General features: G+C 72.2%; 92 protein-coding genes, 1 tRNA gene and 1 pseudogene (1 of these 94 only partly in view). 54 read left to right on the plus strand and 40 right to left on the minus strand.

The genetic code is table 11. The features are described 5' to 3' along the window. The 3 genes from IE257_RS13130 to IE257_RS13140 form a co-directional block, all read right to left on the minus strand. Nucleotides 1-441, minus strand: partial view of an ABC transporter substrate-binding protein gene (locus IE257_RS13130; protein WP_189968022.1) — the 5' portion only. Its footprint begins 828 nt before the window's first position; 441 of the gene's 1269 nt are visible here — the first part of the coding sequence; it begins with the start codon at nt 439-441; the stop codon falls past the left edge of the window. Between the two features lie 156 nt (nt 442-597). Next, a complete protein-coding gene (locus IE257_RS13135) occupies nt 598-2424 on the minus strand; it encodes an AMP-dependent synthetase/ligase (protein WP_189968023.1) in 1827 nt (608 codons plus the stop codon). A gap of 103 nt (nt 2425-2527) precedes the next feature. Further along, nucleotides 2528-3385, minus strand: a complete 858-nt coding sequence (locus tag IE257_RS13140) for a LysR family transcriptional regulator (protein WP_189968025.1) — start codon at nt 3383-3385, stop codon at nt 2528-2530. Nucleotides 3386-3553: 168 nt separating this feature from the next. On the opposite strand from IE257_RS13140, the gene IE257_RS13145 reads away from it, so the two are divergent. The 3 genes from IE257_RS13145 to IE257_RS13155 are packed head-to-tail and all read left to right on the plus strand — an operon-like array spanning nt 3554 to nt 5513. Further along, nucleotides 3554-4594, plus strand: a complete 1041-nt coding sequence (locus IE257_RS13145) for a bile acid:sodium symporter family protein (RefSeq protein WP_189968027.1) — start codon at nt 3554-3556, stop codon at nt 4592-4594. Between the two features lie 9 nt (nt 4595-4603). Further along, nucleotides 4604-5035, plus strand: a complete 432-nt coding sequence (locus IE257_RS13150) for a (2Fe-2S) ferredoxin domain-containing protein (RefSeq protein WP_189968029.1) — start codon at nt 4604-4606, stop codon at nt 5033-5035. A 22-nt stretch (nt 5036-5057) separates the two neighbouring features. Further along, complete coding sequence (locus IE257_RS13155) at nt 5058-5513, plus strand: hypothetical protein (RefSeq protein ID WP_209468350.1); 456 nt, start codon at nt 5058-5060, stop codon at nt 5511-5513. Here IE257_RS13155 and fdhD read toward each other — a convergent pair. Next, nucleotides 5503-6330, minus strand: a complete 828-nt coding sequence (gene fdhD / locus IE257_RS13160) for a formate dehydrogenase accessory sulfurtransferase FdhD (RefSeq protein WP_189968034.1) — start codon at nt 6328-6330, stop codon at nt 5503-5505. The genes IE257_RS13155 and fdhD overlap by 11 nt on opposite strands. Nucleotides 6331-6547: 217 nt before the next feature. Between fdhD and IE257_RS13165 the strand changes: the two genes are divergently transcribed. Further along, a complete protein-coding gene (locus IE257_RS13165) occupies nt 6548-7489 on the plus strand; it encodes a beta-ketoacyl-ACP synthase III (protein WP_189968036.1) in 942 nt (313 codons plus the stop codon). Here IE257_RS13165 and IE257_RS13170 read toward each other — a convergent pair. Next, nucleotides 7473-8684: a low temperature requirement protein A gene (locus IE257_RS13170; RefSeq protein WP_229920316.1), complete on the minus strand. Its 1212-nt coding sequence runs from the start codon at nt 8682-8684 to the stop codon at nt 7473-7475. The genes IE257_RS13165 and IE257_RS13170 overlap by 17 nt on opposite strands. 234 nt (nt 8685-8918) lie before the next feature. On the opposite strand from IE257_RS13170, the gene IE257_RS13175 reads away from it, so the two are divergent. After that, nucleotides 8919-9003 (plus strand) — tRNA-Leu (locus IE257_RS13175). 418 nt (nt 9004-9421) lie between these two features. On the opposite strand, the pseudogene IE257_RS39380 reads toward IE257_RS13175, so the two are convergent. After that, a pseudogene (locus tag IE257_RS39380) lies at nt 9422-10141 on the minus strand (IclR family transcriptional regulator domain-containing protein); the annotation flags it as partial. Between the two features lie 815 nt (nt 10142-10956). Continuing rightward, complete coding sequence (locus tag IE257_RS13185; protein WP_229920317.1) at nt 10957-11505, minus strand: sigma factor-like helix-turn-helix DNA-binding protein; 549 nt, start codon at nt 11503-11505, stop codon at nt 10957-10959. 580 nt (nt 11506-12085) lie between these two features. Between IE257_RS13185 and metG the strand changes: the two genes are divergently transcribed. Together metG and IE257_RS39130 are read left to right on the plus strand one after the other, a co-directional pair. Continuing rightward, a complete protein-coding gene (metG, locus tag IE257_RS13190) occupies nt 12086-13801 on the plus strand; it encodes a methionine--tRNA ligase (RefSeq protein WP_189968043.1) in 1716 nt (571 codons plus the stop codon). A gap of 245 nt (nt 13802-14046) precedes the next feature. Then, the gene (locus IE257_RS39130) at nt 14047-16590 is read left to right on the plus strand and encodes an MDR family MFS transporter (RefSeq protein ID WP_189968046.1); all 2544 of its coding nucleotides are present in this window, start codon (nt 14047-14049) and stop codon (nt 16588-16590) included. A gap of 57 nt (nt 16591-16647) precedes the next feature. Here IE257_RS39130 and IE257_RS13200 read toward each other — a convergent pair whose 3' ends face one another. Continuing rightward, the gene (locus tag IE257_RS13200) at nt 16648-18288 is read right to left on the minus strand and encodes a serine/threonine-protein kinase (RefSeq protein ID WP_189968048.1); all 1641 of its coding nucleotides are present in this window, start codon (nt 18286-18288) and stop codon (nt 16648-16650) included. A 114-nt stretch (nt 18289-18402) separates the two neighbouring features. On the opposite strand from IE257_RS13200, the gene IE257_RS13205 reads away from it, so the two are divergent. Together IE257_RS13205 and IE257_RS13210 are read left to right on the plus strand one after the other, a co-directional pair. After that, nucleotides 18403-19008: a hypothetical protein gene (locus IE257_RS13205; RefSeq protein ID WP_189968050.1), complete on the plus strand. Its 606-nt coding sequence runs from the start codon at nt 18403-18405 to the stop codon at nt 19006-19008. 102 nt (nt 19009-19110) lie between these two features. Next, complete coding sequence (locus IE257_RS13210; RefSeq protein WP_189968051.1) at nt 19111-19893, plus strand: bestrophin-like domain; 783 nt, start codon at nt 19111-19113, stop codon at nt 19891-19893. A 40-nt stretch (nt 19894-19933) separates the two neighbouring features. On the opposite strand, the gene IE257_RS13215 is transcribed toward IE257_RS13210, so the two are convergent. From IE257_RS13215 to IE257_RS13225, 3 genes are all read right to left on the minus strand, one after another. Then, nucleotides 19934-21103 carry an MAB_1171c family putative transporter gene (locus IE257_RS13215; protein WP_189968053.1) on the minus strand — a complete coding sequence of 390 codons (1170 nt, stop codon included), beginning with the start codon at nt 21101-21103 and terminating at the stop codon, nt 19934-19936. Beyond that, nucleotides 21100-21657, minus strand: coding sequence for a hypothetical protein (locus IE257_RS13220; RefSeq protein WP_030385222.1), 558 nt, complete (start codon nt 21655-21657; stop codon nt 21100-21102). Before IE257_RS13220 ends, IE257_RS13215 begins: the two co-directional genes overlap by 4 nt. A gap of 64 nt (nt 21658-21721) precedes the next feature. Next, a complete protein-coding gene (locus IE257_RS13225) occupies nt 21722-22390 on the minus strand; it encodes a helix-turn-helix domain-containing protein (protein WP_030385221.1) in 669 nt (222 codons plus the stop codon). A 217-nt stretch (nt 22391-22607) separates the two neighbouring features. Between IE257_RS13225 and IE257_RS13230 the strand changes: the two genes are divergently transcribed. The 4 genes from IE257_RS13230 to IE257_RS13245 all read left to right on the plus strand — a co-directional run bounded on the left by IE257_RS13230 (nt 22608) and on the right by IE257_RS13245 (nt 28029). Next, complete coding sequence (locus IE257_RS13230) at nt 22608-23594, plus strand: helix-turn-helix domain-containing protein (protein ID WP_229920318.1); 987 nt, start codon at nt 22608-22610, stop codon at nt 23592-23594. 135 nt (nt 23595-23729) lie between these two features. Next, a complete protein-coding gene (locus IE257_RS13235; protein WP_189968057.1) occupies nt 23730-25112 on the plus strand; it encodes a 6-phospho-beta-glucosidase in 1383 nt (460 codons plus the stop codon). Nucleotides 25113-25184: 72 nt separating this feature from the next. After that, complete coding sequence (locus IE257_RS13240) at nt 25185-27245, plus strand: MDR family MFS transporter (protein WP_443728820.1); 2061 nt, start codon at nt 25185-25187, stop codon at nt 27243-27245. Nucleotides 27246-27366: 121 nt separating this feature from the next. Continuing rightward, complete coding sequence (locus IE257_RS13245) at nt 27367-28029, plus strand: GOLPH3/VPS74 family protein (protein ID WP_189968059.1); 663 nt, start codon at nt 27367-27369, stop codon at nt 28027-28029. A 75-nt stretch (nt 28030-28104) separates the two neighbouring features. Here IE257_RS13245 and IE257_RS13250 read toward each other — a convergent pair whose 3' ends face one another. Together IE257_RS13250 and IE257_RS13255 are read right to left on the minus strand one after the other, a co-directional pair. Next, the gene (locus IE257_RS13250) at nt 28105-28596 is read right to left on the minus strand and encodes a nucleotide triphosphate diphosphatase NUDT15 (protein ID WP_189968061.1); all 492 of its coding nucleotides are present in this window, start codon (nt 28594-28596) and stop codon (nt 28105-28107) included. Then, complete coding sequence (locus tag IE257_RS13255; protein ID WP_189968064.1) at nt 28593-29210, minus strand: helix-turn-helix domain-containing protein; 618 nt, start codon at nt 29208-29210, stop codon at nt 28593-28595. Before IE257_RS13255 ends, IE257_RS13250 begins: the two co-directional genes overlap by 4 nt. A gap of 66 nt (nt 29211-29276) precedes the next feature. Here IE257_RS13255 and IE257_RS13260 point away from each other — a divergent pair, with 66 nt between their 5' ends. Both IE257_RS13260 and IE257_RS13265 read left to right on the plus strand, forming a co-directional pair. Then, nucleotides 29277-30254, plus strand: a complete 978-nt coding sequence (locus IE257_RS13260; protein WP_189968066.1) for an NAD(P)/FAD-dependent oxidoreductase — start codon at nt 29277-29279, stop codon at nt 30252-30254. A gap of 115 nt (nt 30255-30369) precedes the next feature. Continuing rightward, entirely contained in the window at nt 30370-31815 is a 1446-nt protein-coding gene (locus tag IE257_RS13265) for an NAD(P)/FAD-dependent oxidoreductase (RefSeq protein ID WP_189968068.1), read from the plus strand. 16 nt (nt 31816-31831) lie between these two features. On the opposite strand, the gene IE257_RS13270 is transcribed toward IE257_RS13265, so the two are convergent. Continuing rightward, nucleotides 31832-32938 (minus strand): ATP-dependent DNA ligase, encoded by a 1107-nt coding sequence (locus IE257_RS13270; RefSeq protein ID WP_189968070.1) that lies wholly within the window; start codon nt 32936-32938, stop codon nt 31832-31834. Between the two features lie 75 nt (nt 32939-33013). Here IE257_RS13270 and ligD point away from each other — a divergent pair, with 75 nt between their 5' ends. Beyond that, nucleotides 33014-34033 carry a non-homologous end-joining DNA ligase gene (gene ligD, locus IE257_RS13275; protein WP_189968072.1) on the plus strand — a complete coding sequence of 340 codons (1020 nt, stop codon included), beginning with the start codon at nt 33014-33016 and terminating at the stop codon, nt 34031-34033. Between the two features lie 55 nt (nt 34034-34088). On the opposite strand, the gene IE257_RS13280 is transcribed toward ligD, so the two are convergent. Next, nucleotides 34089-34439 carry a VOC family protein gene (locus IE257_RS13280; RefSeq protein WP_189968074.1) on the minus strand — a complete coding sequence of 117 codons (351 nt, stop codon included), beginning with the start codon at nt 34437-34439 and terminating at the stop codon, nt 34089-34091. Between the two features lie 408 nt (nt 34440-34847). Here IE257_RS13280 and IE257_RS39385 point away from each other — a divergent pair, with 408 nt between their 5' ends. Then, entirely contained in the window at nt 34848-35600 is a 753-nt protein-coding gene (locus tag IE257_RS39385) for an alpha/beta hydrolase (protein WP_245384838.1), read from the plus strand. Here the strand turns inward: IE257_RS39385 and IE257_RS13290 are convergent. Then, the gene (locus tag IE257_RS13290) at nt 35584-36246 is read right to left on the minus strand and encodes a TetR/AcrR family transcriptional regulator (protein WP_189968076.1); all 663 of its coding nucleotides are present in this window, start codon (nt 36244-36246) and stop codon (nt 35584-35586) included. The two genes, IE257_RS39385 and IE257_RS13290, sit on opposite strands and share 17 nt — an antisense overlap. A 161-nt stretch (nt 36247-36407) precedes the next feature. On the opposite strand from IE257_RS13290, the gene IE257_RS13295 reads away from it, so the two are divergent. Further along, nucleotides 36408-36650 carry a WhiB family transcriptional regulator gene (locus IE257_RS13295; protein ID WP_189968078.1) on the plus strand — a complete coding sequence of 81 codons (243 nt, stop codon included), beginning with the start codon at nt 36408-36410 and terminating at the stop codon, nt 36648-36650. Here the strand turns inward: IE257_RS13295 and IE257_RS13300 are convergent, their stop codons facing one another. The 8 genes from IE257_RS13300 to IE257_RS39390 form a co-directional block, all read right to left on the minus strand. After that, complete coding sequence (locus IE257_RS13300; RefSeq protein WP_189968080.1) at nt 36651-37232, minus strand: hypothetical protein; 582 nt, start codon at nt 37230-37232, stop codon at nt 36651-36653. Next, nucleotides 37229-37867, minus strand: coding sequence for a hypothetical protein (locus IE257_RS13305; protein ID WP_189968082.1), 639 nt, complete (start codon nt 37865-37867; stop codon nt 37229-37231). The genes IE257_RS13300 and IE257_RS13305 overlap by 4 nt, the downstream gene beginning before the upstream one ends. After that, nucleotides 37846-38979 (minus strand): PgaA family protein, encoded by a 1134-nt coding sequence (locus tag IE257_RS13310; protein ID WP_189968084.1) that lies wholly within the window; start codon nt 38977-38979, stop codon nt 37846-37848. Before IE257_RS13310 ends, IE257_RS13305 begins: the two co-directional genes overlap by 22 nt. Beyond that, the gene (locus IE257_RS13315) at nt 38972-39274 is read right to left on the minus strand and encodes a DUF6317 family protein (RefSeq protein ID WP_189968085.1); all 303 of its coding nucleotides are present in this window, start codon (nt 39272-39274) and stop codon (nt 38972-38974) included. The genes IE257_RS13310 and IE257_RS13315 overlap by 8 nt, the downstream gene beginning before the upstream one ends. Nucleotides 39275-39346: 72 nt before the next feature. After that, a complete protein-coding gene (locus IE257_RS13320) occupies nt 39347-40318 on the minus strand; it encodes an acyl-ACP desaturase (protein ID WP_030728836.1) in 972 nt (323 codons plus the stop codon). A gap of 312 nt (nt 40319-40630) precedes the next feature. Beyond that, nucleotides 40631-42271 carry an ABC-F family ATP-binding cassette domain-containing protein gene (locus IE257_RS13325; protein WP_189968087.1) on the minus strand — a complete coding sequence of 547 codons (1641 nt, stop codon included), beginning with the start codon at nt 42269-42271 and terminating at the stop codon, nt 40631-40633. A gap of 178 nt (nt 42272-42449) precedes the next feature. After that, nucleotides 42450-42866, minus strand: a complete 417-nt coding sequence (gene ssgD / locus IE257_RS13330) for a spore wall synthesis regulator SsgD (protein WP_189968089.1) — start codon at nt 42864-42866, stop codon at nt 42450-42452. 229 nt (nt 42867-43095) lie between these two features. Then, nucleotides 43096-43443 carry a hypothetical protein gene (locus IE257_RS39390; protein WP_189968370.1) on the minus strand — a complete coding sequence of 116 codons (348 nt, stop codon included), beginning with the start codon at nt 43441-43443 and terminating at the stop codon, nt 43096-43098. A gap of 97 nt (nt 43444-43540) precedes the next feature. Here IE257_RS39390 and IE257_RS13340 point away from each other — a divergent pair, with 97 nt between their 5' ends. Next, nucleotides 43541-44668, plus strand: a complete 1128-nt coding sequence (locus IE257_RS13340; protein ID WP_189968091.1) for a WD40/YVTN/BNR-like repeat-containing protein — start codon at nt 43541-43543, stop codon at nt 44666-44668. Here the strand turns inward: IE257_RS13340 and IE257_RS13345 are convergent, their stop codons facing one another. Continuing rightward, on the minus strand, nt 44669-45172 hold the full coding sequence (locus IE257_RS13345) for a GNAT family N-acetyltransferase (RefSeq protein WP_189968093.1): 504 nt from the start codon (nt 45170-45172) through the stop codon (nt 44669-44671). A 49-nt stretch (nt 45173-45221) separates the two neighbouring features. After that, nucleotides 45222-45521, minus strand: a complete 300-nt coding sequence (locus tag IE257_RS13350; RefSeq protein ID WP_189968095.1) for a YciI family protein — start codon at nt 45519-45521, stop codon at nt 45222-45224. A 26-nt stretch (nt 45522-45547) separates the two neighbouring features. Between IE257_RS13350 and IE257_RS13355 the strand changes: the two genes are divergently transcribed. Continuing rightward, nucleotides 45548-46225, plus strand: coding sequence for an endonuclease V (locus IE257_RS13355; protein ID WP_189968097.1), 678 nt, complete (start codon nt 45548-45550; stop codon nt 46223-46225). Nucleotides 46226-46275: 50 nt separating this feature from the next. Here the strand turns inward: IE257_RS13355 and IE257_RS13360 are convergent, their stop codons facing one another. Both IE257_RS13360 and IE257_RS13365 read right to left on the minus strand, forming a co-directional pair. Further along, nucleotides 46276-47475, minus strand: coding sequence for a saccharopine dehydrogenase family protein (locus tag IE257_RS13360; protein ID WP_189968099.1), 1200 nt, complete (start codon nt 47473-47475; stop codon nt 46276-46278). Between the two features lie 186 nt (nt 47476-47661). Beyond that, complete coding sequence (locus tag IE257_RS13365; RefSeq protein ID WP_189968101.1) at nt 47662-49275, minus strand: hypothetical protein; 1614 nt, start codon at nt 49273-49275, stop codon at nt 47662-47664. 335 nt (nt 49276-49610) lie between these two features. Between IE257_RS13365 and IE257_RS13370 the strand changes: the two genes are divergently transcribed. The 5 genes from IE257_RS13370 (at nt 49611) to IE257_RS13390 (ending at nt 56503) form a co-directional block, all read left to right on the plus strand. After that, a complete protein-coding gene (locus IE257_RS13370) occupies nt 49611-50768 on the plus strand; it encodes a CaiB/BaiF CoA transferase family protein (RefSeq protein ID WP_189968103.1) in 1158 nt (385 codons plus the stop codon). After that, nucleotides 50768-51793, plus strand: coding sequence for an LLM class F420-dependent oxidoreductase (locus IE257_RS13375; RefSeq protein WP_189968105.1), 1026 nt, complete (start codon nt 50768-50770; stop codon nt 51791-51793). The genes IE257_RS13370 and IE257_RS13375 overlap by 1 nt, the downstream gene beginning before the upstream one ends. Nucleotides 51794-51867: 74 nt before the next feature. Continuing rightward, nucleotides 51868-53010 carry an acyl-CoA dehydrogenase family protein gene (locus tag IE257_RS13380; protein WP_189968107.1) on the plus strand — a complete coding sequence of 381 codons (1143 nt, stop codon included), beginning with the start codon at nt 51868-51870 and terminating at the stop codon, nt 53008-53010. Nucleotides 53011-53065: 55 nt separating this feature from the next. Beyond that, entirely contained in the window at nt 53066-54280 is a 1215-nt protein-coding gene (locus IE257_RS13385; protein ID WP_189968109.1) for an acetyl-CoA C-acetyltransferase, read from the plus strand. A 51-nt stretch (nt 54281-54331) separates the two neighbouring features. Then, on the plus strand, nt 54332-56503 hold the full coding sequence (locus IE257_RS13390) for a 3-hydroxyacyl-CoA dehydrogenase NAD-binding domain-containing protein (protein ID WP_189968111.1): 2172 nt from the start codon (nt 54332-54334) through the stop codon (nt 56501-56503). Nucleotides 56504-56551: 48 nt separating this feature from the next. Here IE257_RS13390 and IE257_RS13395 read toward each other — a convergent pair whose 3' ends face one another. Both IE257_RS13395 and IE257_RS13400 read right to left on the minus strand, forming a co-directional pair. Beyond that, nucleotides 56552-57034, minus strand: a complete 483-nt coding sequence (locus tag IE257_RS13395) for a maltokinase N-terminal cap-like domain-containing protein (RefSeq protein ID WP_189968113.1) — start codon at nt 57032-57034, stop codon at nt 56552-56554. 11 nt (nt 57035-57045) lie between these two features. Beyond that, nucleotides 57046-57774: a MerR family transcriptional regulator gene (locus tag IE257_RS13400; RefSeq protein ID WP_189968115.1), complete on the minus strand. Its 729-nt coding sequence runs from the start codon at nt 57772-57774 to the stop codon at nt 57046-57048. A gap of 85 nt (nt 57775-57859) precedes the next feature. On the opposite strand from IE257_RS13400, the gene IE257_RS13405 reads away from it, so the two are divergent. Continuing rightward, the gene (locus IE257_RS13405; protein ID WP_189968117.1) at nt 57860-59701 is read left to right on the plus strand and encodes an AMP-dependent synthetase/ligase; all 1842 of its coding nucleotides are present in this window, start codon (nt 57860-57862) and stop codon (nt 59699-59701) included. 296 nt (nt 59702-59997) lie between these two features. Here IE257_RS13405 and IE257_RS13410 read toward each other — a convergent pair whose 3' ends face one another. Together IE257_RS13410 and IE257_RS13415 are read right to left on the minus strand one after the other, a co-directional pair. Continuing rightward, complete coding sequence (locus IE257_RS13410) at nt 59998-60186, minus strand: hypothetical protein (RefSeq protein WP_189968119.1); 189 nt, start codon at nt 60184-60186, stop codon at nt 59998-60000. Then, nucleotides 60179-60343: a hypothetical protein gene (locus IE257_RS13415; protein WP_189968121.1), complete on the minus strand. Its 165-nt coding sequence runs from the start codon at nt 60341-60343 to the stop codon at nt 60179-60181. Before IE257_RS13415 ends, IE257_RS13410 begins: the two co-directional genes overlap by 8 nt. Nucleotides 60344-60532: 189 nt before the next feature. On the opposite strand from IE257_RS13415, the gene IE257_RS13420 reads away from it, so the two are divergent. Beyond that, complete coding sequence (locus IE257_RS13420; protein WP_189968124.1) at nt 60533-61759, plus strand: NsdA family TPR-like regulatory protein; 1227 nt, start codon at nt 60533-60535, stop codon at nt 61757-61759. Here IE257_RS13420 and IE257_RS13425 read toward each other — a convergent pair. Continuing rightward, entirely contained in the window at nt 61740-62405 is a 666-nt protein-coding gene (locus IE257_RS13425; protein ID WP_189968126.1) for an HAD family hydrolase, read from the minus strand. The two genes, IE257_RS13420 and IE257_RS13425, sit on opposite strands and share 20 nt — an antisense overlap. A 234-nt stretch (nt 62406-62639) precedes the next feature. Between IE257_RS13425 and IE257_RS38900 the strand changes: the two genes are divergently transcribed. Continuing rightward, nucleotides 62640-62774, plus strand: coding sequence for a hypothetical protein (locus IE257_RS38900; protein WP_268251400.1), 135 nt, complete (start codon nt 62640-62642; stop codon nt 62772-62774). A gap of 223 nt (nt 62775-62997) precedes the next feature. Here IE257_RS38900 and sph read toward each other — a convergent pair whose 3' ends face one another. Further along, complete coding sequence (sph, locus tag IE257_RS13430; RefSeq protein WP_189968128.1) at nt 62998-63987, minus strand: sphingomyelin phosphodiesterase; 990 nt, start codon at nt 63985-63987, stop codon at nt 62998-63000. A gap of 130 nt (nt 63988-64117) precedes the next feature. On the opposite strand from sph, the gene IE257_RS13435 reads away from it, so the two are divergent. Next, nucleotides 64118-65014, plus strand: a complete 897-nt coding sequence (locus IE257_RS13435) for an oxygenase MpaB family protein (RefSeq protein WP_189968130.1) — start codon at nt 64118-64120, stop codon at nt 65012-65014. Between the two features lie 68 nt (nt 65015-65082). Here the strand turns inward: IE257_RS13435 and IE257_RS13440 are convergent, their stop codons facing one another. Next, complete coding sequence (locus tag IE257_RS13440; RefSeq protein ID WP_189968132.1) at nt 65083-66630, minus strand: M1 family metallopeptidase; 1548 nt, start codon at nt 66628-66630, stop codon at nt 65083-65085. 475 nt (nt 66631-67105) lie between these two features. Here IE257_RS13440 and IE257_RS13445 point away from each other — a divergent pair, with 475 nt between their 5' ends. The 5 genes from IE257_RS13445 (at nt 67106) to IE257_RS13465 (ending at nt 73377) form a co-directional block, all read left to right on the plus strand. After that, the gene (locus IE257_RS13445; protein WP_189968134.1) at nt 67106-67969 is read left to right on the plus strand and encodes an SCO6745 family protein; all 864 of its coding nucleotides are present in this window, start codon (nt 67106-67108) and stop codon (nt 67967-67969) included. Between the two features lie 94 nt (nt 67970-68063). Next, nucleotides 68064-70559: a Tex family protein gene (locus IE257_RS13450; RefSeq protein ID WP_189968136.1), complete on the plus strand. Its 2496-nt coding sequence runs from the start codon at nt 68064-68066 to the stop codon at nt 70557-70559. 482 nt (nt 70560-71041) lie between these two features. Further along, entirely contained in the window at nt 71042-71362 is a 321-nt protein-coding gene (locus IE257_RS13455; protein ID WP_189968138.1) for a M78 family metallopeptidase domain-containing protein, read from the plus strand. After that, nucleotides 71352-72527: an MAB_1171c family putative transporter gene (locus IE257_RS13460; protein WP_189968140.1), complete on the plus strand. Its 1176-nt coding sequence runs from the start codon at nt 71352-71354 to the stop codon at nt 72525-72527. Before IE257_RS13455 ends, IE257_RS13460 begins: the two co-directional genes overlap by 11 nt. Before the next feature lie 7 nt (nt 72528-72534). Further along, nucleotides 72535-73377, plus strand: coding sequence for an SDR family NAD(P)-dependent oxidoreductase (locus IE257_RS13465; protein ID WP_189968143.1), 843 nt, complete (start codon nt 72535-72537; stop codon nt 73375-73377). 34 nt (nt 73378-73411) lie between these two features. On the opposite strand, the gene IE257_RS13470 is transcribed toward IE257_RS13465, so the two are convergent. Next, entirely contained in the window at nt 73412-75049 is a 1638-nt protein-coding gene (locus IE257_RS13470) for an ABC-F family ATP-binding cassette domain-containing protein (protein ID WP_189968145.1), read from the minus strand. Between the two features lie 100 nt (nt 75050-75149). Here IE257_RS13470 and IE257_RS13475 point away from each other — a divergent pair, with 100 nt between their 5' ends. Both IE257_RS13475 and IE257_RS13480 read left to right on the plus strand, forming a co-directional pair. Next, entirely contained in the window at nt 75150-76121 is a 972-nt protein-coding gene (locus IE257_RS13475; RefSeq protein ID WP_189968147.1) for a GlxA family transcriptional regulator, read from the plus strand. 92 nt (nt 76122-76213) lie between these two features. Continuing rightward, entirely contained in the window at nt 76214-76843 is a 630-nt protein-coding gene (locus IE257_RS13480; RefSeq protein ID WP_189968149.1) for a DJ-1/PfpI family protein, read from the plus strand. 10 nt (nt 76844-76853) lie between these two features. Here IE257_RS13480 and IE257_RS13485 read toward each other — a convergent pair whose 3' ends face one another. Beyond that, complete coding sequence (locus IE257_RS13485) at nt 76854-77642, minus strand: enoyl-CoA hydratase/isomerase family protein (RefSeq protein ID WP_189968151.1); 789 nt, start codon at nt 77640-77642, stop codon at nt 76854-76856. A 192-nt stretch (nt 77643-77834) separates the two neighbouring features. On the opposite strand from IE257_RS13485, the gene IE257_RS13490 reads away from it, so the two are divergent. Together IE257_RS13490 and IE257_RS13495 are read left to right on the plus strand one after the other, a co-directional pair. Continuing rightward, nucleotides 77835-78446, plus strand: coding sequence for an HdeD family acid-resistance protein (locus IE257_RS13490; protein WP_229920343.1), 612 nt, complete (start codon nt 77835-77837; stop codon nt 78444-78446). 130 nt (nt 78447-78576) lie between these two features. Continuing rightward, nucleotides 78577-79071, plus strand: a complete 495-nt coding sequence (locus tag IE257_RS13495; RefSeq protein ID WP_229920344.1) for an ATP-binding protein — start codon at nt 78577-78579, stop codon at nt 79069-79071. Nucleotides 79072-79146: 75 nt separating this feature from the next. On the opposite strand, the gene idi is transcribed toward IE257_RS13495, so the two are convergent. The 3 genes from idi to IE257_RS38175 form a co-directional block, all read right to left on the minus strand. Then, nucleotides 79147-79746, minus strand: coding sequence for an isopentenyl-diphosphate Delta-isomerase (idi, locus tag IE257_RS13500; RefSeq protein ID WP_189968157.1), 600 nt, complete (start codon nt 79744-79746; stop codon nt 79147-79149). 154 nt (nt 79747-79900) lie between these two features. Further along, entirely contained in the window at nt 79901-81142 is a 1242-nt protein-coding gene (locus IE257_RS13505) for a bifunctional class I SAM-dependent methyltransferase/N-acetyltransferase (protein WP_229920345.1), read from the minus strand. 499 nt (nt 81143-81641) lie between these two features. Next, nucleotides 81642-81785, minus strand: a complete 144-nt coding sequence (locus tag IE257_RS38175; protein ID WP_229920319.1) for a hypothetical protein — start codon at nt 81783-81785, stop codon at nt 81642-81644. Between IE257_RS38175 and IE257_RS13510 the strand changes: the two genes are divergently transcribed. The 16 genes from IE257_RS13510 to IE257_RS38180 form a co-directional block, all read left to right on the plus strand. Beyond that, nucleotides 81780-83396: a DUF5941 domain-containing protein gene (locus IE257_RS13510; RefSeq protein WP_229920320.1), complete on the plus strand. Its 1617-nt coding sequence runs from the start codon at nt 81780-81782 to the stop codon at nt 83394-83396. The genes IE257_RS38175 and IE257_RS13510 overlap by 6 nt on opposite strands. Beyond that, complete coding sequence (locus IE257_RS13515) at nt 83393-84145, plus strand: phosphocholine cytidylyltransferase family protein (protein WP_189968161.1); 753 nt, start codon at nt 83393-83395, stop codon at nt 84143-84145. The genes IE257_RS13510 and IE257_RS13515 overlap by 4 nt, the downstream gene beginning before the upstream one ends. Beyond that, on the plus strand, nt 84133-85194 hold the full coding sequence (locus tag IE257_RS13520; RefSeq protein WP_030385165.1) for an iron-containing alcohol dehydrogenase family protein: 1062 nt from the start codon (nt 84133-84135) through the stop codon (nt 85192-85194). The genes IE257_RS13515 and IE257_RS13520 overlap by 13 nt, the downstream gene beginning before the upstream one ends. Next, the gene (locus tag IE257_RS13525) at nt 85172-85951 is read left to right on the plus strand and encodes a CDP-alcohol phosphatidyltransferase family protein (RefSeq protein WP_189968163.1); all 780 of its coding nucleotides are present in this window, start codon (nt 85172-85174) and stop codon (nt 85949-85951) included. The genes IE257_RS13520 and IE257_RS13525 overlap by 23 nt, the downstream gene beginning before the upstream one ends. 35 nt (nt 85952-85986) lie before the next feature. After that, on the plus strand, nt 85987-86832 hold the full coding sequence (locus IE257_RS13530) for a glycosyltransferase family 2 protein (RefSeq protein ID WP_245384837.1): 846 nt from the start codon (nt 85987-85989) through the stop codon (nt 86830-86832). A 94-nt stretch (nt 86833-86926) separates the two neighbouring features. Beyond that, nucleotides 86927-87856, plus strand: coding sequence for an ABC transporter permease (locus IE257_RS13535; RefSeq protein WP_189968167.1), 930 nt, complete (start codon nt 86927-86929; stop codon nt 87854-87856). After that, nucleotides 87849-88631: an ABC transporter ATP-binding protein gene (locus tag IE257_RS13540; RefSeq protein WP_189968169.1), complete on the plus strand. Its 783-nt coding sequence runs from the start codon at nt 87849-87851 to the stop codon at nt 88629-88631. Before IE257_RS13535 ends, IE257_RS13540 begins: the two co-directional genes overlap by 8 nt. Nucleotides 88632-89040: 409 nt before the next feature. Then, on the plus strand, nt 89041-89925 hold the full coding sequence (hpnC, locus tag IE257_RS13545) for a squalene synthase HpnC (protein WP_229920321.1): 885 nt from the start codon (nt 89041-89043) through the stop codon (nt 89923-89925). After that, nucleotides 89922-90884, plus strand: coding sequence for a presqualene diphosphate synthase HpnD (gene hpnD, locus IE257_RS13550; protein WP_189968173.1), 963 nt, complete (start codon nt 89922-89924; stop codon nt 90882-90884). The genes hpnC and hpnD overlap by 4 nt, the downstream gene beginning before the upstream one ends. Continuing rightward, a complete protein-coding gene (locus IE257_RS13555; RefSeq protein ID WP_189968175.1) occupies nt 90884-91129 on the plus strand; it encodes a hypothetical protein in 246 nt (81 codons plus the stop codon). Before hpnD ends, IE257_RS13555 begins: the two co-directional genes overlap by 1 nt. Continuing rightward, nucleotides 91126-92505: a hydroxysqualene dehydroxylase HpnE gene (gene hpnE, locus IE257_RS13560; RefSeq protein WP_189968177.1), complete on the plus strand. Its 1380-nt coding sequence runs from the start codon at nt 91126-91128 to the stop codon at nt 92503-92505. Before IE257_RS13555 ends, hpnE begins: the two co-directional genes overlap by 4 nt. Further along, nucleotides 92502-93677 carry a polyprenyl synthetase family protein gene (locus IE257_RS13565; RefSeq protein WP_189968180.1) on the plus strand — a complete coding sequence of 392 codons (1176 nt, stop codon included), beginning with the start codon at nt 92502-92504 and terminating at the stop codon, nt 93675-93677. The genes hpnE and IE257_RS13565 overlap by 4 nt, the downstream gene beginning before the upstream one ends. Before the next feature lie 119 nt (nt 93678-93796). Continuing rightward, on the plus strand, nt 93797-96034 hold the full coding sequence (shc, locus tag IE257_RS13570; RefSeq protein ID WP_229920322.1) for a squalene--hopene cyclase: 2238 nt from the start codon (nt 93797-93799) through the stop codon (nt 96032-96034). After that, nucleotides 96034-96708, plus strand: a complete 675-nt coding sequence (locus tag IE257_RS13575; RefSeq protein WP_189968182.1) for a phosphorylase family protein — start codon at nt 96034-96036, stop codon at nt 96706-96708. Before shc ends, IE257_RS13575 begins: the two co-directional genes overlap by 1 nt. 5 nt (nt 96709-96713) lie before the next feature. Then, on the plus strand, nt 96714-97745 hold the full coding sequence (gene hpnH / locus IE257_RS13580; protein WP_189968184.1) for an adenosyl-hopene transferase HpnH: 1032 nt from the start codon (nt 96714-96716) through the stop codon (nt 97743-97745). Then, a partial coding sequence (locus IE257_RS38180) for an aminotransferase class III-fold pyridoxal phosphate-dependent enzyme (protein WP_373301817.1) occupies nt 97742-98165 on the plus strand: 424 nt, incomplete at its 3' end. The genes hpnH and IE257_RS38180, both read left to right, overlap by 4 nt.

The following is a 98165-nucleotide window of genomic DNA, read 5'->3' on the forward strand; positions in this document are numbered from 1 at the left end:
GGTGCCCCAGCCGAAGGTGGGAACCTTCTCCTGCTCCAGGAAGTCGGCCCCGGAGAAGGTCACCGAGCTCATGGGGGAGACGGCGAAGACCTTGTCCTGCTGGACGAGCTTGCGGGCGGCCGCCAGGTTCTTCGCGGGATCCTGGCCGTCGTCCTCCGCACCGAGGTAGTCGATCCTGCGTCCGTTGATCCCACCCTCGGCGTTGGCCCGGAGATAGCGGGCCCTGGCCCCGAGGTCGGTGTCCTTCTTGCTGTAGCCGCTGGCGCTGGTCATCGACACGATCCCGCCGACCTTGATCGAATCGGCCGTCACCCCGCGGGCGTTGCCGGGGCCGCCACCGGGCTTGCCCGGGCTACTGCCGTTGGTGGAGGCGGAGTTGCAGGCGGAGACGAGCGCGAGGGCCGCCATCGCGGCGGCCAGGGTGCGGATCGGTCGCAACATGTCGGGGATCCCCTCCGTTGGAATCCCCGCATTCTGTGCGCGACCTGACGGATCGTCAATATTGCCGACGGATGGAAATGACGAACCGTCAGTTCTGGGCGCGTCCGCCCGGAACGCCGACCGGACCTGCCGTGACGACCCGCGGCCCACCCCGGCTCAGGAGGAGGAGTACAGCGCCGCGACCTCCTTCTCGTACGCCTTCTCGATCGCCCGGCGCTTGAGCTTCAACGAGGGCGTCAGCAGCCCCCGCTCCTCGGTGAACTGCTCACCCAGCACCCGGAACGTACGGATCGCCTCCGCCTGCGACACCAGGGTGTTCGCGGCCACCACGGCCCGGCGGACCTCCGCCGTCAGCTCCGGGTCGCCCACCAGCTCCGTCGCCGGCATCTGCGGCCGGCCGCGCATCGACAGCCAGTGCGCTATCCCGTCCATGTCCAGCGTGAGCAGCGCCGCGATGTACGGCCGGTCGTTGCCCACCAGCACGCACTGCGACACCAGCGGATGCGAACGGACCCGCTCCTCCAGGGCGGCGGGCGCGACGCTCTTGCCGTTGGAGGTCACCAGGATGTCCTTCTTGCGCCCGGTGATGGTGAGGTAGCCGTCCTCGTCGAGTCGGCCCAGGTCCCCGGTCGCCAGCCAGCCGTCGCGCAGCACCGCCTCCGTGGCCCGGGGGTCGTTCAGGTACCCGGAGAAGATGTGGCTGCCGTGCAGCCACACCTCCCCGTCCTGCGCGATGTGCACCGTACTGCCCGGGATCGGCCGCCCCACCGTGCCGTACTTGGTCGCCCCCGGCGGGTTCGCAGTGGCCGCCGCGCACGACTCGGTCAGCCCGTACCCCTCGAACACCGTGATTCCCGCCCCGTCGAGGAACAGCCCCAGCCGGCGCGACATCGCCGACCCGCCCGACATGGCGTACCGGACCCGGCCGCCCATCGCTTCGCGGACCTTCCCGTACACCAGCCGGTCGAAGAGCTGGTGCTCCATCCGCAGCGCGGTCGACGGCCCCGGCCCGGTGCCGAAAGCCTTGCGCTCGCGCGCCTCCGCGTACCGCACGGCCGTCTCCACCGCCCGGTCGAAGGGGCCCGTACGCCCCTCCGCCTCCGCCTTGCGGCGTGCGGCCGCGAAGACCTTCTCGAACACGTACGGGACGCCCAGCACGAAGGTCGGCCGGAAGGCGGTGAGATCCGGCAGCAACTCGGCCGCCGCCAGCACCGGCTGGTGCCCGAGCTTGACCCGCGCCCGGACGGCGGCCACCTCCACCATCCGCCCGAACACGTGCGCCAGCGGCAGGAAGAGCAAGGTGGAGGGCTGCTCGCCCTGCCGGGCCTGGAACACCGACTCCCAGCGGTTGACCAGTGTGTCGGTCTCGTACATGAAATTGGCGTGCGTGAGCACGCACCCCTTGGGCCGGCCGGTGGTCCCCGAGGTGTAGATGACGGTGGCGGTCGCGTCGGGCGTCACCGCCCCGCGATGGCGGTGCACGACGTCCTCGGCGACCCCGCGGCCGTCGGCGACGAGCGCGTCCACGGCCCCCGCGTCGAGCTGCCACAGCCGGCGCAGGTGCGGGAGCCGGTCGATGACCGAACCCACCGTCATGGCCTGGTTCTCGTCCTCGACCACGCAGGCCGTGCAGTCGGTGTCGAAGAGGATCCAGTGCACCTGATCGGCCGAGGACGTCGGATACACCGGGACGGGCTGGGCGCCGATCGCCCACAGGGCGAAGTCGAAGAGGGTCCATTCGTACCGGGTGCGGGACATGACGGCCACCCGGTCCCCGAAACGCACCCCCTGGGCCAGCAGCCCCCGGGCCAGCGCGAGCACCTCGGCGGCCAGCTCCCGCGAGGTCACGTCCTGCCAGACCCCCTCGGTCTTGCGGCCGAGCACCACCCGGTCCGGCTCCTCGCGGGCGTGCTGGAAGACGATGTCGGCCAGGCCGCCGACGGGCGCGCCCGTGACGACGGGTGGGACGGTGATCTCGCGCAAGGCCCCGCTCCTCTCCGCGCGCCGCGGTGAACGTACCTCATGGTCAACAGGGGTTCATCGGCCATCGGATACCTCCACAAGACCTCCCCAGTGATCGCGGTGTTCACGCCGTTGACGTGCGACTGAGCCGGTCCGCACCGGACAGCACGGCCGCGGCCAGCGCCTCGGCCGCGGCCGACGGACGCGCCCCGCGGAGCAGCGCGAACTCCACCGGCCCCAGCTCCGGCAGCCCGCCGACCCGCACCAGGCCCGGCGGGATCAGCCCCCGGGTGTGCGCCATCACGCCCAGCCCGGCCCGGGCCGCTGCGATCAGACCGCTCAGACTGCCGCTCGTGCACGCGATCCGCCACGCCCGCCCCTCGCCCTCCAGCACCTCCAGCGCCCGGGCCCGGGTGATGCCCGGCGGCGGGAAGGCGATCAGCGGAACAGGCCGCTCCGGGTCCACCCGCAGCCCCTCCGCGCCGATCCACACCATCCGGTCCCGCCAGACGAGCCGGCCCCGCTCGTCCGCGGGACCCCGCCGCTTCGCGAGCACCAGGTCCAGGCGCCCCGCGTCCAGCCGTTCGTGCAGCGTCCCCGAGAGCTCCACCGACAGCTCCAGATCCACCTCGGGATGCTCGTGCCGGAAGCCTTCGAGGATCTCCGGAAGACGCGTCAGCACGAAGTCCTCCGACGCCCCGAACCGCAGCCTCCCGCGCAGCCGCGTCCCCGCGAAGAAGGCCGCCGCCCGCTCGTTCGCCTCAAGGATCGTCCGCGCGAAACCGAGCAGCGCCTCGCCGTCCTCCGTGAGCCCGACGCTGTGCGTGTCCCGGACGAACAGCGGGCGCCCCGTCGCCTCCTCCAGCCGCCGTACGTGCTGGCTGACCGTGGACTGCCCCACCCCGAGCCGACCCGCGGCCTGCGTGAAGCTGAGCGTCTGGGCCACCGTGAGGAACGTCCGCAGCTGGACAGGGTCGTACATAACCCCACGCTACTCCCGCTCATCACGCATCGCGATGACAGTGAGTGCGGTATGCGGGTTTCCCGATGACCGGGCGCCACCGACCATGGGAGGAGCACGCAGTACCCAGCACGCAGTAGCCGACACCCAGTGACCGGCACCCGCCCCGACAGCAAGTGAGCACCTCCGATGCGCCGCCCGCACCTGCCCGCCCGGCTGCCCCTGGACCCGTACATCCTGGCCCTGCTCGCCACCGTCGGCCTCGCCGCCCTGTTCCCCGCCCGCGGCCCGGCCGCCACCCTCGCCGACGTCGCCTCCACCGCGGCCGTGGCGCTGCTCTTCTTCCTCTACGGCGCCCGGCTCTCCACCCGCGAAGCCCTCGAGGGCCTGCGCCACTGGCGGCTCCACCTGACCGTGCTGGCCGCCACCTTCGTGGTCTTCCCGCTCCTCGGCCTCGCCGCCCGCGGCCTCGTCCCCGGCCTGCTCACCGCCCCTCTCTACAGCGGCCTGCTCTTCCTCTGCCTGGTCCCCTCGACCGTGCAGTCCTCCATCGCCTTCACCTCGATCGCCCGCGGCAACGTCCCCGCCGCGATCTGCGCCGGCTCCTTCTCCAGCCTGGCCGGCATCGTCCTCACCCCCCTCCTCGCCGCCGCCCTGCTCGGTGGCGACGCGGGAGGCTTCTCCTTCGACTCCCTCTTGAAGATCACCCTCCAGCTGCTGCTGCCCTTCCTCCTCGGGCAGGCCCTGCGCCCCCGGGTCGGCGGCTTCCTCGTCCGCCACAAGCAGGTCCTCGGCCGCGTCGACCGCGGCTCGATCCTGCTCGTCGTCTACGCCGCCTTCAGCGCGGGCGTGGTCGCGGGGATCTGGCACCGGGTCAGCCTCCTGCGGCTCGCCGCCCTGATGCTGGTGGAGGCCGTGCTCCTTGCCGTCATGCTCCTCGCCACCTGGTACGGCGCGGCCCGTCTCGGCTTCGGCCGCGCGGACCGCATCGCCATCCAGTTCGCCGGGTCGAAGAAGAGCCTCGCCGCCGGACTCCCCATGGCCAGCGTGCTGTTCGGGGCCCACGCCGCCCTCGCCGTGCTCCCGCTGATGCTCTTCCACCAGATGCAGCTGATGGTCTGCGCGGTCATCGCCCGGCGCCGCGCCCAGGATCCGGCGCCCGAACTCGCCGCCGACCGTGTGGCGGACGTCTCGCCCGCGGTCCAACGGCCCGCGCCCCGGGCCCGGTAACGTTCGGTGGTGACCTGGATACGCCCGCTCGCCGCCCACGCCGAACGCCCCTGCACCCTGGTCGTCTGCCGCGGCTGCTGCTGCGGCGACCCCCGCAAGAACCCCGGCTCCGACCACGCCGGTCAACTCGCCCGGCTGCGCGAGGCCGCCGCCGCCTCGGGGGGCCGCCTGGCCGTCCGTACGAGCGAGTGCCTCGGCCCCTGCGCCCAGGCCAACGTCATCGTGGTCCAGCCCACCAGCGAGGCCCGCCGCCGGGGCGCCCGCGCCACCTGGTTCGGCTGGGCGCTGGACGACACCGCGACCGACGAGATCATCGCCTGGGCCGAATCCGGCGGCCCGGGCACCACCCCGCTCCCGCCCACCCTGGACCTGCACCGCATCGACCCCCCGTCCCCGAAGCCGGCCGCCAACACCGGCCGCCGCAGCCGCCGGGCGCGCTGAGGTGCAGAACCTCGCCCGCGCGGTGATCGTACTGTTCGCCCTGCTGGCCGCTCTGGTGATCCGGCTGGCCCTGTCCCTCGACCTGGAAGACAGCAAACCCTCCGTGCCGCTCACGGCGCAGGACGTCACCGGCACGTGGCAGGGCGACCGCGGAGGCCGGCTCGAGGTGCTGGCCGACGGCCGGATCCGCCTCGCGGAGCTCTCGGGCTGGCCATGCACCCCAGGCCCGAAGCGAGCCGTGCTCACCGGCGAGGGCAGCTGGACCATCGCTCGGCACTCCGACGAGGACCCGGGTATCCAGATCCTGATCAAGTTCCCCGTCGACGGAACGCCCGCGGTACAGGTCTGCGACAACTGGTTCACGCTGCACGGCACGGGCAAGGGGGGCGCCTCTGGGGACGGCAGCCACGTGTGGGCGTCGTTCCTCGCCTACGAACGCGGCGCCAGGGAGCTGTTCCGGCGTACCGCTACAGGGTGATCCGCTCCTCGCCCGCGTAGATGTTCATGTCCGACCCCCGCAGGAAGCCGACCAAGGTCATCCCCGACTCCAGTGCCAGGTCCACCGCCAGCGAGGACGGCGCCGAGACGGCCGCCAGCACCGGGATGCCCGCCATCACGGCCTTCTGCACCAGCTCGAAGGAGGCCCGGCCGGACACCAGCAGGACCGCGCCCGTCAGCGGGAGCCGACCCGCCTGGTGGGCCCGGCCCACGATCTTGTCCACCGCGTTGTGCCGGCCCACGTCCTCCCGCAGGTCGAGCAGCTCGCCCTGCGCCGTGAACAGCCCGGCCGCGTGCAGTCCGCCCGTACGGTCGAAGACCTTCTGGGCCTCGCGCAGCCGGTCCGGCATCGCGCTGAGGACCTCCACGGGTACCCGTACCGGATCGGCGGCGATCCCCGGGAAACGGGTCGCCGTACGGACCGCGTCCAGGCTGGCCTTGCCGCACAGGCCGCAGGAAGAGGTGGTGTAGACGTTCCGCTCCAGCGTGATGTCAGGCACCGGGACCCCGGCGGCCAGCTGGACGTTCACCACGTTGTAGGTGTTCGAACCGTCCGCCGTCGCCCCCTCGCAGTAGGTGACGGCCTGCACGTCCGAGGCGGCGCCGAGCACCCCCTCGCTGACCAGGAAGCCCACCGCCAGGGCGAAGTCGTCGCCCGGGGTGCGCATCGTGATGGCCAGCGGTTTGCCGTTCAGACGTATCTCCAGCGGCTCCTCGGCCACCAGTGTGTCCGGCCGGACACCCGCCCCGCCGTTGCGGACCCGGACGACGCGACGGCGCTCGGTGACCCGTCCCATGGTGATCAGTCCACCCCTTCTGTTCGTGTCTCTTCTCTCGCCGGTGCCCGGCAAGCCCATTGTCCCGGTTCCGCTTCCCGCGACGCCCCCGGCAGGTGGATCCTCGGGAAGCTCCAAAATCCGGGCCCGCAATCCTGTCGGGTCACACGCACACGTACCCACCAGTAGCAGGCGAAGCTGGGTGATCCTGACTTCCGTACAAAGGGGGACCCCGCCCATGACCGGTTCACGCGTGGTGGCGCTAGGGCACTACCAGCCCGCGAAAGTGCTCACCAACGAGGACCTCGCGGCCATGGTCGACACCACCGACGAGTGGATCCGGTCCCGCGTCGGCATCCGCACCCGCCACATGGCGGGCCCGGAGGAGCCGGTGGACGAGCTGGCCTACCAGGCGGCGGGCAAGGCGCTGGCCGGCGCCGGCCTGACCCCCGACGACATCGACCTCGTCCTGGTCGCCACGTCCACCGCGATCGACCGCTCGCCGAACATGGCCGCGCGCGTCGCCGCCAAGCTGGGCATGGGCGGCGGCCCCGCCGTCATGGACATCAACGTCGTCTGCTCGGGCTTCACGCACGCCCTGGCCACCGCCGACCACGCCATCCGGGCCGGTTCCGCCACCCGCGCCCTGGTCATCGGCGCCGACAAGATGACGGAGATCACCGACTGGAGCGACCGCACCACCTGCGTGCTCACCGGTGACGGCGCGGGCGCGGCCGTGGTCGAGGCCTGCGAGGAGCCGGGCATCGGCCCGGTGCTGTGGGGATCGGTCCCGGAGATGGGCAACGCGGTCCGGATCGAGGGCTCGCCGCCGGTCTTCGCCCAGGAGGGCCAGTCCGTCTACCGCTGGACCACCAGCCAGCTCCCGCCGCTCGCCCGCAAGGTGTGCGAGAAGGCCGGAGTCACGCCGGAGGAGCTGGCCGCGGTCGTCCTCCACCAGGCGAACCTGCGGATCATCGAGCCGCTCGCCGCGAAGATCGGCGCCGTCAACGCCATCGTCGCCCGCGATGTGATCGAGTCCGGCAACACCTCGGCCGCCAGCATTCCGATGGCCCTGTCGAAGCTGGTGCAGCGCGGCGAGATCCCCTCCGGCGCCCCGGTCCTCCTCTTCGGCTTCGGCGGCAACCTCTCCTACGCGGGCCAGGTCATCCACTGCCCGTGACGGGCTCCGCAGCCGTTCCCCGCGCCGCCCCGGCCGGGGAGCGGCGGCCCTCGGCCACCAGCGCGGCGACCAGGACGCACGCCAGGGCCACCAGCTGGCCGGCACCCGACCGGCCCGTGCCCACCGGGACCGTGGCGAGCGCGAGCAGGAGAGCCGCCGCACGGTAGCGGACCGGCCCGATGCGCAGCGCCGCGCGGAAGGCCAGGTCACCCGCCAGATAGAGGGCGACCCCGCCCGCCAGCGCGACTGCCGGGCCGGTATGCAGGTGCTCGCCGAGGTGCCCGATGGTCTTCTTCACGCCCGCCGCGAAGACGGCGATGCCCAGGAGCATCGGCAGGAAGGCGTAGTAGTACGCGACCATCGCCAGCTTGAAACGCCGCTCCGGCGGCGTCTGCGCGAAGACCTCCTCGGCCCGGCCCTCGTCCCGCACGAAGTACATCCACCACATCGCGGACGCGATCGCCAGCGCCAGGAAAGCACCGCCCGCGATCCCGGGGGACAGCGGCAGGGTGCCCACGCCGATGCCGATCGCGATCACGGACTCGCCGAAGACGATGATCAGCAGCAGTCCGTGCCGCTCCACCAGATGAGCGGCGTTCATACCGCCGAGCCGGTCACCGACCGTCTGCTCGGGCGCCTCGGCCCCCTCGGCCCCCTGGGCACCCGCGGCGTCCCCGGCGGTCCCGCTCGCCGCGACCCGCTGCACGACCACCGGCGTCACGAACTGCAGCAGCAGCGCGAGCATCCACAGCCCCCAGGCCGGGAGCCCGTCGAAGAAGCCGGCGGCCGTCACCGACAGCGCGCACAGGGCGTTGGGCAGCGCGAACCACAGCACCCCGCTCCCGTGCGCCTGGGTGAACAGCGCGCTGTGGACCAGCACGACCAGGAGGTACCCGAGGCCGAAGGCGATGCCGCCGGCTCCGAAGGCGGTGGGCACGGCCAGGGCGCACACCATGAACGCCCCCATGGCCAGCATGAGCAGCACCCGCCGGACCGTCCGGTCCGGCGGCACCTGGTTGGTCAGGTGCGCGTAGCCCCCGTACATCCAGAACAGCACGGTGAAGATCAGCACCACCTGCCCCGCGCCCCGCAGGCTCAGGTCGTCCGCCAGAAGCACCGTCAACTGCGTGATGGTGAAGACGAAGACGAGGTCGAAGAACAACTCGAGCGTGCTGACGCGGTGCTCGGTTTCCATGCGCGGCTCCCCCCGGATGTGTGCGCAAGCCATCCGACCGCCCGGCGCCCCCCGATGTCCAGCAGAACTCGGCATCCCACCGCGAGACGGTCCGTCCCGTCGACGGTCGTCGACGCATGCGTGCAGGTCAGCCCGGCGTGGCGGACGATCGCCGCCCGGATATGTGGTCGGAACCCCGCCGATCCTTTGCTATTGTTGTCCATGTCGCCGCGGGAAACCGGGGCCGACCACCTGGTCCGGGTGGCGGAATGGCAGACGCGCTAGCTTGAGGTGCTAGTGCCCTTTATCGGGCGTGGGGGTTCAAGTCCCCCCTCGGACACAAGAAGCAAGAGCCCCACACATCGTGTGGGGCTCTTCTCGTTCTCCCACCCCCGCCGGGCTCGGTGTCACGGGCCCAGGACCACAAGGCCCGTCGGGGTGGTCAGGCTGCCCGGGGTGACCGACGTGAAGGTGTGGGGGAGCGACAGCCGGGGCAGGTCGGTGTCCTCGGCGGCCTCGAAGAGGTAGGCAGCGGCCGCGGTGGTGTCGCTGACCAGGTGCGGGCCGCCCGCCGTGGCCGTTCCACCGGTGAGCGGGGTGCGGAAGAGGCGCCGCAGGTGGCGCAGGGTCTCCGGGGTGACCGGGGCCCGCATCGCCCGCGGCCGGTCGGTCGGAGTCTCTGCCGGAGTCGCGGCCCCGGTGTCCGGCATGTCCTGCGCGTCCGGCACCTCCGGGGCGTCCGGTGGGATCGCCCCCGTCAGGAGCAGCGCCAGCAGCACCGGGACGGCCTTGCGGCGCAGGGCCTCGGTGGCCGCGCCCAGCCGGTGGGCGTGGGATGCGGGCAGCGAGAGCGCGAGGCTGCCGGCGGCGTCCCCGGTGGCGATCGGGACCGCCGAGCAGACGACCCCGGGGGAGTACTCGCGCAGGTCGAACACGGGCGCGCCCGGAGCCACCGCGTCCAGGGCGCTGAACAGGACCCGGCTGTCGGTGATCGTCCGCGGGGTGAGTCGCGCGGGCCGGTGCCGGGCCACGTGGTCGGCGCGGCGGTCGTGGTCGAGCTGGGTCAGCAGGCACTTGCCCACCGCGCTGGCATGCGCGGCGGCCCGGAAGTCGACCCACTCCCGCACCGGCGGGGTCGCGGGCCCGGCCGCCATCTGCGTGATCCGGACCTCGCCCTCGGCGTACCGGCTGAGGTACACCGCGGCGCCCGCGCTGTCCCGGGCCAGTGCCAGGGTGCGCTGGAGCTGCCCCGCCAGGCCGTGGCCGCCGGGAGCGGCGAGCCGTTCCAGGGCGGGGCCGCGCCCGTAGACCCCGAGGGCCGGACGCACCGCGTACTCCTCCTCGCACAGCATCATCAGCAGGGGCCGCAGCTCCCCCTCGGCGAGGCCGGACTCCCGGGCGAGCCGGTCGGCCCGCACCCCCAGTGGGTGTCGTTCCAGGACCCGTACGACGGCCAGGGCGCGGCGCGCCTCGGCCAGGGCGCGGCTCGTCCCTCCCGGGGCGGCGGTCCCGCGGGCCGCCGCCGTCAGCGCGGGGTGGCGCAGCGGTCCGGCGGCCGGCCGCAGCGCGGTCACCGGCGGGGGGACCGAGGCCGCCCACACGGTGACCGGCGGCGGCAGGAAGGAGGCCAGCACCCCGGACAGCCCGGGCCTGGGCAGCGGCACCGGACCGAGGTCCGGATCCTCGAACTGGTCGACGTGGCGCAGGACGGCCGCCTGCGCGCACAGCCGGACCTCGCGCAGATCCCGCCGGCCGCCCGGCCGGAAGCCGCGCCGGCCCAGCTCGCGCGCCCAGTGGCGGGCGTCGTGGTGCTCGCCGCGCCGGGAGTGGTCGAGGAAGAGGCAGTACGCCGCCGCCGAGGTCCGCGGGCTCCCGGACCCGGCGGCGAACTGCCACCAGAAACGGGCCCCTTCGCGCAGCCCGGCCAGGTGCAGCAGGCAGCCGAAGACGACGGCCCCGGCCAGGTCGGTGTGTCCGTCCGCGAGGAAGGAGTCGAGGTGCGCCCCGGCCTTCGGTGCGCAGGCGGAGGCCAGGCAGGCGGCCTTGAGGTCGCGCCGGGCCCGTTCGGCGTCGAGGGGACAGTCCCGCGCGGGATCGCTCCAGCCGTGCACCGACCGCCGCCGGGCACGGTGTCCCGACCCGGGGGCGTGCGGGGTGGCGCGCAGCAGCCGGGCCTCGGCGGCGCCGAGGTCGTAGTGCCGGTAGCGGTCGCGGACCCCCGCCCGGGCGAGGAGCTCGGCCAGGGAGCGGGGGATCGGGTCGCGGTCCTGGCGCTCCTGCCGTTCGTAGTGCCTCATGATTCGGCTGATCCGGGTGCTGCGGCGGACGTGTCGAGCAGCCGGGCGAGCCGTCGGTGGGCCTGTCCGAGGTAGGAGCGGACGGTGGCCTCGTCGACGCCCATCACGGAGGCGGCCTCGCCGGGGGTGCACTGGAGCCCGTACCGCAGGAGCACGGCGTCGCGCTGGCGCTCGACGAGCCGGGAGACGGCGGAGTAGAAGCGGATGGTGTCGGTCAGCACCTCGTACCGGTCGGCGTGGGCCTCCTTGAGGGCGGCCTCGAAGGCGCTGATGTCCATCGGCTCGGGCGGCGGCTGCCACGGGTGGCGCCGGCGCTGCCGGTCGACCAGGCACTGCTTGAGGACGGCCCAGGCGTAGGCGTCGAGGCGGTCCATGTGGAGCATCCGCAGCCACTCGCCCATGATCGAGTCGAAGGCGGCGTCCACCGCCTCCTCCGCCGCCCCGTCCGAGCCCAGCTGCAGATACGCGAAGCGCATGTACGCGGGCCGCCGATTGGCGTGGAAGGCCCAGTACGACAGGCGCGCCGTCGGATCCCACTGGCTCATGGGAGTCGGCCGCCGGCGCCGGCTCGGTAGTCCCACGGCCCCACCGGACTCCTCCGGTCCGCCATCGTTCACCGCTCCACCTCATCCCCTGTGCGCTGAACAGGAAAGCAGCGTGGGCGCACTCGGAGGGCGCAGAGAAGAAACCTGGAAGCAATACGTCGGGGATGATCGACCCGTGATCGATCTCGATCATGCACGGCTCCAGCCAGCACGTATGCATATGCCCGCCGGGGATGCCGCTGCGCGGGCGCTGATCGATCCGCGTCCGGGCGCTGCTCCCGCACCGCTCCCGCACCGCTCGGACGCTCGGCCACTGCCCGGACGCCGCTCGGCCACGGCTCGGCCGCCGCTCGGACACCGCTCGGACACCGCTCGGACACCGGTCCGGTGCGCCGCCGTCCGGCTGTAACATGAGCCTGATCGCGAGGGCCGTGACGGAGAGGTCACTGCCCTCGCTTTTGCATTACGTCCACCCATGAACAAATGCGGCGCGTGGCCTTTCGGCGGTTCGATACGATGAACCGCATTCACAGTCCGTCACGTCACGTTGTACCGCACATAGGAAATGGAGCATCCGAGGATGGCTCGACACCTGATCACCAGCGCGCTTCCGTACATCAACGGGATCAAGCACCTGGGCAACATGGTCGGGTCGATGCTTCCGGCGGATGTGTACTCCCGGTACCTCCGCCAGCGCGGCCACGACGTCCTCTACATCTGCGCCACCGACGAGCACGGCACCCCCGCCGAGCTCGCCGCCAAGGAGGCCGGCATCTCGGTCGCCGAGTTCTGCGCGCAGGCCCACGACGCCCAGAAGGCGGTCTACGACGGCTTCGAGCTGTCCTTCGACTACTTCGGCCGCAGCTCGTCCGCGCAGAACCGCGAGATCACCCAGCACTTCGCGCGGAGGCTCCAGGAGAACGGCTTCATCGAGGAGCGCGCGATCCGGCAGGTGTACTCGCCGGTCGACGGCCGCTTCCTGCCGGACCGCTACGTCGAGGGCACCTGCCCGCACTGCGGCTACGACAAGGCCCGCGGCGACCAGTGCGAGAACTGCACCCGCGTCCTGGACCCCACGGACCTGATCGAGCCCCGCTCGGCCATCTCCGGCTCCACCGAGCTGGAGGTCCGCGAGACCAAGCACCTCTTCCTCCTGCAGTCCAAGCTCCAGCACGAGGTCGAGGCCTGGGTCGCCGAGCACGAGGAGGAGTGGCCGCAGCTGGCCTCCTCCATCGCCCGCAAGTGGCTGACCGAGGGCCTGCACGACCGCGCCATCACCCGTGACCTCGACTGGGGCGTCCCGGTCCCGGCCGACACGTGGCCCGAGCTGGCGGCCGAGGGCAAGGTCTTCTACGTCTGGTTCGACGCCCCGATCGAGTACATCGGGTCCACCAAGGAGTGGTCGGACCTGGACCCGGCGAACCGCGACTACAAGTCGTGGTGGTACGAGGCCGAGGACGTCCGCTACACCCAGTTCATGGCCAAGGACAACGTCCCGTTCCACACGGTGATGTTCCCCGCCACCGAACTGGCCACCCGCGAGCCCTGGAAGAAGGTCGACTACGTCAAGGCCTTCAACTGGCTGACGTACTACGGCGGCAAGTTCTCCACCTCGCAGAAGCGCGGCGTCTTCACCGACCAGGCGCTGGAGATCCTCCCGGCCGACTTCTGGCGCTACTTCCTCATCGCCAACGCGCCCGAGTCCGACGACTCGTCCTTCACGTGGGAGCACTTCCAGGCCACGGTCAACAAGGACCTCGGCGGCACCCTCGGCAACTTCGTCAACCGCGTACTGACCTTCTCCCGCAAGAAGTTCGGCGACGAGGTCCCCGCGGGCAGCGCCGCCGGCGAGGTCGAGGGCAAGCTCGGCGAGCAGATCGCCGAGCTGCTGGCCGAGTACGAGGGCCACATGGACTCCCTCCAGTACCGCAAGGCCGCGGCTGCGCTGCGCGCCCTGTGGTCTGCCGGAAACGCCTACCTCGACGAGAAGGCCCCCTGGACGGAGGTCAAGACCGACCTGGACGGTGCCGCGCTCACCCTGCGCACCGCGATGAACCTCATCCACCTCTACTCGGTGGTCTCCGAGCCGTTCATCCCGGCCTCGGCGCGCGTCATGCGCTCCTCGTTCGCGCTCGCCGACGACACCGCCGCGTGGGTCACCCCGGAGCAGGCGCGGTCCCTGGACGCGGTGCCGGCCGGTACGCCGTTCACCGTGCCGCCGGTGCTGTTCGCCCGGGTCACCGAGGAGGACCTGGAGTCCTACCGCGAGCGCTTCGGCGGTTCCCCGGAGGCCTGAGGATCCTTCAGGCCCCTCGGGGCCGAATGACCACCGCGTGAGGGGCGCGACCCGATGGGGTCGTGCCCCTCACGCGCGCCCGCCGGGGCGTGAGCCGGGCCGTGAGCCGGGGCGTGCGCGCTGAAGTGGACGGCGCTGCCCGCGGTGGCGATGGCCGTCGCCCCGCTCGCCGCCTGCCGGGCCGGCCGGAGGGCAATTCGCCCGACGGCCCCCGCGCATTGGATAGTTGCACTATCCTTCCGTCCGTGGATCAGCTGATCGCCGAAGACCCGAGCCGTATAGGACCGTACCGCCTGATCGCCCGGCTGGGCGCGGGCGGCATGGGCCTGGTCTACCTGGGCCGCTCCGAGGGCGGCCGTACCGTCGCCGTGAAGGTGGTCCAGGCGGAGTTCGCCGGGAACCCCGAATTCCGCAGGAGGTTCGCCCGCGAGGTGGCCGCGGCGCGCCGGGTGGGAGGCAGCTGGACGGCGGCAGTGCTCGATGCCGACACCGAGGCCGCAGTGCCCTGGGTGGCGACCCAGTACATCCCGGGGCCCGACCTGCAGACCGTGGTCGCCCGGCAGTTCGGGCCGCTGCCCGAGGACTCGGTGCGCACCCTCGCCAACCGGCTCGCCCTCGCGCTGCGGGCCGTGCACGAAGCGGGCCTGATCCACCGGGACCTGAAGCCGTCCAACGTGCTCGTCACCGTCGACGGGCCCCGCGTCATCGACTTCGGCATCGCGCGGGCGATGGACAGCCTGACCGGGGACAGCCTGCACACCCGTACCGGCATGCTGATCGGCTCACCGGGGTTCATGTCTCCGGAACAGGTCCGCGGACTCGAACTGACCCCCGCCAGCGACGTCTTCTGCCTCGGCGCGGTCCTCGTGTACGCGGCGACGGGGCGCATGCTCTTCGGCGCCACGGACACGGGTCTCAACGCCCACCTCTTCCGGATCGCCGAGGAGGAGGCGGACCTGACCGGCGTACCGGAGTCGCTGGCCGACCTCGTCGGCGCGTGCCTGCACAAGGATCCGGCCCGGCGGCCCACCCCCGAGGAGGTGGCGGAGCGTACGGCGGCGGACGCCGCCGGGGAATGGCTTCCGGGAAAGGTGCTGGCCCAGCTGGGACGACATGCGGCGCAGTTGCTGGACTACGCCCCGGCGTCTCCCGCCGGAGCCGGAGCCGGAGCCCGTGCCGGTGCCGCGGCCTCGACCGGGGGGACGCCGGCCGGGACGCCGGACCCCCGCCTCGTGCCGGCGCAGTCCCGGCCGGACGCCTCCCCGTACGGGGCACCGCCCGCGTACGCCCCCACGGCCCCCGGCCACTTCGGTCCCGCGGACGGCTTCGGCCCGCCCCCGGGCGCTGTCCCCGGCGACGGCCCGTCCGCCCCCGCGCCCCCGCACCCCAGGCGCTGGTGGGGCCTCGCGGTCCTGGCCCTTGCGCAGTTGCTGGTGCTGGTCGAAGCGGCACAGTTCAACCTGCTGGCGCCGCAGATGCATGCCGAGCTCGGCCTCAGCGCCGACGGCCTGAGCCCGGCCTTCACCGCCTACCTGGTCGCCCTCGGCGGATTGCTCCTGCTCGGCGGGCACCTCGCCGACCTGCTCGGGGCACGGCGGATGCTGGTGGCCGGCCTGATCGGGTTCGCGGTGGCCGCGGTGCTCGCCGGCGCGGCCGCCGGCCCCGGGATGCTGATCGCCTCCCGCGCCCTGGAGGGCGGCTTCGCCGCGTTGCTCGTCCCGGCGGCGCTGTCCCTGGTGGCCACCGGTTTCACCGACCCGCGGGAACGCGGCCGGGCCTTCGGGATCTACGCGGCGGTCGTCGCGGGCGGCAGTGCGCTCGGCGTGTTCACGGGCGGATGGCTCGCCGAGACCCTGGCATGGCGCTGGGCCCTCTGGTCGGTCGTCCCGCTCGCCGTGCTCGCCCTGTTCGGCGCGCTCACCCTGCTGCCCGACCGTCCGGGCCGTACCGGCGCCCGGTTCGACGGACCCGGGGTGCTCCTCGGAGCGGCGGGATCGGCCGCCCTGACCTACGGCCTCGCCGAGGTGGAGACGGGCGGCTGGGCCGTCGCCCGGAGCCTGCTGCTGTTCGTGGGCGGCATCGCGCTGCTCGCCGCCTTCCTGTGGTGGCAGACCAGAACGTCCGGCCCGCTGCTCCCGGCGTACGTCCTGGCCGACCGGAACCGCCTCGCCTCCCTCCTGGTCGTCCTCTTCACCGGCGTCGCCACGGTCGCCCTCCTCCCGGCCCTGGGCTTCTTCGCGCAGCAGATCCGCGGCGAGGGGCCGGCCCTGTCAGGGACGGCCCACCTGCCCCTGGTCGCCGCTGCCCTCGTGACCGCCACCCAGGTCTCCGCCCGACTGCTGCCCCGCCTCGCACCGCGCGTCCTGATCCTGCCGGGCCTGCTGGTCACGGCCCTCGGGCTGGCCCTGCTGGCCGGTGTGGGGGGTGCGGCCACCTACGCGACCGGGGTGCTGCCCGGCATGCTCCTCACCGGCGTCGGCCTGGGCCTGACCCTCGTCCCGCTCTACGCCCTCGCGACCGCCGGGGTGTCCCCGCAGCACGCCGGCGGGGCGTCGGCGGCCGTCGGCGCGGCCCACCACCTGGGGCAGTCGATCGGCGGGGCCGTGCTCGGCACCGTCCTGGTGAGCCACCTGGACCGGGTCTCGGACGACACCGACCTGTTCGCCCGGATGCTGGACTCCTACACCACCACCCTGTGGTGCGCGGTCGGTGGCCTCCTGCTCGCGGCCCTGCCGGCCGCCCTGCTGATCAGGGCCCGCGCCCCGCGGCGGGACGCCCTCCAGGGGTGAGGGTCCGCCCGGCGGGTGAACCGGGGGAGGTACCGGACGGCGTGCCGGGCGGGTGCGTCAGCCTCCGGTGCGTACGAAGGTGCGCACCGCGGTGTCGAAGTAGCCCCGGGCCTCTTCGCTCCGGCCCACGGGCGACGACACCCACACGTCGTACAGCCGGCCGTCCTCCTCCCAGCACAGGTCGCGGGTGTGCCGGGCACCCTCGGCCGTCGAGAAACCGTCCCAGGTGAACAGCCAGAGCGCGGCCTGCCGGCCGTGGTGCGAGGTGGTCACGACCTCGGCGTCCCGGTATCCGGGGTTGCTCGACGGCCCGTTGGCGTGGGCGCGCTGATGGACGGCGATCGGACCGCCCGATTCGGGCTCCGCCGCCTTGATGCCGATGCGGAAGGTGTCCCCGGGTGACATGTAGAAGATGCGCGGGCCCTCCGCCCTGCGGGTGAACCCGATGGGGACGGCCAGCGAGAAGCCCTCCGGGTCGGTGACGACGCGGTAGCCGGCCGGGGCGGCGGCCTTGCCGTCGGACGAGGGGGACGAGGGGAAGGACGAGGGCGTGGCGGAGGGCCCGGAGCCGGCCGGGTCCGCGGGCGCGGTCCGGTGGCCGGCCGCTCCGCTCGCGGAGGCCTGCCCGCCGCGTTCGTCGCGGTCCATGAGCAGCGCGGCCGACACCCCCGCCCCGGCGATCGCAGCCACCAGCAGCGCGGCGACCAGAGCCGCCGCCGGCCGCCGCTTCCCGGGTACGCGTACGGTCTCGGGCGCGGCCTCCGGCGCCATCGCCGGCGCCGACTCGGCCACCGGCGCCGGCGCGGGCTCGGGCCTCGTGACGCTGCGCTGCGTCGGGCTGTACTGCGCCGGGGTGTATCGCGTCGCGGTGTCCGCGCACGCCCGCAGCAGTTGCTCCGCCCCTTCCGCGTCGAGCCGCTCGGTCGGATCGCGCTCCAGCAGCCCCCGCACCACGGGCAGCAGCGGGCCGCACGCTTCGGGCGGCCGGATCTCGTCGAAGACCACCGCATGCAGGATTCCGCCGAGCGAGTCCCGCCGGAAGGGCGAGGCGCCGCTGAGGGCCGCGCACAGCAGGGCGCCCAGCGACCACAGATCGGCCTCGGGTCCCGTCGGGCTCTGCCCCGACATCCGCTCGGGCGCGGTGTACTCGGGGGAGCCGACGAAGGACCCGGTGGTGGTCAGCGTCGTCGCGCCCGACACCTGCGCGATGCCGAAGTCGGTGAGTACGGGCCGTCCGCCGGGCGCCTCCAGCAGGACGTTCGCGGGTTTGATGTCCCGGTGCAGCACACCGGCGGCGTGCGCCGTCCGCAGGGCGCCGATCAGAGCGATCCCGATCCGGGCGGCTTCGGCGACGTCCACCGGGCCGCTGCGGGCGAGCCGGTCGGCCAGCGAGCCGCCCTCGACCAGTTCCATGACGATGTACGGGAGTTCGCCGTCCTCGACGATGTCGTGCACCACGATGATGTGGGGGTGCTTGAGCTGCGCGGCGGCCCGTGCCTCGCGGAGCGTGCGTTCACGCCGGTGCCGGGCCTCGTCCGCGGACAGCGCGGGGTCGAGTGCGAGCTCCTTGACGGCGACGCCGCGGCCGAGCAACTGGTCGGTGGCGCGCCACACGATGCCCATGCCACCGCGTCCGAGCCTGGCGTCCAGCCGGTAACGCCCTGCGATCAGGCGGGCGTCCGCCCCCTCGGTCCCCATGGCGACATCATGCCGCATCGACGATCCGCACCCGTTCGCGGCGTGTCGAAGCCGCGTCTTGATCGTTTCTTCTGCGGTAACCCTTACATCTGCTGCGATTTCGGGAGGCGTGCGGTGACCGCTTGGCAGTACTTCGCCGGGGCGGGCCTGGTGGCGGCGCTCTGCCCGCTGCACGGCCACGTGGCGGTCGCGGGCGACGGTCACGGCCGCGGGGCCCGTGTCGACCTGTGCGTGCCGGCCGGGCAGCCGGACAGGCCGGTCTTCCGGCCGCCTTCCGGGCAGCCCTCGGTGCGGGTGGCCGTGCCCGGCGCCGACCGGCCGACCGTGCGCCACCCGGGACGGCCCGCCGTACCGGTCGCCCCGGCGGAGCGGCCCGCGCGGCCCGGGCCGGCCGCGGAGCCCGGGCAGCCGGAGCCGCCGGGGGCCGTGGGTGCGGTGGGGCCCGGTGCGAAGGCGGGGGCCGGGGCGTCGGAGCCGCCGGCGCCCGCGCCGGTTCCGGGGCCCGAGGCCGAACCGGCCTCGGCCGAAGTACCCGCCCCGCCCGCGGCCGGGGCCGCCGCCGCGCGGGTGAGCGCCTTCCACGTGCGTCCGTACCGCGCCGTGGCCGTGGAGCGGCGCGGCCCGGGCGGAATGTCCACCGTGATGCTCATGGTCGTCGTCACCACCCCGGCCGTACTCGCCGCTGCCGCCCTGCGGCCCCGTTCCAAGAGCCGCAGCTGACCGCCGCGGCCCCGCCGCACCCCCACCGCGAGCCCGACCCCCACCCCCATCCACCGATCCGAACGATCCACTGATCCACCGATCCGCACCGGGAGAATCCACGTGTCCGAATGGCTGGTCCTGGCCATCGCCATGGCGCTCGTCTGCGCCCTCGTCCTCGCCATCACCACGATCCGGCACCGCCGGGCCGCCGACGACGAGGACACCAGCGAAACCCCCGACGTCATCGAGTACATGACGATGATGGTGGGCGTGGTCTACGCGATCGTGCTGGGCCTGGCCATCGCGGGTGTCTGGGAGGCGCGCGGCGCCGCCGAGGACAGCGTGCGCCGCGAGGCCCAGGCCCTGTACGAGGTCACCCAGCGCGCCGACGTCTACCCGGCGCCGGTCCGCGACCGGATCCGGGGCGAGGTGGATGCGTACGTCTCGCACACCGTCGCCGTGGACTGGCCGCTGCTGACCTCCGGCGACGGCGCCTCGGCCGAGGGCGGTGCGCTGCTCGGCAAGCTGCGCAGCGACGTCACGCACCAGAGTCCGACCACCGAGCTCCAGGCACAGGCGTACCAGCCGCTGCTGGACCACATCGCGGCCGCGGACGACGCGCGCCACTCGCGGACGCAGAGCTCCGAGTCCACCCTGCCGGGCGTGGTGTGGTTCGGGCTGCTGGTCGGCGGGGTGGTCACGGTGGGGTTGATCTTCACCCTGCAGATCCGCCGGTCCGGGCGGGAGCTGCTGCTCGCCGGACTCTTCAGCGCGCTGATCGTGTTCCTGCTGTTCATGGTGTGGAGCTTCGACGCGCCCTACGGGCGGGACGGGATCGACTCGGCCGGGCCGTTCCAGGACCTGTTCCCGGCGACGGCCACGGTGGCGGCCGGCACCCGCTGAGAGGTGCCCGACGCCCCTGTGAGGCGGCCGGCGCGGCGGCCTAGACGGTCACCTGCTGCCGGAGCGACTGCACCACCGGCGAGTGCCGCAACGCGTGGGAGATCCGCAGCAGGTCGCGCGGACCGTCGGCGGTGTCGAGGAAGGCCTCCTCGTCCTCTCCGATGATCTTGCCCTCGGGGTCGGCGGAGCGGGCCCGTACGGCGGCCGCGACCATGGCGGCGTCGGCGACGGCGCGGGCGGTCTCCTCGTCGGCCCCCGCGGCGACGGCGCTCTCGTAGGCGCTGTCGCGCAGGCCCCTGTCGAAGTACGGGCCGAGGTGCAGGAAGCCGTCGTGGATGTCCGACTCACGCTGGATCACCCGCAGCTCCGCCGCCGACCACCAGGCGATCCGTACGGAGGGCGTGCCGGCGGGCGCGGAGATCTGCACCTCCTGCCAGAGCGGGCCGAGCTGGCGGTACGTCGCCCAGGTCTGCCAGTGGTCCGACAGCCGCTGGCAGACCAGGGGCACCACGAAGCCCATCGCGCTGATCAGCGCCCCGAGAGAGGCGAGCGGCGGGGCGGCGAGGGTGCTGAGGTCGTCCAGGTTGTGCCCCGACCAGCGGGCGACGACCGCGGTCATCTTGGTGGCGTCGTAGGCGAGGTTGAAGATGTAGCCGATGACGATGATCACCAGGCCGACCCGCAGCCATCCGCGGACCTGGAGGGACCAGCGCCAGCACAGGACCACCATCACCACGGCGGCCACGTGGTGCGCCAGCAGGTAGAGGGCGATCATGTGGCCGATGTAGGGCGTGTTCGCGTAGTAGGTGTCGAAGTCGCGCAGCCGCTCCACCGGGGTCTCCCCGAGGGCGAAGAGCACGACCAGCGCCACGATCACCACGCTGTAGCCCAGGATCCAGCGGCGCGAGACGCGCCGGGTCTGTTCGGGCGGTCCGCCCCGCCAGTTGACCATCAGGACCAGGCAGGATGCGCTGAACGCGGTGATCAGGCAGTACACCAGGGGCGCCGAGACGTTGACGATCCCGGTCCAGCGGTTGACCGCCGCGATGGTGGGCGGCGCGGCGAAGGCGAACACCGCTCCCGCCAGGGTCAGCAGGGCGACGACCGACCGCAGGAGCGGGTCGTTCCAGTTGTGCCGCAGGGCAGGCAGCTTGAAGGCGAGCGAGATCGCCATCGCGGCCGCCGGTATGTAGTAGTCCTCGCCGTTCAACGGTCGTTCCTGTGCCCCCGGTAGCCCAGCGAGGCCTCGATCCGGCCCGCCAGTTGATCGCGCTGGACCGGAGCCCGGTGGCTCGCCGATCCGGCCAGCCAGTTCCGGCACCGGCTGCCCAGCAGTAAGCCGAAGGTTTCGGCCTCCGTCTCCTCCTGCACGTCGGCGCGCGTACGCGCGGCGACGCGGCGGACCGTCTCACCGATGTCGGCCTCGTCCGTCAGCAGCCGCGCGGCGACGGCGGCGCCGTCGACGTGGTGACTGCAGTGGCCGGCCTTCATGTGCCACAGCTCGTGGCCCAGGATCACCAGCTGGTGGTCCGGCGCGGTGCGTTCCTCGATGACCACGAGGTCGCGGTCCGCCATGTCGAGCCACAGGCCGCTGGCCGTCCGCGGCGGGAACGAGGCCATCCGGAAGTCCACCCGGCGCCCGCGGTGTCTGCTCATGCCCTCGCAGAGGGCAGCGTAGAGGTCCACGGGTTCCACGGGTGCGGTCAGCCGGATGCCGGCCACCAGCTCCCCGCACAACCGCCGCTGCTCTCTGCCTATGCTCACCGTTCTCCCCGTCGGCGCGGATCCGGATCAGGACTCAAGGATCAGACCCAGACTTTCGACTGGGTCAGGATTCGTTCGGTTTTACGCTTTCGAGGAGCATGTCCAGCCATTCGGTCACCTTGTCCCGGTGCTTGTCGCTGGGCAGTTGGGCGGCGCGCCAGGCGATGCCCCGTACGCCGTGGTTCTGGAGGAGTCTTGCCAGCGGATCCCCGGACGATGCGGCCGAAGCGGGTACGGTTTCCCGCGCCCGCCCCGCGAAGTCCTGGAGCAACTGTTGCTCGGTCCTCTGGAGGGCGTCCGTGAGGGCGTCGGAGTCGTGCGCCGTGAGGAACCCGGCGTGCACTCCGAAGAACCGCTGGATCGCGTCGCAGTGTTCCATGGTGGGGCGTCGGTCGCCGTTGATCAGTGCCCCGGCCTGCTGCCGGGACATGCCGGCACCGTCCGCGATCTCCTGCTGCGTGTAGCGGCGGCCGTTGGGTTTGACACGTGTCCGCCGGAGCAGGTCGAGACGCTGGAGGAACCGGGTCTGCAGATCGGGTTCGCCGGCCGGCCTGCCGTCGAGCAGGGTCCTGACCACGTCCGTGGGTACGCCGGAGGCCTCGGAGAGCCGCCGCAGGTCGAAGACCTGGTTCAGGTCGCGTCCCATCTTGCCCGCGAGTTCGGCGACACGCGTGATGGTGGCTGCCAGGGGTGCGTTGGCTACCGCGACGGGAGCCGGGAAGCCGTCTGTCACCAGTGGTTCTCCTAGATCGCGCGAAGTCGGTATGGGCACATGGTCGGCTTCTGGAATCTAGCCGCTCTCGCCCGGAAGGGCTAGAACGTGCCACAGCTGTGGCGGGAATGAGCTGTCAAGAGGCTGGAATTGCCACAATAGTTGACACTCGAATGAAGTCGGTAGCAGGATCGCCACACGGAAATGAAGATCCAGACCGGAGGAGGGGGAGCTCTCAGTGCCACATCTCGCAGCGGTGGGCCCGTCCGATGGACTCGCCCGAGCCGGTGAAGAGCGTCTGGCGGGCGAGGAATCTGCCCGCGGCGCCGTGCGGTCGGAGCGACGCAAGGAGATTTTGCGCCAGCGCCGCGAGGAGCTGGGACTGAGTCAGGAAGACCTCGCCGCCCGGCTGCGCATCAGCGTGCGCGCGTACGGGAACTGGGAAAGAGGCCTGGTCAAGGAGTGGACGGACCGTAAACTCCTCGCCCTGGCCGAGGCCTTGGAGATGAGCGAGCGGCAGTGCTTCTGGCTGTTCCGGGTCATGGTCGACCGTGACCCGCCGCCCACGTGGCGCGCCGCCGAGGAGAACAGGCTGCCCGACGACCCGGCGCAGCGCGACTACCTGTGCGACTACGCGGCCCTGATGGAGTCGGTGCCGTACCCGAGCTTCCTGGTGGACCACCGCTGGGACGTGGCCCTGACCAACTCGGCCTTCGACCAGCTCTTCCAGTCGGTGAGACCGCACCCGACGGCCCTGCCGGACGACAACTTCCTGCGCTTCGTGCTGTTCCACCCGGACGCGGCGGCCGTGCTGGAGGACCACGAACCGGCCTGGTGCGTACCGCTGCTGGCCCAGTTCGCGACCGCGCTGGCCGGGGCTCCCGAGGACGAGGGGCTGCGCAGCATCCGCCAGGAGGTGGCCCGTGACCCGTTCATGGAGGCTGCCTACCGGTACGGGGTGCCGCACTGGCTGAGCACGCACGGTACCGACGCCGCCGAACTGGACGGGGCGGTGCGCACCGTGCGCCACCCCGACCCGCAGTGGGGCCTGGTGCGCTGCCGGATGGTGGCCGAAACCAGTCGGATGCTCGGCGAGATGGGGCTGACCCGGATCACCCTGATCCTCTCGACGCCGACCGGCGCACCGAGGGGTCCCGTCCGGGGCGGCGGCTTCACGCACCAGCAGGGCGCCAGGCTGCGCGCCGTGCCGTCGCCGGTGGAGTGACCGACCGGGGCAGACTGGTACCGGCGGACGCGGGCCGCGGCATCCGTGTCACCGATCGTGTCACCGATCGTGGCACCGGCCACCACGGCGGACGCGCCGGCCACCGGATCTGCACTGGCGAAAGGCGGTAGGGGCGTGCGGCTGACCATCCTCGGCGGGGGCGGCTTCCGGGTCCCGCTCGTCTACGGGGCCCTGCTCGGCGACCGCGCCGAGGGCAGGGTGTCCCACGTGACGCTCTACGACGAGGACCCGGCGCGGCTCACCGCCATGACCCGGGTGCTGCGGGACCAGGCCGCAGCCGCGGCCGTACAGGACGCGGCGGGGGGCCGCCCGGCTGTGGACGCCCCGGCCGTCACTGCCACCGGGGACCTCGACGAAGCCCTGCGCGGGGCCGATTTCGTCTTCTCCGCCATCCGCGTCGGTGGCCTGGAAGGGCGTGCTTCGGACGAGCGGATCGCCCTGGCCGAGGGAGTCCTGGGCCAGGAGACGGTGGGCGCGGGCGGGGTCGCGTACGGCCTGCGGACGGTGCCGGTGGCGCGCGGGATCGCCCGCAGGATCGCCCGTACCGCCCCCGGGGCGTGGGTCATCAACTTCACCAACCCGGCCGGGCTGGTCACCGAGGCGATGGCCGAGGAGCTCGGCGAGCGCGTGATCGGCATCTGCGATTCCCCCGTGGGCCTGGGGCGGCGCATCGCGCGGCTGCTGGGCGCCCGGCCGCAGGACGCCTGGATCGACTACGTCGGCCTCAACCACCTCGGCTGGGTGCGCGGGCTGCGCATCGGCGGCCGCGACGAGCTGCCCCGCCTGCTGGCCGACACCGAGGCCCTGGAGTCCTTCGAGGAGGGCCGGCTCTTCGGGGCCGAATGGCTGCGCTCGCTCGGCGCGATCCCCAACGAATACCTGCACTACTACTACTTCAACCGTGACACCGTACGGGCGTACCAGGAGGCGAAGCAGACCCGCGGGGCCTTCCTGCGCGATCAGCAGCGCGGCTTCTATGCCGAGGCCGGCCGGAACGGGGCGCCGGCCGGGGCGGCGCTGGCCGCCTGGGACCGTACCCGGGCCGAGCGCGAGGCCACGTACATGGCCGAGAACCGCGAGGTGGCGGGTGTCGGCGAGCGTGACGGGAGCGACCTCGAATCCGGCGGCTACGAGAAGGTCGCGCTCGCGTTGATGCGGGCCATCGCCCGGGACGAGCGGGCCACGCTGATCCTGAACGTCCGCAACGGATCGACGCTGTCCGTCCTCGACGCCGACGCCGTCATCGAGGTGCCCTGCCTGGTTGACGCGAACGGCGCGCACCCGGTGGGCGTCGAGCAGCTGCCCCTGCACGCGGTGGGGCTGGTGACGGCCGTCAAGGCGGTCGAACGGGAGATCCTGGCGGCGGCCGCGAGCGGTTCGCGGGCCGACGCCGTCAAGGCTTTCGCACTCCACCCGCTGGTCGACTCGGTGGGGGTGGCCCGCAGGCTGCTCGACGGGTACGCGGCGGAGCATCCGGGGCTGTCCTACCTGCGCTGATCCCGGCAGGCGGTTCCTCCGTACGGCTCAGCGCCGCATGCGCCGCGGCGGGCGCGCTGTGACAGTGCGAGGGTGACCACTGCCCCCGCCACGGCCGCCGCGCCCCCCGTGATCGACCGGCGGCGGCGCAACGTCATCTTCGGCACGATCATGCTCGGCGTGCTGCTGGCGGCGCTCGACCAGACGATCGTCGGAACCGCGCTGCCCACGATCGTGGGGGACCTGGGCGGCGGCGACCACATGTCGTGGGTGGTGACCTCCTACCTGCTCGCCGAGACCGTGGCGACGGTCCTGGTCGGCAAGTTCGGAGACCTCTTCGGCCGGAAACTGATCTTCCAGATCTCCGCCGTCGTCTTCATCAGCGGCTCCTTCCTGTGCGGCCTGTCCAGCAACATGACCTTCCTCATCGTGTGGCGCGGGGTCCAGGGCATCGGGGCCGGCGGCCTGATGGTCACCGCCATGGCGCTGATCGCCGATGTGGTGCCCCTGCGCGAACGCGGCAAGTACCAGGGCATGATCGGCGCCGTCTTCGGGGTGGCGACCGTCATCGGCCCGCTGCTCGGCGGGTTCTTCACCGACCAGCTGACCTGGCGGTGGTGCTTCTACGTCAACGTCCCGATCGCGATCCTCGTCGTCATCGCGGCCGCCAGGACGATCCCGGCGGTCCGGGCCTCGGGCAAACCGGTCATCGACTACCTGGGCATCGCGCTGGTCGCCGTCGGCGCCAGCGCGCTGATCCTCGCCACCAGCTGGGGCGGGAACGAGTACGCCTGGACCTCGCCGGTCATCATCGGGCTGTTCGCGGGCGGCGCGGTCGCGCTGGCACTGTTCTGCCTGGCCGAGACGCGTGCCGCGGAACCGATGCTGCCGATGCGGCTCTTCCGCAATCCGGTCTTCTCCGTGTGCTCCGTACTGAGCTTCGTCGTCGGGTTCGCGATGCTCGGCGCGATGACCTTCCTGCCGACCTACCTCCAGTACGTCGACGGGGACTCGGCCACGATCTCGGGCGTCCGGACCCTGCCCATGGTCATCGGCCTGCTGATCGCCTCCGTCTTCAGCGGCAACGTCGTGAGCAGGACCGGCCAGTACCGCATCTTCCCGATCGTCGGCAACGCGGTCATGGGCGTCGGCCTGTACCTGCTGTCGATGATGGGGCCGGGGACCGGCACCCTGCTGGAATCGCTGTACATGTTCGTGCTCGGTACGGGCATCGGCCTGTCCATGCAGGTGCTGACCATCGCCGTGCAGAACACCGTCGACTACGCCGACCTGGGCACGGCCACCTCGGGCGTCACCTTCTTCCGTACCCTCGGCAGCGCCTTCGGGACCGCGGTCTTCGGGACGATCTACGCGAACCACCTCGGGCCCGAACTGGAGGCGGCGTACGCGGAGGCGGCGCGGCTCACCGGGCAGGATCCGGAGCAGCTGGCCAAGGCCGCGTCCACCCCGGAAGGCGTGCACGGGCTCGACCCGCAGGCCGCGGCCCCGGTGATCGACGCGTACGCGCAGGCCCTGCAGACCGTGTTCCTGTACACCGTTCCGGTCGCCGCGTTCGGTTTTGTCGTGGCGCTCTTCCTCAAGCAGGTGCGGCTGCGCGACAGCGCCCGGGCCGGGTCCACGGACATGGGCGACGGCTTCGGCTCACCGGCCACGGCCTCGGGCGACTCGGCCAAGCTGCTGGAGCTGGCCGTCGGAAAACTCGTACGGAACATGGGCGCGGACACGGCGCGGGGGATCGTCGAGGGCTCCGACACCCGGCTGGACATCGCCGGCGCCTGGGCGGTGATGCAGGTGGACCTGATGACCCGGACCGTCGGCCACGCCAGCCTCGGCCTGATCGCCGGTCGCCGGTCCCTGCCGCCGGAGGTGCTGATCCCGGTGTACGAGCGGATGGCGGACGAGGGCTTCCTCAGCCGCGAGGGCAGCTTCTTCACCCTCACCGCGGCCGGACAGCGGGAGGCAGACGTCATCTCGAAGGCGTGGGCCCAGTGGCTGGGGGACCAGCTGGAGAAGGACCGGGGGCGGCCGCGGAGCGCCGAACTGCGGGTGGCGGCGGACGCGATCGCCAAGCGGCTGCTCGCGGAGGACCTCGGCGACGGCAACTTCGCGCCAAAGGTGGTGGTGCGGCGCTAGACCCGGGCCCGGAAGGGAACCCGGCGGGCTCGTCACCCGTCCTCCCCTACGAACCAGTAGGACAGCCGGACCGGCAGGCGGACCGGCAGCCGGACCGGCAGACGGACGACGGGGGCCGCTCGTGAGGATCACACTGGCCGAGGAGATCATGCTGCTGTCCCTCGACGACGAGTCCGGGGCGGCGCGGCAGCGACAGTCGGCGGGCTGGGCCGTGGCGGGCGCGATCCTGCTCGAACTGGTCATGGCGGAGCGGGTTTCGGTGTCGGGCAAGTACCTGGAACTCAGGAGCACCGAGCCCACCGGGGAGCAACTGCTGGACGGCCGGATCCGGTTGATGGAGGGCTGGCTGCGGGGCCGCAGTCAGCGCCGGGTCACGGACTGGCTGACGAAGGACCAGCCCAAGGCGGTCGGCGCCGCCCTGGAGAGCCTGAGCGAGCGCGGGCTCGTGGTGGCACAGGTGCACAAGGTTTTCGGAGTGTTCCCGCAGCGCCGCTACCCCGAGGCCGACGGCACCGTCGAGCGGGCCCTGCGCGAGCGGCTCCGCGGCGTCGTCCTGGACGGCGCCGAGCCGGACGAGCGCACGGCCGGCCTGATCGCGCTGATCCACTCGGCCAAACTGCACCGGCTGGCCTTCCCCGCCCGGCAGCCCGACGGATTGACCGCACGGACGGCGGAGATAGCCGCCGGCCAGTGGGCGGCCGAGAGCGTCCGGCTGGCGATCCGCGACATGCAGGCCGCGATGGTGGCCGTGACCGCGGTGACGGTCCTGACGGCCACCTCCTAGCCCGTCCGGCCCGTCCGGCCCGTTCGGCCCGTCCGGCCCGTGGGCCCGTGCGCCCGTCCGGCTCGGCGGCCGTGGTCAGGTGCCGGGCACCGGGTCCGAGACCGGGTACGTGTGGGCGGGGACGGTCGGCAGCGAGGCGAGGTCCGGGCGCCATGCGCGCAGCACGGCCGCGGAGGGGACGTACAGGGCCGCCGGGATCTCGGCGGGCACGAACCACTGCCAGCGGGCGATCTTGTGCGGCTCGGTGACGGCGGGCACGCCCTCGGCCGCGCCGGTGACGGCGGCGGCCGTCAGCCGGGTCAGGCCGGCCGTGGCCTCGATCTGCACGGACAGGATCCGGATCGACCCCGGGTCCGCCCGCAGGTCCGTCTCCTCGGCGAGTTCCCGGGCGGCGGCCTGCTCGAAGCCCTCCCCGGGGTCCACCTTGCCGCCGGGCAGCTCCCAGCGGCCGTCGTGCGCCTGGCCGAGGAGGACCCGGCCGTCGGGACCCACGACGACCAGCCCGACGCCGACGACGGCATGGGGCTGAGGTGCGGCCCGCTCGGGGCGCTCGCCGGTGGTGCTCATGGACGTCCTTCCGATGCGGTGGTGGGGCGGGCCCGGACATGGATCCGCTCGCCCTGGGGGCCGAAGAGGCTGAGGAACTCCGCCGGCTGCGGGCCCGCGTTGAAGAAGGCGTGCGGAGTACGGGTGTCGAACTCGGCGGCCTCGCCGGGGCCCAGGACCAGGTCGTGCTCGCCGAGCAGCAGCCGGATGCGTCCGGACAGCACGTACAGCCACTCGTAGCCCTCGTGGACCTGCAGTTCGGGCTCGGGCGGCGGGCCGTCGAGGGGCGGGAGGATCTGCTTGAAGGCGTGCACCCCGCCGAAGTTCCGGGTCAGCGGTATGTAGGTGCTGCCGTGCCGGACGAAGGGGCGCGGGCGGATCCGGGGATCCCCGGTCTCCGGGGCGCCGACCAGCTCGTCGAGCGCCACCCGGTGCGCCCGGGCCAGCGGAAGGAGTAGCTCCAGCGTCGGCCTGCGCTGCCCGGACTCCAGCCGGGAGAGGGTCGAGAGCGAGATCCCGGTGGTGTCGCTGAGCTGGGCCAGCGTGGTGCCGCGCTGCCGCCGCAGGGCGCGCAACCGCGGGCCCACGGCCGTCAGTACGCCGGCGAGTTCCTCGTCCTGCTCCTCGGTGGCCATGACTCCATTTGCCACTTCGGCAAGAACATTTGTCAAGCGGGCCGAATCGGGCACACCCTCGGAGACATGGACAACGCAAGGGACAGCTCGTTCGACGTCGTGGTGGTGGGCGGTGGGGCCGCCGGGCTCGCCGGGGCTCTGACCCTGGTCCGGGCCCGCCGTTCGGTACTGGTGATCGACTCCGGCAGTCCGCGCAACGCCCCGGCCGCGCACATGCACGGTTACCTGGGGCAGGACGGGGAGAGCCCCGCCGCACTGCTGGCCAGGGGGCGCGCGGAGGTGACTGGCTACGGCGGGGAGATCCGGGCGGGCACGGCCCTCGCCGCCGACCGGCTGCCCGACGGGAGTTTCCTGGTGCGTTGCGGGGACGGCACCACCGTGCGGGCGGGCCGGCTGCTGGTCGCCACCGGCCTGGTGGACGAGCTGCCCGACGTGCCGGGCCTCGGGGCGCGCTGGGGGCGGGACGTGCTGCACTGCCCGTACTGCCACGGCTGGGAGGTCCGGGACCAGCCGATCGCGGTGCTGGCCGACGGTCCCCTTGCCGTGCACCAGGCTCAGCTCTGGCGGCAATGGAGTGCCCGCACCACCCTGCTGGCGCACACCTGGCGGCTCACCGCCGAGGACCGGGAACTGCTGGCCGCCCTCGGTGTCGATGTCGTCGAGGGCGAGGTGACCGGCCTCGCCGTCCAGGGCGACCGGCTCACCGGGGTGACCCTGGTGGGCGGCGCCGAGCTGGGGTGTCGGGCCCTGGTGGTGGCCCCGCGGTTCACCGCCCGCTCGGGCGTGCTGAGCAGCCTCGGCCTGCCGACCGTTGTCATGGAGCGGGACGGCGCAGCGATCGGCACCTGCGTCGAGTCCGATCCGGCCACCGGGGCCACCGCGCTGCGGGGGGTCTGGGTCGCGGGCAATGTGACCGCACCGATGGAGAAGGTCGCGGGCGCGGCGGCGCAGGGGGCGCAGGCGGCCGTGGCCATCAACACCGACCTGATCGAGGAGGAGGCCCGGCGGGCTGTCGGGGCCCACCGGGCTGGTGTCGGCGTGTAAACGCCGAGCACCAGAGCGACTCTCGGTCATTTGTGCGGGTTTCGGATGGCTTCCGTTCGTGCAGGCTCTGTGCGGTGTGATCGTCGTACGGTCCAACGGCTCGGGGGGACGCTCCATGGCACATGTGCTGGTCATCGGCGGAGGCGTCGCGGGGCCCGCCACCGCCCTTCTCGCGGCGCGTCGCGGACACACGGTGGAGGTCTTCGAGCGCGACGTGCGGGCCCCGGGCACCGCGCTCGACCGTGACTTCTTCGGGTGGCGGCGGCCGACCGTGCCGCAGGCGGCCCAGCCGCACGTGCTGCTCGGGGCCGCCCACAACGTCCTGCGCGCAGACCTGCCGGACGTCCACGAGGAGATGCTCCGGCTGGGCGCCCGCGAACGGCACGAGCTGGACTGGTTCGACGTGCGCCCGCCCGCGCTGCCCGGCGACGAGGACCTCGTGATGTTGCAGGCCCGCCGCATCGTGCTGGAGAGCGCGCTGGCCACGGCGCTGCGCGCGGAACCGGGGGTCGTCGTCCGGTACGGGGAGCCGGTCACCGGACTGCTCACGGCCCCGGGACCGTCCGGGGCCAGCGGGGCCGCCGGGGCCAGCGGAGCCACCGGGGCCGCCAGGGCCAGCGGGGTCCAGGTGACGGGGGTGACCACCGAGACCGGGAGCTACCCGGGGGACCTCGTGGTGGACGCCTGCGGGCGGCGCGGGGGCACCGAGCGCAGGCTGGCCGAGGTGGGCTGCCGGCCGCCCGTCGTGGAACGGCACCGCACCGGGCTCGCGTACTTCTGCCGCTGGTACCGGCTGCCCGAGGGCGTGGACGAGGGGCCGCGCCGGCCGTGGGCGGTGACCGGCGGGGCCTTCGCCGGGTGCGCCGTCTTCCCGGCCGACAACCGGGTGTTCGCCGTCACGCTGTTCGTGCACACCGCGGACACCACCCGGTCGGCGCTGCGCGACCCCGACGTCTTCGAGGCGGCGGCGCGCGCCTTTCCGCCCGGCGCGGCCTGGCTGGCACTGGGCGCCCAGCCGCTGTCGGGCGTGCTGGCCACGGCGAGCCTGGACAACAGGTGGAGCGCGCTCGTCGACGAACAGGGCCCCGTGGTGACCGGACTCGTGCCGGTCGGCGACTCGATCACGCACACCAACCCGACGCTGGGGCAGGGCACGTCGCTGGCCCTGTGGGCCGCGCGCAGGGTGGCCCGTACGGCGCACCGGGATCCGGGATCGCCGCAGTACGCCGCTGAGCACCACGCCTGGGCGGAACGCACCCTGAAGCCCTGGTTCGACTTCCAGGTGGTCGCCGACGCGGCCATCGGGGAGCGCTTCGCGACGCGGGCCGGGCGCGGTGCGACGGCACGCGAGGTATCCGCGCTGTTCGACTGCGCGCTGGAGGACCCCGAGGTGATGCGGGCGCGGGCGAGGGTCCGGCACCTGGTGGAGCCACCGGAGCGGGCGTACGCCGATCCGGAGATCCGCTCGCGGGTGGCGCGCTGGCTGGCGGAGCGGCCGGACTACGTACCGAACGCGGCGGGGCCGGACCGGGAGGAGTGGGAGAAGCTGACGGCGGGGTGAGGCGGGAGACAGCCGCTCATCCGTCGGCCCTTCCGGAACCGTCGGCACCGCCGGTGCCGTCGACCGGGCCGAGCACCTCGGCGAGGTCGTAGCCGACGACCTCCTCCAACTGAGCGTAGGTGCAGCTCTCGGGTGTGCGGTCGGGGCGCCAGCGGTGGAACTGGGCGGTGTGCCGGAAGCGGTCGCCCTCCATGTGGTCGTACCGCACCTCGACGACCCGCTCGGGGCGCAACGGTACCCAGGAGAGGTCCTTCTTGCCGGTCCAGCGGCTCTGCGCGCCGGGCAGCCGGGCGCTCTCGTGGGCGGACTCCTCGGCCCAGGCGGCCCAAGGATGGCCGGTCGGGTCGGGCATCCGCAAAGGTTCGAGTTCCTCCACCAGCTCGGCGCGGCGCTTCATGGGGAAGGCGGCGCACACGCCCACGTGCTGCAGGGTGCCGTGGGCGTCGTAGAGGCCGAGCAGCAGCGATCCGACAATCGGACCGCTCTTGTGGAAACGGAAACCCGCGACGACGACGTCGGCCGTACGTTCGTGTTTGACCTTGAACATGAGGCGGGCATCGGGCCGGTAGAGGAGATCGAGCGGTTTGGCGATCACCCCGTCGAGCCCGGCGCCCTCGAACCGCTCGAACCACTCCTGCGCGAGCGCGGGATCGGTGGTCGCGGGCGCGAGATGCACGGGGGGCCGAGCAGTGGAGAGGGACCGGACGAGGGCGGAACGGCGGTCGGCGAGCGGGGTGTCGAGGAGCGCCTCGTCGCCGAGGGCGAGCAGGTCGAAGGCGACGAAGCTGGCGGGGGTGGTCTCGGCCAGCAGGGCGACGCGGGACTGCGCGGGGTGGATCCGCTCGGTCAGCCGGTCGAAATCGAGGCGTCCGCCGTGGACGATCACGATCTCGCCGTCCACGACGCAACGGCTCGGCAGATTGCTCTTCAGGGCCTCCACCAGCTCGGGAAAGTACCTGGTCAGGGACTTACCCGTGCGACTGCCGATCTCGACCTCCGAGCCGTCGCGATGCACGATGGCCCGGAAGCCGTCCCACTTGGCCTCGTACTGCATCCCGGGCGGGATCTTCGCGACGGACTTGGCGAGCATCGGCTTCACGGGCGGCATCACTGGCAGGTCCATGCCTTCGATTCTGCGGTGGTACGTCCGGACCCGCCCGGTATGCGCGCAGGACCGGGCCCGCCTACCGTGGCGCACATGGGTGCTGTCGGTATTGCGATCGAGCTGGACGCGGGTGGGCGGAAGGTACGGCTGTCCAGCCCGGACAAGGTGTACTTCCCGGAGCGCGGCCTCACGAAGCGGCACGTCGCCGAGTACTACCTGGCGGTGGCGCCCGGCATCACGCGTGCCCTGCGCAACCGGCCGACGACGCTGGAGCGCTTTCCGGACGGGGTGGAGGGCGAGTCCTTCTTCCAGAAGCGGGCACCGAAGAACCTTCCCGACTGGATCCCCACCGCCCACATCGCCTTCCCGAGCGGCCGCACGGCCGACGAGATCTGCCCGACCGAACCGGCCGCCGTCCTGTGGGCGGCCAACCTGGGCTGCCTCACCTTCCACCCCTGGCCGGTGCGGCGCGAGGACACCGACCGTCCCGACGAGCTCCGGATCGACCTGGACCCGCAGCCGGGCACCGACTACCACCACGCGGTGGCGGCCGCCCACGAACTGCGCGCCCTGCTGGAGGAGCTGGGCCTGCGCGGCTGGCCCAAGACCTCGGGCGGCCGCGGGCTGCACGTCTTCGTGCCGATCGAGCCGCGCTGGACCTTCACCGAGGTCCGGCGGTGTGCCATCGCCCTGGGCCGGGAACTGGAACGCCGCATGCCGGGAAAGGTCACGACGGCCTGGTGGAAGGAGGAGCGCGGCGAGCGGATCTTCGTCGACTACAACCAGACGGCGCGCGACCGCACGATCGCCTCCGCCTACTCCGTCCGCCCGCGCCCGCACGCCCCGGTGTCGGCGCCGCTGCGCTGGGACGAGGTGGACGACGCGGAGCCGCGCGACTTCGACATCGTGACGATGCCGGCGCGCTTCGCCGAACTGGGCGACCTGCACGCGGACATGGACGAGCACGCCTTCGCCCTGGACACGGTACTGGAGCTCGCCGCCCGCGACGAGCACGAGCACGGCCTGGGCGATATGCCCTACCCCCCGGACTATCCGAAGATGCCGGGCGAACCCAAGCGCGTCCAGCCCAGCCGGGCGAAGCACGAGGACTGACGCGCGGCTCCGCGGTCAGGCTGGGATTCGTCACTCTGAGCCGACTGCTGTGGGGTCACAGGCTGTGGGCGATGGGGTGCAGCGGTTCGTACAGCGGGAGTTCGGCCCCACTGGGGAGCCGGATCGCAGTCAGTTTGCCCCAGCGCTGCTCGCTGAGCGGACGGGTGATCTCGACGCCCTGCGCCCGGAACTCGCCGAGCTGGGCATCGAGGTCGTCGCACATCAGGAAGAACTCGTGCTGGGGCGGGCCGTCGGTCGGGTGCACGGCCACCTCGGCCGGGGGCAGCTTGAAGATGAGCCAGCCGCCGCCCGCGTCGACGCCGGGAAAGCCGAGGACGTCGCGGAGAAAGGCGCGGTCCGCCTCGGCGTCCTGGCTGTAGAGGATGACATGTGCGCCGCTGATCATGGCTGGCTCCTGCCCCGTCGGCGTGCTGGCGGTCGTGGCCCCAGGGCATCCTGGCACGCGCAGGTCCAGGAAGACCTTCTCCTGCGACGACACGACGACTGAATTGCACGACAACGGGGACAGTCGTCCGCTCGGCCGGGGCGGAGAGAAGGATAAAAACAACACGAACGATCGTGCTGATATCTTCTCATCGGCTCGCCATCGGCATCTGGCTGCCTCGAGGAGATTCCGGAGAACCCGCACATGCATCCCATGGCTTCACTCCTGAGCACCACCCTCAATGTCACGGCCCGGCTCGCCCCGGGGCTGGCAGGGCCCCGGGCCTTCGTGCTGTTCGTCCGGCCCCTCGGGCGGGCGCGGTTGCGGCCGGAGGAGGTCGATCTGATGGAGCGGGCCGAGCGCGGGCGGATGATCGTGTACGACACGGCCGTGACCACATATCGCTGGGGCGACGGGCCCCGCCCCGTTCTCGTCGTGCACGGCTGGTCCTCGCGCGCCTCGCGGTTCGCCGGGCTCATAGAGGCCCTACGGGCCCAGGGGCGCACCGTGATCTCCTTCGACGCCCCCGGGCACGGGGAGTCCGAGGGGCGTGCCTCCACGATCCGCGACTACCGCGCCATCATCGGCCGACTGCACGCCGAGCACGGCGACTTCTCGGCAGTCGTGGCCCACTCCTTCGGCGTGCTCGCCGCCTTCTCCATGCTGCACGACGGTATGGGGGCCGACCGCGTCGTCGGTATCGGGGGCGTGGCCGACTTCGGCTACCTCGTGGAACGCTTCCGCGCCGGACTGACTGGGCGAAGGAGTGGGGCGCGCCCTGCGCACGCATGTGGAACGCCGGCTTTTCCCCGGCGCCCCCGACATCTGGCAGCGTCTCGACGCCCGCCGTCGCTTCGCGGACATGCGGGCACCCATCCTGCTCGTCCACGACACGGACGACGACGTGATCGATCCCGCCCAGTCCCGCGCGATCGCCGCCGCCTACGGCCCGCAAGCCCGTCTGATCGAGACCACCGGTCTCGGCCATGGCCGTATCCTCGCGGACCCCGATGTCATCGCGAGCGCGGTCGAGTTCGCCGTCTCGGAGGCCGCGCCTGCGCCTTCGCCTGCCCCAGCCGCCGCACGCCGCGCGTGAGGGATGCGCTCAGGAGGACGAGCTGAACACAGGCGGTCGTTCCGGGAGTTCCTCCGGAGCGGCCGCCACCGCACGCAGCCGGCCGAGGATGCCACGGCCGGCCCGCTCGTACGCCAATGGGTCGCCGTGCAGCACGGAATGCGCGTTGGCCAGCTCCATCAGGGCCATCAGCTCGAAGGCGAGTTGCGGTACCGCGTCGGTGTCCTCCGGGCTCCCGAACCCGCCGGCCGGCCGCGCCTCGTCCAGCAGGCGCTCCACGTAACGGGTCCAGTCGGAGCGCACCTTGGCGATCTCGTCCCGCACCGGCCCGGGGCGCGCGTCGAACTCCGCGGAGACGGCGTAGAAGAAGCATCCACCGGGGAAGACCCGGCGCCGGGAGTAGTCGAGCCAGCGCTCGCACAGCCGCCACACCTTGGAAAGGCCGTCGGGGTCCCGGTGTACGGGCCGCACGACCTCGTTCAGGAAGACGTCCACGGCGGCACGGACGGTGGCGAGCTGGAGGTCCTCCTTCGAGCCGAAGAGAGCAAAGACCCCGCTCTTGCTCAGGCCGAGATCAGCGGCGATCTTCCCCAGCGACAGGCCTTCCAGGCCGTCCACGGAAGCGATGCTCATCGTCCGGTCGAGAACGGCCCGCCGCGTCTGGTTGCCGCGTTCCACGCGTCCGTCAGCCATGCCACCATCTTACCGAACGCACGGTCGTTCACTCAGTGGGTGAGAGGCCCGCTGTCAGTGGGAGGTGCGATGCTCGGACGGTCGGTGCTTGTGCCCGGTCATGACCGCGTGTTGATCAGTCGTTGATCGGACGTCCATCCGCGGCGGCCAGTATCACCGGCATGTCGATTAACACCACTACCGCAACCACTGACACCGCTTGGTACGAGCTCGCCCTGTGCGCCCAGACGGGTCCCGGCTTCTTCTTCCCGGAGCCCGGTTCCTCGCTCCGCGACGCGAAGCGGCTGTGCGGCGCGTGCGAGGGGCGGGCTGCGTGCCTGGAGTACGCCCTGTCCAATGACGAGCGTTTCGGAGTCTGGGGCGGCCTCTCGGAGTCCGAGCGCCTCGCCCTGCGTCGCCGCTGATCAGGTACGCGTCGCTTTCCCGCTGCCCCGAACCAACCCCACCCGCCGCGCAAGCTCGAACCCCTCGCCACCGCACTCCTCCCGGCGCGGCGTGTGGGGTACGACGCGCACGGGGTAGTGCCCGCCGACGGGCGATACGACCCCGCCGAAGCGGGGGTCACCTGCGAACCAGATCCGGTCCGGGTGGTTGTCTTCCAGCGTCGCGAGCGGTACGGGCAGGGGGATGATCCGGAACATGGCCGTGATGTTCTCCGCGAACGGGATGGCAACGGTCGCGGGACTTCCGGGCGGCCTGCGCTGGTGCCGACATGGCAACTCGCGCCACGGGTATGCCTGGAGCACTGCAGCGACACGGCGCCGCCGGAAGTAGGCGATGACCACCCAGGGAAACAGGGGCGCCGCCAGCATGGTCATCAGCGCGAAGGCCAACCCTGCGTGCGGAACGAGGCCGATGCAGGTCAGGGCAGTCGCCGGCGGGCCGCCGAGGCTCAGCACCCATCCGAGGCGCCGGAGGGTCAACCGCTTGTAGCCGACCACTGTCGGCGGGTGGTCCCAGGCAGCCTTGGTGAGCGTGACGCTCATCGGAGTACCTCCAGGATGCGTGAGGTCCCGGCGGCCGTCGGCACACTCGGGTCGGGGTCGGTGAACTGGAGGGTGTGAGCCACCGCTTCGAGGATGTCCGTGTAGGCGCCGGCGTGTTGGCTGGAGGCGCTGGTCAGATCGAGGACCAACAAGTGAAGCGCATCCGGATGGACGGTCGTGATCCTGGCCTGAAACAGGTGATGCTCGATTTCGGGCACGGAAATGGTCCCGGCAACCAGACAGCATGGAAGAGTCGAAGGCAGGTCGATGAACCTGCGTACGGCGCTGGTCCACAGGGATGAGCGGGCGATGGCGAGAGCCGTACGCGCCACGGCGAGCCGGGGGTTGGGTTGCTCGACCCGCCGGATCGTCAGGGAGAACAGCGAGGTGGAGACTCCGACCGGCTCCTCGGGATGGAAGCCGAGTGCGGTGTGCACGACATCGTGCCCCTTGAGATCCTCGAGGCCGTCCATGAGCTGGGACAGGTCCCGTTGGGCAGCGGTGCTTCCCAGGGCTTCCGCGAACGCTTCCAGGGACGACGCGTCGCCAGGGCCGATGTCATGGAAGCCCGGAGGCAGGCGGAACCAGACCGGCGGGATGTTGCCGTCCTGTGTCATGGCCTCATCGCCGACCACACGTGGCCCGATTTCCTGATGGCCGAAGGAGTGTCGTCGAGGACCCCTCGGGTGCCGTCCAACGCCGTCGAGCCGTGTTCGACCGCTTCGCTGTCGGAGCCGTAGTCCATGCCGGCAGTCAGCGCACCCGTACCTGCCACCGCCACCCCCACCCGGTCTCTGGCTTCTTGAGTCGATGACCGCATGGCCCATCCGGTGAGGGGGCTGTCCAGCTGCCGCAGTTCGTCGGAGGTGGACCATGCTGTCTGCCTGAACGCGGTTGCACCAGGTGCCAGCCCGACCACGGCGCTGCTCTCGGGGGCCGCGGCCATCGCCGCCCGGGCAGCTGCCGTGCCCGCCTTGGCGCCGGAGGCGACCGCTGCAACACCCGGTACCGCGCCGACAGCATCACCGAGCAGTGTCACGCTGCTCTTCCAGAAGTCCGCGTCGAACTGGCCCTTCGTGAAGCCGTCGGTCAGCGACTTGCGGAATTTCGGGTCCGAGGAGTGCATGGCCAGGGCTGCCAGCGAAAGGCCGCTCCCAACGAGCATGATCGCGAGCCCTGCCGGCGGGCAGGCGAGTGCCACCAAGGCGCCTACGAATCCGAGCATCGCCGACGCGTTCGACATCGCGTCCGCCGGGTCATCGACGATCTTGTTCCAGATGGAGGCCAGCAGGCCCGGTTCCTTCGGGGCCAGGCGGTCCGTCGCCGCGTTCAGGGTCTGCGCCACCCGGCGGGCCGCCTCTCCGTGCTCGGCGGCGAGTTCGCGGGCCAGGCGGCGGGCATCCGCCAGGGCCTCGTCGGTCTTCGCCGCCGCGGCCTGGGTCTCGTACCGGGTGGCCAGTGCGCGGTGGGAGACCAGGGTGTCGTGCCACCCCGTGAGCCGGCGGGCCGCCTCCGCGAGGGAGGTGTGGGCCGAGCCCAGGTAGCGGGGGAGGTCCTTCGAGAGTGAGGCCCGGAAGGCGGTGGCGGCCTCGCCCTGCCACGCCGCGCTGTGGGAGACCAGATCCTTCACCACCCGGGAGGCTTCCCCGAGGGAGGTGGCCGAGGCGCTGAGTTTCTTGGCCAGGGCCAGTACCGCGGCGGGATTCCCGGGGGCCGGGTCGAAGCCCAGCGCCGCGTGCTCAGCCATGCGCGGCCGCCGCCCTGAGGAAGGCCGCGCGGATGGCCTGGTCCAGCTCCGCGTACTCCGCGGCGCTGCGGTCCACGCCCTCCCGTACGGCCTTGACGCGTTTGGTCAGCTCCCGGGTGCCGTGGGCCCACCGGTCCTGGAAGCCGTCACATGCCGAGTCGAGGTCCGCCGTGCCCAGCTGGTCGGGCCGTACGTGGTCCAGCGCGCGGCGGGCGTCCCGCAGGGAGGCCAGCGAGGAGTCCAGGACGCGCGTCAGACGGGTCAGCTGGTCGATGTCCACCTGGAGCGAGGTCATGACGCGAAACCCTGGCAGAGCGCGGCTCTGCCAGGGCAATCGGCGTCACTCGCCCGAGCGAGCGGAAATCGGTCAGCCCTTGCGGGCGGCGAGGCGCGCGGCGCGGGCGGCGAGCTTCTCGTCGAACTTGCGGGCTTCGGAGTCCAGGCCGTTCATGAACAGCCCGAGCTCCTCCTGGGCCTTCTGGCCCTCGGGGCCGAGGCCGTCGATGTCCATGATCTTCAGGAAGCGGATCACCGGGCTCAGCACGTCGTCGTGGTGGATCCGCAGGTTGTAGACCCCGCCGATCGCCATCTGCGCGGCCATCCGCTCGAAGCCGGGCATGCCGTGTCCGGGCATCCGGAAGTTGACGACGACGTCCCGCACGGCCTGCATGGTGAGGTCCGGGGCGAGCTCGAAGGCCGCGCCCAGCAGGTTGCGGTAGAAGACCATGTGCAGGTTCTCGTCCTGCGCGATGCGGGCCAGCATCCGGTCGCAGACCGGGTCACCGGACTGGTGGCCGGTGTTGCGGTGTGAGATGCGGGTCGCGAGCTCCTGGAAGGCCACGTACGCCACCGAGTGCAGCATGGAGTGGCGGTTGTCGGATTCGAAGCCCTCCGACATGTGCTGCATGCGGAACGCTTCCAGCTTGTCCGGGTCCACGGCGCGCGAGGCCAGCAGGTAGTCGCGCATCACGATGCCGTGGCGACCCTCCTCGGCGGTCCAGCGGTGCACCCAGGTGCCCCAGGCGCCGTTGCGGCCGAAGAGCGAGGCGATCTCGTGGTGGTAGCTGGGGAGGTTGTCCTCGGTCAGCAGGTTCACGACCAGCGCGATCTTGCCGATGTCGGTGACCTTGGACTGCTGCGGGTCCCAGGCCTCGCCGTCCTCGAAGAAACCGGGGAAGTTCCGGCCTTCGCTCCACGGGACGTACTCGTGGGGCATCCAGTCCTTGGTGACCTTCAGATGGCGGTTGAGTTCCTTCTCGACCACCTCTTCCAGCGCGAACAGCAGCTTGGCGTCCGTCCACGCCTCCGAGCTGCCGAGGTGGGGAGAGGTGATCGTCACGGGTACTCCTGGGTGCAAAGCGAATTACCTACGGTTCCGTAGCCTACGGAGTCGTAGGTTAAGCGTGACATCAAGGTCAGCCAAGCCCCGGGCAGGTGTATGTCTGGTTACATCCAGTTATCTACGCAGTTTATGGCGGCTCTGAGGGGCGGATGAAGGGGCAAAATCACGCCGTCAGGTGGTTCGAAACTTTTACTTTTGACGGCCTGAACGGGTTCCGCTTCGCCGCCGCCCGTGGCGTGCGGGTGTCCGCGGGCGGCGGTGAAGCGGCGGCGGCGAAGCGGCTGAGCGGCGGCGGGCGAGCCGTCTCGCTCACTCGTGCCAGAGGGTCTCCCGGACCGCCTCGGCCGACGTCGCCCGGAGCTCCCCGTCCAGCAGGAGCCAGCGCGTGATGCCGATCGACTCCAGGAACGGCACGTCGTGGCTCGCCACCACTAGCGCGCCCTCGTACGACTCCAGCGCCTCGGTCAGCTGCCGCACGCTCGACAGGTCGAGGTTGTTCGTCGGCTCGTCCAGCATGAGCAGCTGCGGAGCGGGCTCCGCCAGCAGCAGGGCCGCCAGCGCCGCCCGGAAGCGTTCGCCGCCCGACAGGGTGCCGGCCGGGCGGTCCGCCCGGCCGCCGCGGAAGAGGAAGTGCGCGAGCCGGGCCCGGATCAGGTTGTTCGTGGCCTGCGGGGCGAACCGCGCCACGTTCTCCACGACCGAACGGCTCTCGTCCAGCACGTCGAGGCGCTGCGGCAGGAACCGCGTGGCCACATGTGTCTCCGTCGCTCCGGACACCGGCGCGAGCTGCCCCGCGATCGTGCGCAGCAGCGTGGTCTTGCCCGACCCGTTGCGGCCCACCAGGGCGATCCGCTCCGGACCCCGCAGTTCCCACTCGCCCGGCACACGGGCCCCGTGGGCCAGGTGCAGATCGCTCAGGGTCAGCACGCGCCGCCCCGGCGGGACCTGGGTGGCGGGCAGCTGGATCCGGATCTCGTCGTCGTCGCGCACCGCCTCCACGGCCTGGTCCAGGCGTTCCTTCGCCTGTGCCAGCTTCTCCGTGTGCATGATCCGGTGCTTGCCCGCCGACTCCTGGGCCGCGCGCTTGCGCGCGCCCATCACGATCTTCGGCTCGCGCTTGTTCTCGTACATCTTCTGTCCGTACCGCTTGCGCCGCGCCAACTTGACCTGCGCGTCGGACAGTTCCCGCTTCTGCCGCTGTACGTCGGCCTCCGCGACCCGGACCATCCGCTCGGCCGACTCCTGCTCGGCCGCGAGCATCTCCTCGTAGTCCGTGAAGTTCCCTCCGTACCAGCGGACTTCGCCGTCGCGCAGATCGGCGATCTGATCGACCCGCTCCAGGAGCTCCCGGTCGTGGCTGACCAGGAGCATCACCCCGGACCAGGACTCGACCGCCGCGTACAGGCGGCCCCGGGCCCGCAGGTCCAGGTTGTTGGTGGGCTCGTCCAGCAGCAGGACGTCGGGGCGCGCGAGCAGCAGGGCTGCCAGCCGCAGCAGTACGGACTCACCGCCCGAGAGTTCGCCGACGGTGCGGTCCAGGCCGATCCGGGCGAGTCCGAGCTGGTCGAGCGTGGCCAGGGCCCGCTCCTCCACGTCCCAGTCGTCGCCGACGGCGGTGAAGTTCGCCTCGGTGGCCTCGCCCGCCTCGATGGCGTGGAGGGCGGCGCGGGTGGTGTGGATGCCGAGCGCCTCGTCCACGCGCAGCGCGGTGTCGAGGGTGACGTTCTGCGGGAGGTAGCCGACCGAGCCGGCGACGGAGGACTGGCCCTCGGTCGGGATCAGTTCGCCGGCGATCAGCTTCAGCAGGGTGGACTTCCCGCAGCCGTTGAGCCCGATCAGGCCGGTTCGGCCGGGGCCGACGGCGAGTTGGAACCCGTCGAAGACGGGCGTGCCGTCGGGCCAGTCGAAGGACAGCGCGGAGCAGGTGATGAAAGCAGGGGCGTTACTCATGGAGGCCTCCAGGTTGCGTGAGTGGTGAGTGCAACGCGGGGAGACAGCCGACGGCTCAGCCGTAGGGGGCGGTGGTCGGTGTCTCGAACCTCAGACGAGCAATGTCCTGCTCCGTTTCGACGGGGATGGGCCGTCTTCGAAGCTACGGACGGCCGCAGCCGCCCGCAAATCAATTAACTCAGCAGGTGTCGCGCATCAACTGGGCCAGGCTGTGGTCCATGTCGAGGTAGAGGTGTTCGAGGCCGGGCGGCACCACGGCCGCGGCCCGTTCCAGGAACCGGTGCAGCTCGGCCGTCAGCATCAGCACGATGGCGACGCCCTCCGTCGCGTGGAACTCGATGGTGGTCCGGTCGACGTCGTACGGGCGCACGCGTACGTCGCCACAGCCCGACGGGCGGTCGAGCCCGGACTCCAGCAGCTCGCGCGAGAAGGTCCACGAGACCTCGACACCCTCCAGCGTGGCCGGAGCGGGGAAGGCCATGCGCACGGCGAACGGATCCGCACGGTCGTAGCAGAGGGTGACGGGCACGGTCTCGACCTTCGGCGCGGTAGCGACCAGGCGGGCCTGTGCGGCCTGCTCGATGACAGTGATCAAGGCTCACTCCCTTGCGGCGGATCTGCTGCCGGACAGTGGGGTGGGGCCCGGCAACCCGATAGACGCCGGAATCGGCAAATCCGTGCATGGGCCGTTGCGTGAGCTGTGTCACCGATTGGCTTGAACCACGCTGTGTGATCGCACAGAGTGACCGGGTGGAGGGATGTGCCGGAAGGCGGCCCGCGCGCCGCCGGGGGCCGGGGCGCCTCGGAGAAGGGCTGATTACCGATCACTCCACAGGCCCAATGAGCCGCATCCGGCGCATCAGAGCCGCGGCGACCGGCCCGGTGCAGAGGGTGTCGACGCAGACGGCGGCCGCGGTGACCCCGGCCGCGAGCGCGAGGGCGCCCGCCGGTGTACGCGGCCTCGCGCCCGGCGCCTGGCTGACCGGCTGGGGCCCGGACCCGAACGCCTTCGGCGCCGCCACGCGGCGCGCGAGGAGCACCTGGCGGGCCGGATCGCCCTCGGCCACCGCGCCGACCTGACGGTCCTCGCCGACGACCCGCTCACCGTGCGGGCCACCGAACTGCCAGACCTGCCCGTGCTGCTCACCGTCCTCGACGGAGGGGTGACGCACCGCCACGCGAGCCTGCGACCGGGTGCCCCCGCGAACGGGGGCGGGGGCCGGAAGGCGCTCTGGACGGCGATTGCGGGGTGCGTTAGCTTCCGGCGCCATGAGACTCCTGGAACTCGGAATCGGCATGTGCGCGGCAGCCCTGGTCGTGGGGGTGCTGGCCGCCCCCGCCCAGGCCGCCCCCGCCCAGGCCGCCCCCGACCGGGCCGATGCGGATCCGGCCCCGCTGGCGCGGGACTTACGGGGCGCCGGCTGGGCGCTGAAGGACACCGGGAAGGACGTGCGCTTCCGCGGGCTCGCGGCGGTCAACCGGTCCACGGCCTGGGTGGCCGGCTCCAAGGGGACGGTCCTGCGCACGGTGGACGGCGGCCGCAGCTGGCGTGACGTTTCGCCGCCCGGCGCGGTCGCGGAGGGTCTGGAGTTCCGTGACATCGAGGCCTTCGACGCGCGGCGCGCGGTGGCCCTGTCCATCGGCGAGGGCGAAGCCTCCCGGGTGCTGCGCACCGAGGACGGCGGAGCCACTTGGACCGAGACCTTCCGCAACCCCGACCCGCGCGCCTTCTACGACTGCCTCACCTTCTTCGACGCGCGGCACGGCCTGGCGATGAGCGATCCGGTGGACGGGAAGTTCCGCATCCTGGCCACGGACGACGGCGGGCGGAACTGGCGGGTGCTGCCGAACGCGGGCATGCCCGAGGCGCTGCCCGGCGAGGCGGGCTTCGCCGCGAGCGGCCAGTGCCTGGTCAGCTCCGGCCCGCGCGACGTCTGGCTGGCCACCGGCGGCGGGGCGCAGGCGCGGATCCTGCACTCCGCGGACCGCGGCCTGACCTGGCAGGTCGCCGAGTCCACCGTGCCGGCAGGCGATCCGGCCCGCGGGGTCTTCGCCCTCGCCTTCCGGGACCGTACGAGGGGACTCGCGGTCGGCGGTGACTACCGCACGGGGCAGGCCTCCCCGCAGGCCGCGGCCGTCTCCGCCGACGGGGGCCGCACCTGGCGCCGGGCCGCGACGCCGCCGCCGGCCTACCGCTCGGGCGCGGCCTGGTTCCCGTACGGCGCGGGGACGGCCCTCGCGGTGGGACCCACGGGCACGGACGTGACCACGGACGGGGGCCGCAGCTGGCGGTCGCTGGAGGCGGGCTCGTTCGACACCGTCGACTGCGCGGCGGATGCGGGCTGCTGGGCCGCGGGGGAGAAGGGGCGGGTGGCGCGGCTGGAACGGCGCCGCTGATCAGTCGACGGGAGCGGGCGGAGCCGGCGGCTTCGGGGTGGTGAAGAGGTCCATGTGCGGGTAGCGTCCGGCGGCGAAGCCCGCGGCCCGGTAGACGGGTTCGCCGTCGGGGCTGGCGTGCAGCTGGACGTAGTGGATGCCGATGCCGTCGAGCCGGGCGACGAGCGCGTCGACGATCCTGCGGCCGTGGCCCCGCCCGCGGGCGGGGGCGTCGGTGACGATCCCGTCGAGGTAGCCGCGCCGGCCGTCGGTCCACCGAGGACCGGGCAGGTGGTGGGTGACCCAGGCCATGCCGGTGGCGAGGAGTGGTTCGCCGGGCGCTCCGCCGACGACCAGGCAGTGCACGTCGGGGCGTTCGCCGACGCGTTCGAGGAACCAGGTGCGGGCGACCTGCCGCCAGGCGGCGTCGGCCGGCCCGGGGTCGACCCCGAGGGAGTCGAGGGCGACGGCACGCAGGCGTATGAGCTCGGGGACATCGGCGGCTTCGGCCGGGCGGGGCAGCATGGACACTCCGGCGGGGAGGGGCGGACGGTGGGACGACGCGGCGCGGTCGCTACACCACCGGGTTCTCCCGCACCGTCGCCAGGTCGGCCGAGGTCTTGGTGGCGATGAACTCGGTGACGGTGTAGGCGCAGACGCCCGCCACCGAGAAGGGGTCCTCGGCCGCGATCCTCTCGATCTCGGCCCGGGACACCCCGCCGGCCAGGATCACGCCCCCGTCGCGCGGCACCTTGCGGCCCGAGGCGAGGAAGACGCCGGCGGCGTAGTAGCCGTCCAGCCACGCGATGTGAGCGTCCATCTGCTCTTCGACGGCTTCCACGGGGGCGGTGTAGGTGAGCTCCATGACGAACATGATCGCCAGGCTACTCTCGCTCCATCATGACGAGTGTGAAGACCCCCGCCGACGAGGCCGAGGCCCGGGCGATACAGGACGAACTACGCCATCAGGTCGTGCTCACGGAGCCCGGTCCGCCACCCGGCCAAGGCCTCGTCACGGGCGTGGACGTCGCCTACGACGATGCGCGCGACCTGGTCGCCGCCGCGGCCGTGGTGCTCGACGCCGCCACCCTGGAGGTCGTGGAGGAGGCCACCGCCGTCGGGCACGTCAGCTTCCCCTACGTGCCCGGACTGCTGGCCTTCCGCGAGCTGCCGACCGTACTGGCCGCCCTCGACTCCCTGAAGTCCGCGCCCGGGCTCGTCGTCTGCGACGGCTACGGCCTCGCCCACCCGCGCGGCTTCGGTCTCGCCTGCCACCTCGGTGTGGTCACCGGGCTCCCGGCGATCGGCGTCGCGAAGAACCCGTTCACCTTCACCCACGAGGAACCGGGCGCGCGACGTGGCGACGCCGCCGCCCTGCTCGCGGCCGACGGGGCCGAGGTCGGGCGGGCGCTGCGCACGCAGGACGGGATCAAGCCGGTGTACGTCTCCGTCGGGCACCGGGTCTCGCTGGACAACGCCTGCGCCCACGCCCTTGCCCTGAGCCCGCGATTCCGGATCCCCGAGACCACCCGGCACGCCGATTCACTGTGCCGGAGGGCGCTGCGGGAGGCCTCCTGACGGGGCCCGCGTCCCCTCGTCGCCCCTGCCGGGCCCTGGGCCGGCGGCCGTCAGCGGGCGTCGGCCACCCGGAAGGTGATTCCGGCCTTCTGGAGGCGGGCGGTGAGGGCGTCGCCCATCGCCACGGCCGTCGTCAGCTGGCCGGAGACCTCCGGCAGGGCGTCGTGGGCCAGGCAGAGCGCCGACTCGGCCAGCATCTTCGCCGTCTCGCCGTAGCCCGGGTCCCCGCCCGACACCTCGGTGAACACGCGCCGGCCGCCGCCCTCGCCCACGAACCGCGCCGTGAACCAGCTGCGCGCGCGGCGTTCCGCGTCCGGCCCCTGGCCCGGCTCCCAGCGGTCCATCAGCCATTTCCTGGCCGGCGGCAGCTGGGCCAGGGCCACCGCCGCGCCCAGCGCCGCCGTACCGCCCACCGCGACGGGCAGGTGCTTGACGGAGGCGTAGTGGCGGTACCGGAAGTCCGGGCCGTACCGCTCCAGCGCGGCCGCAGACCGGGCCACGATCCTCGGGTCCAGCGTGGGCAGCGGCATGGCCCAGGCGCCGGTCTCCCGGCTGAAGCGCGGCGCCCCGACCGGCCCGCGGGCCCGCCGGCCCAGCAGGCGGGGTTCGTGCAGCCGGCGGGCGCGCGCCGCGGCCAGGGTCTGCGGGCCGCGGCTCAGCGCGGTCAGCGCGGAGGCCAGGGTGCCGCCGGAGAAGAGGGCGTTGGACCGGATGAACCCGTCGACCGTCAGCGGAACCCCTTGCGGCAGCTGCCGGACCGTGAAGTACGCCCCGAGGTCGGCCGGGATCGAGTCGAAGCCGCAGGCGTGCACGATGCGCGCCCCGGTCTCGCGGGCCCGCGCGTCGTGCTCGACGTACATGCGGTCCACGAACTCCGGCTCGCCGGTGAGGTCCACGTAGTCGGTGCCCGCCTCCGCGCAGGCGGCCACGAGCTCGGCGCCGTACCAGACGTACGGGCCCACCGTCGTGGCCAGCACCCGGGTGGACGCGGCCAGCTCGCGCACGGCCGCCGGGTCCTGGGCGTCGGCCCGCAGCAGCGGCAGCCCCGCGCAGGCCGGATCGATCGAGGCCAGCCGTTCGCGCAGCCGCTCCAGCTTCGCCGTGTCCCGGCCCGCGAGGGCCCAGCGGCAGCCGGCTGGCGCGTGCGCGGCCAGGTACTCGGCGGTGAGCGCGCCCACGAATCCGGTGGCGCCGAAGAGTACGACGTCGTAGGCGCGTTCCGGCCGGTCGTGCGGGACAGTTGCGTTCATGAGCGCTCCTCCCAGGGGGGTTCCGGTGGCCGAGGCTAGCGTGATCCTCGACCGTCGGTCCGACCGGGACCGGGTGCGGTGGGCCGGGATACGGGAACAGCGCCCCGGGACCGGCCCGAAGGCCGGTCCCGGGGCGCTGCCGGGATCACCTGCGCCCCCGCTCGCGGGCGGGGGCGCGAGCGGGTACTAGCCCTTCTGGTACAGGCCGAAGAGGTCGACGACGAGGTCGATGTCGTCCCAGCTGCGGTTCCAGAAGTCGATGATGCCGTGGTTGCCGGTGCTCGCCTGGACCAGGTTCGGGACGGTGTCGCCCTTCGTCCAGTTCAGGTTGGACGAGTTCGGCGGGGTCGGCCAGAACTCCGTCTCGTTGATGTAGTCGTCCATCGAGTTCGGGTCCGGGGTGACCGTGAGGTACCCGTTGCCCTGCGTGTTGGTGACCGTGGAGTTCAGCACGAAGCCCGTGATGCTGGGGTCGTCGTCGGAGATCGGCAGGTAGATGTAGCTGTCGCCCCACAGTGCCCCGTAGACCGGGCTCTGGGGGTCACGGGTGTCGAAGACGCGCTCCGGAACCAGCGGCAGGAAGGAGCTCTCGCTGTCCTTGCTGTAGTAGCCGACGACGTCCACCACGACATCGGCGGCGGACCAGGCGCCGTTGAACACACTGATCCTGCCGTCGGCGGAGACGGGCACGATCACCGAGTTGGCGATCGTCTGGCCGGCGTTGAAGTTCAGGTTGGACGTGGTCGGGACCGCGCCGCCGCTCGGGTACACGGTCAGGTGACCGGCGCTCTGCGGGTTGGTGACCGTCACGTTCAGCGCCACGGCGCTGATGCCCTGGGGCACGCCGCGCAGGCCGCTGATCTGCGTGCCGAAGGTCGACTGCCCGCCCAGCTTGCGCTTGGCGGTGCCGAGGCCCTCACGGGTGTCGACGAAGCGGGTCGGGTCGACGGGGGTGTAGCCGCTGGAGGCGGACCGGCTGAAGTAGCCGGTGACGTCGGCGATCAGGTCGACCGACTGCTGGCCTCGGTTGGACAGCTCCACGTAACCGCTCTTGCCGACCGGCACGATGACCAGGTTCGGGACCGTCTGACCGGCCTTGTGGTTGACGTTGGAGGTGTCGGGCCGGGTGGTGCCCTCGGGGAAGGCCGTGATGAAACCGTTGTCGGTGGTGTTGGTGACGGTGACGTTGAGGGCCACCGCGGTGACCCCGACGGGGATCTTGCCGTTGCCGCCGACCTTCACACGGGTGGACTTGCCCGGGCCGACCTTGCCCTGCGTCACGCCGGTCCCGAATCGGGTGTCCAGCAGACGGGTCGGGGTGTACGGGGTGAAGTCGGAGCCGGGCGTGACGGCCTGGAGGACGTTGACGGCCGTGACGCCGTTCGCGGCGTCCTTCACGGTGACCGTGACGGTGTAGGCGCCGACCTCGGCGTAGGTGTGCCCGTTCGTGAGCACCTGGGAGCCGTACGCGTTGACCACGTCGGTCTTCTGGTCGCCCCAGTCGATGGTGACCTCGAGCGGGGTGCTGACGCTCGTGAGGGTGGACTTCACCTCGATGCCGTGCGCGGACGTGCCGTAGCCGCTCAGCCCGACCGAGAGGTTCGGGTTGTCGGCGGCGGACTGCACCGCCGGGGCGTCGGCCGTGCCCGTCTTGGCGGACGGCAGCGCCTTGCGGACCGTACGCTCGGCGGGGCTGGTGAAGGTGTGGCCCTTGGCCTGGGAAACCGCGGCCTTGCCGAGGTCCAGGTCGGGAGTGGACGCGCCGCGGGCGTCCGGCTTGGCCGGATCGGCCTGCGCCACGCCCGGGATGAGGCCAACGCCTGCCGCGATGGCGGCGACGGAAACTACGAGACGGCGGTTACGCACCGGCCCCCCATTTTTCTGGTTGAACGCTTGATCAGGTTCGAAAGCCTGTTCAGAGTACAGAGCTGGGCCGCCGCTGATCAGGGGGGTGGTCAATGGTCTCGGTCCGGTATCGGTGGGCCGAACGAGCCAAGGTCCGGCGATCCGCGGGGAGCGCCGCCCGGGGGCTTGTGTTCGGTGGAGCGCGTTCCTAGCATCACTGGTGTTACATCAGTTGTGTCACATAGCCGCACACCACGCACACCACGCACACCAGAGCCGCTGGGGGCCCGATGGCAGTGTCAGGGAACGGGAACCGGGATACGAGCGGGCCCGGCCCGCTCGCCGGAGTGCGCGTCGTCGAACTGGCGGGCATCGGCCCCGGGCCGTTCGCCGCCATGCTCCTCGCCGACCTGGGCGCGGACGTCGTACGGGTGGACCGGCCCGGCGGTGGCGGGCTCGCGGTCGATCCTGCCTACGACATCACCAACCGCGGCAAACGCTCCGTCCTGGTCGACCTGAAGTCCGCCGACGGACCCGCCCGCGTCCTGGACCTGGTCGAGCGGGCCGACGTGCTCCTGGAGGGCTTCCGGCCCGGCGTCGCCGAGCGGCTCGGGGTCGGACCGGCCGAGTGCCGCGCCCGCAACCCGAGGCTGGTCTACGGGCGGATGACCGGCTGGGGACAGGAGGGCCCACTCGCCGAGACCGCCGGGCACGACATCGCGTACATCGCCGTCACCGGCGCCCTCGGCATGATCGGCAACCCTGGAGAGCCGCCGGCCGTCCCCGCCAATCTGGTCGGGGACTACGCGGGCGGTTCGCTCTACCTGGTGATCGGGGTCCTGGCGGCCCTCCACCACGCCCGCGCCACCGGCACCGGCCAGGTCGTCGACGCGGCCATCGTCGACGGCACCGCCCACCTCACCGCCATGATCCACGGAATGATGGCGGCGGGCGGCTGGCAGGACCGCCGCGGGGCCAACCTCCTCGACGGCGGCTGCCCGTTCTACGGCACCTACGAGACCTCCGACGGCCGGTACATGGCCGTCGGCGCGCTGGAGCAGCAGTTCTACGACACCTTCGTGCAGCTCCTCGGCATCGAGGACCGGGCTCCGGCCCGCAAGGACCTCGCCCGCTGGAGCGAGTTGCGGGAGGCCGTCGCCGCGCGCTTCAGGACCCGTACGCGGGCGGAGTGGACGGCCGTCTTCGAGGGCAGCGACGCCTGCGTGGCCCCCGTGCTCTCGCTCCGCGAGGCCCCGGACCACCCGCACCTCGCCGCCCGCGGGACCTTCACCGACTTCGGCGGGATCGTCCAGCCCGCGCCCGCGCCGCGGTTCTCGGCGACCCCGGGCGCCGTCACCGCGGGCCCGGCGCAGCCGGGAGCGCACGCCGAGTCGGTCGCGGCCGACTGGGACGTACCGGCCCTGCTCGGGAAGGAGGAGGAGAACTGATGGAACTGTCCATGATGCTCGACTACGCGGGGGACCCGCGCCGGGCCGCGGACCAGGCCGCGGCACTGGAGTCCGCCGGGCTCGACGCCGTATGGGTGGCCGAGGCCTGGGGCTTCGACTCCCCGACGATCATGGGCTACCTCGCCGCCCGCACCGAGCGGCTGAAGATCGGCTCGGCCATCCTCAACGTCTACTCGCGCACCCCCGGCCTGATCGCCCAGACCGCCGCCGGCCTGGACGCGCTCTCCGGCGGCCGGGCGCTGCTCGGCCTCGGCGCCTCCGGCCCGCAGGTCGTCGAGGGCTGGCACGGGATGCCGTACGACAAGCCGCTGGGCCGGACCCGCGAGACGGTCGAGCTGTGCCGGCGCATCTGGCGCCGCGAGACGATCGACCACCACGGCATCACGGACATGCCGCTGCCGGCGGAGAAGGGCGGCCGGCACGGCAAGCCGCTGAAGATCCTCACCCGCCCGGTCCGCCCCGCGATCCCCGTCTACATCGCCTCGCTCGGCCCGGCCAATGTGCGGATGACCGCCGAGATCGCCGACGGCTGGTTGCCCACCCTCTTCATCCCGGAGAAGGCCGCCTCGGTGTGGGGCACCCCGCTCGCCGAGGGGACGGCGGGGCGTGCGCCGGAGCTCGGCCCGCTGCAGACCGTCGCGGGCGGCCTGCTCGCCATCGGCGACGACGCGGCCGCCGTCCGGGACCTGGCACGGCCGCAGATCGCCCTGTACGTCGGCGGGATGGGCGCGGTCGGCAAGAACTTCTACAACGACCTCGCCGTCGCCTACGGCTACGAGGAAGAGGCCCGCCGGATCCAGGAGCTGTACCTCTCCGGACGCAAACGCGACGCCGCGGCCGCCGTCCCGGACGAGTTCTGCGAGCTGATGACGCTCTGCGGGCCCGAGGGATACGTGCGCGAGCGCGTCGAGGCCTTCCGCGAGGCGGGCGTCACCATGCTCAACGTCACCCCCGTGGGCCCCGACCCGGCCCGGCTGATCGAAACCGTCAAGAACTGGCTCTGAGCGGGGCGGGGAACGCCCGGACTCCGCCCTCGACCGCTCCTTCACCCACCCCGACCCCGCTGAGAGGGGCCCCGATGCAACGCCGCATCTTCGACGCCGACCACGAGGCGTTCCGCGAGACCGTACGCACCTTCCTCGCCAAGGAGGTGCTGCCGCACTACGAGCAGTGGGAGAAGGACGGGATCGTCAGCCGCGAGGCCTGGCGGGCCGCCGGCCGGCAGGGGCTGCTGGGCCTCGCCGTCCCGGAGGAGTACGGCGGCGGCGGGAACACCGACTTCCGCTACGCCGCCGTGATCGCCGAGGAGTTCACCCGCGCGGGCGCCCCGGGGCTGGCCATCGGCCTGCACAACGACATCATCGGGCCCTATCTGACCTCGCTCGCCACCGAGGAGCAGAAGCGCCGCTGGCTGCCCGGCTTCTGCTCCGGGGAGACCATCACCGCCATCGCGATGACCGAGCCGGGCGCGGGCTCCGACCTCCAGGGGATCCGCACCACCGCCGAGGACCGCGGCGACCACTGGGTGCTCAACGGGTCCAAGACCTTCATCTCCAACGGGATCCTCGCCGACCTGGTGATCGTGGTCGCGAAGACCACCCCCGAGGGCGGGTCGCACGGCCTGTCGCTACTGGTCGTCGAGCGCGGCGCGGAGGGCTTCGAGCGCGGCCGCAACCTCGACAAGATCGGCCAGAAGTCCCAGGACACCGCCGAGCTCTTCTTCAACGACGTACGCGTCCCCAAGGAGAACCTGCTCGGCGAGCAGAACGGCGCCTTCGTCCACCTGATGACCAATCTCGCGCAGGAGCGGATGGGCATCGCCATGGCCGGCATCGCCGCCGCCGAGCACCTGCTGGAGATCACCACCCAGTACGTGAAGGAGCGCGAGGCCTTCGGCCGTCCGCTGGCCAAGCTCCAGCACATCCGGTTCGAGATCGCGGAGATGGCCACCGAGGTCGCCGTCACCCGGAGCTTCCTCGACCGGTGCATCACCGACCACGCCAACGGCGAACTGGACCACGTGCACGCCTCGATGGCCAAGTGGTGGGCCACCGAGCTGCAGAAGCGCGTCGCGGACCGCTGCCTCCAGCTGCACGGCGGCTACGGCTACATGAGCGAGTACCGGGTCGCACGGGCCTTCACCGACGGCCGCATCCAGACCATCTACGGCGGCACGACCGAGATCATGAAAGAGATCATCGGCCGTTCCCTGCTCGGCTGAACTCCCTCTTCCTGCCCCCCTTCCTCCCTCCGGAAACCTCCGAAAGGCTTGACCAGTGAGCACCGAAGCTTACGTATACGACGCGATCCGCACCCCGCGCGGCCGCGGCAAGGCCAACGGCGCCCTGCACGGCACCAAGCCGATCGACCTGGTCGTCGGACTCATCGACGCCCTGCGCGAGCGCAACCCGGGCCTGGACCCCGCCACCATCGACGACATCGTGCTCGGCGTCGTCGGCCCGGTCGGCGACCAGGGCTCCGACATCGCCCGCATCGCGGCCATCGCCGCCGGGCTCCCGGACACCGTGGCCGGCGTACAGGAGAACCGCTTCTGCGCCTCGGGCCTGGAAGCCGTCAACATGGCGGCCGCGAAGGTCCGTTCCGGCTGGGAGGACCTCGTCCTCGCGGGTGGCGTGGAGTCCATGTCCCGGGTCCCGATGGCCTCCGACGGCGGTGCCTGGTTCGCCGACCCCATGACCAACTGGGACACCGGCTTCGTCCCGCAGGGCATCGGCGCCGACCTGATCGCCACCATCGAGGGCTTCTCCCGGCGCGACGTGGACGAGTACGCGGCCCTGTCGCAGGAGCGCGCCGCCGCGGCCATCAAGGACGACCGCTTCGCGAAGTCCGTGGTCCCGGTCACCGACCGCAACGGCCTGATCGTCCTGGACCACGACGAGTTCGTCCGCCCCGGCACGACCGCCGACACCCTCGCCAAGCTGAAGCCCTCCTTCGCCGACATCGGCGAGCTCGGCGGCTTCGACGCGGTCGCGCTGCAGAAGTACCACTGGGTCGAGAAGATCGACCACGTCCACCACGCGGGCAACTCCTCGGGCATCGTCGACGGCGCCTCGCTCGTCGCGATCGGCTCCCGCGAGGCGGGCGCCCGCAACGGACTGACCCCGCGCGCCCGGATCGTCTCGGCGGCCGTCTCCGGCTCCGAGCCCACCATCATGCTCACCGGCCCCGCCCCGGCCACCCGCAAGGCCCTCGCCAAGGCCGGCCTGACCATCGACGACATCGACCTCGTCGAGATCAACGAAGCCTTCGCGGGCGTCGTCCTGCGCTTCGTCAAGGACATGGGCCTGTCCCTCGACAAGGTCAACGTCAACGGCGGCGCCATCGCGCTCGGCCACCCGCTCGGCGCCACCGGCGCGATGATCCTCGGCACGATCGTCGACGAACTGGAGCGCCAGGACAAGCGCTACGGGCTCGTCACCCTCTGCGTCGGCGGCGGCATGGGCGTCGCCACCATCGTCGAACGCCTCTGATCCGCCCTGTTCCCCCTGCCCACCGGACCTTCCGAAACGAAAGCAGTGACCATGAGCGAGTCCACCACGATCCGCTGGGAACAGGACGAGACCGGCGTCGTCACCCTGATCCTCGACGACCCCGACCAGTCCGCCAACACGATGAACCAGGCCTTCAAGGACTCCATCGCGGCCGTCGCCGACCGCGCCGAGGCCGAGAAGGACTCCATCCGGGGCATCATCTTCACCTCCGCCAAGAAGACCTTCTTCGCGGGCGGCGACCTCAAGGACATGATCCGGCTCCGCCCGGCGGACGCGCAGATCGCCTTCGACACCGGCACCGACATCAAGCGCTCCCTGCGCCGGATCGAGACCCTCGGCAAGCCCGTCGTCGCCGCGATCAACGGCGCCGCCCTCGGCGGGGGGTACGAGATCTGCCTCGCCTCCCACCACCGCGTCGCCCTCGACGCGCCGGGCTCCAAGATCGGCCTGCCCGAGGTCACCCTGGGCCTCCTCCCCGCCGGTGGCGGTGTCACCCGCACCGTGCGCCTGATGGGCATCGCCGACGCGCTGCTCAAGGTGCTGCTCCAGGGGACCCGGTACACCCCGCAGCGCGCCCTCGACAACGGCCTCGTGCACGAACTGGCGGCCACGCCCGAGGAGATGCTGGCCAAGGCCCACGCCTTCATCGACGCCAACCCGGAGTCGAAGCAGCCCTGGGACGTCCCGGGCTACAGGATCCCGGGCGGTACGCCGTCCAACCCGAAGTTCGCCGCGAACCTCCCGGCCTTCCCGGCCAACCTGAAGAAGCAGCTGAACGGGGCCCCGTACCCGGCTCCGCGCAACATCCTGGCCTGCGCCGTCGAGGGCTCCCAGGTGGACTTCGAGACCGCGCTGACCATCGAGGCCCGCTACTTCACCGAGCTGGTCACCGGACAGACCGCCAAGAACATGATCCAGGCGTTCTTCTTCGACCTCCAGGCCGTCAACGCGGGCCGAAGCCGACCGCAGGGCATCACGCCCCGCACGGTGCGCAAGGTCGCCGTCCTCGGTGCCGGAATGATGGGCGCGGGCATCGCGTACTCCTGCGCCCGCGCGGGCATCGAGGTGGTGCTGAAGGACGTCACCGCCGAGGCCGCCGCGAAGGGCAAGGCGTACTCCGAGAAGCTGCTCGACAAGGCGCTCTCGCGGGGCCGGACCACCGAGGCCGAGCGGGCCGAGCTGCTCGCCCGGATCACCCCGACCGCCGACGCGGCCGACCTCGCGGGCTGCGACGCCGTCATCGAGGCCGTCTTCGAGGACACCACCCTCAAGCACAAGGTGTTCCAGGAGATCCAGGACGTCATCGAGCCGGACGCGCTGCTCTGCTCCAACACCTCCACGCTGCCCATCACGGGCCTGGCGGAAGGGGTCTCGCGGCCGGTCGACTTCATCGGGCTGCACTTCTTCTCTCCCGTGGACAAGATGCCCCTGGTGGAGATCATCAAGGGGGAGCGGACGGGTGACGAGGCCATCGCCCGCGCCTTCGACCTGGTCCGCCGGATCAACAAGACGCCGATCGTGGTCAACGACTCGCGCGGCTTCTTCACCTCGCGCGTGATCGGCCAGTTCATCAACGAGGGCGTGGCGATGGTCGGCGAGGGCATCGAGCCCGCCTCGATCGAGCAGGCGGCCGCCCAGGCCGGTTACCCGGCCAAGGTGCTCTCCCTGATGGACGAGCTCACCCTGACCCTGCCGCGAAAGATCCGCAACGAGAGCCGCAAGGCCTTCGAGGCGGAGGGCCGGACGTGGACCGAGCACCCCGCCGACACCGTCATCGACCGGATGGTCGACGAGTTCGGCCGCCCCGGCCGCAGCGGCGGCGCCGGCTTCTACGAGTACGACGAGTCGGGCAAGCGCGCCCGCCTCTGGCCGGGCCTGCGCGAGCACTTCACCAAGCCGGAGGTCGACGTCCCGTTCGAGGACATGAAGGAGCGGATGCTCTTCTCCGAGGCCCTGGACACCGTCCGCTGCCTCGACGAGGGCGTGCTCACCTCGATCGCCGACGCCAACATCGGCTCCATCATGGGCATCGGCTTCCCCGCCTGGACCGGTGGTGTGATCCAGTACATCAACGGCTACGAGGGAGGCCTGCCCGGCTTCGTGGCCCGTGCCCGCGAGCTGGCGGCCCAGTACGGGGAGCGCTTCACCCCGCCGGCCTCGCTGATCGCGAAGGCCGAGCGCGGCGAGACGTACACGGACTGAGCACGGCCGCCCCGGGCCCGCCGCGAGCGGGCCCGGGGCGCCTCCGGCTCAGCGGCCGGGGTCGCTCAGGAACGCGAACACCCCGCGCTCCTCGGAGCCGTCCGGGGCGGTCCACCGGGCCAGCACCTGCCCCCGGACACCGTCTGCGGTGGTGGGACCGGGGCGCAGGACCCGGGTCAGCGTGAGGCCGTGGAGGGGTCCCGGCTGACCGGCCGCGCCCACCCCGATGACGGTGGCGTCGGCGGTGTCGGACACCTTCCCGGGGCCGGCCAGGGGCGCCGGTACGCCCCTCAGCCCGGCGCGGACCTCCACCGTAGGGTCGGCGGTGTCGCTCTCGTTCTGGTCCTGCGCCGTGGTGCGGCCCGCCAGCAGCGCGAGCAACTGCTCGACCAGGACCGGGTCGTGGGCGCCGTCGTAGACCCAGCGCCTCCCCAGCGTCCCGTGCATCAGGGTGCCTACCAGCCCGTCCTCGGCGCCCGCCGGCGCGGCCCCGCGATAGGTGAGCGGGACGGTGCGGTGAATGACTGCCATGAGCCCTGAAACTACCCGGATTCCGAGGCGAACGCCGCCCGCAATTCCTCGCGCAGGGACCGCTGGAAGGCCGTCACCAGCGCCTGGACCACCATCGGCTGCATGTGCGCCGACAGCGCCTTCATGGACTCCACCCGCTCCGGATCGCTCTCGCCCTGTGTGAACGGCCCCCACACCTCGTCGCGGAACAATCCCGTCAGCTCGTGGGCCGCCGAGCGGGCGTGCTCCATCAGCACCCGGCGCGCCGCCAGGATCGTCTCGTGGGCGATCGGTACATCGAGCAGCGCGACCCCCAGCCGCAGCAGCCCCACGTCCACCCGGAACCCGTCCCCCGAGACGGCGAGCACGTTCATCGCCGTCAGCCGCCGGACATCGGTGTCCGACAGGCTCCGTCCCGCCCGCTTCTCCAGCTCCTCCCGCGACACCTCCTGGGCCGCGTCCGGCGCCCAACTGGCCACCATCGCCCGGTGGATCGCCAGGTCATGGGCGCTCAGGTCGTCGGGCAGCGCGTCCAGGTAGCGCTCGATGGCGGACAGGGTCATGCCCTGGTGCTGGAGCTCCTCGATCAGTGCCAGCCGGGAGAGGTGTTCCGGCCCGTAGTGCCCCACCCGACGAGGGCCGATCACGGGAGGGGGCAAAAGCCCGCGGGTGCTGTAGAAACGAACGGTGCGCACGGTGACGCCCGCCCGGGCCGCCAGCTCGTCGACGGTGAGCATCGGCTCGGGTGCCTGGTCGGCCATCGTCTGCGCCTCGCTCTCTGCTCCACAGCTTGGGTTCAACAGTATTGCTGTCGCACCAACGATGTGAAACGGCCAGGAGCTGCCCATGACCACGAACCTGCGACTGCCCGGACGACCCGAAGAGATCACCCTGCCGGCCCTGCTGGCCCGCAACGCCGCCGAGCACGGGGAACTCCCCGCCCTCTCCTGGCGGGCGGGCCCCGAGGCCGCCGACTGGACGACGCTGACCTGGGGCGAGGTGCGCACCAAGGTCGCCGTCCTCGCCGCCGGGTACGCCGCCCTCGGCGTCGAGCGCGGCGAGCACGTGCTGATGATGATGGGCAACCGCCCCGAGCACTGGCTCAGCGACCTCGCCCTCGTCCATCTGGGCGCCGTACCCGTCACCGTGTACGGGACCTCCGCGCCCGAGCAGATCGCCCACATCGCCCGCCACAGCCGGGCCCGGGTCGCCGTCGTCGAGGGCGCCCGCGAACTCCTGCGGTGGGAGCCGCTGCTGGCCGATGCCGGCGTCCCCCTGGAACGCCTGGTCGTCGCCGAGGCCGCCGAGGCCGGCGGGCACTCCACCTACGCCTCCCTGTACTCCGGCGGGGCCCGGCTCCACCGGGGCGACGACTTCGAGAAGGCCTGGCAGGAGATCCGCCCCGAGGATCCGCTGACCGTCGTCTACACCTCCGGCACCACCGGCGACCCGAAGGGCGTGCGGCTGACCCACCGCAACATCGTGCTCCAGGCGGTCCGCCTCGACCGGCACGTGGAACTGCCCGAGCACGCCGAGCACATCTGCTACCTGCCCTTCGCGCACATAGCGGAGCGCGTCCTCGGCATCTACCTGCCGCTGCTGCGGGCCTCGCACGTCCGCCTGTGCGCCGACCCGACGGCCGTGTCGGGGGCTGTCCGCGAGCTGCACCCGGTGCAGTTCTTCGGCGTGCCCCGGGTGTGGGAGAAGCTCGCCGCCTCGGTGCGCGCGGTCCTCGCGCAGCTGCCAGAAGCGCAGCGCGGAGCCATCGAGGCAGCGGGGGACCTGGCCCGCGCCCGGGCCGGGCACCGCGAGCGCGGCGAGGAGGTGCCGGCCGCGCTCGAAGCCTCGTACGCCGAGGTCAAGGAGCGGGTGCTGGACCCGCTGCTGCGGCTGGCGGGCATGGACCGGCTGATGTGGACGGCCAGCGCCACCGCACCGATGCCGATCGACGTGGTCCGCTTCTGGGCCGGCTGGGGCATCACCATCATGGACGCCTGGGGGCTCACCGAGACCTCGGGCGTGTGCACGGTCAACAGCCCGGACGGGTTCCGGCTCGGCTCGGTGGGCCGCGCGATCGAGGGGGTGGAGCTGAGGCTGGCCGAGGACGGCGAGATCCTCACCCGCGGGGCGACCGTGTTCGGCGGCTACCTGCGGCCGGACGGCTCGCTGGAGAGCGCCTGCGACGACGAGGGCTGGTTCCCGACGGGGGACATCGGCCGGCTCGACGAGGACGGGTACCTCTGGCTGACCGACCGCAAGAAGGAGCTGATCATCACCTCGAACGGCAAGAACGTCTCGCCGGCCCTGGTGGAGAACACGGTCAAGGAGCACCCGCTGATCGGCCAGGCCCTGGTGCACGGCGACGGCCGCTCCTACCTCGTCGCCCTGCTGGTCCTGGACCCGGAGCTGGCCCCGGTCTGGGCCGCCGCCCGGGGCATCGAGGCCGCTTCCCCGTCCGCCCTCGCCGCGCACCCCGGTGTCCGGGAGGAGGTCGCCCGTGCGGTCGAGGCGGCCAACAGCCGGCTCAACCGGACCGAGCAGATCAAGCGGTACCGGCTGCTGACCGAGGAGTGGGGCCCGGAGTCCGGGGAGCTCACCCCCTCACTCAAGCTCCGCCGCCGAGTGGTCCGCGACAAGTACGGCGCACTGATCGAGGGCCTGTACGAGGAGCCGTACGAGAGCGCGTGAACCGAAAGGCCCCGGTGCGATGGGCCGCGCTCAGCGCACCGGGGGCTGGAGCGGGGCTCAGCGCGCGATGACGAAACCCCGCCCGGGCCGAGTCTGAACATCGCCGAGACGCGGGCGAGGACCCGAGCCGTCACATCCTGGCCGTCCGCGTCGACGACGACCCACGCCCCCTCCGGGTCGGCCAGCACCACGGTCCCGGGAATCCCGTACCGGCGCATCGCGTCGTGAGTCTCGAAAGGGCCGCTCGGGGAAGTGGCGAACGAAGCGCCCGCGGCTCCCACACAGGGCAGGCCCGCTCACTGGCCGGCCGCCTGAACGTTGGCGGCGGCGGTCGTGAACTCGCGGCCGTCCGACTTCCTGATGTACGCGATGTCCGTGACGCCCTCGGCGATGACGGCCATGAGCTCGCCCTCGACGCCGGACGCGATGTCCCGAACTCGTATACGGAGCAGTCCGTGAGGCTGGTACTCGTACACCTCATCCATCGGACGCATCCTCGTCAGTAGCGCCGTTGAAGCGCTCCCAGCCGACCTGCGCACGGTCGAGAAGGTCGGAACCGGGCTGGTGCACCGCGGCGAAGCCGACGCCCGGACTGTCCGGGGTATCGAGGCTCCAAACGCCGCGCGGGGTGGGGCTCGTCACGGGGTGCTCCCTACCGTCGTCATCGGGTGATGTGCCAAGACTGGACCCGTAGAAGTCTCTTGGTAAGGACTTCTCAGGGACTTCTGACGACACAGAAAAGGACTTCTATACACCCGAGTTGGTGAATCGTGGCAACTGTGGCGACTTCCTGAGACAGTGACACCATCCTTTACGCACAAGGAGGTTGCTATGCCACGTATCGTCGGCAACACACGCCTACGGGCAGCCCGCGCGGCCGCCGGATACCGGTCACAACAAGCTCTCGTCGACGCCCTCGCCCACAACGGCGTGCACGTCAGCCTCAAGCAGGTCCAGCGCTGGGAATCCGAAACCCCGCCCTGGCCCTACCCCGACGCCCGCCGTGTCCTCCAACTGCTCCTGAACCAGACCATGGAGCAACTCGGCTTCGAGTCGCCCACCGGGGGCGTCGAACCCGGGCCGCCCGCCACGCAGCTCGCTCCGCCCGCACGCACTGCGATCCGCACCCCGAGCCTCATGCAACCCGCCACAGCGACAACGGACTACTTCGCGGTCACCCGAGCCCACCGGCACCTCTATTGGAGTGTCGCCCCGGCCGTACTGCACCCAGCCGTCACCGCGCACGCAGGCCTCGGAGAGGCGCTGCTCCCGGGGACGGCAGGACAGACCCGCCAGACCCTCGCGGCAGCCCTCGCGGAAAGCCACCTGCTCGGCGGGCGGATCGAGTTCTTCGACCAGCGCGCCCCCGAACGCGCGCGAGACACCTGGGTCCAGGCCCTGCAAGCCGCAGGCGAGGCCGACGACCCGCTGCTCGGCAGCGCGATCCTGGCGCACATGGCCTTCGTACCCGGATGGGCCGGAGACCAGCCGGCCGCCGCGGAGCGAATGGTCGCGGCCCGTACCTACGCCAGGCGTGCCCCGGCGTCCGCCGAGTTCCTGGCCTGGCTGGACGCGGTGGAGGCCGAGTGCGAGACCCGCTGCGGTAACGAACGGACCGCGCTGAACCTGATCGCGCACGGCGAGGACGTCCTGGCGGCAGGCAGCACGCACCCCAACCCCGAGTGGATGGACTGGTTCTCGCCGATTCGGCTGGCCGCGTTCAAGGGGAACACCGAGCTGTCGGCCGGGCGCCTGCCGCAGGCCCGGGAAACCCTGCTCCATGTCCTCGCGGAGCTGCCCGCTGACGCGGACAAGCAGCGCACCGTGGTCCTCGGCGACCTCGGTGCGGTCGAGGCCGCCGCGGGCCGGCCGGAGGACGCCGCGGCGTACGCGCTGCGAGCCCTGGAGCTGTTGGAGGCGCACTGGTACGCGACCGGACTGGAGCGGGTCCGCGAGGTGCGGCGCGCGCTCGTGCCGTGGCAGCACGAGCAGTACGTCCGCGACCTCGACGACCGGCTGTACGGGTGGGGAGCGGTGGTCAGCGCTCTCGCGCGTTGAAGTCGGCGATCCGGGTGGGCAGCTCCGCGAGGGACTCGACCCGGAACGTCGGCAGCTCGCGGGCCTCGGGGGTGTCCCACTGGATCGTTGCCCACGGACCCCGACGGATGAGTGCGGTGTGCATCCCCGCGGCAGCTCCGGGGCGCAGGTCGTTGTCGACCCGGTCGCCGACGTAGAGGATCTCGGACGGCTCGGCCGGGACGACCGAGGCGACCCGCTCGAAGAAGGCCGGGTCAGGCTTCGAGGCACCCCAGTCGTCCGAGGTGCCGATGAGGTCGACGTCCTTCGTGAAAAGCTCCCGCAGGATCCCGCCGGCCCGCACGGTCTGGTTCCCGGCGATACCGAGCCACAGGCCGGCCTCGCGGAGTGCGGCGAGGGCGGGCCGGACGTCCGGGTAGAGGTCGCTCTCGTCGAAGTGCTCGGGCCGGCCCGCCGCGACGCGGGCCTCGCGCTCGGCGGTCAGGTCGAAGCCCGGCTTGAAGGGCTGGAACACCTCGCGGTAGTCGCGGCCCTGGGCGATGACGGCGCCGAACATCGCAGCGAAGGTGTGGCGGGGGACACCGAGCCAGTCGGCCCACGTGCCGTACTCGCGGGTCTCGTCCACCAGGCACTCGCCGACGTCGAAAACTACAGCGCGAATCGTCATGCGGGCAGCCTAGTCACCAGGCCTGGACGCACAAAAGCGCTCCATCCCGACTCCGAAGGGCCGGAAGGGGGCGCAGCGCTGTTCAGGCAGTGAAGCCGGGCCGGATCGCGTACCGTGTGCGGTCTCCCAAGGGCGCTGAAATGGCAGAACATCAAGAGCCGGACTGGGCGCGCGGACTGACCGCCATCGCCGTGCTCCTCCTCATCGTCGGCTTCTTCGTCGGATTCCTGGATCATGCTCGTCGGCGGGCTGCTGCTCCTCTTCGTGGGCGTCGCCACCGCCAACCAACGGCGGGCCGACGGCAAGCCCCCGGAGACGCTCCTGAACCCCGGAGACCGGCCCTGGCGGCAAGTCGACGACCAGAACTAGGCCTGCCGGGCCTCCGGCGCGGCAAGAGCCTGCCCGCGACCGGGGGCAAGCGGTTCGGCCACGTCTCGTACCCCGGCGCGTCCCGGACGGCCAACAGCGGGACGCGCGTGCAGGAGGAGCGCTGTGAAGTCGACCCGGACCTGGGCGAGAGCGCGTGAACCGGGTCGCCCCGGTGCGGCGAGCGGGATCTCCGCCCACCGCACCGGGGTTCTGCCGGCAGGGCCTAGCGTCCGATCAGCGGGTAGTGGTCGGAGAGGTTGTTGTAGGTGTAGGAGGTGCCCCAGCTGGAGACCGTCCAGGGCGCCGACTGCTCCTTGACGACGTTGTTCTCCCAGCCCGCCGGGCGGACGTTGCCCTTGCGGTAGAGGACGTAGTCCAGGTCCTCGCGCGGGTCGGTCGGGTAGCGGTAGTTCGCTATCGAGTTCAGCGCGGTGTCGAAGGAGTACGGGTGCCCGGTGCGGCTGTCGGAGCCGGCCAGGTCGGCGTTGGCCAGCAGGCTCGCGTACTCGGGGGTGCGCGAGTCGACGTTGAGGTCGCCCGCCACGATGACCTGCTCGTTCGCCGGGATGTTCTTGCCGTCCAGGAAGGCGTCGACGGCCCGGAACTGACGGGCGCGCATCTCCGCGGCCTCGCCCGCGCCACAGCCGGGGTCGGTGGACTGGGCGTGCGTGCCGACCACGTGTACCTTGGCGCCGTTCACGTTCAGCACGATGTAGGCGAAGCCCTTGTTGGACCACCAGTCGGCGCCGCAGGCGTCCTTGTAGACGACCTGCTCCTTGCGGACGATCGGCCACTTGCTGAGGACGGTGACACCGCCGTCCTCCGGGGTGGTGGAGGAGTAGGCGCCGCCCGTGGCGTCCCAGCCGCTCTTGCTGCGGCCGACGACCGGGGTCTGGTACGGGTACTGCGCGGCGGAATTCGCCTTCAGTGCGTCCGAGGCGCTGTTGTCGAAGGCCTCCTGGAGCACGACCACGTCGTGGCCCTGGTAGAAGGACGCCTTGGGGATCTCGGCGGCCCGGTGGTCCTGGCCCCAGTTCGGGTACAGGTTCTTGCTCATCAGGAACACGTTGTACGACAGGACGCTGAGCCGCGGGGCGGCGGCGGTCTCCGCGGCCGTGGCGGCAGGCGCGGTGGTGGCGGCCAGCGCGCCTGCGGCGACCGCGGCGACGGCCGTGGCGGCGGCGCGGCGCGAGCGGGGCGTGGAAAGCAGCATCAAGGTCTCCGTCATTCCTGCGGGGGATGATCGACGCCGTCATACAAGCAGCAGCAGTTACCTCTGGGTAACACCCGTGCAGAGACTTTCTGTCCGTGAGACGGCCGTCCGGTGCTCGCATACTTGTCATATGACGAAGACGGACTCCGCACACCCCGCCGGACCTGCGGCCGCACGCCGCAACGACCCCGCGCCGCCCCCGCCGGGCGGGGTGCTGTGGACGATCGCCGGCGACGTCCGCGCCCTGTTGATGCTGCCCGCCGCCTTCACCATGCAGGTGGCGCACCCGGCGATCGCGGCCGGCGTCGACCAGTACTCCGTCTTCCGCACCGACCCCTGGGGTCGCGGCGAGCGGTCCCTGCGCTCGGTCCAGCTCTGGGTGTACGGCGGGGAGGAGGCCGCGGAGGAGGGCCGCCGGGTCCGCCGCCTGCACAAGGACATCCAGGGCACCGACACCCGCGGCCGCCGTTACCACTCCCTCGACCCCGCCTGCTACTCCTGGGTGCACGCCACCGGCTTCCCGGTCTACCTCTACGCCGGGCGCTACCTGCTGCGCTGCTTCACACCCGCCCAGGAGCGGCAGCTCTACCGGGAGTGGCTCCAGGTGGGCCGGATCCTGGGCCTGCACGACCGGGACATGCCGCAGAGCATCGAGGAGTACTGGACCTACTGGGGCCGGATGCTCGCCGAGGAGATCGAGCCCACCGCGGTCGCCCGCGAGCTGGTCGCCACCGATGTCCGGCTGCCCCGTCCGGAGGCCGGCTCGCCCGCCGTGCGCCTGCTGCTGCGGCTGACCTGGCCGGTGCTGCGGGCGGCGTTCCTGCGCCTGCGGGCCTTCGTCAGCGTCGGCTACATGCCGCCGGAGGCCCGCGCGGCGATCGGGCTGGAGTGGAGCCCGGCCCAGGAGCGCAGGCTCCGGCGGTTCAGCACGGCCGTACGGCTCCTCGTACCGCTGCTGCCGGAGCGCCTGCGCTACCTGCCGATCGCCTACCGGGCGCGGGCCGCGTGGCGTGCCGGAGGCCACTGACGGCCCCGGGGCGCACGGGCCCCGCCGGATGCGGGAGCCCGTGTGCGGGGCGCGGGGCCCGTACCGACTCAGTGCCGGTGGCCGGGCCCTGAGCCGTGCTCGGTGTCGTGGATCGTGTTGGTCTCCGCGATCTTCTTCCAGGACTTGGGCTCCGCGGCCGGCTTCGTCAAGGCGGACTGCTCCAGCGAGCGGGCCGTGGGCTTGGCCGCCGCAGGGTTCAGCGCCGAAGCCGCCGGCTTGCCGGGGGTGTAGAGCCAGGTCTCGAAGAGCTGGGCGAGGGGCTTCTTCGAGACCTTCTCGGCGTACCGGACGAAGTCACCGACCTTGGCGTTGCCGTAGGCCCGCTCGGTCGGCCAGCCCTTCAGGATCTGGAAGAACTTCTCGTCGCCGATCTCGTTGCGCAGCGCCTGCAGGGCGATGGCGCCGCGGTCGTAGACGGCCCCGTGGAACTGGTTGTCCGGACCCGGGTCACCCGGCTTGACCTGCCAGAACGCATCCTCGGCCGGGCGCAGGGCGTAGGCCCAGTCGGCGAGCTCCTGCGCCGTGCCCTCGCCCTCCTTCTCCGACCACAGCCACTGGCTGTAGCGGGCGAAGCCCTCGTTGATCCAGATGTCCTTCCAGCCGTCGACGGACACGCTGTCGCCGTACCACTGGTGCGCCAGCTCGTGCACCACCACCGAGACGTTGGCGCCGTTGCGGAACTGGCCCGGGCCGTAGAACGGCCGCGTCTGGGTCTCCAGGGCGAAGCCGGCGGTCACGTTCGGCACGTAGCCGCCCAGCGCGTTGAAGGGGTACGGCCCGAAGACCCCCTCCAGCCACTCGGCGACCTCGCCGGTGCGCTCCACGCTCGCGCGCGCCGCGCCCGCGTTGTCGCCGAGGTCCTTGCTGTACGCGTTGAGGATCGGCAGCCCGCTCGCCGTCGTGTCGGTGGTGATGTCGAACTTGCCGACGGCGAGCGTGGCGAGGTAGGTGGCCTGGGGCTTGTTGGAGCGCCAGTTGTAGCGGGTCCAGCCGAGGCGCGAGGTCTGGGACTGCAGGACGCCGTTGCTGATCGCCTGGGTGCCGTCGGGCACGTTGATCGAGACGTCGAAGGTGGCCTTGTCCAGCGGGTGGTCGTTGCTGGGGAACCACCAGACCGCCGAGTCGGGCTCCTGCGCCGCCACCCCGCCGTCGGGCGTGCGCTGCCAGGCCGTCCAGCCGTCGACCTTCAGCTCGGAGGGCTTGCCCGCGTACTTGACGACGACGGACAGCGGGGTGTTGCGCGCCAGCGCCTTCGCCGGGGTGACCTCCAGCTCGTGGGAGCCGGAGGTGGCGAACTTCGCCTTGACCCCGTTGACGCGGATCTCGCTGACCTGGAGGCCGAAGTCGAGGTTGAAGCGGGACAGGTCCTGCTTGGCGGTGGCCAGCAGCGTGGCCGTGCCTTCGAGCAGGTCCGTCTTCGGCTGGTACTGCAGGCGCAGGTCGTAGTGCGACACGTCGTAACCGCCGTTGCCGCTGGCCGGGTAGTAGGGATCGCCGACACCCGGGGCGCCCGGACCGGCACTCGCCGCCGACGCCGGGATCACCAGCAGGAGGGAAGCGGCGAGGACGCTCGGGGCGATGACTTTGCGGTGCACGAATGGCTCCAAGTGGTAGGGGAGACAGATCGGTTCACAGAGTGGTTCAAGGCCTTGTCGCTCGACCGTATTCACCCGTGGCGGCTCAGGTCATGTCCATGGCCCCTGCTGTCACACGATCGCCATTCGGCCGTCACGGGCCGACGGCCGGCGCGGCCCCGGAGCCGGTGGCACCGGACGCCGGGCGGCCCCCGCGGGCGGCCCGGGAGCCCGGGCCCGGTCCCGTGGCCTGCGGCGCAACCCCGGGCCCGACGCCCCGGATGCCTTGGCGGGCCCGCTGCGGCCCGATGCGCCGGAGCCGGGGAACACCGAGCCGGCAGCCCCACCCGCCCGCGCGGATCGGCCGAATCGAGCCGGGTCCGGCTGCCTCCGGGGCGGCGTTGTCCTGCGATCCACCTGCCCGGGCCCGGGGTGAGACCCGTACCACCGGCCGCCGCCCTACCCGGCATACCGAACAGTCGGTAACCTCCCGTGCATGACGCTTCCCCTGCTCGCTGCCCGTCGCTGTTGGCATGCTGCGATCAACCCGCTGCACGCGACGATCTACTTCTCGCCGGATCTCGCCAAGGAGCTCGCGGCCCTCGGCGTCACCGACCCGGTCGCCGTCAATCTCGCCAGTCGCGCCGCCGCCATGGGCGCCGTCGGCCCCGGCACGGTGACCGCCACCTTCTACAACTACCGTCACGACCTGCTCGCCCGGCACCTCCCGGCCGTGTGGGACACCGTGACGCCCGAGCAGGTCCTCGCCGCCAGGCTGCGGGCCGCGGACAGCACCCTGCGCCGGCTGCTCGGGCCCGAGACCGTCGAGTCGCCGGAGCTGGCCGAAGCCGCGGATCTGGCCATGCGCGCCACCGAGGCCTGTACCCGCCACGCCCGCACGCTGTACGCGGCCCACGCCGACCTGCCGGTACCCGAGGCCCCGCACCTGCGCCTGTGGCACGCCACCACCCTGCTGCGCGAGCACCGCGGCGACGGCCACCTGGCCGCCCTGCTCCTCGCGGCCCTGGACCCGGTGGAGGCCCTGGTCAGCCACACCGCCACCGGCCGCGGCATGACCGCGAAGTGGATCAAGGCCATCCGCGGTTGGGAGCAGTCCGACCTGGACGCCGCGACCGGCCGGCTGCGCGAGCGCGGGATCCTCGACGCGGACGGCGAGCTCACCGAGGAGGGCAAGGCCGTGCGCGAGCGCCTGGAGGCCGAGACCGACCGCCTCGACGCTGCCCCGTACGAGCACCTCGGCGAGCAGGGCCTGGCCCGTCTCGCGGAACTCGGCAGCGGCTTCGTGACCAAGGCGATCGGCGCCGGGGCCTTCCCGCGGGACCTCTTCGGCCGGGCCTGACCGCGGGCAACGGGCAGGGTTCCCGCCGTCCGTCACCGCCACCTGCCACAATTGGCAGCCTTCCAGTGCAAACGAAGGCAGGCGGGACCCGATCGTGACGACGTCCATCGAATGCAGGATCGCCGAGGAGCTCGGCGTACGGGAGCGGCAGGTCAAGGCCGCCGTCGAGCTGCTCGACGGCGGCTCCACCGTGCCGTTCATCGCGCGCTACCGCAAGGAAGCGACCGAGATGCTCGACGACGCCCAGCTGCGCACCCTTGAGGAGCGGCTGCGGTATCTGCGCGAGTTGGAGGACCGCCGCGCGGCGGTCCTGGACTCCGTACGGGAGCAGGGCAAGCTCACCGACGAGCTGGCGGCGCGGATCGCCGCGGCCGACACCAAGGCCCGGCTGGAGGACATCTACCTGCCCTTCAAGCCCAAGCGGCGCACCAAGGCGCAGATCGCCCGCGAGGCCGGTCTGGAGCCGCTCGCCGAGGGCCTGCTGGCCGACCCGTCGGTGGAACCGGCCGCCGCAGCGGCCGCGTTCGTCGACGCCGACAAGGGCGTAGCCGACCCGGCGGCCGCGCTGGAGGGCGCCCGGGCCATCCTCACCGAGCGGTTCGGCGAGGACGCCGACCTGATCGGCGAACTGCGCGAGCGCATGTGGGGCCGCGGCCGCCTCGCGGCGAAGGTCCGCGAGGGCAAGGAGGAGGCGGGCGCCAAGTTCGCCGACTACTTCGACTTCGCCGAGCCGTTCACCGCGCTGCCCTCGCACCGCGTCCTCGCCATGCTGCGCGGCGAGAAGGAGGACGTCCTCGACCTCACCCTGGAGCCGGAGGTCCGCGAGGACGCCGCGGAGCCCGGCCCGTCCACGTACGAGGGCATGATCGCCCGCCGCTTCGGGGTGAACGATCGCGGCCGCCCCGGCGACAAGTGGCTGGGCGACACGGTCCGCTGGGCCTGGCGTACGAAGATCCAGGTGCACCTCGGCATCGATCTGCGGATGCGGCTGCGCCAGGCCGCCGAGGACGAGGCCGTACGGGTCTTCGCCTCCAACCTGCGCGACCTGCTGCTCGCGGCGCCCGCCGGCACCCGGGCGACGCTCGGCCTGGACCCGGGATTCCGTACCGGGGTGAAGGTCGCCGTCGTCGACGCGACCGGCAAGGTCGTGGCCACGGACGTGATCTACCCGCACGTGCCCGCCAACAAGTGGGACGAGTCCCTCGCCAAGCTCGCCCGCCTGGCGAAGGAGCACGCCGTCGAGCTGGTCGCCATCGGGAACGGCACGGCCTCCCGCGAGACCGACAAGCTGGCCGGGGACCTCATCACGCGCCACCCGGAGCTGAAGCTCACCAAGGTGATGGTCTCCGAGGCGGGCGCCTCCGTGTACTCGGCCTCCGCCTTCGCCTCGCAGGAACTGCCGGACATGGACGTGTCGCTGCGCGGCGCGGTCTCCATCGCCCGCCGCCTGCAGGATCCGCTCGCCGAACTGGTCAAGATCGACCCGAAGTCGATCGGCGTCGGCCAGTACCAGCACGACCTGTCCGAGGTGAAGCTCTCGCGCTCGCTCGACGCGGTCGTCGAGGACTGCGTGAACGGCGTCGGCGTGGACGTGAACACCGCCTCCGCGCCGCTGCTCTCGCGGGTGTCGGGCATCAGCGGAGGCCTCGCCGAGAACATCGTGGCGCACCGCGACGCGAACGGCCCCTTCCGCAGCCGCAAGGGGCTCAAGGACGTGGCCCGGCTCGGCCCGAAGGCGTACGAGCAGTGCGCGGGCTTCCTGCGGATCCGCGGCGGGGACGACCCGCTGGACTTCTCCAGCGTGCACCCCGAGGCCTACCCGGTGGTCCGGGGCATGGCCAAGACGGCGGGCAGCGAGGTGGCGGCGCTGATCGGCAACGGCGACGTACTGCGCTCGCTGCGGCCGGAGCAGTTCGTCACGGAGGCCTTCGGTCTGCCGACCGTAACGGACATCCTGCGCGAGCTGGAGAAGCCGGGCCGCGACCCGCGTCCCGCCTTCAAGACGGCCACCTTCAAGGAGGGCGTGGAGAAGATCGGCGACCTGGCCCCCGGGATGATCCTGGAGGGAGTGGTCACCAATGTGGCCGCCTTCGGCGCCTTCATCGACATCGGCGTCCATCAGGACGGTCTGGCGCACGTCTCGGCGCTGTCGAAGAACTTCGTCAAGGACCCCCGGGACGTGGTCAAGCCGGGCGACATCGTCCGCGTGAAGGTCATGGACGTGGACATCCCGCGCAAGCGGATCTCGCTGACCCTGCGCCTGGAGGACGAGGCGGGGGCCGAGCGCGGCGCGGGCGCGCCCCGCCAGCGCGAGGACCGGCGGGGCGGCGGCAGCGGTGGCGGCAACGGCCGTCCTCCGCAGCAGCGCGCCGGCGCCGGCGGCCGCGAGGGCGGCCGGAACCAGGGCCGGAACCAGGGCCGGGGCCAGGGCCAGGGCCAGGGCCAGAACGACCGTGGCCAGGGCGGCGGCCAGGGCCGGCGCCAGGGCGGCGGCAGCAGCAGTGCCCCCGCTCCCGCCAACAGCGCGATGGCCGACGCCCTGCGGCGTGCGGGCCTCACCGCCGCCCCCGAGGAGCGCCGCAAGCGGTAGCAGCGGTCAAGGGCGTGTTGCAGCCACCCGGCGCGTGAAGATCTTCGTACAGGATGGCCGAATAGCTTCCCCACCTGGGGACTTGCCTTGCCAACTCGCGTACAAGATCTGTAGGCATGGTGGAACGCCCGTTCGTCACTCGGCGGACGGGCTTCCGCGTTTTTCCCTCAGGACCCCCCAAGGAACCCCTGGGACCCCTCAGGGCCGCATTCCCCGAGGCCGCCTCGAAGGCACAGGACGTCATGCCCATGCCCACACACGCCTACCACCGTTGCCCCGGAAAGGGTCCGAAGAGGGATCACATGCCCCACCGGCAACTCAGCATTCGCAAAAGGTGCGAGCAGATTCTCGGCCATCTGGATCTGACCCATCCGTTCTCCCTCGACGTCCTGTGCCGACGGATAGCCGAGCGGCGCGGACGCCCCATCCGGCTCCATCCGCTCCCCAAGGAGGCGGCGGAGTCCGGAGTCTGCGGATTGTGGGTGGGTACGGCCAGCGTCGACTACGTCTTCTACGAGGCGCAGACGACGCCGCTGCACCGGGAGCACATCGTCCTCCACGAGCTCGGCCACATCCTCTTCGGCCACCACTCCCTGGAGGGGGAGGAGACCGACGGGAACGCCCCGGTCGTCCTCGGACGCACCAACTACACCACCCGTCAGGAGCAGGAGGCGGAGATGCTCGCCAGCATGATCCGCATCCGTACGGCCAACACCGGGCCCCGCTCCACCGGCAGCGAGCGCGGCACCCTGGCCCGGCTGGAGTCCGCCATGGGGTACGAGCGGGCCAACGATGGCAGCTGACCTCACCGCCTTCGGCGACTGGCTCGCCCTCCCCAGCGTGGTGTGCCTGTGGATCGCCGTCCTGCTCCGCGCCCCCGGCGCCCTGCGCTCCCCCCAGCAGCGCGGCCTGTGGCTGGCCGTCGCCACCGCCGCCGCCGCCATGACGCTCAACCTCCCGGACCTCGTCGCGTACGCGATGGAACGCGGCCAGGGATACGCCCACACCATCGGCCTCGTCCGCAACCTGATCGGGGTGCTGTCGGCGGGCGCCGTCCTCTACTTCGTCGCTGCCACCACCCGCGGCCGCCGCCTCCAACTCGCCGCCTGCACCGCGACCGTGGCCTGGCTCGGCACCCTCCTCGCGCTGGACGCGGCCGCGCCCGGCCACGGAACGCACACCATGCCGCCGGTCGGCGACCCGGTGCCCTCCCTCGCCTACTGGCTGGTCCTGATCTCCGCGCACGTGGTCGCCAACACCGTCTGCGTGGCCCTGTGCTGGCGCTACAGCCGCCGCACCGAGAGCCGGGGCCTGGCCGCCGGGCTCCGCCTGTTCGGCCTCGGCACCGCGCTCGCCGGCCTGTTCTGGCTGGCGTACCTGCTCAAGGCACTCTTCGGCAGCACCTGGGCGATGCCCGCCCTCCCGCTGCTCATGAACCTGCACGGCCTGCTGCGCGCCGCCGCGATCCTCGTGCCCACCCTGTTCACCCTCCGCCGCACGTGCGCCGACCTCACCACCGCCTGGCGGCTGTGGCCGCTGTGGCGCGACCTGGTCGAGGCGGTCCCGCACGTGGCGCTCAACAAACCGCGCGCCCACCGGGTGATGGAGCTGCTGTGGCCGCCGGTCCCGCGCAACCTGCTCGTGTACCGCAAGGTCATCGAGACGCGCGACGCCATCCTGATCCTGGGCGAGTACGCGGCCCCGGGCGCCCTGGACCGGGCCCGCGGCCAGGTCGCGGGCCACGGCATCCCCGAACAGCGGGCCGCCGCCGCCGCGCTGGCCCGCGTACTGCGGGAGGCACGGCAGGCGAAGCTCGACGGGGCGCCCGGACAGCCGGGCGAGGCCGCCGCGCTCGAACTGCCCGCCGCGATCCACACCTCGCAGGAGGACGGGGACCTGGCGGACGAGGCCCGATTCCTCGTCGACGTCGCCCAGGCGTACGCCTCGCCCGTCACACCAAGGAAGTGAACCCGCTTTGACGACCGACCGGACCACAGACCGGACCACAGACCCGACGACGGACCCGACGACCGCGGCGGCGACCACCGTACTGATCACCGGGGCCAGCGCCGGACTGGGCGCGGCCTTCGCCCGGGGCTTCGCGGCCAAGGGCTGCGACCTGGTCCTCGTCGCCCGCGACAAGGACCGGCTCGACGCCGTCGCCGCCGAACTGGCCCGGGAGTACGGCGCCGCGTCCGAGGTGCTGCCCGCCGACCTGCTCGACGCGGCGGACTGCGCCGCCGTCGCCGCACGGCTCGCCGACCCGGCCCGGCCCGTGGACATCCTGGTCAACAACGCGGGCTTCGGGCTGCCCGCGCACTTCCCGTACAGCCCGGTCGAGGACGAGGAGCGGATGCTCGACCTGCTGGTCAAGGCCCCGCTCCGGCTCACCCACGCCGTGCTGCCGGGCCTGCGCACCCGCCGTCGGGGCGCCGTCCTCAACGTCTCCTCGGTGGCCGGACTCCTGCCGACCGGGACCTACGGGGCCGCCAAGGCCTGGATCACCGCCTTCAGCGAGTCGCTGCGGGTGGACATGGCGCCGTACGGGGTCCGGGTGCTGGCGGTGGTCCCCGGCTTCACCCGCACCGAGTTCCAGGAGCGCGCCGGGATGGACGTCAGCGCGCTGCGCGACGCGGTGTGGCTGGAACCGGAAGCCGTGGTCGCGCAGGCGCTGAAGGACCTTGCCCTGCGCCGCCCGGTCAGCATCACCGGCCGCCGCTACCGCGCCTACGCCCTCGCCGCCCGGCACCTGCCGCGCACCTTCGTCGCCCGGAAGATGGCCCGCAGACGCCGGCCCCCGGCGGACCGGACGGACTGAGTGGTCCCCGGCCCGCGGCCCGGCAGGACACCCCCTAGAGCTCGGTGACCTTGCCTCCGGAGACCTCCAGGCGGCGGGTCACATGCACCGCGTCCAGCATGCGGCGGTCGTGGGTGACCAGCAGGAGGGTGCCCTCGTAGGCGTCGAGTGCGGCTTCCAGCTGCTCGATCGCCGGGAGATCGAGGTGGTTGGTGGGCTCGTCCAGGACCAGCAGGTTCACCCCGCGGCCCTGGAGCAGGGCCAGCGCGGCCCGGGTGCGCTCGCCCGGGGAGAGGGTGGCCGCCGGGCGCAGGACGTGGGCCGCCTTGAGGCCGAACTTGGCCAGCAGGGTGCGGACCTCGGCCGGCTCGGTCTCGGGGACCGCCGCGCAGAAGGCTTCGAGCAGCGGTTCGTCGCCGAGGAACAGGCCGCGCGCCTGGTCCACCTCGCCGACCAGGACGCCGGAGCCGAGGGTGGCGGAGCCGGAGTCCGGGGTCACCCGGCCCAGCAGCACGGCGAGGAGGGTGGACTTGCCGGCGCCGTTGGCCCCGGTGATCGCCACCCGGTCCGCCCAGTCGATCTGCAGGCTGGCCGGGCCGAAGGAGAAGTCCCCGCGCCGGACGGCCGCCTCGCGCAGGGTGGCCACCACCGCGCCGGATCGCGGGGCCGCCGCGATCTCCATGCGCAGCTCCCACTCCTTGCGGGGCTCGTCCACGACCTCCAGCCGCTCGATCGCGCGCTGCGTCTGGCGGGCCTTGGCGGCCTGCTTCTCGCTCGACTCGCCCCGCAGGTTCTTGCCGATCTTGTCGTTGTCGGAGGCCTTGCGGCGGGCGTTGCGCACGCCCTTGTCCATCCAGTTGCGCTGCATCTGGGCCCGGCCTTCGAGAGCGGACCTCTTGCCCGCGTACTCGTCGAACTCCTCGCGGGCGTGGTTGCGGGCGCGCTCGCGCTCCTCCAGGTAGGAGTCGTAGCCGCCGCCGTAGAGGTTGATCTGCTGCTGGGCGAGGTCGAGTTCGAGGACCTTGGTGACCGTCCGGGTGAGGAACTCGCGGTCGTGGCTGATCACGACCGTGCCGGCTCGCAGCCCCTTGACGAACCGTTCCAGCCGTTCCAGGCCGTCCAGGTCCAGGTCGTTGGTGGGCTCGTCGAGCAGGAAGACGTCGTAGCGGGACAGGAGGAGCGAGGCCAGGCCGGCGCGGGCCGCCTGGCCGCCGGAGAGCGCGGTCATCGGCAGGTCGAGCCCGACCGCGAGACCGAGGTCGTCCGCGACCTCCTGGGCCCGCTCGTCGAGGTCGGCGCCGCCGAGGTTCAGCCACTGGTCCAGCGCGGTCGCGTACGCGTCGTCCGCGCCCGGCGTCCCGTCCACCAGGCCCTGCGTCGCCGCGTCGAGCTCGGCCTGGGCGGCCGCGACCCCCGTACGGCGGGCCAGGAACTCCCGGACGGACTCGTCCGGCCGGCGCTCCGGCTCCTGCGGCAGGTGCCCGACGGCGGCGCCGGGCGGGGACAGCCGCAGCTCCCCGGTCTCGGGGGCGTCCAGCCCGGCGAGCAGCCGCAGCAGGGTGGACTTCCCGGCGCCGTTCACGCCGACGAGGCCGATGACGTCGCCGGGCGCGACGACGAGGTCGAGATCGGCGAAGAGGGTGCGCTCACCGTGCGCGGCGGTGAGCTTCTTGGCGACGAGGGTTGCAGTCATGATGGGCCGATCCTATCCGCGCGCGGACAGGGCCCCGCGTGGCCGGATAGGTGGGAAGCCCGTCATTGCGGCCACCGCGGCGGCGGAACACCATGAAGCCATGGGGTCATCGCCGCGCAACGTGCTCGTCCTCCTCTACGACGGGGTCCAGAGTCTGGACGTGACCGGGCCGGTGGAGGTCTTCGCCGCGCTCGCCCGCTTTCCGGGGCGGGCCGGGTACGCGATCCGGACGGTCGCTCCCGCAGGAGCGCCCGTCCGCACCGGCAGCGGGCTGACGCTGGTGCCGGACGGGGATCTGGAGAGCGCCCGGCCGGGACCGGGGACCACGGTGCTCGTGCCCGGGGGACGGTTCACGGCGGATTTCGAGCCCAGGCTGACCGACTGGCTCCGCACCCACGGGGGTGGCGCGGAGCGGCTGGTCTCGGTGTGCACGGGAGGTCTGCTGCTGGCCGAGGCGGGGCTGCTGGACGGGCGGCGGGCGACGACGCACTGGTACGCCTGCGAGCGCATGGCGCGGGACTACCCGGCCGTCGCCGTCGAGCCGGACCCGATCTACGTACGGGACGGGCCGGTGGCCACCTCGGCCGGGGTCACGGCGGGGATCGACCTCGCCCTGGCGCTGGTGGAGGAGGACCACGGGCAGGACGTCGCCCTGACGATCGCCCGGCACCTGGTGGTGTTCCTGCGCCGGCCCGGCAACCAGGCGCAGTTCAGCGCGCAACTGGCCGCCCAGACCGCCCGGCGGGACCCGCTGCGGGACGTGCAGCAGTGGATCACCGAGCACCCGGGGGAGAACCTGGGCGTCGAGCACCTCGCCGCCCGGGCCCGGCTGTCGCCGCGGCACTTCGCCCGGGCCTTCCGGGCGGAGACCGGGGTCACGCCCGGCAGGTACGTCGAACGGGTCCGGGTGGACCACGCGCGGCGGCTGCTGGAGGAGAGCGGGGAAGGGATCGCACAGATCGCCCGGGCCTGCGGGTACGGGAACCCGGAGGCGCTGCGCCGGGCCTTCGTGCGGACCCTCGGCCAGCCGCCCGCCGAGTACCGCCGCCGTTTCGGCACGTCCCTCCCCTGAGGGCCGGCCCCGGCGCCAGGAGAAGCGCCAGGAGAAGAATGAACCGCCCCCAGCGGGCGGAGCCGTGTTCCGACCATCGCTCCGGAGGAGCCATGCAGATCGCCGTACTTCTCTACGACCACTTCACCGCCCTCGACGCCGTGGGGCCCTTCGACACCCTCGGCCGGCTGCCCGACGCCGAGGTCGTCTTCGTCTCCGAGCGGCCGGGGCCCGTACGGACCGACAACGGGGCGCTCGCGCTCGTCACGGACAAGGGGCTCGACGAGGTCACCCGGCCCGACATCGTCATCGTTCCCGGTGGGCCGCATCCCGAGCGGGAGATGGCCAATCCCGTGGTCCTGGACTGGCTGCGCACGGTCGACGCCACGACCACCTGGACGACCTCGGTGTGCACCGGATCCCTGCTGCTGGCCGCCGCGGGGCTGCTCGACGGCCGGCGGGCCACCAGCCACTGGCTGTACCTGGACCGGCTCGCGAAGCTCGGCGTCGAGCCGACCGGCGAGCGCGTGGTGTTCGACGGCAAGTACGTGACCGCCGCGGGGGTGTCCTCCGGGATCGACATGGGGCTCACCCTGCTCGGCCGGATCGCAGGCGACGACTTCGCCCGGGCCGTGCAGCTGATGACCGAGTACGACCCCCAGCCGCCGTACGACGCGGGCTCGCCCGACAAGGCCCCGGCCGCTCTCGTCGAGATGCTGCGGGGGAACGGGACGCCCGGCTGACGGCCGGCCGTCACGGGGTCCACGTGAAGCGCGGGGCCCGGCGTTCCAGGAACGCGGCGACCCCCTCCGCGGTGTCCTCGCTCCCGGCGGCCCGGTCCGCCCAGTACGCGTCCCGGTCGGTCCGGCCGTCGGCGAACTCCTTGGCCGCCGCCTGCGTCAGCTGCGAGCGCGAAGCCAGGATCCGGGTGAACTCGGCGACCCGCTTGTCCAGTTGGCCGGCCGGCAGCAGCTCGTTCAGGAACCCGGCGCGCAGCGCCGTCTCCGCGCCGATCAGCTCGGCGGAGAAGAGGAGGTACTTGGCCCACGCCGGGCCGACCAGGCCCGCCAGCCGGCGGGTGGAGGACGCGGGGTAGACGATGCCCAGCCTGGACGGGGTCACTCCGAAGGAGGCGCCCTCCTCGGCGAAGCGGAGGTCGCAGGCCGCCGCCAGCTGGCTGCCGCCGCCCACGCAGAAGCCGCGGACCGCCGCGAGCGTCGGCTTCGGGAAGGCGGCCAGGGCCTCCTCGGCCGCCACGGCGAGTTCCCGCGGGTCATCGGCCCCGGAGTCCCCGGCGTTGCCGGTGTTCCCGGTGCCCCTGGTCAGGGAGGAGATGTCGGCGCCCGCGCAGAAGGTCGCTCCGGCCCCGGTCAGCACGAGCGTCCGTACCGCAGGGTCGTCCGCCAGGCCGGCCAGCAGCTCCGGGAGCGCCCGCCACATGGCGGCGGTCATCGCGTTGCGCTTCGCGGGGTGCGAGATGACGACGGTGGCCACCCCGTCGGCGACCGTGTGCAGGAGGGTTGCGTCCTGGGCTGCGTCCATGCGCCGGATGCTATCCCGGGCGGTCATACCTATGATCAAGGGAGTCCGTCGGGGGTGCGAGGAGGTGGCACGTCCATGGGCGCAGACCGCGCAGACCGCGCAGACCGCGCAGACCGTACGGGGGCCGGGGCCGGGGTCGGGGGTCCGGAACCGCAGCGCGAGAAGAAGCAGCTCGGCCGCAGTTTCGCGCTGATGACGGCGCTCGGGGTGCTGCTGGTGCTGGCGGGCCTGGTCGGCCTCGTCTACACGGGCCTGGCCACCCTCACCTCGATGTTCCTCTTCGGCTGGCTGCTGCTGATCGGCGGTGTGGTGGGCCTGCTGCTGGCCGTGCAGGCGCGCCGGAGCAACTACTTCTGGCTCGCCGTCGTCGTCGCCGCGATGAACCTCGCGGCGGGCTTCGTGATCCTGCGCCGTCCAGAGGCGAGCGCCGAGGCGCTGACCATGTTCGCCGCGCTGCTCTTCCTCACGGGTGGAGTGTTCCGGCTGGTGGGGGCGCTGGTGGTGCGGGGGTCCCACTTCGCACTCGCGGTCGTCCAGGGGGCCTTCGGGATCCTGTTGGGGTTCCTGATCCTCTCCGGCTGGCCCGGCAACAGTCTGTACGTGATCGGAACCTTCTTCTCCCTCGCCCTGCTGTTCGACGGGCTGAGCCTGGTCGCCATGGGCATGGGGTCCCGGCGCATCCTGGGCTTGGTCAGGGAGGACGGTGCCCCGGCGGAGGCGGCAGCGGCGGGCGGTGCGGCGGGCGGGCCGGGTGAGACGGCCGGGAAGCGTCCGGCAGAAGATCAGGAACAGTCGAACAACTGACTCTGTCATACGCCAGTGGTCAGAAAGTGTCCTATAGGCGCTGACTTCTGGTCAGCAGTCCGGTCCGGACCAGCCCGTTCCCCACTCTTGTCGCGTGGAGACGATCGAGCGTGAAGACGGGGGACGGAAGATGGACGTCAGCGGGAGCATCCCGCCAGCCAAGGAGGGTGAGGCGGAGGCTCCGGCCGACCCCCTCGCCTACGAGGGAGTGTGGAGGTTCACCGCGCCCGCGGTTGAAGAATCCGTTCCGCAGGCCCGCCGCGCGGTCCGGGACCTGCTCGGGCGCCAGGGGGTGCCGGCCCACCAGGACCTGGTGTACTCCCTGCTCCTGATCGTCTCCGAACTGGTGACGAACTCGGTCCGGCACGCCGCCCTGCTCTCGCCGGAGGTCGCGGTCGAGGTCGCGATCGGCCGCGAGTGGGTACGGGTGGCCGTCGAGGACAACCACCCCTACCGCCCCAAGGCGCTGGAGGCCGACTTCGGCCAGACCGGCGGCCGGGGACTGCTCCTGGTCCGGGAGGTCACCCTGGAGGCCGGCGGGGTCTGCGACGTCGAGCACACCTCGACCGGCGGCAAGGTGATCTGGGCGGCCCTCCCGCTCGCCGCCCCGCCGACCGCAGGCTGAGCGGCGGTCGGCGGTCGGCGGTCGGTCGACGAGGCGGCAGGGCCGCGCAGCGGGACGGCGCCCGGGGCGTACGGGCTACCAGCCCGCCGCGTCGCCGGTCAGCTCGCGGATCGCGGGCCGCGCTGCGTCCAGTACGGTCATGAACCAGGCCGAGAACGGTACTTCGGCGTGCCGCTTGGCCAGCTCCTCGGCGGAGACGAAGGCGGTGGCCTCGACCTCCTCCGGATCCGGGTGCACGGCAGCCTGCGCGAGTCCCACGAACAGGTGATTGAACTCCTGCTCCACGAGACCCGATGAGGGGTCCGGGTGGTTGTAGCGCACCGTTCCCGCCTGCGCGAGCAGCGAGGGCGACAGCCCCAGCTCCTCGTGGGTCCGCCGGGCCGCGGCCGCGAACGGCGACTCCCCCGGATAGGGGTGACCGCAACAGGTGTTCGACCAGACGCCGGGGGAGTGGTACTTCCCGAGGGCCCGCTGCTGGAGCAGCAGACGGCCCTGCTCGTCGAAGAGGAACACGGAGAACGCCCGGTGCAGCTGGCCGGGCGCCTGATGGGCGGAGAGCTTCTCCGCCGTGCCGATGGTGTTGCCGGACTCGTCGACCAGTTCGAGCATGATCGGTTCTTGAGTACCGGTGCCGTTGGACGCGCTGCTCGCGGCGGTGGCTGGTGTGGTCGGCATACCCATCCTTCGCTTCGGACTTCGGCCTTCAGTCTGCCGTACAAAAGCGGCTTGTCCCCACTTCGGAGATCCACGCATGTTCGCCCCCCGTCGCGTGCTAGGCGACGGGGGGCGGATCACATCGTGTGCGGCATCACCTGACGCCGCGCAGGCGTCAGACCCCGAACGGGGCCGGGTACGCGATCGTGCCCGCCGGCACCGGAACGGAATCGTCCAGCACCAGCGCCATCATCGCCTCGTCCGGTACCTCGAAGGGCGCCCGGATCCCGAAGTGCGACGCCGGTACGAAACCGAAGCGCGGGTAGTACTCCGGGTGCCCCAGGACCAGGACCAGCGACTCCCCGCTCTCCCGTGCCGCCGCCAGCAGGGCCCGTACGACCGAGCTGCCCGCGCCCGAGCGCTGCAGCGCCGGGTCCGTCGCCACCGGGGCGAGGGCGAGCGCCGGGGCGCCGCCGACCTCGCACCGGGTCAGCAGGGCGTGCGCCGCGACCGACCCGTCCGGAGCCTCGGCCACGTACGACAGCCCGGGCAGCCAGGCGCCGTCCGTGCGCAGCGCGTCCACGAGGTCCGCCTCCAGCGGGGTCTCGAACGCCGCCAGGTTGACCGCCCGTACCGCGGCCGTGTCGGCCGCGGTCTCCGGGCGGGCGGGCCAGGCCTCGCCGTCCCCGGCGCTCACCGGGCGCAGCACGTATCCCGTGTACCCGTACTCGTGCCCGTGACGGGCCCGTACGTCGAGCTCCTCGCGGGTCGCGGCCAGCGCCGCGGCCATCGCGCGGCTCCCGGCCCCGGACCGGGCGCGGACCCGCTCGGCGAGCGGGCCGTAGTACTCGGCCCAGTCGGAGTCGGGCAGGTGGTGCAGGCCGAGCACCCGGTACCCCGCCGCCTGGGCGGCCGCGAGGTTGCCGGCGGTGGTGCGCAGCGCGTAGTGCGGGTCCCAGAAGGCGCGGGCGCCGGCGGACGGCTCGGGCACCGACCACTGGCACTCGGTCAGGACGAGGGTGCCGCCCGGGGCGAGCAGCCGCTTCCACCGCGCGAGCGCGGCGTCGAAGCCGAGGACGTAGGCGGAGCCCTCCGCCCAGACGAGGTCGAAGGAACCGTCCTCGAAGTCCTCGCCGGTGAGTGCGCCCATGTCCGCCTCGACGGTACGGACGCGGTCGGCGAGACCACCGGCCGCGGCGGCCGTCCGGAGCTCGTCGAGGAAGGGGGCGTGCAGGTCGACGGCGGTCACCACGGCCCCGTCCGCGCCCGCCTCGGCGGCGAGCAGCAGGGCGCTGCGGCCCGGACCGCAGCCCAGGTCGAGGACGCGCGGCCGCTCGGGCAGCGGTCCGCACAGGGACAGCAGGTGGCGGGTGCTCGCGTCGGAGCCCGGAGCCTGCCGGGGCAGGCCGTGGTGCAGGGCGAAGAAGGCGTGCGTGAAATCGTCGACGCCGCCCGAATCCTCGCAGGAGTCGTCGAAGCGGTCGTCGGAAGTAGTGCTGTCGGTCAACGTGAACCCTTGGAACGGGGGCTCCGGCCGACGCGGCCCAGCTGTGGGGTCAGGACCGGCCGGATGCCCGGGAGGAGGGGGAGATGCACCGGAGTTCGCTGCGCATGGCCGCGACCACTACGACGGTCATCAACCCACCTCTTTCCACTCGACACGATCAGGGGCGTGTCCACCGTAACATCCGGGCCGTTTGTGGTACCGCGCCGTGATCGTCAATGATGATCGGAACCCGGCCCGGAGCCCGAATATTCGGCTTATCGGGGCGTAAACGGGTGGTGAACCCCTGCTTCCATTCATCCGATAGCCTCTGCCGACGTGCCGCCGCCCCCTCAGGCGCGCGTTCGGAATTCGTTACAAGGAGTGAGTTCGTCTGCCGACCGTCATCCTCACCGGCCTGCCGGTCCCCGGATCACCGCTCGCTGACGAGCTGCGCTCCCTCGGCTTCGACGTCCGCCCGGCGGCCGGTCCCCAGGACGCCGCCGCCGCACTGGCCGGCGTACCCGCCGACCAGCGCGTGGCCGTCGTGGACAGCGCCTTCGTCGGGCACGTGCACGCACTGCGCCTCGCGCTGACCGACCCGCGCTTCGACGCCTGCGCCGTCACCGGCGCCCTCGCCGTCCGGGCCGGCGCCCGCGAAGCCCTCGACAAGGCCGCCGCCGTCGCCGTCGCGGAACCCGGCGGCGCCGGCCCGTACCCGGACCGGCTCGCCGCCGCGGTCGAGGCCGCCGGAACCACCGTGCAGCGCCCCGAACTGGGCACGCTCGTCGCCGCCGTCCCCGCCGGCCCGGCGGAGCGGGACGCGGCGACCGCCGCCGTCGCCGCCGTCGACGACGAAGCCGTACGCCTGCGGACCGCAGTGAAGTCCCGCGACGGCTTCTTCACCACCTTCTGCATCAGCCCGTACTCGCGCTACATCGCCCGCTGGTGCGCGCGCCGCGGCCTGACCCCGAACCAGGTCACCACCGCCTCGCTGATCACCGCGCTGATCGCGGCCGGCTGCGCGGCCACCGGCGAACGCTGGGGCTACGTGGCGGCCGGCGTGCTGCTCCTCGTCTCCTTCGTACTGGACTGCACCGACGGGCAGCTCGCCCGCTACTCGCTCCAGTACTCGACGATGGGCGCCTGGCTCGACGCCACCTTCGACCGCGCGAAGGAGTACTCCTTCTACGCGGGCCTCGCGCTCGGCGCGGCCAGGAACGGCGACGACGTATGGGCCCTGGCCGTCGGCTCCATGATCCTCATGACCTGCCGGCATGTCGTGGACTTCTCCTTCAACGAGGCCAACCACGACGCCACCGCCAACACGAGCCCCACGGCCGCCCTCTCCGACCGGCTCGACAGCGTCGGCTGGACCGTGTGGCTCCGCCGGATGATCATCCTTCCGATCGGTGAGCGCTGGGCGATGATCGCGGTCCTGACCGCCTTCACCACCCCCCGGATCGTCTTCTACGCCCTGCTCGTCGGCTGCGCCTTCGGCGCGCTCTACACCACCGCCGGGCGGGTCCTGCGCTCCCTGACGCGCCGGGCCACCCGCACCGACCGGGCGGCCCGGGCACTGGCAGACCTGGCCGACTCCGGCCCGCTCGCCGAGCTCCAGGCCCGCCTGCTGCGCGGCCGCGCCGGGTCCTTCGGCTCCGTGTACGGGGCGGCGCTCGGCACGCTGGTGATGATCGCGGGCGCCGTGTTCCTGCCGTTCGGCGACCCGCGGCTGATCGCCGTCGCGGTGATCTATGTCATGACGGCCGGCCTCGCCGTCGCCGCGCCCCTCAAGGGCGCCCTGGACTGGCTGATCCCGCCGCTGTTCCGGGCCGCCGAGTACGTCACGGTCCTCGCGCTCGCCGTGAAGGCGGACGTCCCCGGGGCCCTCCCGGCGGCATTCGGCCTGATCGCGGCGGTCGCCTACCATCACTACGACACGGTGTACCGCATTCGCGGTGGCACCGGCGCGCCCCCGCACTGGCTGGTGCGGACGATCGGCGGCCACGAAGGCCGGGTCCTGCTGATCACGGCCCTGGCGGCCGTCCTCGTAACGCGCGAAGCGGACTTCCCCGTCGCGCTCACGGTCATGGCCGTGTTCGTGGCACTCGTGGTGCTCGTGGAGAGCATCCGATTCTGGGTCTCCTCCGGAGCACCCGCCGTACATGACGAAGGAGAACCAGCATGATCGGCCTTGTACTCGCTGCCGGTGCCGGACGCCGTCTGCGTCCCTACACCGACACCCTGCCCAAGGCGCTCGTGCCGGTCGGCCCCGAGGGTGACGAGGAGAGCCTGACGGTCCTCGACCTGACGCTGGGCAACTTCGCCGAGGTCGGCCTCACCGAGGTCGCCATCGTCGTCGGTTACCGCAAGGAAGCCGTGTACGCCCGCCGCGAGGCCCTGGAGGCCAAGTACGGCGTCAAGATCACGCTGATCGACAACGACAAGGCCGAGGAGTGGAACAACGCCTACTCCCTGTGGTGCGCGCGTGACGTCCTCAAGCAGGGCGTGATCCTCGCCAACGGCGACACCGTCCACCCGGTCTCGGTCGAGCGCACCCTGCTCGCCGCCCGCGGCAACGGCCAGAAGATCATCCTCGCCCTCGACACGGTCAAGAACCTGGCCGACGAGGAGATGAAGGTCGTCACGGCCGATGGGAAGGGCGTCCAGAAGATCACCAAGCTGATGGACCCCGCCGACGCCACCGGCGAGTACATCGGTGTCACCCTCATCGAGCCCGAGGCCGCCGAGCAGCTGGCCGAGGCCCTGAAGACCACCTTCGAGCGCGACCCCGACCTCTACTACGAGGACGGCTACCAGCAGCTCGTCAACGACGGCTTCACCATCGACGTGGCCCCCATCGGTGACGTCAAGTGGGTCGAGATCGACAACCACGACGACCTCGCCAAGGGCCGGACGATCGCATGCCAGTACTGACGAGGCTCATCCCCTCGCCCGTCGTCGTCGACATCAGTCGCGGGGCGATGGACGACCTGGCCGGCCTCCTGGCCGACCAGCGGATCTCCGCCTCCGGCAAGCTGGCCATCGCGATCAGTGGAGGCTCCGGCGTGGCGCTGCGCGCCAAGCTGGAGCCCGTTCTGCCGCACGCGGACTGGTACGCGGTCGTCGACGGCACCATCGACTCCGCGGTCAAGCTCGCCGACGACATAAAGGGCCGCCGCTACGACGCCGTCGTGGGCCTGGGCGGTGGCAAGATCATCGACGTGGCCAAGTACGCCGCGGCGCGGGTCGGGCTGCCCATGGTGGCCGTCGCCACCAACCTCTCGCACGACGGCATCTGCTCGCCCGTGTCCATCCTGGACAACGACAACGGCCGCGGTTCCTACGGCGTGCCCACGCCGATCGCCATGGTGATCGACCTCGACGTGATCAAGGAAGCGCCGGTCCGGTTCATCCGCGCCGGCATCGGTGACGCGATCTCCAACATCTCGGCGATCGCCGACTGGGAGCTCTCGCACAAGATCACCGGCGAGCCCGTCGACGGCCTGGCCGCCGCCATGGCCCGTACCGCCGGCGAGTCCGTACTGCGCCACCCCGGCGGGTGCGGCGACGACGAGTTCCTCACCGTGCTCTCCGAGGCGCTGGTGCTCTCCGGCATCGCCATGTCGATCAGCGGGGACTCCCGCCCGTCGTCCGGCGCCTGCCACGAGATCAGCCACGCCTTCGACCTGCTCCACCCGGGACGCTCCGCGCTCCACGGCGAGCAGGTCGGCATCGGCGCCGCCTTCGCGATGCACCTGCGCGGGGCCGCCGAGCAGTCGGGCCTCTTCGTCGAGGTACTGCGCCGGCACGGCCTGCCGGTCGGGCCCGAGGAGATCGGCTTCAGCGTCGACGAGTTCGTCGCGGCCGTCGAGTACGCCCCCCAGACCCGCCCGGGACGCTTCACGATCCTGGAGCACCTCAACCTGTCCGCCGCCGAGATCAGGGACGCTTACGCCGACTATGTCAAGACCATCCGTAGCTGAACTGAGGCCGGTCGTCCACCCCGCGGGCGTGAAGGACCGGGTCAGCGGCGAGCACTGGGGCGGGCGCCTCTACATGCGCGAGATCTCCCTGCGCATCACCCGCGTCCTGGTCACCACCAAGGTCACGCCGAACCAGCTGACCTACCTGATGACCCTCGCCGGCGTCCTGGCCCTCCCGGCCCTGCTGGTGCCGGGCATCCTGGGCGCCGTCCTCGGCGTGGTCGCGGTCCAGATGTACCTGCTGCTCGACTGCGTCGACGGCGAGGTCGCCCGCTGGAAGAAGCAGTTCTCGCTCTCCGGGGTCTACCTGGACCGGGTCGGCGCCTACCTGTGCGACGCCGCGGTCCTCGTGGGCTTCGGCCTGCGCGCCGCCGACCTGTGGGGCCCCGGGGGCGCCGACTGGCTGTGGGCCTTCCTGGGCACCCTGGCCGCACTCGGCGCCATCCTGATCAAGGCCGAGACCGACCTGGTCGGCGTCGCCCGCCACCAGGCCGGCAAGCCCGTGGTCAAGGACGCGGCCGCCGAGCCGCGCGCGAAGGGCATGGCCTTCGCCCGCCGCGCCGCCGCCGCGCTCAAGTTCCACCGCCTGATCCTGGGCATCGAGGCCTCGCTGCTCATCCTGGTGCTGGCCGTCGTGGACCAGATGCAGGGCGACCTGTACTGGTCCCGCGTCGGGGTCGCCGTACTGGCCGGCATCGCGATGCTCCAGACCGTGCTGCACCTGGTGTCCATCCTCGCCTCCAGCAGGCTCAAGTGAGCGCCCCGCTGCGGCTGGGCGCCGTGATCATCACCATGGGCAACCGGCCCGACGAGCTCAAGGCGCTCCTCGACTCGGTGGCCCGCCAGGACGGCGCCCCCGTCGAGGTGGTCGTCGTGGGCCAGGGCGTGCAGGTCACCGGCCTGCCCGAGGGCGTCCGCAGCATCGACCTGCCCGAGAACCTGGGCATCCCGGGCGGGCGCAACGTCGGCATCGAGGCCTTCGGCCCCGGCGGCCGCGACGTGGACGTGCTGCTCTTCCTGGACGACGACGGTCTGCTGGAGCGCACCGACACCGCCGAGCTGTGCCGGCAGGCCTTCACCGAGGACCCCGGGCTGGGGATCATCAGCTTCCGGATCGCCGATCCCGACACCGGTGTGACCCAGCGCCGGCACGTGCCGCGCCTGCGCGCCTCCGACCCGATGCGCTCCTCCCGGGTGACCACCTTCCTGGGCGGCGCCAACGCCGTCCGCACCACGGTGTTCGAGCAGGTCGGGGCCTTGCCGGGGGAGTTCTTCTACGCGCACGAGGAGACCGATCTGGCCTGGCGGGCACTCGACGCAGGGTGGCTGATCGACTACCGGGCGGACATGGTGCTGCTGCACCCGACCACTGCCCCCTCCCGGCACGCGGTCTACCACCGTATGGTGGCTCGTAACCGGGTGTGGCTCGCCCGCCGCAACCTGCCCGCCCCGCTGGTCCCGGTCTACCTGGGCGTCTGGCTCCTGCTGACGCTCGTACGCAGGCCGTCGGTGCCCGCGCTGAAGGCCTGGTTCGGCGGTTTCCGGGAGGGATGGACCACTCCCTGCGGACCCCGCCGCCCGATGAGGTGGCGTACGGTCTGGCGGTTGACCCGGCTGGGCCGACCTCCTGTCATCTGACCAGCCCGCGTCTGGGAACATGACGCGATCACGGGCCTCGAGCCACCAGCCTGATGCCCACCTGGCCGCATCTTGAAGACGAAAGTTTCAACTTGTGAGTGACACAACCCACGACGGCGCCCTCGCCACGAGCAGGCCGCCGTCCGACGACGCGGGGCTGAGCCCCGCGGAGCTCGCCAGGAAGTACGGACTCTCGGTCAGCGGCGCCCGGCCCCGCCTGGGCGAGTACGTACGGCAGCTCTGGGGCCGGCGCCACTTCATCATGGCCTTCTCCAGGGCCAAGCTGGTCGCGCAGTACAGCCAGGCGAAGCTCGGCCAGGTCTGGCAGGTGGCGACCCCGCTGCTGAACGCGGCCGTCTACTGGCTGATCTTCGGCCTGATCCTCGGTGCGGGCCGGGAGATGCCCAAGGGCGTCTACGTCCCGTTCCTGATGATGGGCATCTTCGTCTTCACCTTCACCCAGAGCTCGGTGATGGCGGGCGTCCGGGCGATCTCCGGGAACCTCGGCCTGGTGCGCGCGCTGCACTTCCCGCGCGCCTCGCTGCCGGTCTCCTTCTCGCTCCAGCAGCTCCAGCAGCTGCTGTACTCGATGATCGTCGTCTTCGTGATCGCCATCGCCTTCGGCAACTACCCGCGGCTCGCCTGGCTGCTGGTCATCCCGACCCTGGCGCTCCAGTTCGTCTTCAACACCGGCCTCGCCATGATCTTCGCGCGGATGGGTTCCAAGACCCCCGACCTGGCGCAGCTGATGCCCTTCGTGATGCGTACCTGGATGTACGCCTCCGGCGTCATGTTCCCGATCGGGATCTACCTGGAGGACCAGCCGCAGTGGATCAGCGACGTGCTGCTGTGGAACCCGGTCGCGATCTACATGGACCTCATCCGGTTCGCGCTGATCGACGACTACGGCAGCAGCAACCTGCCTCCCCACGTGTGGGCCTTCGCGGTGGGCTGGGCCGTGGTGATCGGCATCGGCGGCTTCGTGTACTTCTGGAAGTCTGAGGAGCGTTACGGCCGTGGCTGACAACAACCGGGGGCGCGTCCCCACCGTGATCGCGGACGGCGTCCACATCGTCTACCGGGTCAACACCGGCAGCGCGGGCAAGGGCGCGGCCACCGCCGCGCTCAGCAAGATAATGCGCCGGAAGAAGGGCGACGCCCCGGGCGTCCGGCGGGTCCACGCCGTGCGCGGGGTCTCCTTCACGGCCTACCGCGGCGAAGCCATCGGCCTCATCGGCTCCAACGGCTCCGGCAAGTCCACCCTGCTGCGCGCCATCGCGGGCCTGCTGCCCTGCGAGGAGGGCAAGGTCTACACCGACGGCCAGCCCTCGCTGCTGGGTGTCAACGCGGCCCTGATGAACGACCTCACCGGCGAGCGGAACATCGTTCTCGGCGGTCTCGCGATGGGTATGAGCCGCGAGCAGATCAAGCAGCGTTACCAGAGCATCGTCGACTTCTCGGGCATCAACGAGAAGGGCGACTTCATCTCCCTGCCGATGCGCACCTATTCCTCCGGTATGGCGGCGCGCCTGCGCTTCTCCATCGCGGCGGCCAAGGACCACGACGTTCTGATGATCGACGAGGCACTGGCCACCGGTGACCGCAGCTTCCAGGTGCGTTCCGAGGACCGGATCCGCGAACTGCGGCAGAAGGCCGGCACGGTCTTCCTGGTGAGCCACAACAACAAGTCCATCCGTGACACCTGTGACCGGGTGCTGTGGCTGGAGAAGGGTGAGCTCCTGATGGACGGGCCCACCGAGGAAGTCGTCTCGGCATACGAGAAGGCCACCAACGGCTGACCTCCGGGTCGCGCGGCGCCCTCTTCCGGCGCTTTTCCGCTTCACCCGAAGGCCCCCGCCGCTCAGCGCGGCGGGGGCCTCAATCGTGCTCTCGCATTTCGCGGCGACATTCGGTGGCGGAGCGAATACCCGGGAGGGCTCCGCGACGTTCTACAGCGTAAGCTGAGGCGGTCCTCAATCACGGCAAGAGGGGACGATTCCCCGCAGGTGAAGGGCTCTGGGGCAGCCCGGGGAATCCCCGGGCGGCGTGTCCGAAATAGGATGTAATGGGTCGGCAGTGTAGAACGGGAGATGTGACGGCAATGGCTACGGGAATTCTCCGGCCCCCAGGCACAACGGCCGTCCCCGCCCCGGGCGGCGGGCGGTGACCCCGGGGCACGGCATCCGGCCCCTGTCCGACACGGTCCACGTGAACGCCACACTCGACAAGGCGACGGCGGAGAACTTCCCCGTCGCCCCCGTCTTCCTGCCCCGTGCCTGGCGCGACGGGCTGACGGCCGTCTACGGGTACGCCCGCCTCGTCGACGACATCGGTGACGGCGACCTCGCCCCCGGCGGCCGCGACGCCGTCCTCCTCGGTCTCGACCCCGCCGCCGTCGACGACCGGCTCGCCATGCTCGACGCCCTCGAGGCCGACCTGATGCGCGTGTTCGGCGCCGACTCCGGCCCGCCCCGCCACCCGCTGCTGCTCGCCCTCCGGCCCGTCGTGCGCGCCCACGGCCTGACCCCCGAGCCGTTCCTCGGGCTCATCGAGGCCAACCGCCAGGACCAGCACGTCGCGCGCTACGGGACGTACGCGGACCTGGTCGGCTACTGCGAGTTGTCCGCGAACCCGGTCGGCCGCCTCGTGCTCTCCCTCACCGGCACCAGCACCCCCGAACGGATCCGCCGCTCCGACGCCGTCTGCACGGCCCTGCAGATCGTCGAGCACATCCAGGACGTCGCCGAGGACCTCGGCCGCGACCGCATCTACCTGCCCGCCGAGGACATGCGCCGCTTCCACGTGGCCGAGGCGGAGCTCGCGGCCCCGACCGCCGGCGCGTCCGTACGCGCCCTGATCGCATTCGAAAGCGATCGCGCACGCGAGCTGCTGAATGAAGGCACCCCGCTCGTGGGTAGCGTCCACGGCAGACTCCGGCTGCTGCTCGCGGGCTTCGTGGGAGGGGGGCGTGCGGCCCTGCGAGCCGTCACCGCCGCCGGTTTCGACGTCCTCCCCGGCCCGCCCAAGCCCACCAAGAGCGGCCTGCTCCGCGAGGTGGCCGCCGTCCTGCGCACAGCGCCGAGAAAGGGGTGAGCCCGACCGTGGAGGGCCCCACACACGTGTCCGCACCGGTCCAGGCCGCCTACAGCTACTGCGAGGCCGTCACCGGTTCCCAGGCACGCAACTTCGCCTACGGCATCCGGCTGCTGCCGAACGACAAGCGGCAGGCGATGTCCGCGCTGTACGCCTTCTCGCGGCGGGTCGACGACATCGGTGACGGCACGCTGGCCCCCGAGGCCAAGTTCGCCCGGCTCGAGGAGACCCGCGCCGTGCTCGGGCGGATCCGGGCCGAGGAGATCGACGAGGACGACACCGACCCGGTCGCGGTCGCCCTCGCGCATGCCGCGCGCCGCTTCCCCATCCCGCTCGGCGGCCTCGACGAACTCATCGACGGGGTCCTGATGGACGTCCGCGGCGAGACCTACGAGACCTGGGACGACCTCAGGACCTACTGCCGCTGCGTGGCCGGGGCCATCGGGCGGCTCTCGCTCGGCGTGTTCGGCACGGTGAACGGCTCCGCCCTCGGGGCATCCGACTCCGCGCGCGCCGCGGAGTACGCCGACACCCTCGGTCTCGCCCTGCAACTCACCAACATCCTGCGGGACGTTCGCGAGGACGCGGCCAACGGGCGTACCTACCTGCCCGCCGAGGACCTCGCCAAGTTCGGCTGCTCGGAAGGCTTCCGCAGCGACCGGATGCCCGCCGGCGCCGACTTCGCCGGGCTCGTCCACCACGAAGTCCGCCGTGCCCGGGCCCTGTTCGCCGAGGGCTACCGGCTGCTGCCGATGCTCGACCGGCGCAGCGGTGCCTGCGTGGCCGCCATGGCCGGCATCTACCGGCGGCTGCTGGACCGTATCGAGCGCGAGCCCGAGGCGGTGCTGCGGGGCCGCGTGTCGCTGCCGCCGCACGAGAAGGCGTACGTCGCGGTGCGCGGCCTGTCCGGCCTCGATGCGCGGACCGTCTCCCGCCAGAACACGCGGAGGCGAGGCTGATGACCGCGATCACCCGGCTCCCGGCGGCCGCAGCCGGTCCGGCCGCGGCGCGCACGCACCTGCGCCTGCGCCCGGTGGGGCGTCCCGGCAGGGACGGCGCCCGGGCAACCACTTCGGCGGCGGGCGCGTCTCTTCCGGCGGACTGCGACCACGAGGGCCGGGCCGCCGTACGCCCGGCGGCCCGGCCCACCGACGACCGACCGTCCGGCCCGGAGGGCCACCGCAGCACGGGGGAGCACGCATGACCGGCATCGAGCAGCACGCGGTCGTCGTGGGCGGCGGACTCGCCGGGGTCACCACCGCCCTCGAACTCGCCGACGCAGGGATGCGCGTCACCCTGATGGAGGGCCGCCCCCGGCTCGGCGGCCTCGCCTTCTCCTTCAAGCGCGGCGACCTCGACGTCGACAACGGCCAGCACGTCTATCTGCGCTGCTGCACCGCCTACCGGTGGTTCCTCGACCGCGTCGACGGCGCGGCCCTCGCCCCCCTGCAGGACCGGCTCGACGTCCCCGTCCTGGACGTCGCCCACCCCGGCGGCCCGCGACTGGGCCGGCTGCGCCGCAGCGGCCTGCCCGTGCCCCTGCACCTGGCCGGATCGCTCGCCCGCTACCCGCACCTCTCCATCGCCGAGCGACTGAGCGTCGGCCGCGCCGCCCTCGCGCTGCGCCGGCTGGACCCCACCGACCCGGCGCTGGACGGCCTGGACTTCGCGACCTGGCTCGGCCGCTACGGCCAGTCGGCCCGCACGATCGAGGCCCTGTGGGACCTGGTCGGCATCGCCACGCTCAACGCCACCGCCGAGCAGTCCTCGCTGGGCCTGGCCGCCATGGTCTTCAAGACCGGCCTGCTCTCCGAGAACGGCGCCGCCGACATCGGCTGGGCCCGGGTCCCGCTGGGCGAACTGCACGACACCCTCACCCGCAAGGCGCTCGACGCGGCCGGCGTACGGACCGAACTGCGCACCCGCGTCACCGGCATCTCCCGCATGCCCGAAGGGGCGTGGCGGATCGACACCGAGGAAGAGTGCCTGGAGGCGGGTTCCGTGGTCCTCGCCGTCCCGCAGCGCGAGGCCCACGCACTGCTGCCCGCCGGCGCCCTCCCCGACCCCGACAAGCTCCTGGACATCGGCACCGCGCCCATCCTCAACGTCCACGTGGTCTACGACCGCAAGGTGCTCAAGCAACCCTTCTTCGCCGCCCTCGGCTCCCCGGTGCAGTGGGTCTTCGACCGCACCGAGTCCTCCGGACTGCCCGACGGCGGCCAGTACCTGGCGCTCTCCCAGTCCGTCGCCCAGGACGACATCGACGAACCCGTCTCCGTCCTGCGCGCCAAGTACCTGCCCGAGCTGGAGCGGCTGCTGCCCGCCGCGCGCGGCGCCAAGGTACGGGACTTCTTCGTCACCCGGGAGCGGACGGCCACCTTCGCCCCCACCCCCGGCGTCGGCCGGCTGCGCCCCGGGGCGCGGACCGACACGCCGGGGCTCTACCTCGCCGGTGCGTGGACTGCCACGGGCTGGCCCGCGACCATGGAGAGCGCCGTCCGGAGCGGACTGAGCGCGGCGCACGCCGCACTCGCCGCGCTCGGCCGCCACCGCGAACACCCTCTGCAGGAGGCGGCATGACGAGCACCATCAGTAGCACCGGCACCACCAGCACCACGAGCACAGCACGTACAGGAACAAGAGGAGAGCCAGTGAACCCGGGGAATCCGGCTGTCGAGAACACGGATGCCAGTGTGGGCACAGCCGGAGGGGGCGTGGAGAAGGCGGACACGATCGCTCTCCTGGAACGCGGCCGTACGCTGTCGACCCCCGCGCTCCGCGCCGCCGTCGACCGGCTCGCGGCGCCCATGGACACCGTCGCCGCCTACCACTTCGGCTGGATCGACGCCCAGGGCAACGTGGCGGACGGCGACGGCGGCAAGGCCGTTCGCCCCGCGCTCGCACTGCTCTCCGCGGAGGCCGCGGGCGCGGCGGCCGAGGTCGGCATCCCCGGCGCCGTCGCGGTCGAGCTCGTACACAACTTCTCGCTGCTGCACGACGACCTGATGGACGGCGACGAGCAGCGCCGCCACCGCGACACGGTGTGGAAGGTGCACGGCCCGGCCCTCGCGATCCTCGTCGGCGACGCCCTGTTCGCCCTCGCCAACGAGGTGCTGCTGGAGCTCGGCACCGTGGAGGCCGGCCGTGCGACCCGCAGGCTGACCACCGCCAGCCGCAAGCTCATCGACGGCCAGGCCCAGGACATCTCCTACGAGCACCGCGAGCGCGTCAGCGTCGAGGAATGCCTGGAGATGGAGGGCAACAAGACCGGCGCCCTGCTCGCCTGCGCGGTCTCCATCGGCGCCGTCCTCGGCGGCGCGGACGACCGTACCGCCGACAAGCTGGAGGAGTACGGCTACCACCTCGGGCTCGCCTTCCAGGCCGTCGACGACCTGCTCGGCATCTGGGGCGACCCCGAGGCGACCGGCAAGCAGACCTGGAGCGACCTGCGCCAGCGCAAGAAGTCCCTGCCCGTCGTCGCCGCCCTCGCGGCCGGCGGCGAGGCGTCCGAGCAGCTCGCCGAACTGCTCGCCGCCGACGCCAAGAGCAGCGACTTCGAGAACTTCTCGGAGGAGGAGTTCGCCGCCCGCGCGGCCCTCATCGAGGCGGCCGGCGGCCGCCAGTGGACCGCCGACGAGGCACGCCGCCAGCACGCCGTCGCGATCCGGGCCCTGGACGACGTCGACATGCCGCAGCGCGTGCGCGACCAGCTCGTGGCCCTCGCGGACTTCGTCGTCGTGCGCAAGAGGTGATCGCCACCCGACAGCGGATATGAATCGCGAGTCGCCGGCCGGCGCCGCCACCTGAGCGTGGCGCGCACGGCCGACGGCAGACCCCAGCACAGCACAGGACACTGTTCTAAGGGGAAGCCATGACAGCGACGACCGACGGCAGCGCCGAGGGCGCTGGCGCTGGCAGCGAAACCACCCCGGGCGCTCCGCCGCCCGGCCCGCCGGGCCGCAGCGCCGGCCTGGCCGCCGGGCCCCCGGCACCGGCACCGCCCCCGGCGGCGCCGGCCCGGTCCGGCATGGGCGGACCGCGCGGCGAGTACGGACCACCGGGCGGGCCGACCGGCCTGCTGGGGCGCCCGCTGCGCCGCGGGGCGGGCCCGGCCACCGGGCGCACGGCCGCCCCGGCGCCCTCCGGAGCGGGCCGCGACACGACCCGGACCACCGGGCGGGCGAGCGCCGACCTGCGCCGGCCCCCGGACGGCGTCCGGCCGGGGGCGTACGAGGCCGCCGCGCGCGCCACCAGGAACCTGCTGGAGCGCCAGGACCCCGAGGGCTGGTGGAAGGGCGACCTGGAGACCAACGTCACCATGGACGCGGAGGACCTGCTGCTGCGGCAGTTCCTCGGCATCCGGGACGAGGCCACCACCCGCGCCGCCGCCCTCTTCATCCGGGGCGAGCAGCGGGAGGACGGCACCTGGGCCACCTTCCACGGCGGACCGCCCGAACTGTCCGCCACCGTCGAGGCCTACGTCGCGCTGCGCCTGGCAGGGGACGCGCCCGACGCTCCCCACATGAGCCGCGCCTCGGCCTGGATCCGCGCCCACGGCGGGATCGCCGCCGCCCGCGTCTTCACCCGGATCTGGCTGGCCCTCTTCGGCTGGTGGAACTGGGACCACCTCCCCGAACTCCCGCCCGAGCTGGTCTTCCTGCCGCCCTGGGTGCCCCTGAACATCTACGACTTCGGCTGCTGGGCCCGCCAGACCATCGTGCCGCTCACCGTGGTCTCCGCGCTGCGCCCGGTCCGCCCGGCCCCCTTCGCCCTGGACGAGCTGCACGCCGACGCCCGGGTGCCCAATCCCGTCGGCAGACTCGCCCCGCTGACCAGCTGGGACGGCGCCTTCCAGCGGATGGACAAGGCCCTGCACATCTACCGGCGGTTCGCGCCGCGCCGACTGCGCAAGGCGGCGATGGCCGGCGCCGGCCGCTGGATCATCGAACGCCAGGAGAACGACGGCTGCTGGGGCGGGATCCAGCCGCCCGCCGTGTACTCGGTCATCGCCCTGCACCTGCTCGGTTACGACCTGCGGCATCCGGTGATGCGCGCCGGACTGGAGTCCCTGGACCGGTTCGCGGTGTGGCGCGAGGACGGCGCCCGGATGATCGAGGCCTGCCAGTCCCCGGTGTGGGACACCTGCCTCGCCGCGATCGCCCTGGCCGACGCGGGACTGCGCCCCGACCACCCCGCGCTGGTCAAGGCCGCCGACTGGATGCTCGGCGAGGAGATCGTCCGCACCGGGGACTGGGCGGTGCGCCGGCCCGGGCTCGCCCCCGGCGGCTGGGCGTTCGAGTTCCACAACGACACCTACCCCGACATCGACGACACCGCCGAGGTGGTCCTCGCCCTGCGCCGGATCAAGCACCCCGATCCGGCCCGGGTCGAGGCGGCCATCGCCCGCGGGGTGTCCTGGAACCTCGGCATGCAGTCCAGGAACGGGGCGTGGGGCGCCTTCGACGCCGACAACACCAGCCCCTTCCCGAACAAGCTGCCCTTCTGCGACTTCGGCGAGGTCATCGACCCGCCCTCGGCCGACGTCACCGCCCACGTGGTGGAGATGCTCGCCTTCGAGGGCCGGGCGGGCGATGCGCGGACCCGGCGCGGCATCGCCTGGCTGCTCGCCGAACAGGAGCCGAGCGGCGGCTGGTTCGGCCGTTGGGGCACCAACTACGTCTACGGGACGGGGTCGGTGGTCCCGGCCCTCGTCGCGGCGGGCATCGCCCCGGGGCACCCCGCGATCCGGCGGGCCGTGCGCTGGCTGGAGTCCGTACAGAACGAGGACGGTGGGTGGGGCGAGGACCAGCGCTCCTACAAGGACCCGTCCTGGGCCGGGAAGGGCGCCTCGACCGCCTCGCAGACCGCCTGGGCGCTGATGGCCCTGCTGTCCGCGGGCGAGCGCGAGGGCAAGGCCGTCGAACGCGGCATCGCCCACCTGGTGGAGACCCAGCGGGAGGACGGCACCTGGGACGAGCCATACTTCACCGGGACCGGATTCCCCTGGGACTTCTCCATCAACTACCACCTGTACCGGCAGGTGTTCCCGCTCACCGCGCTCGGCCGCTACCTGTACGGGGAACCGTTCGCCCCGGCCGGGGAGGCGTGATGTCCGCCGCGGGCGGGGACCGGGCCCCGGGACCCGACCCGCTGCTGGTGGCCTGCGCGCTGCGCATCGAGCAGGCCGCGCTGCGCAGCGCCGGCGGCGGATCGGGGCGCGGGTCGGGCCGCGGAGCGGCCGGGCACACCCTGCTGCGCACCGGGATGGGCCCGAGCGCGGCCGAGCGGGCCGTCGGGCGGGCACTGGACCGGCCGGAGATGGACCGGGCCGCCGTCCTCGCGACCGGGTTCTGCGCCGGGCTGGTCCCCGGTATGCACCCCGGTGACCTGGTCGTCGCCGAGCAGACCCGGGACCCGCAGGGAACCGTCACCTGTACCGGCAGCGCGCTGCTCGCCGAGGCACTGGCCCGGGCCGCCCCGGGCCGGACCGTGCACACCGGCGCGCTGACCGGATCCGACCACGTCGTCCGCGGCCAGGAGCGCGCGCAGCTGCGCGCCACCGGCGCCATCGCGGTCGACATGGAGTCCGCGGCCACCCTGTGGGCCGCCACCCGGGGCGGTGGCCGCCCGGTTGCGGCCGTCCGGGTGATCGTGGACGCTCCGGAGCACGAGCTCGTCCGTATCGGCACGGTTCGCGGGGGAATATCGGCCTTCCGTGTCCTGCGTGCCGTACTGCCCGCGTTTTATGAATGGCACCGTTCGTTGCTGCTCCCCAGGAGGTGAGCCAGATGGCCATGCCGCTGCGCCAGTCCATCAGGGTCGGGACGTATCTTCTCGAACAGAAGCTCCGCAAGCGCGAGAAGTTCCCGCTGATCGTCGAACTGGAACCGCTCTACGCCTGCAACCTGGCCTGTGAGGGGTGCGGGAAGATCCAGCACCCGGCCGGGGTGCTCAAGCAGCGCATGCCGGTCGCACAGGCGGTCGGCGCCGTGCTGGAGTCCGGTGCGCCCATGGTGTCCATCGCGGGCGGCGAGCCCTTGATGCACCCGCAGATCCACGAGATCGTCCGGCAGTTGGTGGCGCGCCGGAAGTACGTGTTCCTCTGCACCAACGCGATGCTGCTGCGCAAGAAGATCGAGAAGTTCACCCCTTCCCCGTACTTCGCCTTCGCCGTGCACATCGACGGGCTGCGCGAGCGCCACGACGAGTCGGTGGCCAAGGAAGGCGTCTTCGACGAGGCGGTCGCCGCCATCAAGGAGGCGAAGAGGCGTGGTTTCCGGGTGACCACCAACTCCACCTTCTTCAACACCGACACCCCGCAGACGATCATCGAGGTGCTCAACTACCTCAACGACGACCTCCAGGTCGACGAAATGATGATCTCGCCCGCCTATGCCTACGAAAAGGCTCCCGACCAGGAGCACTTCCTGGGCGTCGAGCAGACCCGGGAACTCTTCAGGAAGGCCTTCGCGGGTGGCAACCGGCGGCGCTGGCGGCTCAACCACTCCCCGCTCTTCCTGGACTTCCTGGAAGGAAAGGCCGATTTCCCCTGCACGGCCTGGGCCATTCCGAATTACTCCCTCTTCGGGTGGCAGCGCCCCTGCTATCTGATGAGCGACGGCTACGTGCCGACGTACCGCGAGCTCATCAACGACACCGACTGGGACAAGTACGGCCGCGGAAAGGACCCGCGCTGCGCGAACTGCATGGCGCACTGCGGCTACGAGCCCACCGCCGTCCTCGCCACCATGGGCTCCCTCAAGGAGTCCCTGCGCGCGGCCCGGGAGACGATCGCCAGCAACCGGGACAAGTCGGCATGACCGCGCGGTCACCGGAGGAAGGGGGCGGCCGGGGCAAGGGCTTCGACCTCGGCGCCCTGCTGGCCGAGCGCGGCGCCGAACGCTACGAGCTGCATGCCAAGCACCTCAACCACCAGCTGCCCCGGATGCTGCACACCATCGGCTTCGACAAGGTCTACGAGCGGGCCGAGGGCGCCCACTTCTGGGACGCCGAGGGCAACGACTACCTGGACATGCTGGCCGGGTTCGGGGTGATGGGCCTGGGCCGGCACCACCCGGTCGTCCGCCGCGCCCTGCACGACGTCCTGGACGCCCAGCTCGCCGACCTCACCCGTTTCGACTGCCAGCCGCTGCCCGGACTGCTGGCCGAGAAGCTGCTCTCGTACAGCCCGCACCTGGACCGGGTCTTCTTCGGCAACAGCGGCACCGAGGCCGTGGAGA

It is taken from the genome of Streptomyces avidinii (genome assembly GCF_014650695.1).
Taxonomy (GTDB): domain Bacteria; phylum Actinomycetota; class Actinomycetes; order Streptomycetales; family Streptomycetaceae; genus Streptomyces; species Streptomyces avidinii.

Excerpts from the sequence above, each read along its gene's own strand:
- IE257_RS13140 (WP_189968025.1), bottom strand. The coding sequence starts at position 3,385 with ATGTACGACCCTGTCCAGCTGCGGACGTTCCTCACGGTGGCCCAGACG.
- IE257_RS13145 (WP_189968027.1), top strand. The coding sequence starts at position 3,554 with ATGCGCCGCCCGCACCTGCCCGCCCGGCTGCCCCTGGACCCGTACATC.
- fdhD (WP_189968034.1), bottom strand. The coding sequence starts at position 6,330 with ATGGGACGGGTCACCGAGCGCCGTCGCGTCGTCCGGGTCCGCAACGGC.
- IE257_RS13165 (WP_189968036.1), top strand. The coding sequence starts at position 6,548 with ATGACCGGTTCACGCGTGGTGGCGCTAGGGCACTACCAGCCCGCGAAA.
- IE257_RS13170 (WP_229920316.1), bottom strand. The coding sequence starts at position 8,684 with ATGGAAACCGAGCACCGCGTCAGCACGCTCGAGTTGTTCTTCGACCTC.
- IE257_RS13185 (WP_229920317.1), bottom strand. The coding sequence starts at position 11,505 with ATGAGCCAGTGGGATCCGACGGCGCGCCTGTCGTACTGGGCCTTCCAC.
- metG (WP_189968043.1), top strand. The coding sequence starts at position 12,086 with ATGGCTCGACACCTGATCACCAGCGCGCTTCCGTACATCAACGGGATC.
- IE257_RS13200 (WP_189968048.1), bottom strand. The coding sequence starts at position 18,288 with ATGGGGACCGAGGGGGCGGACGCCCGCCTGATCGCAGGGCGTTACCGG.
- IE257_RS13250 (WP_189968061.1), bottom strand. The coding sequence starts at position 28,596 with ATGAGCACCACCGGCGAGCGCCCCGAGCGGGCCGCACCTCAGCCCCAT.
- IE257_RS13255 (WP_189968064.1), bottom strand. The coding sequence starts at position 29,210 with ATGGCCACCGAGGAGCAGGACGAGGAACTCGCCGGCGTACTGACGGCC.
- IE257_RS13260 (WP_189968066.1), top strand. The coding sequence starts at position 29,277 with ATGGACAACGCAAGGGACAGCTCGTTCGACGTCGTGGTGGTGGGCGGT.
- IE257_RS13265 (WP_189968068.1), top strand. The coding sequence starts at position 30,370 with ATGGCACATGTGCTGGTCATCGGCGGAGGCGTCGCGGGGCCCGCCACC.
- IE257_RS13270 (WP_189968070.1), bottom strand. The coding sequence starts at position 32,938 with ATGGACCTGCCAGTGATGCCGCCCGTGAAGCCGATGCTCGCCAAGTCC.
- ligD (WP_189968072.1), top strand. The coding sequence starts at position 33,014 with ATGGGTGCTGTCGGTATTGCGATCGAGCTGGACGCGGGTGGGCGGAAG.
- IE257_RS13280 (WP_189968074.1), bottom strand. The coding sequence starts at position 34,439 with ATGATCAGCGGCGCACATGTCATCCTCTACAGCCAGGACGCCGAGGCG.
- IE257_RS39385 (WP_245384838.1), top strand. The coding sequence starts at position 34,848 with ATGATCGTGTACGACACGGCCGTGACCACATATCGCTGGGGCGACGGG.
- IE257_RS13290 (WP_189968076.1), bottom strand. The coding sequence starts at position 36,246 with ATGGCTGACGGACGCGTGGAACGCGGCAACCAGACGCGGCGGGCCGTT.
- IE257_RS13295 (WP_189968078.1), top strand. The coding sequence starts at position 36,408 with ATGTCGATTAACACCACTACCGCAACCACTGACACCGCTTGGTACGAG.
- IE257_RS13300 (WP_189968080.1), bottom strand. The coding sequence starts at position 37,232 with ATGAGCGTCACGCTCACCAAGGCTGCCTGGGACCACCCGCCGACAGTG.
- IE257_RS13310 (WP_189968084.1), bottom strand. The coding sequence starts at position 38,979 with ATGGCTGAGCACGCGGCGCTGGGCTTCGACCCGGCCCCCGGGAATCCC.
- IE257_RS13315 (WP_189968085.1), bottom strand. The coding sequence starts at position 39,274 with ATGACCTCGCTCCAGGTGGACATCGACCAGCTGACCCGTCTGACGCGC.
- IE257_RS13325 (WP_189968087.1), bottom strand. The coding sequence starts at position 42,271 with ATGAGTAACGCCCCTGCTTTCATCACCTGCTCCGCGCTGTCCTTCGAC.
- IE257_RS13340 (WP_189968091.1), top strand. The coding sequence starts at position 43,541 with ATGAGACTCCTGGAACTCGGAATCGGCATGTGCGCGGCAGCCCTGGTC.
- IE257_RS13345 (WP_189968093.1), bottom strand. The coding sequence starts at position 45,172 with ATGCTGCCCCGCCCGGCCGAAGCCGCCGATGTCCCCGAGCTCATACGC.
- IE257_RS13350 (WP_189968095.1), bottom strand. The coding sequence starts at position 45,521 with ATGTTCGTCATGGAGCTCACCTACACCGCCCCCGTGGAAGCCGTCGAA.
- IE257_RS13355 (WP_189968097.1), top strand. The coding sequence starts at position 45,548 with ATGACGAGTGTGAAGACCCCCGCCGACGAGGCCGAGGCCCGGGCGATA.
- IE257_RS13360 (WP_189968099.1), bottom strand. The coding sequence starts at position 47,475 with ATGAACGCAACTGTCCCGCACGACCGGCCGGAACGCGCCTACGACGTC.
- IE257_RS13370 (WP_189968103.1), top strand. The coding sequence starts at position 49,611 with ATGGCAGTGTCAGGGAACGGGAACCGGGATACGAGCGGGCCCGGCCCG.
- IE257_RS13375 (WP_189968105.1), top strand. The coding sequence starts at position 50,768 with ATGGAACTGTCCATGATGCTCGACTACGCGGGGGACCCGCGCCGGGCC.
- IE257_RS13380 (WP_189968107.1), top strand. The coding sequence starts at position 51,868 with ATGCAACGCCGCATCTTCGACGCCGACCACGAGGCGTTCCGCGAGACC.
- IE257_RS13390 (WP_189968111.1), top strand. The coding sequence starts at position 54,332 with ATGAGCGAGTCCACCACGATCCGCTGGGAACAGGACGAGACCGGCGTC.
- IE257_RS13395 (WP_189968113.1), bottom strand. The coding sequence starts at position 57,034 with ATGGCAGTCATTCACCGCACCGTCCCGCTCACCTATCGCGGGGCCGCG.
- IE257_RS13400 (WP_189968115.1), bottom strand. The coding sequence starts at position 57,774 with ATGGCCGACCAGGCACCCGAGCCGATGCTCACCGTCGACGAGCTGGCG.
- IE257_RS13405 (WP_189968117.1), top strand. The coding sequence starts at position 57,860 with ATGACCACGAACCTGCGACTGCCCGGACGACCCGAAGAGATCACCCTG.
- IE257_RS13410 (WP_189968119.1), bottom strand. The coding sequence starts at position 60,186 with ATGGATGAGGTGTACGAGTACCAGCCTCACGGACTGCTCCGTATACGA.
- IE257_RS13420 (WP_189968124.1), top strand. The coding sequence starts at position 60,533 with ATGCCACGTATCGTCGGCAACACACGCCTACGGGCAGCCCGCGCGGCC.
- IE257_RS13425 (WP_189968126.1), bottom strand. The coding sequence starts at position 62,405 with ATGACGATTCGCGCTGTAGTTTTCGACGTCGGCGAGTGCCTGGTGGAC.
- IE257_RS38900 (WP_268251400.1), top strand. The coding sequence starts at position 62,640 with ATGCTCGTCGGCGGGCTGCTGCTCCTCTTCGTGGGCGTCGCCACCGCC.
- sph (WP_189968128.1), bottom strand. The coding sequence starts at position 63,987 with ATGCTGCTTTCCACGCCCCGCTCGCGCCGCGCCGCCGCCACGGCCGTC.
- IE257_RS13435 (WP_189968130.1), top strand. The coding sequence starts at position 64,118 with ATGACGAAGACGGACTCCGCACACCCCGCCGGACCTGCGGCCGCACGC.
- IE257_RS13445 (WP_189968134.1), top strand. The coding sequence starts at position 67,106 with ATGACGCTTCCCCTGCTCGCTGCCCGTCGCTGTTGGCATGCTGCGATC.
- IE257_RS13460 (WP_189968140.1), top strand. The coding sequence starts at position 71,352 with ATGGCAGCTGACCTCACCGCCTTCGGCGACTGGCTCGCCCTCCCCAGC.
- IE257_RS13470 (WP_189968145.1), bottom strand. The coding sequence starts at position 75,049 with ATGACTGCAACCCTCGTCGCCAAGAAGCTCACCGCCGCGCACGGTGAG.
- IE257_RS13475 (WP_189968147.1), top strand. The coding sequence starts at position 75,150 with ATGGGGTCATCGCCGCGCAACGTGCTCGTCCTCCTCTACGACGGGGTC.
- IE257_RS13480 (WP_189968149.1), top strand. The coding sequence starts at position 76,214 with ATGCAGATCGCCGTACTTCTCTACGACCACTTCACCGCCCTCGACGCC.
- IE257_RS13485 (WP_189968151.1), bottom strand. The coding sequence starts at position 77,642 with ATGGACGCAGCCCAGGACGCAACCCTCCTGCACACGGTCGCCGACGGG.
- IE257_RS13490 (WP_229920343.1), top strand. The coding sequence starts at position 77,835 with ATGACGGCGCTCGGGGTGCTGCTGGTGCTGGCGGGCCTGGTCGGCCTC.
- IE257_RS13495 (WP_229920344.1), top strand. The coding sequence starts at position 78,577 with ATGGACGTCAGCGGGAGCATCCCGCCAGCCAAGGAGGGTGAGGCGGAG.
- idi (WP_189968157.1), bottom strand. The coding sequence starts at position 79,746 with ATGCCGACCACACCAGCCACCGCCGCGAGCAGCGCGTCCAACGGCACC.
- IE257_RS13515 (WP_189968161.1), top strand. The coding sequence starts at position 83,393 with ATGATCGGCCTTGTACTCGCTGCCGGTGCCGGACGCCGTCTGCGTCCC.
- IE257_RS13520 (WP_030385165.1), top strand. The coding sequence starts at position 84,133 with ATGCCAGTACTGACGAGGCTCATCCCCTCGCCCGTCGTCGTCGACATC.
- IE257_RS13525 (WP_189968163.1), top strand. The coding sequence starts at position 85,172 with ATGTCAAGACCATCCGTAGCTGAACTGAGGCCGGTCGTCCACCCCGCG.
- IE257_RS13530 (WP_245384837.1), top strand. The coding sequence starts at position 85,987 with ATGGGCAACCGGCCCGACGAGCTCAAGGCGCTCCTCGACTCGGTGGCC.
- IE257_RS13555 (WP_189968175.1), top strand. The coding sequence starts at position 90,884 with ATGACCGCGATCACCCGGCTCCCGGCGGCCGCAGCCGGTCCGGCCGCG.
- hpnE (WP_189968177.1), top strand. The coding sequence starts at position 91,126 with ATGACCGGCATCGAGCAGCACGCGGTCGTCGTGGGCGGCGGACTCGCC.
- IE257_RS13565 (WP_189968180.1), top strand. The coding sequence starts at position 92,502 with ATGACGAGCACCATCAGTAGCACCGGCACCACCAGCACCACGAGCACA.
- shc (WP_229920322.1), top strand. The coding sequence starts at position 93,797 with ATGACAGCGACGACCGACGGCAGCGCCGAGGGCGCTGGCGCTGGCAGC.
- IE257_RS13575 (WP_189968182.1), top strand. The coding sequence starts at position 96,034 with ATGTCCGCCGCGGGCGGGGACCGGGCCCCGGGACCCGACCCGCTGCTG.
- hpnH (WP_189968184.1), top strand. The coding sequence starts at position 96,714 with ATGGCCATGCCGCTGCGCCAGTCCATCAGGGTCGGGACGTATCTTCTC.